This window comes from Glaciecola sp. HA4-3 (assembly GCF_055693685.1).
Genome location: NZ_CM146340.1, coordinates 1,845,487 through 1,960,829 on the forward strand (window position 1 = coordinate 1,845,487; position 115,343 = coordinate 1,960,829).

Annotated in this window: 96 protein-coding genes, 7 tRNA genes and 12 pseudogenes (1 of these 115 running past the window's edge); 57 read left to right on the top strand and 58 right to left on the bottom strand. The window is 40.1% G+C overall.

Going from position 1 to position 115,343, the window contains the following annotated elements:
- Positions 1 to 148: 148 nt before the first annotated feature.
- The 7 genes and pseudogenes from ACZ1G6_RS08740 to ftsH form a co-directional block, all read right to left on the bottom strand.
- The gene (locus ACZ1G6_RS08740; protein WP_472615966.1) at positions 149 to 832 is read right to left on the bottom strand and encodes a hypothetical protein; all 684 of its coding nucleotides are present in this window, start codon (positions 830 to 832) and stop codon (positions 149 to 151) included.
- Between the two features lie 137 nt (positions 833 to 969).
- Positions 970 to 1,056 (bottom strand) — tRNA-Leu (locus tag ACZ1G6_RS08745).
- A gap of 5 nt (positions 1,057 to 1,061) precedes the next feature.
- Complete coding sequence (gene secG, locus ACZ1G6_RS08750; RefSeq protein ID WP_472615967.1) at positions 1,062 to 1,430, bottom strand: preprotein translocase subunit SecG; 369 nt, start codon at positions 1,428 to 1,430, stop codon at positions 1,062 to 1,064.
- A gap of 10 nt (positions 1,431 to 1,440) precedes the next feature.
- Entirely contained in the window at positions 1,441 to 2,175 is a 735-nt protein-coding gene (gene tpiA, locus ACZ1G6_RS08755) for a triose-phosphate isomerase (RefSeq protein WP_472615968.1), read from the bottom strand.
- 107 nt (positions 2,176 to 2,282) lie between these two features.
- The gene (gene glmM / locus ACZ1G6_RS08760) at positions 2,283 to 3,623 is read right to left on the bottom strand and encodes a phosphoglucosamine mutase (RefSeq protein WP_472615969.1); all 1,341 of its coding nucleotides are present in this window, start codon (positions 3,621 to 3,623) and stop codon (positions 2,283 to 2,285) included.
- Positions 3,623 to 4,474 carry a dihydropteroate synthase gene (folP, locus tag ACZ1G6_RS08765; RefSeq protein WP_472615970.1) on the bottom strand — a complete coding sequence of 284 codons (852 nt, stop codon included), beginning with the start codon at positions 4,472 to 4,474 and terminating at the stop codon, positions 3,623 to 3,625. Before folP ends, glmM begins: the two co-directional genes overlap by 1 nt.
- 175 nt (positions 4,475 to 4,649) lie before the next feature.
- Positions 4,650 to 6,579: pseudogene (gene ftsH / locus ACZ1G6_RS08770) on the bottom strand (ATP-dependent zinc metalloprotease FtsH).
- A gap of 441 nt (positions 6,580 to 7,020) precedes the next feature.
- Here ftsH and yhbY point away from each other — a divergent pair.
- Both yhbY and ACZ1G6_RS08780 read left to right on the top strand, forming a co-directional pair.
- Positions 7,021 to 7,317 carry a ribosome assembly RNA-binding protein YhbY gene (yhbY, locus tag ACZ1G6_RS08775; RefSeq protein WP_472615971.1) on the top strand — a complete coding sequence of 99 codons (297 nt, stop codon included), beginning with the start codon at positions 7,021 to 7,023 and terminating at the stop codon, positions 7,315 to 7,317.
- A 15-nt stretch (positions 7,318 to 7,332) separates the two neighbouring features.
- The gene (locus ACZ1G6_RS08780; protein WP_472615972.1) at positions 7,333 to 8,097 is read left to right on the top strand and encodes an SDR family NAD(P)-dependent oxidoreductase; all 765 of its coding nucleotides are present in this window, start codon (positions 7,333 to 7,335) and stop codon (positions 8,095 to 8,097) included.
- 9 nt (positions 8,098 to 8,106) lie between these two features.
- Here ACZ1G6_RS08780 and ACZ1G6_RS08785 read toward each other — a convergent pair whose 3' ends face one another.
- On the bottom strand, positions 8,107 to 10,521 hold the full coding sequence (locus tag ACZ1G6_RS08785) for a Lon protease family protein (RefSeq protein ID WP_472618958.1): 2,415 nt from the start codon (positions 10,519 to 10,521) through the stop codon (positions 8,107 to 8,109).
- 244 nt (positions 10,522 to 10,765) lie between these two features.
- On the opposite strand from ACZ1G6_RS08785, the pseudogene leuS reads away from it, so the two are divergent.
- From leuS to ACZ1G6_RS08860, 15 genes and pseudogenes are all read left to right on the top strand, one after another.
- Positions 10,766 to 13,415 (top strand): annotated as a pseudogene (leuS, locus tag ACZ1G6_RS08790) (leucine--tRNA ligase).
- A gap of 14 nt (positions 13,416 to 13,429) precedes the next feature.
- Positions 13,430 to 14,071 (top strand): LPS-assembly lipoprotein LptE, encoded by a 642-nt coding sequence (locus tag ACZ1G6_RS08795; RefSeq protein ID WP_472615973.1) that lies wholly within the window; start codon positions 13,430 to 13,432, stop codon positions 14,069 to 14,071.
- The gene (gene holA / locus ACZ1G6_RS08800) at positions 14,061 to 15,089 is read left to right on the top strand and encodes a DNA polymerase III subunit delta (protein WP_472615974.1); all 1,029 of its coding nucleotides are present in this window, start codon (positions 14,061 to 14,063) and stop codon (positions 15,087 to 15,089) included. The genes ACZ1G6_RS08795 and holA overlap by 11 nt, the downstream gene beginning before the upstream one ends.
- Positions 15,079 to 15,843, top strand: coding sequence for a nicotinate (nicotinamide) nucleotide adenylyltransferase (gene nadD / locus ACZ1G6_RS08805; protein WP_472615975.1), 765 nt, complete (start codon positions 15,079 to 15,081; stop codon positions 15,841 to 15,843). The genes holA and nadD overlap by 11 nt, the downstream gene beginning before the upstream one ends.
- 9 nt (positions 15,844 to 15,852) lie before the next feature.
- Positions 15,853 to 16,170: a ribosome silencing factor gene (gene rsfS, locus ACZ1G6_RS08810; RefSeq protein WP_472615976.1), complete on the top strand. Its 318-nt coding sequence runs from the start codon at positions 15,853 to 15,855 to the stop codon at positions 16,168 to 16,170.
- Between the two features lie 23 nt (positions 16,171 to 16,193).
- Complete coding sequence (rlmH, locus tag ACZ1G6_RS08815; RefSeq protein ID WP_472615977.1) at positions 16,194 to 16,664, top strand: 23S rRNA (pseudouridine(1915)-N(3))-methyltransferase RlmH; 471 nt, start codon at positions 16,194 to 16,196, stop codon at positions 16,662 to 16,664.
- A gap of 14 nt (positions 16,665 to 16,678) precedes the next feature.
- A pseudogene (mrdA, locus tag ACZ1G6_RS08820) lies at positions 16,679 to 18,591 on the top strand (penicillin-binding protein 2).
- Positions 18,575 to 19,696, top strand: coding sequence for a rod shape-determining protein RodA (gene rodA / locus ACZ1G6_RS08825; RefSeq protein WP_472615978.1), 1,122 nt, complete (start codon positions 18,575 to 18,577; stop codon positions 19,694 to 19,696). The pseudogene mrdA and the gene rodA overlap by 17 nt, the downstream one beginning before the upstream one ends.
- Before the next feature lie 48 nt (positions 19,697 to 19,744).
- Positions 19,745 to 20,647 carry a septal ring lytic transglycosylase RlpA family protein gene (locus ACZ1G6_RS08830; RefSeq protein WP_472615979.1) on the top strand — a complete coding sequence of 301 codons (903 nt, stop codon included), beginning with the start codon at positions 19,745 to 19,747 and terminating at the stop codon, positions 20,645 to 20,647.
- Between the two features lie 142 nt (positions 20,648 to 20,789).
- Positions 20,790 to 21,944 carry a serine hydrolase gene (locus ACZ1G6_RS08835; protein ID WP_472615980.1) on the top strand — a complete coding sequence of 385 codons (1,155 nt, stop codon included), beginning with the start codon at positions 20,790 to 20,792 and terminating at the stop codon, positions 21,942 to 21,944.
- Entirely contained in the window at positions 21,944 to 22,207 is a 264-nt protein-coding gene (gene ybeD, locus ACZ1G6_RS08840) for a DUF493 family protein YbeD (RefSeq protein ID WP_472615981.1), read from the top strand. The genes ACZ1G6_RS08835 and ybeD overlap by 1 nt, the downstream gene beginning before the upstream one ends.
- A 101-nt stretch (positions 22,208 to 22,308) precedes the next feature.
- Entirely contained in the window at positions 22,309 to 22,893 is a 585-nt protein-coding gene (lipB, locus tag ACZ1G6_RS08845; RefSeq protein ID WP_472618959.1) for a lipoyl(octanoyl) transferase LipB, read from the top strand.
- The gene (lipA, locus tag ACZ1G6_RS08850; protein WP_472615982.1) at positions 22,886 to 23,848 is read left to right on the top strand and encodes a lipoyl synthase; all 963 of its coding nucleotides are present in this window, start codon (positions 22,886 to 22,888) and stop codon (positions 23,846 to 23,848) included. Before lipB ends, lipA begins: the two co-directional genes overlap by 8 nt.
- A gap of 170 nt (positions 23,849 to 24,018) precedes the next feature.
- Positions 24,019 to 24,669, top strand: coding sequence for a PAQR family membrane homeostasis protein TrhA (gene trhA / locus ACZ1G6_RS08855; RefSeq protein ID WP_472615983.1), 651 nt, complete (start codon positions 24,019 to 24,021; stop codon positions 24,667 to 24,669).
- 193 nt (positions 24,670 to 24,862) lie between these two features.
- A complete protein-coding gene (locus ACZ1G6_RS08860) occupies positions 24,863 to 25,573 on the top strand; it encodes a hypothetical protein (RefSeq protein WP_472615984.1) in 711 nt (236 codons plus the stop codon).
- Positions 25,574 to 25,849: 276 nt separating this feature from the next.
- Here ACZ1G6_RS08860 and ACZ1G6_RS08865 read toward each other — a convergent pair whose 3' ends face one another.
- Positions 25,850 to 26,446 (bottom strand): hypothetical protein, encoded by a 597-nt coding sequence (locus ACZ1G6_RS08865; protein ID WP_472615985.1) that lies wholly within the window; start codon positions 26,444 to 26,446, stop codon positions 25,850 to 25,852.
- 476 nt (positions 26,447 to 26,922) lie between these two features.
- On the opposite strand from ACZ1G6_RS08865, the gene ACZ1G6_RS08870 reads away from it, so the two are divergent.
- The gene (locus ACZ1G6_RS08870) at positions 26,923 to 28,752 is read left to right on the top strand and encodes a S8 family serine peptidase (protein WP_472615986.1); all 1,830 of its coding nucleotides are present in this window, start codon (positions 26,923 to 26,925) and stop codon (positions 28,750 to 28,752) included.
- A gap of 283 nt (positions 28,753 to 29,035) precedes the next feature.
- Entirely contained in the window at positions 29,036 to 29,650 is a 615-nt protein-coding gene (locus ACZ1G6_RS08875; RefSeq protein WP_472615987.1) for a LuxR C-terminal-related transcriptional regulator, read from the top strand.
- A gap of 3 nt (positions 29,651 to 29,653) precedes the next feature.
- Here the strand turns inward: ACZ1G6_RS08875 and ACZ1G6_RS08880 are convergent, their stop codons facing one another.
- Together ACZ1G6_RS08880 and ACZ1G6_RS08885 are read right to left on the bottom strand one after the other, a co-directional pair.
- Positions 29,654 to 30,808, bottom strand: coding sequence for a sensor histidine kinase (locus tag ACZ1G6_RS08880; protein ID WP_472618960.1), 1,155 nt, complete (start codon positions 30,806 to 30,808; stop codon positions 29,654 to 29,656).
- A gap of 117 nt (positions 30,809 to 30,925) precedes the next feature.
- The gene (locus tag ACZ1G6_RS08885; RefSeq protein WP_472615988.1) at positions 30,926 to 31,411 is read right to left on the bottom strand and encodes a hypothetical protein; all 486 of its coding nucleotides are present in this window, start codon (positions 31,409 to 31,411) and stop codon (positions 30,926 to 30,928) included.
- Between the two features lie 322 nt (positions 31,412 to 31,733).
- Between ACZ1G6_RS08885 and ACZ1G6_RS08890 the strand changes: the two genes are divergently transcribed.
- Positions 31,734 to 32,150, top strand: a complete 417-nt coding sequence (locus tag ACZ1G6_RS08890) for a hypothetical protein (RefSeq protein ID WP_472615989.1) — start codon at positions 31,734 to 31,736, stop codon at positions 32,148 to 32,150.
- Between the two features lie 310 nt (positions 32,151 to 32,460).
- Positions 32,461 to 34,077, top strand: a complete 1,617-nt coding sequence (locus ACZ1G6_RS08895) for a hypothetical protein (protein ID WP_472615990.1) — start codon at positions 32,461 to 32,463, stop codon at positions 34,075 to 34,077.
- A gap of 112 nt (positions 34,078 to 34,189) precedes the next feature.
- On the opposite strand, the gene ACZ1G6_RS08900 is transcribed toward ACZ1G6_RS08895, so the two are convergent.
- Entirely contained in the window at positions 34,190 to 34,600 is a 411-nt protein-coding gene (locus tag ACZ1G6_RS08900; RefSeq protein WP_472615991.1) for a DUF4136 domain-containing protein, read from the bottom strand.
- A gap of 257 nt (positions 34,601 to 34,857) precedes the next feature.
- Complete coding sequence (locus ACZ1G6_RS08905; RefSeq protein ID WP_472615992.1) at positions 34,858 to 35,493, bottom strand: hypothetical protein; 636 nt, start codon at positions 35,491 to 35,493, stop codon at positions 34,858 to 34,860.
- Between the two features lie 205 nt (positions 35,494 to 35,698).
- Here ACZ1G6_RS08905 and ACZ1G6_RS08910 point away from each other — a divergent pair, with 205 nt between their 5' ends.
- A complete protein-coding gene (locus tag ACZ1G6_RS08910) occupies positions 35,699 to 37,930 on the top strand; it encodes a winged helix-turn-helix domain-containing tetratricopeptide repeat protein (protein WP_472615993.1) in 2,232 nt (743 codons plus the stop codon).
- Between the two features lie 52 nt (positions 37,931 to 37,982).
- Here the strand turns inward: ACZ1G6_RS08910 and ACZ1G6_RS08915 are convergent, their stop codons facing one another.
- From ACZ1G6_RS08915 to ACZ1G6_RS08940, 6 genes are all read right to left on the bottom strand, one after another.
- Complete coding sequence (locus ACZ1G6_RS08915; protein WP_472615994.1) at positions 37,983 to 38,837, bottom strand: PA4780 family RIO1-like protein kinase; 855 nt, start codon at positions 38,835 to 38,837, stop codon at positions 37,983 to 37,985.
- A 154-nt stretch (positions 38,838 to 38,991) separates the two neighbouring features.
- Positions 38,992 to 39,068, bottom strand: a tRNA-Pro gene (locus ACZ1G6_RS08920).
- A 26-nt stretch (positions 39,069 to 39,094) separates the two neighbouring features.
- Positions 39,095 to 40,081, bottom strand: a complete 987-nt coding sequence (locus ACZ1G6_RS08925; RefSeq protein WP_472615995.1) for a metallophosphoesterase — start codon at positions 40,079 to 40,081, stop codon at positions 39,095 to 39,097.
- 32 nt (positions 40,082 to 40,113) lie between these two features.
- The gene (gene dcd, locus ACZ1G6_RS08930; RefSeq protein ID WP_472615996.1) at positions 40,114 to 40,704 is read right to left on the bottom strand and encodes a dCTP deaminase; all 591 of its coding nucleotides are present in this window, start codon (positions 40,702 to 40,704) and stop codon (positions 40,114 to 40,116) included.
- A gap of 28 nt (positions 40,705 to 40,732) precedes the next feature.
- On the bottom strand, positions 40,733 to 41,164 hold the full coding sequence (locus ACZ1G6_RS08935; RefSeq protein ID WP_472615997.1) for a P-loop NTPase: 432 nt from the start codon (positions 41,162 to 41,164) through the stop codon (positions 40,733 to 40,735).
- 2 nt (positions 41,165 to 41,166) lie between these two features.
- Entirely contained in the window at positions 41,167 to 41,910 is a 744-nt protein-coding gene (locus ACZ1G6_RS08940; RefSeq protein WP_472615998.1) for a P-loop NTPase, read from the bottom strand.
- A gap of 228 nt (positions 41,911 to 42,138) precedes the next feature.
- Between ACZ1G6_RS08940 and metG the strand changes: the two are divergent.
- Positions 42,139 to 44,187 (top strand): annotated as a pseudogene (gene metG, locus ACZ1G6_RS08945) (methionine--tRNA ligase).
- 25 nt (positions 44,188 to 44,212) lie between these two features.
- On the opposite strand, the gene ACZ1G6_RS08950 reads toward metG, so the two are convergent.
- Positions 44,213 to 44,965 (bottom strand): methyltransferase domain-containing protein, encoded by a 753-nt coding sequence (locus tag ACZ1G6_RS08950; RefSeq protein WP_472615999.1) that lies wholly within the window; start codon positions 44,963 to 44,965, stop codon positions 44,213 to 44,215.
- A gap of 123 nt (positions 44,966 to 45,088) precedes the next feature.
- On the opposite strand from ACZ1G6_RS08950, the gene gloB reads away from it, so the two are divergent.
- Positions 45,089 to 45,895 (top strand): hydroxyacylglutathione hydrolase, encoded by an 807-nt coding sequence (gene gloB, locus ACZ1G6_RS08955; protein WP_472616000.1) that lies wholly within the window; start codon positions 45,089 to 45,091, stop codon positions 45,893 to 45,895.
- A 55-nt stretch (positions 45,896 to 45,950) separates the two neighbouring features.
- Positions 45,951 to 47,525, top strand: a complete 1,575-nt coding sequence (locus tag ACZ1G6_RS08960) for a transglycosylase SLT domain-containing protein (protein ID WP_472616001.1) — start codon at positions 45,951 to 45,953, stop codon at positions 47,523 to 47,525.
- 136 nt (positions 47,526 to 47,661) lie between these two features.
- Here ACZ1G6_RS08960 and cysS read toward each other — a convergent pair whose 3' ends face one another.
- On the bottom strand, positions 47,662 to 49,041 hold the full coding sequence (gene cysS / locus ACZ1G6_RS08965) for a cysteine--tRNA ligase (protein WP_472616002.1): 1,380 nt from the start codon (positions 49,039 to 49,041) through the stop codon (positions 47,662 to 47,664).
- Between the two features lie 145 nt (positions 49,042 to 49,186).
- On the opposite strand from cysS, the gene ACZ1G6_RS08970 reads away from it, so the two are divergent.
- Positions 49,187 to 49,684 (top strand): peptidylprolyl isomerase, encoded by a 498-nt coding sequence (locus tag ACZ1G6_RS08970; RefSeq protein WP_472616003.1) that lies wholly within the window; start codon positions 49,187 to 49,189, stop codon positions 49,682 to 49,684.
- A 20-nt stretch (positions 49,685 to 49,704) separates the two neighbouring features.
- On the top strand, positions 49,705 to 50,448 hold the full coding sequence (locus tag ACZ1G6_RS08975) for a UDP-2,3-diacylglucosamine diphosphatase (RefSeq protein WP_472616004.1): 744 nt from the start codon (positions 49,705 to 49,707) through the stop codon (positions 50,446 to 50,448).
- Positions 50,449 to 50,455: 7 nt separating this feature from the next.
- On the opposite strand, the gene ACZ1G6_RS08980 is transcribed toward ACZ1G6_RS08975, so the two are convergent.
- Genes ACZ1G6_RS08980 through miaE form a run of 3 tightly spaced genes read right to left on the bottom strand, consistent with a single transcriptional unit; the run spans position 50,456 to position 53,826 of the window.
- On the bottom strand, positions 50,456 to 52,381 hold the full coding sequence (locus tag ACZ1G6_RS08980) for a DUF3857 domain-containing protein (protein ID WP_472616005.1): 1,926 nt from the start codon (positions 52,379 to 52,381) through the stop codon (positions 50,456 to 50,458).
- Positions 52,381 to 53,010, bottom strand: a complete 630-nt coding sequence (locus tag ACZ1G6_RS08985; protein WP_472616006.1) for a hypothetical protein — start codon at positions 53,008 to 53,010, stop codon at positions 52,381 to 52,383. Before ACZ1G6_RS08985 ends, ACZ1G6_RS08980 begins: the two co-directional genes overlap by 1 nt.
- 36 nt (positions 53,011 to 53,046) lie before the next feature.
- On the bottom strand, positions 53,047 to 53,826 hold the full coding sequence (miaE, locus tag ACZ1G6_RS08990; protein ID WP_472616007.1) for a tRNA isopentenyl-2-thiomethyl-A-37 hydroxylase MiaE: 780 nt from the start codon (positions 53,824 to 53,826) through the stop codon (positions 53,047 to 53,049).
- Positions 53,827 to 53,924: 98 nt separating this feature from the next.
- Here miaE and ACZ1G6_RS08995 point away from each other — a divergent pair, with 98 nt between their 5' ends.
- The 8 genes from ACZ1G6_RS08995 to ACZ1G6_RS09030 all read left to right on the top strand — a co-directional run bounded on the left by ACZ1G6_RS08995 (position 53,925) and on the right by ACZ1G6_RS09030 (position 62,291).
- Positions 53,925 to 55,163 (top strand): saccharopine dehydrogenase family protein, encoded by a 1,239-nt coding sequence (locus tag ACZ1G6_RS08995; protein WP_472616008.1) that lies wholly within the window; start codon positions 53,925 to 53,927, stop codon positions 55,161 to 55,163.
- A gap of 112 nt (positions 55,164 to 55,275) precedes the next feature.
- A complete protein-coding gene (locus ACZ1G6_RS09000) occupies positions 55,276 to 58,491 on the top strand; it encodes a S41 family peptidase (protein ID WP_472616009.1) in 3,216 nt (1,071 codons plus the stop codon).
- A 173-nt stretch (positions 58,492 to 58,664) separates the two neighbouring features.
- Positions 58,665 to 59,204 (top strand): TRAP transporter substrate-binding protein DctP, encoded by a 540-nt coding sequence (dctP, locus tag ACZ1G6_RS09005; protein WP_472616010.1) that lies wholly within the window; start codon positions 58,665 to 58,667, stop codon positions 59,202 to 59,204.
- 31 nt (positions 59,205 to 59,235) lie between these two features.
- Positions 59,236 to 59,703, top strand: a complete 468-nt coding sequence (gene dctP, locus ACZ1G6_RS09010) for a TRAP transporter substrate-binding protein DctP (RefSeq protein WP_472616011.1) — start codon at positions 59,236 to 59,238, stop codon at positions 59,701 to 59,703.
- Positions 59,704 to 59,739: 36 nt separating this feature from the next.
- The gene (locus ACZ1G6_RS09015) at positions 59,740 to 60,180 is read left to right on the top strand and encodes a TRAP transporter small permease (protein ID WP_472616012.1); all 441 of its coding nucleotides are present in this window, start codon (positions 59,740 to 59,742) and stop codon (positions 60,178 to 60,180) included.
- The gene (locus ACZ1G6_RS09020; RefSeq protein ID WP_472616013.1) at positions 60,177 to 60,683 is read left to right on the top strand and encodes a TRAP transporter large permease subunit; all 507 of its coding nucleotides are present in this window, start codon (positions 60,177 to 60,179) and stop codon (positions 60,681 to 60,683) included. The genes ACZ1G6_RS09015 and ACZ1G6_RS09020 overlap by 4 nt, the downstream gene beginning before the upstream one ends.
- Positions 60,643 to 61,458 carry a TRAP transporter large permease gene (locus ACZ1G6_RS09025; protein WP_472616014.1) on the top strand — a complete coding sequence of 272 codons (816 nt, stop codon included), beginning with the start codon at positions 60,643 to 60,645 and terminating at the stop codon, positions 61,456 to 61,458. The genes ACZ1G6_RS09020 and ACZ1G6_RS09025 overlap by 41 nt, the downstream gene beginning before the upstream one ends.
- Positions 61,459 to 61,685: 227 nt before the next feature.
- Positions 61,686 to 62,291 (top strand): Yip1 family protein, encoded by a 606-nt coding sequence (locus ACZ1G6_RS09030; protein ID WP_472616015.1) that lies wholly within the window; start codon positions 61,686 to 61,688, stop codon positions 62,289 to 62,291.
- 65 nt (positions 62,292 to 62,356) lie between these two features.
- On the opposite strand, the gene fghA is transcribed toward ACZ1G6_RS09030, so the two are convergent.
- The 14 genes and pseudogenes from fghA to ACZ1G6_RS09100 form a co-directional block, all read right to left on the bottom strand.
- Positions 62,357 to 63,244: an S-formylglutathione hydrolase gene (gene fghA / locus ACZ1G6_RS09035; protein WP_472616016.1), complete on the bottom strand. Its 888-nt coding sequence runs from the start codon at positions 63,242 to 63,244 to the stop codon at positions 62,357 to 62,359.
- A 9-nt stretch (positions 63,245 to 63,253) separates the two neighbouring features.
- Complete coding sequence (locus tag ACZ1G6_RS09040; protein WP_472616017.1) at positions 63,254 to 64,402, bottom strand: S-(hydroxymethyl)glutathione dehydrogenase/class III alcohol dehydrogenase; 1,149 nt, start codon at positions 64,400 to 64,402, stop codon at positions 63,254 to 63,256.
- 124 nt (positions 64,403 to 64,526) lie between these two features.
- A pseudogene (purF, locus tag ACZ1G6_RS09045) lies at positions 64,527 to 66,047 on the bottom strand (amidophosphoribosyltransferase).
- Between the two features lie 54 nt (positions 66,048 to 66,101).
- Entirely contained in the window at positions 66,102 to 66,587 is a 486-nt protein-coding gene (locus tag ACZ1G6_RS09050) for a CvpA family protein (RefSeq protein WP_472616018.1), read from the bottom strand.
- 85 nt (positions 66,588 to 66,672) lie between these two features.
- The gene (locus ACZ1G6_RS09055; RefSeq protein ID WP_472616019.1) at positions 66,673 to 67,305 is read right to left on the bottom strand and encodes an SPOR domain-containing protein; all 633 of its coding nucleotides are present in this window, start codon (positions 67,303 to 67,305) and stop codon (positions 66,673 to 66,675) included.
- Between the two features lie 11 nt (positions 67,306 to 67,316).
- On the bottom strand, positions 67,317 to 67,736 hold the full coding sequence (locus ACZ1G6_RS09060) for a glutamate ligase domain-containing protein (protein ID WP_472618961.1): 420 nt from the start codon (positions 67,734 to 67,736) through the stop codon (positions 67,317 to 67,319).
- Entirely contained in the window at positions 67,678 to 68,607 is a 930-nt protein-coding gene (locus ACZ1G6_RS09065) for a bifunctional folylpolyglutamate synthase/dihydrofolate synthase (protein WP_472616020.1), read from the bottom strand. The genes ACZ1G6_RS09060 and ACZ1G6_RS09065 overlap by 59 nt, the downstream gene beginning before the upstream one ends.
- 15 nt (positions 68,608 to 68,622) lie before the next feature.
- Positions 68,623 to 69,507, bottom strand: coding sequence for an acetyl-CoA carboxylase, carboxyltransferase subunit beta (gene accD, locus ACZ1G6_RS09070; protein WP_472616021.1), 885 nt, complete (start codon positions 69,505 to 69,507; stop codon positions 68,623 to 68,625).
- A 128-nt stretch (positions 69,508 to 69,635) separates the two neighbouring features.
- Positions 69,636 to 70,472 (bottom strand): tRNA pseudouridine(38-40) synthase TruA, encoded by an 837-nt coding sequence (truA, locus tag ACZ1G6_RS09075; RefSeq protein WP_472616022.1) that lies wholly within the window; start codon positions 70,470 to 70,472, stop codon positions 69,636 to 69,638.
- A 15-nt stretch (positions 70,473 to 70,487) separates the two neighbouring features.
- On the bottom strand, positions 70,488 to 71,393 hold the full coding sequence (gene rluB, locus ACZ1G6_RS09080; RefSeq protein ID WP_472616023.1) for a 23S rRNA pseudouridine(2605) synthase RluB: 906 nt from the start codon (positions 71,391 to 71,393) through the stop codon (positions 70,488 to 70,490).
- A pseudogene (gene scpB / locus ACZ1G6_RS09085) lies at positions 71,393 to 72,017 on the bottom strand (SMC-Scp complex subunit ScpB). The gene rluB and the pseudogene scpB overlap by 1 nt, the downstream one beginning before the upstream one ends.
- A gap of 29 nt (positions 72,018 to 72,046) precedes the next feature.
- Positions 72,047 to 72,865, bottom strand: coding sequence for a segregation and condensation protein A (locus ACZ1G6_RS09090; protein ID WP_472616024.1), 819 nt, complete (start codon positions 72,863 to 72,865; stop codon positions 72,047 to 72,049).
- A 9-nt stretch (positions 72,866 to 72,874) separates the two neighbouring features.
- Positions 72,875 to 73,495, bottom strand: a complete 621-nt coding sequence (locus ACZ1G6_RS09095) for an L-threonylcarbamoyladenylate synthase (RefSeq protein WP_472616025.1) — start codon at positions 73,493 to 73,495, stop codon at positions 72,875 to 72,877.
- A 147-nt stretch (positions 73,496 to 73,642) separates the two neighbouring features.
- Complete coding sequence (locus tag ACZ1G6_RS09100) at positions 73,643 to 74,476, bottom strand: PHP domain-containing protein (protein WP_472616026.1); 834 nt, start codon at positions 74,474 to 74,476, stop codon at positions 73,643 to 73,645.
- Positions 74,477 to 74,826: 350 nt separating this feature from the next.
- Here ACZ1G6_RS09100 and ACZ1G6_RS09105 point away from each other — a divergent pair, with 350 nt between their 5' ends.
- The 10 genes and pseudogenes from ACZ1G6_RS09105 to ACZ1G6_RS09150 all read left to right on the top strand — a co-directional run bounded on the left by ACZ1G6_RS09105 (position 74,827) and on the right by ACZ1G6_RS09150 (position 85,758).
- The gene (locus ACZ1G6_RS09105; protein ID WP_472616027.1) at positions 74,827 to 76,416 is read left to right on the top strand and encodes an anthranilate synthase component 1; all 1,590 of its coding nucleotides are present in this window, start codon (positions 74,827 to 74,829) and stop codon (positions 76,414 to 76,416) included.
- A 7-nt stretch (positions 76,417 to 76,423) separates the two neighbouring features.
- Positions 76,424 to 77,055, top strand: a pseudogene (locus tag ACZ1G6_RS09110) (aminodeoxychorismate/anthranilate synthase component II).
- Entirely contained in the window at positions 77,052 to 78,065 is a 1,014-nt protein-coding gene (gene trpD, locus ACZ1G6_RS09115; RefSeq protein WP_472616028.1) for an anthranilate phosphoribosyltransferase, read from the top strand. The pseudogene ACZ1G6_RS09110 and the gene trpD overlap by 4 nt, the downstream one beginning before the upstream one ends.
- 17 nt (positions 78,066 to 78,082) lie before the next feature.
- Positions 78,083 to 79,513 (top strand): bifunctional indole-3-glycerol-phosphate synthase TrpC/phosphoribosylanthranilate isomerase TrpF, encoded by a 1,431-nt coding sequence (gene trpCF, locus ACZ1G6_RS09120; RefSeq protein WP_472616029.1) that lies wholly within the window; start codon positions 78,083 to 78,085, stop codon positions 79,511 to 79,513.
- Positions 79,514 to 79,530: 17 nt separating this feature from the next.
- Positions 79,531 to 80,712 (top strand): tryptophan synthase subunit beta, encoded by a 1,182-nt coding sequence (gene trpB, locus ACZ1G6_RS09125; RefSeq protein WP_472616030.1) that lies wholly within the window; start codon positions 79,531 to 79,533, stop codon positions 80,710 to 80,712.
- Positions 80,712 to 81,536 carry a tryptophan synthase subunit alpha gene (trpA, locus tag ACZ1G6_RS09130; RefSeq protein ID WP_472616031.1) on the top strand — a complete coding sequence of 275 codons (825 nt, stop codon included), beginning with the start codon at positions 80,712 to 80,714 and terminating at the stop codon, positions 81,534 to 81,536. The genes trpB and trpA overlap by 1 nt, the downstream gene beginning before the upstream one ends.
- Before the next feature lie 16 nt (positions 81,537 to 81,552).
- Positions 81,553 to 81,855: a YciI family protein gene (locus tag ACZ1G6_RS09135; protein WP_472616032.1), complete on the top strand. Its 303-nt coding sequence runs from the start codon at positions 81,553 to 81,555 to the stop codon at positions 81,853 to 81,855.
- 111 nt (positions 81,856 to 81,966) lie between these two features.
- Positions 81,967 to 82,977: a GGDEF domain-containing protein gene (locus ACZ1G6_RS09140; protein WP_472616033.1), complete on the top strand. Its 1,011-nt coding sequence runs from the start codon at positions 81,967 to 81,969 to the stop codon at positions 82,975 to 82,977.
- 38 nt (positions 82,978 to 83,015) lie between these two features.
- Positions 83,016 to 84,983, top strand: a complete 1,968-nt coding sequence (locus ACZ1G6_RS09145; protein ID WP_472616034.1) for an alpha/beta hydrolase family protein — start codon at positions 83,016 to 83,018, stop codon at positions 84,981 to 84,983.
- Positions 84,984 to 85,083: 100 nt separating this feature from the next.
- On the top strand, positions 85,084 to 85,758 hold the full coding sequence (locus ACZ1G6_RS09150) for a nitroreductase (protein WP_472616035.1): 675 nt from the start codon (positions 85,084 to 85,086) through the stop codon (positions 85,756 to 85,758).
- An 11-nt stretch (positions 85,759 to 85,769) separates the two neighbouring features.
- On the opposite strand, the gene ACZ1G6_RS09155 is transcribed toward ACZ1G6_RS09150, so the two are convergent.
- Both ACZ1G6_RS09155 and ACZ1G6_RS09160 read right to left on the bottom strand, forming a co-directional pair.
- The gene (locus ACZ1G6_RS09155; protein ID WP_472618962.1) at positions 85,770 to 87,080 is read right to left on the bottom strand and encodes a mechanosensitive ion channel family protein; all 1,311 of its coding nucleotides are present in this window, start codon (positions 87,078 to 87,080) and stop codon (positions 85,770 to 85,772) included.
- A gap of 4 nt (positions 87,081 to 87,084) precedes the next feature.
- Complete coding sequence (locus tag ACZ1G6_RS09160) at positions 87,085 to 88,107, bottom strand: AI-2E family transporter (protein WP_472616036.1); 1,023 nt, start codon at positions 88,105 to 88,107, stop codon at positions 87,085 to 87,087.
- Between the two features lie 48 nt (positions 88,108 to 88,155).
- Between ACZ1G6_RS09160 and folX the strand changes: the two genes are divergently transcribed.
- Both folX and ACZ1G6_RS09170 read left to right on the top strand, forming a co-directional pair.
- Positions 88,156 to 88,521, top strand: a complete 366-nt coding sequence (gene folX / locus ACZ1G6_RS09165; protein WP_472616037.1) for a dihydroneopterin triphosphate 2'-epimerase — start codon at positions 88,156 to 88,158, stop codon at positions 88,519 to 88,521.
- 4 nt (positions 88,522 to 88,525) lie between these two features.
- Positions 88,526 to 89,413 (top strand): TIGR01777 family oxidoreductase, encoded by an 888-nt coding sequence (locus ACZ1G6_RS09170; protein WP_472616038.1) that lies wholly within the window; start codon positions 88,526 to 88,528, stop codon positions 89,411 to 89,413.
- Between the two features lie 71 nt (positions 89,414 to 89,484).
- On the opposite strand, the pseudogene ACZ1G6_RS09175 reads toward ACZ1G6_RS09170, so the two are convergent.
- Positions 89,485 to 92,000: pseudogene (locus ACZ1G6_RS09175) on the bottom strand (ABC transporter permease).
- Positions 92,001 to 92,002: 2 nt separating this feature from the next.
- On the bottom strand, positions 92,003 to 92,695 hold the full coding sequence (locus ACZ1G6_RS09180; protein WP_472618963.1) for an ABC transporter ATP-binding protein: 693 nt from the start codon (positions 92,693 to 92,695) through the stop codon (positions 92,003 to 92,005).
- Between the two features lie 142 nt (positions 92,696 to 92,837).
- Between ACZ1G6_RS09180 and ACZ1G6_RS09185 the strand changes: the two genes are divergently transcribed.
- Positions 92,838 to 93,395 (top strand): arylesterase, encoded by a 558-nt coding sequence (locus tag ACZ1G6_RS09185; RefSeq protein WP_472616039.1) that lies wholly within the window; start codon positions 92,838 to 92,840, stop codon positions 93,393 to 93,395.
- 75 nt (positions 93,396 to 93,470) lie between these two features.
- Here ACZ1G6_RS09185 and ACZ1G6_RS09190 read toward each other — a convergent pair whose 3' ends face one another.
- The 9 genes and pseudogenes from ACZ1G6_RS09190 to gltX form a co-directional block, all read right to left on the bottom strand.
- On the bottom strand, positions 93,471 to 94,784 hold the full coding sequence (locus ACZ1G6_RS09190) for an amidohydrolase family protein (protein WP_472616040.1): 1,314 nt from the start codon (positions 94,782 to 94,784) through the stop codon (positions 93,471 to 93,473).
- Positions 94,781 to 96,191, bottom strand: a pseudogene (locus ACZ1G6_RS09195) (amidohydrolase). The gene ACZ1G6_RS09190 and the pseudogene ACZ1G6_RS09195 overlap by 4 nt, the downstream one beginning before the upstream one ends.
- Positions 96,192 to 96,309: 118 nt before the next feature.
- The gene (locus ACZ1G6_RS09200) at positions 96,310 to 97,239 is read right to left on the bottom strand and encodes a tRNA-dihydrouridine synthase (RefSeq protein ID WP_472616041.1); all 930 of its coding nucleotides are present in this window, start codon (positions 97,237 to 97,239) and stop codon (positions 96,310 to 96,312) included.
- A 12-nt stretch (positions 97,240 to 97,251) separates the two neighbouring features.
- Positions 97,252 to 98,091: a diguanylate cyclase domain-containing protein gene (locus tag ACZ1G6_RS09205; RefSeq protein ID WP_472616042.1), complete on the bottom strand. Its 840-nt coding sequence runs from the start codon at positions 98,089 to 98,091 to the stop codon at positions 97,252 to 97,254.
- Positions 98,088 to 99,065 carry a tetratricopeptide repeat protein gene (locus tag ACZ1G6_RS09210; RefSeq protein ID WP_472616043.1) on the bottom strand — a complete coding sequence of 326 codons (978 nt, stop codon included), beginning with the start codon at positions 99,063 to 99,065 and terminating at the stop codon, positions 98,088 to 98,090. The genes ACZ1G6_RS09205 and ACZ1G6_RS09210 overlap by 4 nt, the downstream gene beginning before the upstream one ends.
- 174 nt (positions 99,066 to 99,239) lie before the next feature.
- A tRNA-Glu gene (locus tag ACZ1G6_RS09215) sits at positions 99,240 to 99,315 on the bottom strand.
- Between the two features lie 145 nt (positions 99,316 to 99,460).
- A tRNA-Glu gene (locus ACZ1G6_RS09220) sits at positions 99,461 to 99,536 on the bottom strand.
- A gap of 12 nt (positions 99,537 to 99,548) precedes the next feature.
- Positions 99,549 to 99,625 (bottom strand) — tRNA-Ala (locus ACZ1G6_RS09225).
- Between the two features lie 107 nt (positions 99,626 to 99,732).
- Positions 99,733 to 101,142, bottom strand: a complete 1,410-nt coding sequence (gene gltX / locus ACZ1G6_RS09230; RefSeq protein ID WP_472616044.1) for a glutamate--tRNA ligase — start codon at positions 101,140 to 101,142, stop codon at positions 99,733 to 99,735.
- Between the two features lie 272 nt (positions 101,143 to 101,414).
- Between gltX and ACZ1G6_RS09235 the strand changes: the two genes are divergently transcribed.
- The 5 genes and pseudogenes from ACZ1G6_RS09235 (at position 101,415) to ACZ1G6_RS09255 (ending at position 105,606) form a co-directional block, all read left to right on the top strand.
- Positions 101,415 to 101,490: transfer RNA gene (locus tag ACZ1G6_RS09235), tRNA-Val, on the top strand.
- A gap of 28 nt (positions 101,491 to 101,518) precedes the next feature.
- Positions 101,519 to 101,594, top strand: a tRNA-Val gene (locus ACZ1G6_RS09240).
- Positions 101,595 to 101,764: 170 nt separating this feature from the next.
- Positions 101,765 to 103,684, top strand: coding sequence for a methyl-accepting chemotaxis protein (locus ACZ1G6_RS09245; protein ID WP_472616045.1), 1,920 nt, complete (start codon positions 101,765 to 101,767; stop codon positions 103,682 to 103,684).
- A 221-nt stretch (positions 103,685 to 103,905) separates the two neighbouring features.
- A pseudogene (locus tag ACZ1G6_RS09250) lies at positions 103,906 to 104,375 on the top strand (FKBP-type peptidyl-prolyl cis-trans isomerase).
- A gap of 4 nt (positions 104,376 to 104,379) precedes the next feature.
- Positions 104,380 to 105,606: pseudogene (locus tag ACZ1G6_RS09255) on the top strand (aromatic amino acid transport family protein).
- 3 nt (positions 105,607 to 105,609) lie between these two features.
- Here the strand turns inward: ACZ1G6_RS09255 and moeB are convergent.
- From moeB to ACZ1G6_RS09270, 3 genes are all read right to left on the bottom strand, one after another.
- Positions 105,610 to 106,368, bottom strand: a complete 759-nt coding sequence (gene moeB, locus ACZ1G6_RS09260) for a molybdopterin-synthase adenylyltransferase MoeB (RefSeq protein ID WP_472616046.1) — start codon at positions 106,366 to 106,368, stop codon at positions 105,610 to 105,612.
- Between the two features lie 17 nt (positions 106,369 to 106,385).
- Positions 106,386 to 106,607: a hypothetical protein gene (locus ACZ1G6_RS09265; RefSeq protein ID WP_472616047.1), complete on the bottom strand. Its 222-nt coding sequence runs from the start codon at positions 106,605 to 106,607 to the stop codon at positions 106,386 to 106,388.
- A gap of 110 nt (positions 106,608 to 106,717) precedes the next feature.
- The gene (locus tag ACZ1G6_RS09270; protein WP_472616048.1) at positions 106,718 to 107,623 is read right to left on the bottom strand and encodes a molybdopterin molybdotransferase MoeA; all 906 of its coding nucleotides are present in this window, start codon (positions 107,621 to 107,623) and stop codon (positions 106,718 to 106,720) included.
- A 217-nt stretch (positions 107,624 to 107,840) separates the two neighbouring features.
- On the opposite strand from ACZ1G6_RS09270, the gene ACZ1G6_RS09275 reads away from it, so the two are divergent.
- On the top strand, positions 107,841 to 107,990 hold the full coding sequence (locus tag ACZ1G6_RS09275) for a hypothetical protein (RefSeq protein WP_472616049.1): 150 nt from the start codon (positions 107,841 to 107,843) through the stop codon (positions 107,988 to 107,990).
- On the opposite strand, the gene ACZ1G6_RS09280 is transcribed toward ACZ1G6_RS09275, so the two are convergent.
- Together ACZ1G6_RS09280 and ACZ1G6_RS09285 are read right to left on the bottom strand one after the other, a co-directional pair.
- Positions 107,987 to 108,775 carry a homocysteine S-methyltransferase family protein gene (locus ACZ1G6_RS09280; protein ID WP_472616050.1) on the bottom strand — a complete coding sequence of 263 codons (789 nt, stop codon included), beginning with the start codon at positions 108,773 to 108,775 and terminating at the stop codon, positions 107,987 to 107,989. The two genes, ACZ1G6_RS09275 and ACZ1G6_RS09280, sit on opposite strands and share 4 nt — an antisense overlap.
- A 117-nt stretch (positions 108,776 to 108,892) precedes the next feature.
- Entirely contained in the window at positions 108,893 to 110,038 is a 1,146-nt protein-coding gene (locus tag ACZ1G6_RS09285) for an alkaline phosphatase D family protein (RefSeq protein WP_472616051.1), read from the bottom strand.
- Between the two features lie 166 nt (positions 110,039 to 110,204).
- Between ACZ1G6_RS09285 and ACZ1G6_RS09290 the strand changes: the two genes are divergently transcribed.
- Entirely contained in the window at positions 110,205 to 112,010 is a 1,806-nt protein-coding gene (locus ACZ1G6_RS09290; RefSeq protein ID WP_472616052.1) for an ABCB family ABC transporter ATP-binding protein/permease, read from the top strand.
- A 58-nt stretch (positions 112,011 to 112,068) separates the two neighbouring features.
- Positions 112,069 to 112,296 (top strand): DUF3820 family protein, encoded by a 228-nt coding sequence (locus ACZ1G6_RS09295; protein WP_472618964.1) that lies wholly within the window; start codon positions 112,069 to 112,071, stop codon positions 112,294 to 112,296.
- Positions 112,297 to 112,305: 9 nt separating this feature from the next.
- Here ACZ1G6_RS09295 and ACZ1G6_RS09300 read toward each other — a convergent pair.
- Together ACZ1G6_RS09300 and ACZ1G6_RS09305 are read right to left on the bottom strand one after the other, a co-directional pair.
- Positions 112,306 to 113,648, bottom strand: a pseudogene (locus ACZ1G6_RS09300) (class II 3-deoxy-7-phosphoheptulonate synthase).
- A 72-nt stretch (positions 113,649 to 113,720) separates the two neighbouring features.
- Entirely contained in the window at positions 113,721 to 114,536 is an 816-nt protein-coding gene (locus ACZ1G6_RS09305; protein ID WP_472616053.1) for an ATP-binding cassette domain-containing protein, read from the bottom strand.
- 131 nt (positions 114,537 to 114,667) lie between these two features.
- On the opposite strand from ACZ1G6_RS09305, the gene glpK reads away from it, so the two are divergent.
- A protein-coding gene (gene glpK, locus ACZ1G6_RS09310; protein WP_472616054.1) for a glycerol kinase GlpK crosses the window boundary here: on the top strand, positions 114,668 to 115,343 show its 5' portion. The gene runs 812 nt beyond the window's last position; 676 of the gene's 1,488 nt are visible here — the first part of the coding sequence; it begins with the start codon at positions 114,668 to 114,670; its stop codon lies beyond the right edge, outside the window.

The window sequence follows — 115,343 nt, forward strand, 5'->3', positions numbered from 1 at the left end:
TTAGCATTGTATATTTTAATGCCATTCTTCACATTTGGTGCTTTACGACAAGTGATTAAGTCAAAAAATACAAACAACAAAAAGTGAATAGACTGCAATAGTTTTGGGCTATTCTATTTCGACAATAAAGAACCAAGATGCTTTATTATCAATCGACACTCATACTTTTTACGATTGCTAACACCTCTCGCACAGTATCTTTTGGGTTACTTTGCAATACAAAATGACTACCTTGCACACTTTTGCAGTTCAGACGTGTATACACTTTTTTAAAAACATCTACTGCATTACTTGAAACCAATCTATCATGCTCCGCCTGAAGATAAGTCGCTGAAATATCGCTACTTTGATCGACTTTATTTAAATTACAGAGCTGTTTGATTCTAAATTCCAACAAGTCTAGTGAAACGTCCGCCATTGCTCGTTCAAACAGCCCCATCAAATATTGGGATCGATACTTACCAAACAGAACCTGCAATACTATAGACTTTGGATATAGAGTATAATCAAGCATCACTTTTGGTACCATATCACCAAATTTTGCCAATACGGATGGTTGTTCCAAAAAGCTGGCTGCAAAAACAATATGATTAATTGATTCTGGCGCCAACTTACCTAGTTCGTGAGCTACTAGACCAGAGTAGGACTCCGCGACAATTATTGTGTTGTTCTTTACTTGTCCTAATAAAGCACTTGCCTGCTCTTCGAAGCTGACATCTGTTTCCTGAATAAGGGAAGCGACGTTTATATCTATTGATTTAGGAAAAGCTGTTACAAAGGGCTCAAACAATACTCCAGTGCCATCCATACCCGGTAACAGTAAAATATTCATTCAGTCTTTAATGTTTATAAATAGTGTGGACTTAGATGCTATCGTAACGAATGACATAATAAAAGAAATACTAAAAAGGGGTCAGAGTTAATTTGCAATAAATGTTTTGCAAATTAACTCTGACCCCTTTTATTAATTGGTGCGGAAAGCGGGACTTGAACCCGCACGGCCGTGAGGCCACCAGCCCCTCAAGCTGGCGTGTCTACCAATTCCACCACTTCCGCGATAACTAGTTTGGAATGTCTGATTCTGGTTGCTCTTGAGGATCTGCAACCGGAATATCTGAATCGTTAGGTGTTATTGCTGGTGGGATAACATCTTCAACAACCGGTACGTCGATTGAATCAAACGCCCCTTCTGTTTCACTTGTCCCAGCAGTAATACCACCAATGACAAGGCTAATACCAAAAAACAATGTCGCTAAAATAGCGGTTGTTCGTGTCATGAAGTTACCAGAGCCACTTGAACCAAATACAGTATTAGCACCACCTGAACCAAACGAAGCTCCCATATCGGCGCCCTTACCTTGTTGAATCAACACAAAGCCAATTAACAACAAAGCAACGATTAAATAAGCAATCAACAAAAATTCGTACATACTTTTCCTTTTATTCTGCTGCGTTTATTAGTGCAGTAAAATCTTCAACAGTTAAACTAGCGCCTCCAATTAGGCCGCCATCAATATCTTCTTTAGCAAACAATTCACTTGCGTTGCTTGGCTTAACGCTACCACCGTACAAAATACGGGTATTGCTTGCGTTACTATTCCATTCGCACAGTTGCTGTCTAATGCATTCGTGCATCTCTTGAGCTTGCTCAGGAGATGCTGTTTTTCCAGTACCTATTGCCCAAATTGGCTCATATGCGATAACACAATTATCTAAAAATTGGGAGCCACACACTGTGTTTACCGCTTCTAATTGCGCTAACACAAAATCTTTTTCTTCGCCTGACTCTCGTATTTCAAGAGGCTCACCACAGCAAATTATGGGGACTAAGCCACAAGATAATACTGCCTTCACTTTTTCAGCAACAACGATATTACTCTCGCCATGGTCTTGTCGCCGTTCAGAATGACCAACAATGACGTATTCTACACCAAGCTCTTTGAGCATGTTGACCGAGACATCACCGGTATGCGCGCCTGATTTGAATTGGCTGCAGTTTTGAGCTCCAACACAGAACTCACCTTTACCAGCCGCATGTAAATAAGTGTCAGGGACACATAAAACAACATCAACACTATCATTGGATTCAATACGTTCAATAAAGACTTGTAATAAGCCTAAAGAACCATTCATTTTCCAATTACCAGCAACTAGCGCTTTTCTTTTTGTCGTCATTTATATTTTCCATGCTTTCATTTCGCAAATTAGCAAGCTTTTAAGCGGCGCTGATATTAACTAACCATACTCAAATATACAAGGCTTTGCGTGAATAAAACGCAAGTTTATCCCGCTTTTTTTACCGCCTCAGCGATAAATTCAGCCCACTTGTTTGAAACCTCTTCGGCTTGGGCTTCAACCATTACTCTAATTAGTGGTTCTGTACCACTTTTTCTAAGCAAAACACGCCCAGACTTGCCCATTTCTGATTCTGCAGTTTCAACAGCTTTCACTACGCTGGGTGAAACTAAAGGGTCTTCCCCTTTATCAACAAACTTTACATTAATTAAACGCTGTGGGTATTTCGTAAATCCTGAATTCAAAGCGCTTAGTTTCATGTTAGCTCTTAACATAGCAGAAATAACTTGTAGTCCAGCAACAATGCCGTCACCAGTTGATGCATAGTTTAAGTTAAGCACGTGCCCAGAATTCTCTCCGCCTATACACCAGCCTTTTTGCAAAAGAAGCTCCATGACATAGCGGTCACCAACATCGGCTCTTTCAAAAGGCACACCTAAGCGCTCTAAAGCAATTTGCATCCCTAGATTGCTCATTTTTGTGCCCACTACACCACCATTTAATTTGCCTGACTTAAGCGCGTCACGTGCGATAATGAAGATTATTTGATCACCATCTAAGATTTGGCCATTTTCATCAACCATCATAATGCGATCACCATCGCCATCAAGCGCAAAACCTAAATCGGCATTGTGCTCTTTAACCGCTTCAATAGTCGTTCTTAGTGAAGTTGCACCTACCTTGTGATTAATATTTAGACCATCTGGCTTAGTACCAACTTCAATAACTGATGCACCTAGTTCAGACAATACATTAGGCGCTATATGATAAGTAGCACCATGAGCACAATCCACTACAACTTTTAATCCTGATAAAGATAAATCCGAAGGAAATGTCCCCTTGCAATATTCAATATACCGACCTGCTGCATCATTGATTCGACTTGCTTTGCCCAATTTATCTGACTCTACACATGTCATGGGTTCAGACATTTGTTTTTCAATGGCTAATTCTATCTCGTCATCTAATTTGTGACCGGTTGATGAAAAAAACTTTATGCCATTGTCATAATATGGGTTGTGAGATGCCGAGATGACTATTCCCGCTTCAGAACGAAAGGTTTTCGTTAAATAAGCGATGGCTGGCGTGGGCATGGGGCCTAGCAAGCCGATATTAATACCAGCAGCGGAAAGACCAGCCTCTAGGGCTGATTCAAGCATATATCCACTTATTCGAGTGTCTTTACCAATTAATACTTTATTTGTGCCTCTACCCGCCAACACTTTTCCAGCGGCCCAACCAAGTTTGGTGACAAACTCAGGGTTTATCGCACTTTCTCCGACTTTGCCACGAATACCATCTGTTCCAAAATATTTTCTTTTACCCATTAATTTTCCGTTTTTCCTACATTATTTACTTTATCAATAATTTTCATAGCATCGCTTGCTTCACGTACATCATGCACTCTAACGATACTTGCTCCACTAGCCCCTGCAAGTGTCGCACAAGCGATATCACCCGCTAACCTTTGATCGATATTTCTACCTAATAGTTTTCCAACCATAGACTTTCTAGACATACCAGCTAATACAGGCAAATCAAATTGAGTAAAACTATCAAAGTACTTCAGCATAAGATAATTATGATCAAGCGTTTTACCAAAACCAAAACCAGGGTCTAATAATATTTGTCTATATTTAAAGCCTGCACCAGTAAGTCTTTCTATTGATTGACGGAAAAATGTAATTACCTCTTCCATTAAATCAAAATATTGGGGGGCATTCTGCATGGTTTGAGGCGTGCCTTGCATATGCATAATGCAACTTGGAACATTGAACTTTTGTGCCAAACTTGAAGCCATTTCCAGCGCTCCATCTAGTTTTAAAGCCCTCACATCATTAATCATTTTTGCGCCTGCATTTACAGCAGCTTCCATTACTTGAGGGTTACTAGTGTCAATTGAAATGATGGTATCAAACGCATCGTTGACTTTTTCAATAACAGGAATAACTCGCTCAAGCTCCTCTTCTACGCTAACAGGACTTGCGCCAGGCCTCGTTGATTCCCCTCCGATATCAATAAAGCTGGCCCCATCATCAATCATTTGAGCAGTTTGGCGCAATGCCGAATCGACAGTGTTAAACTTGCCACCATCAGAAAATGAATCAGGTGTTACGTTTAGTATCCCCATCACTTTCACCGTATTGAAGACTACTTTCTTGTCTTTAAATACCATCATATTGACACACTCATATAAAACTAGACACTTACCACGTTCATCATCATAACGCATTGAAAAGCAAAAATAACTAGATTTACACTAATTTAGTCATCACCAATGTAACAGCTGGTTTTACAAATAAAAACACCAGCCGAAGCTGGTGTTTTGAATAAACTTTTAAAAGTAATACTAACTATTGTGTCGCGTCACTAGGCGAGCCACCTTCAGCAGGCTTATCGTCTTTACCAACCTCAATGGTTGCACCACTGCTAGGCTTTTGCGAATCAGAGTTATCCGAATCATCCCACCCTTCTGGAGGTCTAACATCTACACGGTTCATTAAATCATCAATTTGTTTTGCATCGATGGTTTCATATTTCATCAAAGCGTCTTTCATTGCTTCAAGAATATCCATATTATCTTTTAAAATCTGCTCTGCTAGTTCGTAGTTGCGGTCAATCAAAAGACGAATCTCAGCATCTATATCTCGAACCGTTTCGGCGGACTTAGGTTTCCCAGGTCCTCCCATAAACATTTCGTTTTCATCATCTTCGTAATTGATTGGTCCCATCTTAGGTGACAATCCCCAAGAAGTTACCATTTTACGAGCAATCGCTGTTGCACGTTCAATATCATTTGATGCACCTGTGGTAACGCCAGCTTCACCTAGGGTTATCTCTTCTGCAATACGACCACCAAACAAGGTCGCTATTTTCGATTCAAGTTCTTCTCGTGAGTTACTATATTTGTCTTGCTCTGGCAAAAACATAGTAATCCCTAGCGCCCTGCCACGAGGAATAATCGACACTTTATAAACAGGGTCGTGCTTTGGAACAAGCCTTCCAACAATCGCATGACCAGCTTCGTGATACGCCGTATTAGTTTTCTCTTCTTCTGACATTGCCATGCTCTTACGTTCAGAGCCCATCATAATTTTATCTTTGGCTTTGTCGAACTCTTCCATTGAGACTAATCGTCTATTCGTTCTAGCCGCAAACAATGCCGCTTCGTTGACCAAATTAGCCAAGTCCGCACCAGAAAACCCTATTGTTCCGCGAGCAATAACAGATGCTTCAACGTTATCACCCAATGGGACTTTTCTCATATGTACTTTAAGTATTTGTTCTCTGCCACGAATGTCAGGCAATCCTACAGTCACTTGACGGTCAAAACGTCCAGGACGCAACAATGCAGGATCTAGCACATCAGGTCTGTTCGTTGCGGCAATAACGATAATGCCTTCATGTCCTTCAAAACCGTCCATTTCAACCAACATTTGGTTAAGTGTTTGCTCACGTTCATCATGACCACCACCATGGCCTGCGCCACGTTTACGTCCAACCGCATCGATTTCGTCTATAAAAATGATGCATGGTGAGGCCTTTTTCGCTTGCTCAAACATGTCTCTTACTCGCGATGCGCCCACGCCGACAAACATCTCGACGAAGTCAGAACCAGAGATACTAAAAAATGGTACTTTTGCTTCACCAGCGATTGCTTTGGCCAACAATGTCTTACCTGTTCCAGAGCGGACCAACCATCAATACGCCTTTAGGTATTTTACCGCCTAATTTTTGAAATTTGGTTGGGTCGCGAAGAAAATCCACTAGTTCAGTTACATCTTCTTTGGCTTCGTCACAACCTGCAACATCAGCAAAGGTCGTTTTAATTTGATCATCGCTTAGTAAGCGAGCTTTACTTTTGCCAAAGGACATCGCCCCTTTTCCACCACCACCTTGCATTTGACGCATGAAGAATATCCACACACCAATTAGCAGTAACATGGGGAACCATGAAATAAGGATTTGCGTTAAGATACTTTGACTTTCAGGCTCTTTCCCTGACACTGTCACTTCTTTTGCAAGTAAAATATCCAGAAGACTAGCATCATAGCCTGGGCTTTGGGTAACAAAAGGGTCGCCGTTACGCTTCACGCCTCTAATTTCACCTTTCGCGCTATTGATTTCAACTTCATTGATATTTCCATCCTCTACCATTTGCAAAAACGTAGAATAATCAAGCTTAGAATTCGCCGTCGTAGGAGTGTTAAACCCTTGAAATACCATCATCAATACCACAGCTATTACTAACCACAATATGAGATTTTTTGCCATGTCACTCAATGCTATGAACCTCTGTCAAATAAAAAAACGTGCGGAAAATCACACCTTAAATAAGCGTACTACATTTTATCTTATTTCGCCAATAACTCAGCTTGCCTAGTGAGTTAAACCGAGGATAAAGAGTACTACTTTTGCCCTTGCTGCCTTTGAAATTTACCAATTAATACAACCCGCTTCACAACAAACACATATCAAAAAGTTTGTTTCGTATTCTTGTTACGCCCTGCATTCGCATGTTGTTCAAAAATATTACCTATGATCGCCAATTCTGTATTTAGTTCGTAAATATTAGCGTCCACTTCACTTAACCGAGAAACCAGTACTAAAAGTTAAGCTACAAAATTCACCCAAAACTTTACTTAATTCGCATTGTTGTTTAAGTGTAGGTAGAATGCGCACAATTCAAGAGTAAAACTCAAAAACATAGTGAAATAATTTAAAATGACATTGACGAACAAACAAAAGCAATACCTTAAAGGGCTTGCTCACACAATGAAACCCATTGTTCAGTTAGGCAACAATGGACTTACAGAAGGCGTTATTGCTGAAATTGATAATGCACTTAATCATCATGAGTTGATAAAAGTAAAAGTGCCTAGCGATGATAGAGAAGAAAAACAACTAATTATGGATGCTATTGCAGGTGAAACAAAATCTGTAAAAGTACATACCATTGGTCATGTACTTATTCTTTATAGAGCTGGCGAAGTACAAAAAATCAGTCTTCCAAAAAATTAACCCAAGAGAGACAGTATGAATACTTCACATTATGCTATCGTCACAGGTGGATGTTCTGGTTTAGGACGTGCAACTGCCACGCTTTTGCTTGAAGCTGGTTACAAGGTGTGTATTTTTGATATTTCAGATGATGGTCATCAAATCGCATCACAACTTAGCCAAGAAAACTGCGACTTTATAAAAGTAGATGTTACCAGCGACAAGTCGGTTGAAAGCGCCGTTGAAATATGCGCAAGTAAACATCAAATTTCTTTACTCGTTAATTGTGCGGGTGTCGCACCAGCAAAAAGAACCCTTGATAGAGAAGGCAACGCGATGCCATTAGATGATTTTGCTAAAGTCATCAATATCAATTTGATCGGGTCATTCAATGTGGCCCGAGTAGTTGCCGCAGCTATGGCAAAAAACGATGCAAACACCAACGGTGAAAAAGGCGTAATCGTTAATACGGCCTCGGTTGCAGGTTACGAAGGTCAAATCGGACAAACCGCTTATGCCGCCAGTAAAGGTGGTTTGATTGGACTTAGCTTACCTATGGCTCGAGACCTTGCGCCGTTAGGAATAAGAGTCAATGCAGTAGCGCCGGGTATTATGGGGACACCAATGCTATTGGCAATGCCCGAAAAAGTGCAGGACGCTTTGGCAAGTAACGTTCAATTTCCTAAGCGTTTGGGATACCCTGCTGAATTTGCAAAGCTAGTATTGCATATTGCACAGAACCCATACATAAATGGAGAAACGATACGTTTGGATGGCGCTTTAAGAATGCCGCCTAAATAAGCAGTCAAGTTATTCTTCATCCGCACCATTTACTATGCTGGCAATATTGTACAATCGAGATATTGCAGCGTAGTGAACGCATTTTTTTGGGTATCTTCCTCGAGTGTTTAATTCGCCAGCCGTTTGCCCCGTGAGTATTTCAATTGCTTGGTCAACACAAGACACGGCATAAATATTAAATAACGAGTCTGCTACTGCTTGTTTGACTTCATCATCTAACATTAAATTTATTTGGTTTGATTTTGGAATAATGACGCCTTGCTTGCCATTTAACCCCCGCTTTTTACATAATGTGAAATAACCCTCGATCTTTTCATTGATGCCACCTACGGCTTGAACCTCACCTAACTGATTAATAGAGCCGGTTACCGCGATACCTTGTTCAAGAGGGATATCAGTCAAAGAAGAAATTAAAGCGAGTAATTCGGCAAGCGATGCACTATCGCCGTCGATATACCCATATGATTGTTCAAGTGCGATATTGGCAGAAAGTGTTAGCGGAAAACTCTGTGCATATTTATTACCCAAGTAACCCGTTAATAACAACACACCTTTGGAGTGAATTGACTGACCTAGCTCGACTTCTCTTTCTATATCCACCACACCGTGTGAACCTGCATATACTGTTGCCGTCACCCGTGCTGGCGTGCCAAATGAGGTATCTCCGACCTCAAGCACGGTCAAACCATTTAGGGTTCCTACAGCCCTACCTGCAGTGCTTATTAACACATGGCCTTCTTCAATATCCAGCAAAAATGAATCACTCACTCGCCCGGATCTATTTTTCTTTGCGCGCAAAGCTTGGTCAATATGAATACTATCAAGGATGCCGCCTGAGCCTACATCTTTATTACAAAAATAAGCGGACTCATTTAGTAGTTCAATAATATAAGCAAATTTGGCACTTAATTTTGATTGATGCTCAGATTGTCTAAGGCTTACCTCTATTAAGCTTGTCAATGCAGATTCACTAATTTCTTTTAGATCTAAAACCACTAACTCTTGACGAATACGAGAGACGAATTGACCTAAAATGTCGGCATTTAAGTCGATTTCATGATCAAAATCTACCAAGACTTTAAAGTGTTCTACAAATTCAGGATCATAATCCTGCAAGGCGTAATAAAGCTCACTTGAACCCAATAAAACTACTTTTACACTTAAATCGATCGGCTCTGGTGACAGCGTAATATTATTTACCATTCCCACGTCTTGTTGAGGAATCTCTAGTTTAATCTTATTAAATTTAAGGGCTAACTTTAATGATTCCCATGCATGGGGGTTGTCTAAGAGCTTTTCAGCATCTAAGACTAAATAACCACCATTAGCTCGATGAAGCGCACCACTTGTCAACATCCTGTAGTTGGTGTAAACACTGCCTTGTACATTTGCATATTCTATTTTACCAAATAGATTATGATAGCTAGGATTCGCTTCATAAATTAGTGGCCGAACGCTATCTTGTTTGTTTTTGACTAACACTTTGGGTACATATGTATCGACAAATAAGCCATGTTTATCATAGTCCTCGGCTTTGTCGTCTTTGGTTTCGCTAATTAAGGTTTCCAGCACCATATCAATCAAGTGGTGCTTTATTTGTCTAAGGTATTTTAGGATTGCAATGTCTGACGCATACTTATGCTCAAGATTTTTGATTAATGGTCTTAGACCTTGCTCAACGGTTTCTTTTTTCAAATTTTTGAGTTTTTCAGCGCTTTGTCTTTGCCAAATTGGTAGCTCTAACAATGCTTCGCTGAGCGTTTCTTCAAGTTTATCTATCAAGTCATAGAAATGCTGTCTATCAATATCAGTGCGACGAGTAAAATCTGCATCATTTAAAGGCTTCCCATCCACAATAGGTGAAAAACTAATCGTATTGCCCTCTTCAATCAGGGCTATGCCTTGTGATTGAGCAAGAGTTTCAACATGATCAATTGCCGCATCATACTTGTGTTCAAAATGACGAGTGATTGCCGTCTTTTTGCGCTGATATCCTGGGTTTTCAAATACTGCAGGAAATGTTGCAAGTACTTCGTCTATTAAAATCTCTAAATCATTACAAAGTGCATCACTTTCGCCTGCATTTAATTTTAAAGCAATTGGCGCTCTTTCATTTTCAACATTGTTGACATAGCACCAATCAAATAAATTATCTCCTGTCGATAAATGTTCAGTAATATATTCTTTGACTAGTGTATATCTGCCCGTTGCCTGCTCTCCCATTACGAACAAATGGTAGCCTGGTGCATTTATCCCTAAACCAAATGCTAAGGCTTCTTTTGCCCTATGCTGACCAATTAAGCTTGTATTAGCAAAGCGTTTATTTAAAGCATCAATGAATAAAGGTTTTGACAAGTCCGCACTTAATTGGCTTGCCGTAAGGCGACACATTGACGTGTTTTTTGAAATTTGCGATTCGGGCATAAAATTATTGTTCAAGTAAATTGCGAGCAAAATGATAATAAGAAGTTCAAATGAGTGTACATGAAATCAATGGGATAAACAGAGGCATTTGCGATATTCAAAGAAACTTCAAATGAAAACGACATTTTTGTTCACCAAGTAAGCTACAAAGCCTAATTTGTGACGATTTCAACTTGCCCCACAGTGTCATTACAGGCTATTCTTACCGCTTTATGATGATGCTTAAAACGAGACCTTACTGGCGATGACCAATCAAGAAATGAACACCCCCGATCAGTACGAGCAATATGAGCCAGCAAAGGCTGAAGCAAGCGCTCAAAAACGCTGGTTAGACACCAAAGTATTTGAAGTCGATGTAGACAATGAGAAAGAAAAATTTTATTGCTTATGTATGTTCCCTTATCCAAGTGGTCGCCTACATATGGGACACGTTCGTAATTATACGATTGGAGACGTAGTCAGCCGTTTTCAACGTATGCAAGGCAAAAACGTACTCCAACCGATGGGTTGGGATGCCTTTGGCTTGCCTGCAGAAAATGCAGCGATTCAAAATAAAACCGCGCCAGCCAAATGGACATTACAAAACATTGACTACATGAAGACTCAATTAAATTCTTTGGGTTTTGGTTATGATTGGTCTAGAGAAGTAACGACATGTGACCCTCAATACTACCGCTGGGAACAGTGGTTTTTCACACGTCTTTTTGACAAAGGTTTAGTGTATAAAAAGAATGCGACCGTCAATTGGGATCCAATTGATCAAACTGTTTTAGCTAACGAGCAAGTAATTGATGGAAAAGGATGGCGCTCAGGTGCCGTAGTTGAACAAAAAGAAATTCCACAGTGGTTTATTAAAATTACTGATTATGCTGATCAACTGTTAAACGATTTAGACCAACTGGAAGATTGGCCTCCACAAGTTAAAACAGCACAGCGAAACTGGATTGGACGTTCTGAAGGTGTTGACTTACGCTTTGACCTATCATCTCCTTATGCAGGTTTTAGTGAGCTAGAAGTATACACCACTCGGCCTGATACACTTTATGGTGCAACGTATTTAGCAATTGCTGGTGGGCATCCCATCGCACTTGAACTGGCAAAAACTAATGAAGAAATCGCTAAATTTGTAGATGAATGTAAAAATACAAAGACCACCGAAGCTGACATGGCAACAATGGAAAAGTTGGGTAAGCCAACAGGTTTGTATGCATCTCATCCTTTGACGGGCGAACAACTACCAGTATGGATCGCAAATTTTGTTTTAATGGGTTATGGCTCAGGCGCAGTAATGTCTGTTCCTGCTCATGACCAAAGAGATTGGGAATTTGCGACTAAATACAAACTACCTATTAAGCAAGTTGTCGCTTATAAAAAAGATGATCTTGGTCATGATCTTGACAAAGCAGCCTACACAGAAAAAAATTCACTGATTAATTCTGATGAGTATTCAGGCTTGAGCTTTGAAGACGGTTTTAAGGCAATTGCGGATAAGCTAGTGGCATTGGGTAAAGGCCAAAAAACGGTTAAGTATCGCTTAAGAGATTGGGGCGTTTCTCGACAGCGCTATTGGGGAACTCCCATACCGATTGTAAATGACGATAAAGGGCAGTCGTATCCAGTTGATACTAAGGATTTACCTGTTGAACTACCAACTGATGTAATCATGGATGGCGTCACATCCCCTATTAAATCAGATCCTACTTGGGCAAATACGCTTCACAATGGCATACCCATGCAACGAGAGACCGACACGTTTGACACGTTTATGGAGTCCTCTTGGTATTATGCTCGCTATGCTTCGTGTCCGAGTGACGCGATGTTAGAGCCAACTGAAGCTAATTATTGGTTGCCCGTTGATCAGTACATCGGCGGAATAGAACACGCCATATTGCATCTATTGTATTCTCGGTTTTTTCATAAATTATTGCGCGATGAAGACTTAGTAAAAAGCGATGAGCCATTTAAACGTTTACTGTGTCAAGGTATGGTGCTGGCAAATGCGTTTTACAGTAAAGATTCTGCAGGAAAACAAATATGGCACAACCCCGCTGATGTGACGGCAGAAAAAGACGACAAAGGACGAATCAAATCAGCCTACGTGACGAGCTCTAAAGAGCCTGTGACCTTTGCTGGAATGATTAAAATGTCTAAATCGAAAAACAACGGCATTGACCCACAATCAGTAATTGATATCTACGGTGCGGATACTATCCGACTTTACACTATGTTTGCAGCGCCGCCTGAGCAAGATCTAGAATGGACTGAATCTGCCGTCGAAGGAGCCCACCGATTTTTAAAACGCTTCTGGCGCCTAGCGATGCAACATATCGATAATGAGTTTGTGAACCTTGAACAATTTTCTGGTGATATTGCAGTAGATAAATCAACATTAAATAAGAAACAAAAAGATTTTCGTTTTGAAGTTCATGCCACCATTGAAAAAGTGACCGACGACATTATGCGTCGTCAAACATTCAATACGGCTGTAGCTAAAATGATGGAGCTACTTAATTTTCTTCAAAAATACTCTGTCACTGATTTGACTGATGCCAAGTTAATGCACCATGCGGTTGTAAGTATGGTTAAGATGCTAAATCCTGTTACTCCCCACATCTGTGAAGCATTATGGGACCGTCTATGCCAAAAAGAAGCATTGCAAACATCGCCTTGGCCATTACATGACCCAACAGCCTTAGTGCAAGATGAAAAGTTAATTATTGTGCAAGTCAATGGAAAGCTGCGAGCGAAATTAACCGTTTCGGCAGACATACAAAAAGCCGAGCTTGAAGCGTTAGCACTTTCGCATGACAACGTAACATCCTTTACCGATGGAAAAACAATAAGAAAAGTGATTGTCGTGCCTTAGTAAACTAGTAAATATAGTGGCTAATTAAGAATGAGCAAAAGTATGCATGAAAAGAATAATATCAGCTTGTTTGTAAGCGATTATAAACGCTTGATAGTCTCTATCATTGCTATATCAATGCTTAGCGCTTGCGGCTTTCAATTGAGGGGAAGCCAAGCGCTTCCCTCTAATTTAAAGCAGGTCATCATTCAAGCTCCATTGCAGTTTTCTCCGCTATCAAGAGCACTTGAAGAGCGGCTTCCTGTATATCAGCTAAATGGTGTCATACAACAATCGATGACCAGAGAATCCGAGGACAAAAACGAAAGAGTGATAATTACACTATCACCTGAACAGTTTGACAGAAGATTATTGTCCGTTTTCACTACCGGTCAGGTTGCTGAATATGAACTCGTTTATACTGTAAATTATACCGTTGAGTTTCCCAATAGGTATCCAATTACAAATAGCTTGTCTGTCTCGCGAGAATACCAAGATGACCCAGACCAAATTTTGGCAAAATCAAGGGAATTAGAACTTGTATTAACCGAGTTACGCAATGAGTCTGCGGACCGTCTAATCAGGCTTTTGTCGAGTCAATACAATAGTGCTGCTTTGATAGGTGAAGATAAAGCAAATACTACCGAAGAAACTCCCGCTAGTTTGGGCATCGTTATGAAAAAAGGAACGCCAGTTGCAATTTAAAGCAGCAGATATTCATCGCCAATTATCCAGTAACACTTTACCGCAGGTTATTTTGCTATTTGGCGACGAACCCCAACAAAAACTAGATGTTATTGATGCTGTTAGAAAAAAGGCAAAAGATTTAGGGTTTGATGAACGCCAAAACTTTACCTTAGATAGCGATTTTGATTGGTCATCATTAACCGATGCAATGCAGAGCATGTCGTTATTTTGTGATAAGCAATACATTGAGTTGACAATGAACTCAGTAAAACCAGGAACAACCGGCGCGAAAAAATTTGTTGAGATAGCTGCCATGGACAACCCTGATGTTGTGCTAGTCATTCAGGGACCCAAAGCGGGAAAAGATGTTCAAAAAACAAAATGGCTATCAAGTCTAATGAAAAAAGCATGGTTCTGCCATGTGTATGAACTACAAGGTAATCCGCTTTATCAATATTTACAAACAGTTGCTCAATCTGCATCACTTAACATCAGCTCGCAAGCGCTTGTAGTCATTGGTGATATGTGTGAAGGTAATCTGCTAGCCGCTAGACAAGAATTAGAAAAGCTCAGCTTGCTTTTTGACTCGACACATACAATTAGCGATCAGGATGTAATGAAAGTCTTGGTGCAGCAAGCAAGATACTCTGTTTTTCAGCTCAGTGATGAAGTATTAAAAGGTGATATGACTAAAGTCATCAATATACTGGCTAGTTTAGAAGATGAAGGCATTGAACCAGTTGTAGTGCTATGGAGTCTAGTAAACGAAGCACAAACTCTCACTCAGTTAAAAGAAATGGAGGCCTTAAATGGACATATTGATTTTCGTCAATTACGCATTTGGCCGAATAAACAAAGCTTGTATCAACAAGCGCTTAGTAGATTGAGTTTGACACAACTGTACGAGTTAAATGAACACCTTAGCCAAGCTGATATCGCGATGAAATCAACAAGCATTGCAAAACCTTATATTTTATTAGCTCACTTGGCATTGCTATTTCAAAGCAACGCCCTTTCGTCTTTTCATGTTGCCTAAGTCTGCGAATACAAAGATTAGGTTTATATATGGTGGAACGTTTGACCCGCCGCACTTTGGGCATTTATACCCCTTACTTGAGATTGCAGATAACTTAGATGTAACGCATATAGACCTAATGCCATCGAATAAACCCGCGATGAAATCTATGACCAGCAGTGCTGAGCATCGCATGGCAATGACCCGTATTTTTGCCAAACAAGACTGTCGGCTCTACGTAAATGATGCAGAAATGAAGCGAGACGCTATCAGTTATACATATGATACCATTGCCCAACTTAAGCAGACCTTGCCAGGTGAGCATCTTATTTTTGTGCTAGGCAGTGATGCCTTATCGAGCTTTAGTCAGTGGTTTCGGTATTCTGAATTGTTTGACTTGTGCCATGTTTTGGTCATGAACCGGCACAATCAAGTGAGTAATTATCAAGCGACTAGTCGGCAACAATTGAATGCTTATTTAACAAATGCCGATAACGATTGTGACAAGGAGTTTTTATTTTCAAAGCTAGTAGAATATGAAGATGTAAAACAAGCAATGAATCCTAAGTTCTTTCGGGATATAATAGAGAAAAACAATAGTGGTCGATTAATTTTAGCCCATAATGAAATAAGCGCTGTTTCATCGACTTTGATAAGAGAAACGGTAAAAACTGAGCATAATCTAATGCGACTCAAAAATGCGCTAATACGATTAATGCCCACTGATCTTGTCGATTACATTATTGACAATCAGCTATACACAACAAAAGATTAAGGTAATCACTTGAACGACAAAGAATTTACAGAATTTGTTATAGAAAAAGTAGAAGATATGAAGGCGCGGGATTTGGTCGTGCTAGACGTAAAAGGAAAGTCATCAGTGACCGATACCATGCTGGTATGTTCGGGCACCTCGAAAAGGCATGTCACTTCAATTGCTGAAAACGTCATTGTAGAATGTAAAAAGGCTGACCATGCCCCACTTAGTGTCGAGGGCAAAGAGGCAGGCGAATGGGTATTAGTTGATTTAGGCGATGTAGTGCTGCATGTTATGCAAGATGAAACACGCGATTTTTATCAACTAGAAAAGCTATGGCAATAAAAACGCCAATATAGGCCATAAAGATGCAAGTTCAGATAATCGCTGTCGGCAACAAGATGCCAAATTGGGTAAGCGATGGTGTAGAGGAGTATATCCGTCGATTTCCAAATGATTTTAAAGTCTCATTTACTGAGGTAAATGCAAAAAAGAGAACAAAAGGCAGTAATTTAGCAGCGATTAAAGAAGAAGAAGGACAAAAATGCCTTAATTTGATCCCCAAAGGAAACTTTGTGGTGGCATTAGAGGTCGAAGGCAGAAGATGGTCAACACAAGACCTCGCAACACAAATAGATAAATGGAAGTTGTCTGCTCGAAATGTGACTTTGCTAATAGGCGGACCAGAGGGCTTGTCTGACGACTGCAGAGCAAAAGCAGACGTACAATGGTCGTTGTCTGCTCTCACCTTGCCTCACCCCATGGTAAGAGTGATTGTAACTGAGGCCTTATACAGAGCATGGTCAGTAACGCAAAATCATCCTTATCATAGAGAATAAACAAGGTTCACAACATGGCTCGCGCTAGGCAAACAATAAGAGATCATACTGCAGAAGCAAATTTATTTTCTCGCAGAGCCCTTTTCTCGGCTAGTTTTGTTGTATTTATGCTTAGTTTACTTTTTATCAACCTATATCAATTGCAGGTTGTAAACCATTTAGATTACCAAACCCAATCTAATGGGAATCGAATCAAAGTACTTCCTGTAGCGCCTAATAGAGGGTTAATATATGATCGCAATGGCGTAATATTGGCCGAAAACAGACCTGTTTTTAGTTTAGAAATTATTCCTGAAGAAGTCGAATCGCTCGATGAACTGATTGCTGAACTTGAACTGTTAATGGGTTTGAGTGGCAATGAGCTAGAACGATTTGAACGTGAACGTTTACGTCAAAGAAGATTCAAACCTGTTGCCATTAAAAAACAACTTACCAACGATGAAGTTGCACTTTTCTCAGCCAACCAGCATAAGTTTCCCGGTGTCACTATTGAGGCAAGACTTGCTAGACACTATCCTTTTGCAGATGCACTAACACATACTCTTGGATATGTAGCACGTATTAACAAACGCGATGAAAATAAATTAGAAGTAAACGGGCAGGCAGCCAACTATGCAGCAACCCATGATATCGGCAAGCAAGGAATTGAGCGCTTTTATGAACGGGAATTGCATGGCATCGTTGGTTATCAGCAAGTTGAGGTAAATAATAAAGGGCGCGTTATTCGCGTATTAGATTTTGAACCGCCTATACCTATGGTAAAGATATCGTGTTAAACCTTGATATTGAACTGCAACAAAAAGCACAACAAGAGTTAGCGGGAAGGCGTGGGTCAGTAGTTATCACTGATGTTAAAACCGGAGGTATTCTTGCTTTATATTCTAGCCCAAGTTATGACCCTAACTTGTTTGTTCATGGTATTAGTCAAGCTAACTATTCAACCTTGATAAATTCTCAATATAGTCCTTTGCTTAACCGCGCAACGCAAGGTCGCTACCCTCCTGCTTCTACTATTAAACCTCACCTAGCCTTACTGGGCTTAGAAGATGGCATCATTGATGCCAACACAAAAATACATGACCATGGTAGTTACCAGCTACGCAACGTTTCGCATGTTTGGCGAGACTGGAAACGTGAAGGCCACGGGATAGTTGACGTTACGAAGTCGGTTGAAGTTTCTTGTGATACTTTTTACTACGAACTTGCGTTTAAACTAGGGATTGACCGCATGCACGAATATATGACCGAATTTGGCTTTGGCCAATATACGGGCGTCGACTTACATGAGGAATCTCAAGCCAACATGCCCAGTCGAGGATGGAAAAGAGCTCGTTTCAACGAGCCTTGGTATATAGGTGATACCATTCCCGTAGGTATTGGCCAAAGCTTTTGGAATGCAACCCCTCTACAAATAGCTAACTCAATTAATATACTGGTAAATAAAGGCAGACGGTTCACCCCTAAACTATTGAAAGGTTATCGAGTAGAAGGTCAATCAATTGATGAGCCGATAGAAGAGCAACGCCCAGTTATGATGAAAAATGAGGAAAACTGGGATCTTATCTTAGATTCTTTGTATGGAACGGTAAATAGACCACACGGAACTGCTCGAACAGCATTTCTTAATACCAATTATATTTCAGCTGGCAAAACTGGAACGGCTCAATTGTTTTCTGTCGCCCAAGATGAAGAATACGACGAAGAAAACGTTAATGAATATTTACGCGATAATGCAATGTATGTTGGCTACGCCCCATATGAAAATCCAGAAATTAGTATTGCGGTAGTGATTGAGAATGCTGGTGGAGGCGGCTCAAACGCGGCTCCTTTATCACGCAATGTAATGGACTTTTATTTTGAACGACAACAAAAAATAGCAGCGCAGAAAAGCGTTGTTGATAGTCAAAGCAATGCCTATGTCCAATAAGCTTTCTGCAAATAAACAAACAATACTTGAACGCCTTCATATAGATGGTTTTCTACTATTTTCCCTTTGTTCATTAATGCTTGTTGGCTTGCTCACTATATACTCTTCAGGCGGTCAAGATTGGGGTTTAGTTCAGCGTCAACTGGTAAGGCTTAGTATCGCATTTTGTGTCATGTTCGTGCTTGCTCAAGTTCCTATTGCGGTATTTCGACGAACTGCGATCTATTTCTATACGCTTGGCATTTTGATGTTGATAGCGGTTTTGTTAGTTGGCGTAGAAGGTAAAGGTGCCCAACGTTGGTTAGACTTAGGTTTGCTTAGGTTTCAACCTTCAGAAATACTAAAACTTGCGATGCCCATGATGATTGCATACTTTATTAGCAAAAACAGCATGCCACCAACACTTTATAGTATTTTTGTTGGTTTTATTTTAGTGTTCGTTCCCACGATATTAATCGCCAAACAACCTGACTTAGGTACCTCACTGTTAGTCGCATCCAGCGGTGTTTTTGTTTTGTTTTTAGCCGGTATGACATGGAAGTTGATTGGCGGTATAAGTATTCTTGCCGGTGCTTTTGCCCCTATCATGTGGTTTTTCCTGATGAAGGAGTATCAAAAACAGCGTGTTATAACCTTTATTGACCCAGAGAGCGATCCTCTTGGTGCAGGCTATCACATCATACAGTCGAAGATCGCTATCGGATCTGGTGGGGTTGATGGCAAAGGATGGCTGCAAGGCACTCAATCGCAATTAGAATTTTTACCTGAACGACATACTGATTTTATTTTTTCAGTATTTAGCGAAGAATTTGGACTTGTTGGCGTACTTGGCTTATTAATTATCTATTTGTGTATTATCATGCGTGGTTTGTATATTGCCAACCGAGCGCAAGACACCTTTAGTAAATTACTTGCTGGTAGCATTACCTTAACGTTTTTCGTGTATGTTTTTGTGAACATGGGAATGGTATCGGGTTTGCTACCTGTTGTAGGCGTCCCCTTACCTTTAATTAGCTATGGTGGGACGTCGATGGTTACACTAATGGCAGGCTTTGGTATTTTAATGGCAGTCAGTACACAAAAGAGATTGCTTTCACGCGAGTAAGTCTGGCAATATTTGCGATATAATAACTAAAAACAAATGGTGAATTTGGTGTCCATTCAAAAGCTTTGTATCTTTGTGATATCCATCACTTTTTTATATTCATGCTCATCATCACAAACTCAAACAAGCCGCTATAAACTCACTCAAGATACCGCGCCAAGTTTTAATTACGGCGTGATCGACTATGAGTTAATAGAACCAAAATTTGAAACCTTCAATGTTTGGACAAGCCGTCCGTATGAAATAATGGGGACCTACTACACACCAATGCATACCAATAAAGGCTTTGAAGATGTCGGTTATGCATCGTGGTACGGCGAAAAATTTCACGGTTACAAAACAGCAACGGGTGAAGTATTTGATATGTTTGCACTGACTGCTGCTCATAAAACTTTGCCATTACCCTCTTTTTTGCGAGTAACTAATACGGAAACGAACATATCTATAACCGTCAGAGTGAACGACCGGGGCCCGTTCCACAGTGATCGAATCTTGGATTTATCTTATGGTGCAGCAAAAAAGTTAGGCTTTCACAATAAAGGCACTGCGCAAGTTAAAATTGAGGCTATCCACTTTAGCGAAAATGGTGACAAGACTGTTGGAAGAAACCCAACTGTTTTTGCAGAACCCACATTGAATATTGCTATTGTAGATTCAACGACAACTAGCACAATAGATAAACCACTCAATTCAACCATTACTGCGCAGCCCGAGGATAATGTTGGTACTTATATTCAAGTGCTTGCATTGAGCGATCAGTCAAAAGCGAAGTCCATAGGATTAGCTTTATCTCAAATGTTAAGAGTACCTTCGGTGATCCCCAAAGAGAATAATGTATATAAATTACAATTAGGCCCAATTGAAACTGAACAAAAAGCAAATACCCTACTCAAAGAACTTGGCAAGATGGGTTTTGAGAGCGCATTTACCGTAATTAATGTAGCTGATTAGTTACGGTTTCTGAGTCTTTATATAAAGGTCAAATAAGCGAGTAGGATCTTATCGAAAAAAACACCGTTTGCCCTATCGTTTATTCAGGCAATCATATAGAATTCGCCTGTAAATTGTCACATATACTACTTTGGGATAAAAAATGCGTTCAATAATGATATTTACTCTTCTAGCCACAATGCTCATGCCAATCGCACAAGCGTCCATTGTGATCCCCCCGCCACCAAGCGTTGCCGCAGGCGGATTTATGCTAGTTGACCATCAAACCGGACATATCATCGCAGAAAAAAATATTGATCAACGTCTCGCGCCTGCAAGCTTAACTAAAATAATGACCGTGTATGTTGTGGGAAAAGAGATTCAAGCTGGCAACATCAGCATGGATGACGCGGTTACTGTGTCTGAAAATGCATGGGCAAAAAATTTCCCAGACTCATCTAAAATGTTTATCGAAGTAGGTACTCAAGTAACGGTGCGAGAGTTGTTACAAGGCATTATTGTTCAATCAGGCAATGACGCTTGTGTTGCGATTGCAGAATATATTGCAGGCAGCGAACAAGCATTTGCGTCGATGATGAACGCTCACGCACAAGCCTTAGGGATGACAGCAACAAACTTTGTCAACACACATGGATTACATGATCCAGACCATTACACCTCGCCTAGAGACATGGCATTGTTGTCATCAGCTTTGATCAATGAAGTACCTGATATGTATGAAATCTATAGTCAGCGTGAATTCACATACAACGGCATCAAACAGTTTAATCGCAATAGTCTACTATGGGACACAAGTTTAAATGTTGATGGCTTGAAAACAGGACACACGTCTGACGCGGGTTACAGCCTTATCACTTCAGCAACGCAAGGTGAAATGCGCTTAGTATCAGTTGTAATGGGTACTGATAGCGACAGAGCGCGAAAGACTGAAAACAAAAAGTTGCTGCGCTACGGTTTTAGATTCTTCGAATCGGTCGTACCGTATAAAGCAGGTCATAGCTTTGCTCAACAGCGTATTTTTATGGGTGATAAAGAAACCGTCAGCCTTGGGGTTAATGTTGATACCCCTATGACCATTCCAAGAGGGCAAGCAAGCAAGTTGACTGCTCAATTTGAGCTTAGTGAACAACTCAACGCTCCCCTTCAAAAAGGCCAAGTGGTGGGACAATTATTTATTCAATTAGATGGTGAAACAATGGGCTCGTATCCCTTGGTAACCTTAGAAGAAATAAACGAAGGTGGCATTGTTAGTAAAGCGATGGATTGGGTAACCCTTAAATTGGGACTTGATGAGTAATGGATACACATTTTGATGAATTACTAGACTTTCCTTGCATGCAAACATTTAAAGTAATGGGAAGTGCAAAACCTGAATTGCCAGATACCATTGTGAGTTGCTTGCAAAGCCTTGCGCCTGCAGATTATACATACACCGTTAAACCTAGCAGTAAGGGCACCTATCATGCGGTGTCCATAGCGGTAAAGGTGACTAGTAAAGAGCATATGGAAACTATTTATACTGAGTTAGCTAAACTTGAGCTTGTGAAAGTAGTCATATAAGCCAATACAAGAGAACGAATTTGCCCTTAGATACCTGTGAAATTCTTCCCACCATCATCAGAGACCTTGGCTGCCAAGAATATTTGCCTATTTGGCAGAAAATGCAAAATTTCACTGATGCACGAAATCAATCGACACCAGATGAGATATGGTTGTTAGAACATGCCCCAGTGTTTACACAAGGTCAAGCTGGAAAACAAGAGCATTTATTAGCACCTGGAGACATTCCAGTGGTGCCCGTTGATAGAGGTGGACAAGTTACTTATCACGGACCCGGCCAACTAATGATGTACATTTTATTGGACATTCGTCGCAGTAAGTTAGGTGTTAGACACCTTGTAAGTGCCCTTGAAGATTGTATCGTGTTAACATTACGCGATTTTGATACCCAAGCATACGCAAAAAAAGACGCTCCAGGCGTTTATGTAGATGAGAAAAAAGTATGCTCGGTGGGTTTGCGTATTAGAAAAGGTTGTTCTTTTCATGGATTAGCCTTTAATGTGGATATGGACTTGTCACCTTTTCAACGCATTAATCCTTGTGGCTATGCAGGCCTAGAAATGATCGATAGCAATAGACTTAATGGCCCATATGATATGGGTAAAGCAAAACAAGTTGTATCACAACATTTTTGCAAACTTCTTAATATTAGCAAGCTTGTAAATAAAGAGGGCTTTGATGAGTAATTCACGACCTGAAGCGGGTGTTAAGCTTCGTGACGACGAGAAAGTAAAACATATTCCGATTACAATTATGCCAACAGAAAAAGCCAACATGTTGCGCAAACCTGAGTGGATAAAAGTTAAGTTACCACGTACAACAGATCGTATCGATCATATAAAAAAGACGCTACGAAAAAATAAATTGCACTCGGTATGTGAAGAAGCTAGCTGCCCCAATTTGGCTGAATGTTTTAATCATGGTACTGCCACGTTTATGATTTTAGGAGACATTTGTACAAGACGTTGTCCTTTCTGTGACGTTGGTCATGGTAAGCCTTTACCACCAAGTGCAGAAGAACCTGAAAAGCTCGCAAAAACCATTGCTGAAATGGATTTGCGCTATGTCGTAATAACCTCTGTTGATAGGGATGATTTACGCGATGGTGGCGCACAACATTTCGTTGACTGTATTAATGCTATCCGTAAATACAGCCCTACTACCAAAATAGAAGTGCTAGTACCTGACTTTCGAGGAAGAATGGATAGAGCTTTAGATATTCTGCAGAATGGCCTACCCGATGTTTTTAATCACAACTTAGAGACTATTCCACGCTTATATCGCGAGTGTCGTCCAGGCGCTAACTACAAGTGGTCTTTAGAGTTGTTGCGAAAATTTAAAGAACAGCATCCTCATATTCCTACAAAATCTGGACTAATGATGGGAATGGGTGAAGAAAACGATGAAATGAAGCAAGTGCTAGATGATCTTAGAGAACATAATGTCGATATGTTAACGCTTGGACAGTATCTTCAACCTAGCAAGCATCATTACCCAGTGAAACGCTATGTTCCACCCGCAGAGTTTGATAGTTTGGGAGTTTACGCCAAAGAAATCGGTTTTACACATGCCGCATGTGGCCCTATGGTAAGGTCGAGTTATCATGCAGATAAACAAGCTGCAGGTGTAGAAATTAAGTAAAAACAGTGGCCTAGTGTTTATCAAAAACCCTAGGTCTGTTTTTTTATAATGCTAATCTTCTGTGTCACAAATAATTAATTAAATTTCAGTGTACACTTGTACGCTCAATATATACAATTCCTACATTAAATAAATATCAAGCAAATTGAACGCTAGGAATTGCCTCTTATATGTTACCCAAAAAAGCCGCTGATTTAGACAAATCAAGTTACTCTATCAACGAAGAAAGACTCAACACCTGGAGTCATGCTATAGGCTTCGTGTTAGCTCTTTTGGGGATAACATTGATGGTGTCAAAAGCACAAGCTTGGGTAGAAATAAGTGTATCAATAGTTTACGGCGTAAGTTTAGCAATGATGTTTTTATCGTCTGCTCTTTATCACAATACAAAAGACACACTACGCAGAATCATTTTAAGGCGTATCGATCACATTGCCATTTATTTGCTAATTGCAGGCAGCTACACCCCTTTTTTAGTATTAGGTGTAGGTGACACGCTAGGTTTGGTAAGTCTTATTATCGTGTGGTCAATCGCGATACTAGGGATAATTTTTAAGCTGGTTTGGGGACATAAGTACCCTAAATTGTCTATTACCACCTATGCGATAATGGGCTGGCTTGCCCTATTTCTGATATATCCAATATATCAATCCTTAAGTCCTTCAGGTTTTATTCTGTTGCTTTGCGGCGGTATCGCATACAGTGGAGGTATTGTGTTTTATTTGATGAAAACTAGGCATTACTCTCATGCACTATGGCATCTATTTGTTGTTGCTGGAGCGGCCTGTCATTTTTTCGCCATTTATTTGCATGTTCTTTAAAGAGAAAGTGCTTCGCTGTTTTCACACAACAAGTGTCAGCTATTTTTACAATAAACGAACTCATCACAAAAAACACCTTATAAATCATTGAAAATTATCCACTTGTCAGCTTGGCACTATTGATGCTTATCAATAAAAATCGAAGTATAAAACAATAATTTTCGATACTGCACTTCTACTTAAGGAAATAAGAATGAAATTTAAATCGTTATTAGTCAGCTCTGCTTTGTTGCTTATCAGCAGCATGGCAAATGCTAGCCCAGTTTATAGTTCAAGCTATCAGTTGTCTGACGCAGGAAATGGTACTAGAGGTTTGTGGACGAATGTTGGCAGATTTCAAACACAGTCAGGCTCGTTTGTGGTTAATGGCAATACTGCAACCTTCACCGGCGATGTATTCTCAAGCACATTGGGTGGTTTGACATTTGATATTACAATGAATTATTCATGCTCTAGTATGGTTTCTGCCATTCCTGGTATGAGCAAAAAAGTTACCGTCGATAATGCGGCATGTGGGCTTGATAAACAACCTACAGGCGGTAGTGTAAGCGGCGCTGATGTTGATGGAAACACTTGGGATTTTTGGAATTGGGCGCCTTCTACCCTAACAGGTTATGGCGCTTTAGATGGTTTAGTCATTGATATTTCACAAGCTCCTAGCAATGATGCAAAGCCTTTTAGAGTGGGTAACGGCGCTAACTGGGATGATAAGGGCTTATTAGGTGCATCTGGCTGGATGTTTATAGACACGTTTACATGTGATTCAAGCAAAGCATGTGCAAGTTCTAACTTTAATCCAGGCAGTGCAGACTTTAACTTTACCTTCACTGATGTACCAGCGCCTGCGTCTGTGGGTTTGTTAGGGTTAGCATTAGTGTTACTTACCAGAAGAAAGTTATCGTAATTTACAGATTAACGTAATTAATCATAATAAAAAGCCAGCTTATACAGTTGGCTTTTTTATGCACTCATTTTTGTGCTTTTGTCCACCGCCGCATCGCAAATTACCACCACACCTAAGCTATTTTTCTTATTCACAGCATGTACGCCTTTAACAATTAATATACTTTACTCGAAGTTAGCTATTCACAGCGAATAAACGCCCATGCAGCTTAATATTGCGCATAAAAAAAGCCACTTTGCATAAAAAGTGGCTTATTACATGTTTTGTTGAACGTTATTATTTTCTGCTTCTAAACACCATCATTAAAAAGCCTAAGCCCATAAGGGCTAATATTGAAGGTGCAGATACGCTAGTGCTAGTTGAACTTTGGTTAAAGAAAAATTGACCTACATTTCTTCCACCAATAATTAGTATACCTCGATTAGGTTCACGCCAATCTAAATAAGCAGAACCACTGCCAAATCGTAAAGCAATACACCTGCTACAGCTGCTGCCGCCGCCACCTGAAACAACAGAGTCATAAACACCTGTGATCAAGTCACTTGCATCTGTTCTAATTTCAACCGCATTCTGGTTTCCAGAAATGCTGCTAAGCCCTGGGCCACCAGAAAAAGAACCTGTTTGACCAGACACCAAATCATAGACCACAGTAAAACCAAGCAAAGCTGATTGATTATTTGGCGAGACAAATATACTGCTATTGCCAAGCACAGAATCAAGCACTTCAAATGTGATACTTACACCCTTGTTGTTCGAATCCGTACTTGAGAATGTTAATAATGCAGCTTGTGCCTGCAAACTAAAAAACATACCTAGTATCGCTACAGATTTTATCGCTCTTAATAGAGAACTTTTAACAACTTTGTTCTTCATGGTATTTCCCTTTAAATTTAAGATAATGTCACATCTATACTGAGTGACAATTACGAATAGCAAAATACATACCACCCAAAAAAATCAATATTTTCAATTTGTTACGATTTTCCAATACGAAAAAATTTAAAACATGTAAAATTTCCTGACACCTCTGTTGAGTATGAATTGTGTTTATTTTCAGTAAGTTGTTCAATAAATGATCATCGCAAAAATTGTTAGCACACAAACTCTCGCATACCTATTTATAACTTCATATCGATCTGGGTACTAATGCAATTGTTATCTAAAACAGATTTGTAAATACAGTGTAAATTTTTTGTTACTATTAGTTGTATTTATGAATATCTAAGAGTATGGTGAATATATCAATGAGCATTGCTCATTGATATTTATAAGAAAAATAAACAAATGTGCCTTTAGCGCATAATTTGTAAAACAACTACAACACACCAACAACCCTTGGAATCCTATATATGAAGAAAATAACACCTCTTTTATCAGCAACGCTACTTGCTGTAAGTATTAACGCTGCTTTTGCATCGGAACGTGTCATAGTTCAGGTAGACAATCCTGGCAAAGGCATCGTTAAAAACCTAGCTCGTCAAGCAGGCGGTCAAATTAAAGTAGAAGGCGATGGTTTCATTGCTTTTGAGTTTGCAGGTAAAGATTTGTCTCAGATAAAAGGCTTACTTAATAACCCGCATATAAAGTTAGTAGAAGTAGACCAAGTTAGACGTTCAATGGCGCTTTTTGAAGACGACCTTGGCGATCCAATGACTCAACAAGTCACACCATATGGTTATTATCAAGCCCAAGCGGATCAAGTTGCACTTGATACTAGTGCTGGTATAAAAGTCTGTGTAATCGACTCTGGACTCGATATTAGTAATCAAGATTTTATTTGGAGTAATATCGACGGAGACAATGATCCTGGAACAGGTAATTGGTTTAGTGCTGGTGGTCCGCATGGTACTCACGTTGCAGGCACAATTGCGGCGGCTGACAATAATGTTGGTGTAATCGGCATGGCGCCTGGCGTTAGCTTGCATATTATCAAGGTATTTAATGCCGATGGCTATGGATATTCTTCTGACTTAGCCAAAGCTGCACAACTTTGTACTGCAGCTGGGGCAAATATTATAAATATGAGCCTTGGTGGTGGTGGCGCAAATAGTACTGAAGAAAATGCATTTAAATCATTTCAAGCGGCAGGCGGGTTGTCTGTAGCTGCAGCCGGCAATGATGGCAACTCAGTACGATCATACCCAGCAGGTTACTCATCTGTGATGATGATTGGTGCAAATGATGCAGATAATAATATTGCCGACTTTTCTCAATACCCGACTTGTACGTCTGGCAAAGGTCGAAGACAAAGAACTGACGAGACTATATGTGTTGAAGTTACCGCTGGTGGTGTAGATACACTATCAACGTTCCCAGCCGGTATTGCAACGTCGTCAGGTCTAAGTGCTGATGGAAATGCATTTGCTTCTTCAGCTATGGAAAATGCTGGCAGTGCCAATGGAACAACATATTTTATGGGAACAGCAGAGGCTACAGATGCAAGTGCTGATGGTAAAATATGCGTCATTGACCGCGGCGTTGTTTCATTTTTTGATAAGGTAAATAACTGTGAGCAATCCGGCGGTATAGGGGCTGTTATTATCAATAATGAACTAGGCATTTTGTTTGGTACATTAGGTGATACGAATACCACTAGTATACCTGCTGTTGGTGCTGCGCAAGAAGACCGCAGTGCACTGTTATCTGCGGCGACTATGAGTATTTCTATCGGTGCAAGTGATTATGGCACTCTAAGTGGTACATCAATGGCAACACCAACTGTAGCGGGAGTTGCGGCCTTGGTATGGTCTAATCACCCTAATTGTAGTGGCGAAGATATTCGTGAAGCCCTCAAAGCTACCGCTCTTGATGGCGGCGTGAGTGGCAAAGACGATAATTTTGGTTATGGCATTGTGCAAGCTGCGGATGCAAATGAATACTTGGTATCTAATTCATGTGGCAGCGTTGAGCCACCACCTCCGCCTCCACCGCCTTCAGGGGACTTTAATTTAAGCGCAAATGGCTTCAAACAAAAAGGAAGACAAAATGTGACCTTGAATTGGGGTGGTGCCAGCACATCAAGCGTTGATATATTTAGAGATGGTCAAAAAATAACCACTACATCAAATGATGGTGAATATCTTGATGCTATCGGCGTTAAAGGCTCTGCTACTTATAGTTATAGCGTATGCGAAGCTGGCTCAACGGTATGTACTGCTAATGTACAGGTAGTGTTTTAATTAGATTTAACATTGGCATTTGATAACAACCCTACACAGTTTTGTGTAGGGTTTGTTTATTTAGTGCCTCTTTTATTACGCTTTTTATTCAAAGTTTAAGTAACTACAATAAACATTCATTACACACTTCTATTTTCTTGGCATCAATACAAACTACATTGCAAACCAAGACGCAAAATCATATAGCTGTTATATTGTTCATATGCGTAAATTCATTTAAGTCAAAATTAGGCTTGTAGGGAATAGGCGTGTTAACAATCATAAAATGGGATAGCGTATTGAGATGAAAATTTTAGTAGTAGATGATCATGCTTTATTTCGCGATGGGCTTAAACACGTACTTGCTGAACTCGACTGCAGCGCTGATGGCGCAATGCAAGTCTATGAGGCCAATACGAGTGATTTATCTATTTCAATACTTGAGGATACGCCAGATATTGACCTAGTGCTTGTTGATCTGAATCTACCAGGAGAGTGCGGCTTTTCCGTTTTAGAGCATTGCAGAAAGGTTTACATGACAACGCCTGTAGTTGTCATATCAGCGTCAAACAATCATCAAGATATACAACATGCAAAAGACCTTGGTGCGATGGCTTATATCTACAAAGATACCAAAAGCAAAATAATGTTGAATATTTTACAACTTGTACTTGCTGGAGGCTTATATTTCCCCGAACATTCATCACCGAAACCTCAACTATTGCTAACAAGCCGTCAACAACAGGTCTTATCATTCTTAATTCAAGGGCAATCAAACAAACTTATTGCTGCGAATATGGAAATCGCAGAGGCCACAATTAAAATGCATGTTACTGCTATTTTTAAAAAATTAGGTGTTACCAACAGAACCCAAGCAGCACTGGCAGCCAAAGAACTTGGAATTCTTGATATCGTGTAAACATCAATCTTGAAAAGTGTTCGCATGCACACTGCGTAAGAAAGCGCGAAGCTTAGCCGCTGGTACAGGTTTATGTAGAACCTGCCAATGTCCGGTGTTCATCATTTCTATCTCATTTTTTTGAGTATCACCCGTCACTATTAGACTAGGAATCATACGTTGATACTGCTTATTAACCCGCTCTATCAAATCAATTCCGTTTAACTGATTTGCCAAGCGATAGTCAGTTATTAGCGCGTCTGGCGCTCGACCTCTTTGAGCGAGTAACTTAAGTAAGGCTTCCGCAGAATCTGCCACAACAACGTCATAATGCCATATAGTCAAAAGCTGAAGTAGCCCTTCTCTTATGCTGGTTTCATCGTCGACAACTGCAACCAAAAACGATGGAGTAATATCAAGCTGAGTAGCGGGTACTTCGACTTCATGACTTAACTTAGGTAAATTATTCGCTTGTTCAATATGAATCGAAAATGTCGATCCAACTCCTAATGTGGATTTAACATATATTTCATGCTCTAACAGTTTTGCGGTTCGAGAAACAATAGCCAAACCCAATCCTAAACCATTTTTACGATTGCGTTGTTGATTGTCGACTTGGTGAAATTCTGTAAATATATTTTTAATTTCGTTTTCAGCAATACCAATCCCAGTATCAGTAACGCTAATAATTACCAAGCCATCCTCAGAAACACATCCCACTTTTATTTCACCCGATGGTGTATAGCGAATAGCGTTTTCTATATAGTTTCGTAATATTTGTTCTAATAGTTCGGCTTCACTTATTACGCAATAATCCTCACTAGGCCATGTAATATTTAGCCCTTTTTGGGACGCTTGCATATCAAATGCATTGGATAGTTTTACAAAAAGACCTTGAATGAAAAAGCTGGATTTTGAGGCCTCTACGGCACCTGCGTCTAACTTCGAAATGTCCAGTAATGCGTCAAAAAGGCTTTTAAGTGCATCAACAGACATATTTATCTGATCTATTATTTTTCGAGTTGCTGGTTGTTGTTCTGACTCATCTAATACAGAGGTAAATAGCCCTAATGAATAAAGAGGCTGGCGTAAATCATGACTAGCTGCCGCAAGAAACTTAGATTTTGCTTTATTAGCACTTTCGGCTTCTTTTTTTGCTCCTTTAATCTCTCTACTAATAAACTATTTTCAAAACGCAGGGATAAGGTCGTAATGAAGTTCTTGTTAATTTTGATATTAAACGCTGTCAACACAAGCAAAAACACTAAGGATACGACTCCTAATGTATTATAAAGCTTATCTCCCATCAAAAAGAATTGTACAGTAATCGGTAATAAAATAGACGGTACATAAGAAAAGTAGCCTTAGTAGATAAAGACTATAGGTAAAGGCTGATCCACCTGTCATCGCAAACAAGCTCATTAACAACAAAAACTGATAGGTTTGATTATCTATTGGTAAGTACAAAATCCCAATTGCACCCCAAATTAAGCCCGCGCATCCACTTCCAATGATAATGGATAACTTAAATGGTTTAAGATTTTCTGCGCAAAATTTATCTTTGTAATACATATACATAAGGGTACGGACAGCAACCATCAAAAAGAGTAATCCCATGCATATTGCTATAGTGGAAAATGGCACCACATCTGAAAAACCGTAAGAAATGGCACATCCAATTACTAAGTTTATAAAAAGTAGTGTAGGAATAGCGCTGTGCATTAATGCTATTTGTTCAACATGTACTTTATTAGATAAGTCCTGTTCAACGCTTGTATTCAATTTATTGCCTTTTGCTGATTAATCTGCTTGGCTGATAGACGCCCTAGCCTTGATACTCTCATATCAAAAGACCAGAATCATTAGATTTTTACTAAACCCAGACGGAAGTCTGTATTTATCCCAGACCCTTGTTTTATATATCCGCAAAGGACTTTATTTTACATTAGTTTTCATTCAAATTGATTCGAGTTTGTCATGGATAAGATTACAAAAATAGCACCTATGGTAATGGTATTGAGCTGTTTATTATTGACAGGTGGTTGTTCCTCAATGGCACTATAGTACACAAGTAAAACAAATAGAGGAACGCAAAGGCGTTAACGTGGAGCTTATTCCAGCGGCCTATAGAGAAGTCTATTTTAGTCCCGAGAATTCAGATGAGAGACATTGTAGAGCGCCTGATCCAGACTTTACTGTCCAGCAAAATGATCAAGTAAGTGCTTCAATACCTACAGGCAACGACATCAGTCTTGATGGAGGTGAGAAACAAACTGCTTTAAATTTAGGCGGGCGAACCGAAACTGTGCTTCTTACTCGAGAGCTGATGTATCGCGCTTGTGAACTAAGCGCTAACATAAACGCAGACCAAGAAACAACAATCGCTATATACACCGCTTTTTTGAGTTCGGTGCAAGGCATCTCAAAAAACTCAACAACTAGTGATGAATCTGATAGTGCTCAATGGCTAGACGAAGATGACTCACAAGCTAATAGTCCTGAGCTCGATAATGATAACTAAATTACTTCGAGCTTTGCGCTATGTCACAAACAAACCTTTGGTCAATCTATTAGTAGGCTTCATCTTTTTAATCTCTGGTTTTACTGAAGCCTTGGCGTGAAATAAATGATCTATCCTTTGGTGCTCACCATGGTGCAATTGTGTTCGGGCTATTCCATATATTAAAACACTTTCCAGACTTTGTTGAAGGTTTGGAATATGTGCAGAAAAGTGTAAATGACTAACCGCGCGACATATGCGCACTTTACAAAAATGGCCACAAATCGGCTTGAAATCAAGCCATAGTTGGCCATCAACTAGGTAATAAAAAATGATAATTAAACCTTCGTTATACACGTTAATATTGTTCGTGATTGCATTTCACTCACATGCAATCGACCCTAATGTAAATGGATTTAATGTCGTCTCAGTTAAACATCAAACTGGCGAATGGGTACAAAAAGAAAATAAAGTTTGGTTAAGCTGGAAATACGCTCGGAAAAATAAATCTGCACATGTATACAAAGAGGTCAGTAGAGACGAACACAGTGTGTACTTAATGTCAGGTGACTACAGAGTGATCTTAGATTTACACAAAAAACTGTATTCTTATAAAGATAAACATGGAAAAACGCTAGAAGCTAAAAAAATACTCTCGGCAGATTCAAATCAATCATCTCAAAGTGCCAGTGCGTACAATGCTACCTTTATAAGGTATGACAAAGGTAGATATATCGACAAGTCAAACTACACGACTACGGGTAATTCCCATACTGAATATCGCGCGTGGGAGGAGTGGAGCAGCGATAATAAAAGTCACAAACTATATACGGAAACAGGCAGAGATAAAAACGCGATTTATTTGCAAGATCAATATGGAGAAATTCGAATTGACCTTGCTAAAAATGAAATTTTTTATCGCCCCCTTAAATCGAAAAAAACCAGTAAAAAAGTCTATACCGTTGAGCGCGCTTTCCAACATATTCCATCAGGGCCAATTGACGAGCTAACAATCGAAAGCATAGAGACGCTTAAAACGGCTGGTGGGCTAGATACAGCTGGTAGAGCTGGTTTTAGCCTTACAGTAGGCGCAATATCATCAATGGCAACTGGCGGTTATAGTGCAGCTGTTAGTGGATCTGTTATGGCAGAAACAATCACGCGTAAGTTTTTAATTGATATGGCCAAAAATGGAGCCGAAACGATTTTAAAAGCAGGATACAACGAGTACAAACAAGGTAAATACAGAGGTAATTGCGCAGTACAAAGGTCCCAGACCGCAATAGAAGCTTTATTGATGGGAAGAATAGACGATTTAGAAGGCAACAATGGCACTATCAAACAATGGGCTGCTGTTTCTGATTCAGTAAATGATTGGTTTGAAGATAAGGTAAGCGAAGTCGATGATTTATTAGTTAGCGTTGATGGCAGACAATTGTGGTCTACAGCCAAAGAAATGCGCAAAGGCAGTATAGCCGAGCCTAAAACCAAGCATCTATTTAGCCGTGAGCAAGGTGCAATCATCCAACTTCTGGAAGAGGACTCTATGTCTGACAATGATGATTTAGGTGCCATTAGAGTCACAACATGGACTGACTTATCAATGGGAGAAGCACAAGACTGTGTCAGTCGGCGTGGCAATGTTTATACTGTTTTAGCACCAGAAGAGGAAGACGGTAGCTTCTATAAAGTGACCGTATCAATAAAAGAGGAAGTTGGTCATTTCAACAATCTAGTACAAATACAGGCATGTGGCACTCAAACTTGCGTTGCATTGCCCGCTAGCGGCATTGCCGGTCTTGATTTATCAAAGCTTGACCGAGACAAAGACAAAGGTGATTTAAAACAGTGTCCAAGTGGTTATTACAGCTTTCATTTTGCAAAATACACACAATTGATTGTAGCAGATGTCTACCTGCGACTATGCAAACTAATCCCCCCACAATAAAATAACGAACAAGTAGTTCTGGGCTAAATAGCAAGGATGTTATCTAGCTCGAAATGTTACTTTTGCTTAAACTACACTTAACACTTTGCATTACAAATATAAGTTTCAGGCCTTACCTAGCGTCAGGGAGTGAAAATAAAATTGATTCGATATCAAATTGAAGGTCACTATCATCACCGCCTACTTCATTAGAAGTTAAGGTTTTCTTTCCATAAACTTGCCAAACAACTTGATTAGAATTTGCGTCAAATATTCTGATTTGTAAAAAACCATCCGCAGGAACAAGACTAGAATTATAGTCGTTTTCTGTCGTACCAATTACAAAAGCAACGTTAAAGTCTCCGCCCTTCTGAGTGTAGCGGTAACCTTTTTCTAGCAATTTGTTCTTAGTGAACAAATATAATTTGCTGATTGTTGTTTGAGGTACTTGGTATTGTCCCATCAGCACGTCAATTGAATCATTTGACCACGAGAATGTATCGTATACAGTAGGATCGAATTTTTTAGGACTGTCTGTGCTCATACATGCCACTAATAAACACAACAAGACACTTATTGTAATCGCTCTAACATAAATCATTTATTATGTACTTCATCAAGTGTGCGTCTAAACTTAAGTTTTATTTATGAATAGACTACCACGTTTTGTCAGTATATCGATATTTTGAAGCTCAAAACAAATCTGTGACGTGAACTAATATGCATGCAGTTAATAGTGAAGAAATAATAAACCTAGCTTTGCTGCTAGGTTTATTGTCACTAAGCTTACTTTATTCCTATTTAATTTAACCACCGTTTACGAACACAAGCGAACATTGCTAATCCAAATAATGCAAATACACTTGGCGCATTAACGGTGTCTGGATCTGGTGCAATAATAGTCGAGATTGCACCAACCGCGTCAATATCAGCACCGACATAAAATCCCGTTCGTTGTCCTTCATTAGGGTCGTCAGTCAAACGCACAAACTTTAAAATTGAAGAAACGGAAAATCCAAACGCATCTATGTCGATGCCGGAAGTTGCGCCAAATACTTTGCCCACTGATGTCCAGTTTACGCCATCTGCGCTTACTTCAACAAACGTATCCTCTACATCGGGCCCAATTTCGAAAATCCATAGGTCTAACTTGTTATCGCCACTTCCTGTCAGCAAATTATCAATAAACTCCAGTACAATCGAGCCACCGCGACCTAGCGATACGCCAATATTATCTGGTTGACCAATAGTATATTCGGGCGTTTGTACAGCAATGTTTGGGGCTTGAATACCTGTGTTGTATTGCGAAAAGCTGTCTGCAAAAGAAATTTGACCATTTGGAAAATCCACTCCACCGATAAGTTCAGCGTGGACATTAAGCGAAACACTTAGTGCAAAGCATGCCGTTAGGATAGAGCTCATTAATTTACGAATCATGATAGTAAGTTCCATTTATATTATTAGAACCTACATAGTATTGAGTAACATCTATAAATTACTAAGAAACATATATTTTTCATATGTTTTCATAGTTAATTATATATCAATGTTGCAAATTTTTTCTTAGAAGACATTGCTTGAATTTAATTTTCGAAAGGTGTAGCGTAATTATTAAAATACAAGGAAAGAATGTTGGTAAGTAATGTATAAATATCAGCTGGGAGATTGGATCATTGACCCCGCCACATGTGTAATCTCAAACGACGATACCAGTAAGAATATCGAACCAAAATGCATGGATTTATTAATGCTTCTTATCCAAGCAAATGGCAAGCTTGTTTCTCGTGAACAGATATTAAAAGCCGTGTGGGATGAGCGATATGTTACCGAGCAAGTCCTTAACAACTTAGTTGCTTTGTTAAGAAAACACTTACGTAATAATGACAAGCAAAAGAATGACGCCTACATCAAAACACGTCCAAAAAAAGGGTATCATTTAGTCATACAAGCCAAACGACTTAGCCTAAGTCAAAATCAAAGTACATCAAACAGTGCGACAGACAGTGCAATCATATTCAAACCACCTCCCCCAAAAACTGATGATGCGCAAGCTACAAGCGCTATTAGTGAAAATAAGCAACAAACTAACAGCTGGTCGCGAATAAAGCTTCCAATAGTATTATCTATATTCTTAGTCGCCATTATCACAGCGGCTTACATTTGGTCGCATAAGCCCTTACAAGCCCTAACAGTAGCGATACTGCCAATTGACATTTTAGATTCACAAACAGATGCACAAGACTTTGCTAACGGTCTAGTGGAAGAAGCAATTTATCAGCTGTCAGAATCTACGCAACTTCAAGTTGTTTCCCGCTCTACAGTGTTCACTATCACGGATAAGTCCTTAAGTGCACAAAAGATTGCTGAAAATTTGGATGTTGACTATTTAGTCGAAAGCTCTGTAAGAACTGAACACGACATTATGCGCGTTACATCGCGCCTAATTGATGGTAAAACTGGCAATTTGTTGTGGACAAAGGTATTTACTGCAAACTCTAGTTCAATACTTCAATCTCAATCTGATATCGCGCAGTCCCTCACCGCTTATATTGGTGATAGCCTGCAAAGTCTTGACACGCGTATGGCACTGGAGAACGGTGCAATTGCTCGCGAGGCATATTTACACGTGCTTAGAGCCAAAAAGCTGAACGCTCAAGGCACAACTGAGTCTTATGCTCTTGCAATTGATGAATTTCTATTTGCCACCCAAGTCGCTCCTGAATATTTAGAAGCCCATGTAGGCTTGGCATATAATTATATGCAGATGGGAAAAAAGCGCGCAATGGACTGGGAAAAATCATTGGCACTAGCATACGAATCCATCCAGAGTGCACTTAGCATTGATCCAGAGCATGCTTTGTCTAACTCTATATTAGGAACCTACTATCAAAATAAAGGCAACTATCAAGAATCCGAAAAATACTATCTTACTGCCATAGATATCGACCCAAATCTATATGTTGCTGTTTTAAACTACGCAAACTTACTGCGACAATCAGCGAGGTTTGATGAATCACTTTCTTTTTATGAGCAGGCACTCACCTTATCTCCAAGATCAGTACCTGCTCATTGGGCGATCGGTAGCATATTGGTAAATTTGGGAAGACTCGATGAGGCATTGGCTCACTATCAAAAGTGTACGTTGCTTTTACCAAAATCTACTGACTGCCTTGCTGGTCAAGCTTATGTTCAACGTTTAAGTAATTTAAACGAGCGCGCAGAAGACACCTTCAATACGCTGACACAAGTATCGAAACCAAGCGAATATTGGTATAAAGTTGTCAGTGCATGGCATTCATTGTGGAAAAACGACACACAACTTGCACAAAAAAAATATTTGGCTGTATTTGAAGACAATAGCTTTGCAGCAAATGGGGTAGTAGACGCTAGCCTTGTAGCATGGAAACAAGACAATTTGTCAGCTTGGATAACACAACTGACAACAGCGCTAGAAACCAGAAAAAACATAAAGACACATGCTTCTTTATCTTATGCAAATTACCTTAATAATGATTGCCCAAGCGCTATCAAAAATCTAGAAACACTGTTGCAACACCAACCCTATTACTTTGACAATTATAGCGTGTGGTTAAATGCACTTTCCTACCGCGCTGCTTTGGCATTTTGTTATAAACAGATGTCCCGCAATGAAAAGTTTATATTTCACCGAAATGCGTTAGAAGAAAGACTGATGCTACTACCAAAAAATAATGTATTGGCCCCTGGATTCGAATTAGTTAAAGGGCACTACCACATCCTAAATAACGAATTAGACATAGCCACAGATATTGTAAACAATATCGTCGAACAAGACGCTAACATTGCTTGGATGTTTGCAAAAGATCCAATCTACAAGTCTGTAAAACTACAATAGGCATAATTAAAACTTTAGTTATCTATAGAATTGATGTTTGATAAATGTTTACTCAATCTTCATCATCACCACGAATACGCGCTAAGCGGGCTTGCTCTTCTGCGAATGCCGCTTTAATTTCTTCAAGTACCGTATCGACATCGGCTTCGCTTTGGTCAAACTCAAAATGACCTGTAAGATCGGAATCGGGGGTAAGTTTACCGCTTTCAAACAGCGCCCACATTTCTTCGGCATAATGGGTTTGTTTTAACTCAGGAGCATATTGTGCGTAGTAGTCAGTCATATTATCGATATCACGCTTTAACATACTAAACGCGTTATTATTGGCTGCGGCATTCACCGCCTGGGGTAAATCGATTATTACTGGGCCGTAATCGTCTACCAACACATTAAATTCCGATAAATCCCCATGAATAAGCCCTGCACAAAGCATTAGCATGACATAAAACATGACTTGAGCATGATCTTCTAAGGCTTGCTCAGCAGACATCGCTACGTCATTTAATCTAGGCGCGACCTCTCCTTCCTCATTGGTCACAAGCTCCATTAACAAGACACCATCATAGCAACCAAAAGGCTGAGGAACGCGCACACCTGCTTTGCTCAAAGTAAACAGTGCGTCTACTTCAGCATTTTGCCAAGCCTCTTCTTGTTGTTTACGACCAAAATTTGAACCTTTCTCCATGGCTCTGGCGCGCCGACTATTTTTGGTCTTGCGGCCCTCTTGATACTGCGCTGCCTTTTTAAAGCTTCGCTGCATCGAATCCTTATAGACTTTAGCACAGCGGATTTCACCTTGGCTGAGCACCACATATACCGTCGCTTCTTTACCACTCATCAATTGGTAATGTACTTCATCTACTAAGCCATCTTCCACTAAAGGCAATAAACGTTTAGGTATTTTCATACAAGAGTTACACCTTGAAATAAAAGAAATAACATTAAAGCGCTGAGAAAGGACTTCTTGGTGTGGTAATGCTGTGACATGGTGAGAGTTTGGAACACCATACTAATTAAATATTGTCGAAGTAAATACAATTAGCGTTTTAGCATCAGAGTAATGGTCGGTGTGAGAGGATTTGAACCTCCGACCCCTGACACCCCATGACAGTGCGCTACCAAGCTGCGCCACACACCGACCGAGCCAAGCATTATATTGATTTATCAATTGAAATCCACTGTTTTCTTGGAATATTCGCTCGAATTTACCCATATAAGTTTGCCTTCGTCTAGTTCTTGTTCACCATCAAAACGATATGCACATAAAACGCCTTGAGGAATAACGACAGACCAATCTAAACAGGCTATATTTTTACTCATTAGTCTGGGTTGTCCTTGCATCCAATAATGCCCAAAAAATATAGGGGCATTACCACTAATATCCGGTATTAAAGGCAAACTTACAGGAGTGTCGGGTATTTCATCAATATTGGGGACAGAAGTACACGCATTTTTATAGGTAGTTTGCTCTGGCAAGTCCCACCACTTAAGCCGTGCCTTTTTACGAACTCGACCACCTGAATCAGTAAAACTACTTCCTTTAGGTAAGTCAAACTTACTTCCATTTAAACAATACTCAAGTGCACCCAAGCATTCTTTAGTAATGCTTTGTGGTGATTGCCAAAAGCTATCCAATAAAACCGCATCTCCATCAGCATACTTTGAAAGGGTCTTAACTGTATGATTATCCCACGCGGCGTGCACGCAACGAAAGCGAGCATCATCAATAAAAAGAGGCAGCGTTTTCAGCCATTCAATAGTGTCAAGATACCATGCTTCGTTAGATTTGGTTTGCTGTAAAAAAGCCTCGTGTTCTTTGAGATTTTTAGGTGTATGCGGTCGTAATGGCCTGCCTTGATTGTCTTTTTGATGCCATGCAATTGCATAGAATTCATGATTACCCATAATAATGAGTGCTTTGCCAGCCTCATGCATTTTTTTCAAGATATCAACAATCTCGACTTGCCCTGGGCCTCTATCAATAATGTCACCGACCGAGACCAACACACGTGATTTGTGCTGCCATACGCCATCGATTTCTTGGTAGTCCATTTTAATCAATAAATCGATAAATGATTGGCTATGCCCATGAATATCGCCAACAAAATCAAAATGTTCATTGGCCTGCAATACACTTCGTAAGGTATGCATATGCTTAAGATTTCTCCTTAACAGACAACATATTATGCTTTATCATCTGAACCAATTCTGCTGGCGACCGCGCCATCTTGGTTGCGATATTTTGCATCTTCGCGCGAGTTATATGGCTTTTGAGCATAATCAGACAATACTTCAAAACTTAATGCCCCTATTTTCATGCCCGGCTTTAGAGCTAAAGGTAACTTCCCTGAGTTAAAGAACTCTAAAACGATATTTCCTGACCAACCAGGATCAATTCTATGAGCAGTTACGTGCACCATTAGACCTAAGCGTGCAAGCGACGAACGGCCATCTAGCCAACCAACCATGTTTGCTGGCAAAGTAATTGATTCGTGAGTGACCGCAATAGCCAATTCACCAGGATGTAAGAAAAACGTTTTGTCATGTGCAATTTCAATCTCATCACTCATAACATTATCAAGGGCCGCTTGAACTTCGTGTTTCGGACCACTTAAGTCAATAAAAGGAGCTTGGTGATCTTCAAAAACCCTGAATTTGTTTCCCAATGTTACATCTACCGTTACGCCACTTATATTATCATCATGGGGCATTGGTGAGATTACAACATCGCCTCGTTTGAGGTATTCCTTAATATCTTTATCGCATAAACGCATAATGTTTTTTCACTACTCTAAGTTGGTACTAGTCTAATTTTGTAATTTCAATTGAACCGGCTAAGTTTGCCGCTGTTTGCATAATTGTAGTTTTATCATACAACGCAACAGACATATCAATTGCGGCTTGTTTGTAGATACTTGTTATTGGATGCTGAGCCTGCAAGTGTAATAACGATTGCCCCGTATCTGCATATTCTCGAATAATTGGATCAAGCGGTACCTGAGCCAGTAGCGGCAATTGATATTTATCTGAAAGTTTCTGGGCGCCTCTTTCAGAAAATATCGCTGTTTTATTATGACAATAGCTACATTCAAAATAACTCATGTTTTCGATAATACCTAATACCGGAATATCGAGTTTTTCGAACATTGAAATGCCCTTTGCAGCGTCAGATAAAGCGATATCCTGAGGCGTTGTTACGACAACCGCTGCAGTTAAGGGTAGCTGTTGACACATAGTTAGCTGAATGTCGCCGGTGCCTGCAGCGGCATATCAACAATCAAATAATCAAGCATCGGCCAAATTGTCTCATTAACCAATTGATTCAGGGCTTTACTGGCCATTGGTCCACGCCAAATTGACGCATGATCATTTTTAACAAGATAACCAATAGAGTTTGACACAATATCATGCCCTGCGATTGGACTCATATGTTTATTATCACTGCTATGAGGCGTAGCATCTTGTTTACCCATCATTATAGGAATTGAAGGCCCATAAATATCAGCGTCTAAAATACCAACTCGGGCACCTTCTTTCCCCAGTGCTATGGCCATATTTAACGCACTTGCCGATTTTCCAACACCGCCTTTACCCGACGATATCGCGATAATGTTTTTAACATTTTTTACCAACGGCGGTTTTGCATCAAAAATAGGAATATTATAAGTATGTGTAAGCTCAAAGATATTGGAAAGGTTAATCTCACTCTTTTGTAGTATTGATCTTAATTCTTCGCTCAAGGCTGGCCACAAAGAATTAAGCACCATTGGAAAAACAATACATAGGTTTTCACATAACTCACTTTCATTAAACTGAAAACGATATTCAATGGCTTTTACTACGTCTTCACTTACCCCTAGTTTAGCTTTGAGCATCTTAGTCAAGATGGGTTTTATAGCCTTTGCTTGATTTTCAGTCTTTATCTTGCTGCCGACTTCCATTTTGGAGACTTTTGTTGTTTTATTTGACGAAAAAAACATACTGATCCTAAAAGAATAATTATATAAACCTGCGATTATTCATATTTGATGATAATTTGTGCGTAGCTGCATCAATCTTTGTGTGTATTATGCCTAATTCAAGGTGCAAATAATATGAGTTTCGGCTACCATTCTTGGCTGAAAACTAATCCGTAATATTTAGCGTGTGTTTTACCACTGCAGTATAGCGGTATTTGCAATCATTAAAAGATAAAGGTCAATACATATATGAATTCTGAAAAGCGCCGCATGCTGGTTACCAGCGCTCTACCTTATGCCAATGGTTCTATTCATTTAGGTCATTTGCTAGAACATATCCAGACGGATATTTGGGTGCGCTTTCAGAGACTCCGTGGCCATCAGTGTTACAGTGTCTGTGCTGATGATGCGCATGGCACACCCGTGATGCTAAAAGCACAAGAGCTTGGTATAACACCAGAGCAAATGGTCGACCAAACCCGTCAAGAGCATCATCAAGATTTACAAGACTTCTTAGTTGATTATAACAATTATTACGTCACCCATTCGCCTGAAAACAAAGCCTTTTGTGAAGACATTTATCATAAGCTTAATGCAAATGGCTACATTTCTAAGAAAACAATTAACCAGCTTTTTGACCCAGAAAAACAAATGTTTTTGCCAGATAGATTTGTTAAAGGTACTTGCCCTAAATGTGGTGCTGAAGACCAAAACGGTGATAGTTGTGATAGTTGTGGGGCTACCTATTCTCCTACCGAAGTTCAGAACCCTCGGTCTGTTGTTTCAGGCGCAACCCCTGTATTAAAAGACTCTGAGCACTTCTTTTTTGACTTGCCTAAGTTTGAAAGTATGTTAAAAGAATGGATTCGTTCAGGGGCTATTAAAAATGAAATGGCCAACAAACTTGAAGAATGGTTTGAACAAGGATTGCAACAATGGGATATCAGTCGTGATGCACCCTATTTTGGTTTTGAAATTCCAAACGCGCTCTGGTAAATTCTTCTATGTTTGGGTAGACGCGCCAGTTGGTTACATGGCTAGTTTTAAAAACTATGCTGACAAGCACGGTATCAATGACAGCGAATTTTGGGAAACTGGAAACGATACGGAGCTTTATCACTTTATTGGTAAAGATATTACTTATTTTCACTGTTTGTTTTGGCCAGCAATGCTCGAAGGTGCAGGGTTTCGCAAGCCTACCGGTGTTAACATACATGGTTTTGTTACGGTAAACGGCGCTAAAATGTCTAAATCTAGAGGGACATTTATCAAGGCCAGGACATATTTAGAACACCTCAACCCCGAATATTTGCGATATTATTTTGCTAGCAAACTAAATGATAGTGTTACCGACATCGATTTAAACTTTGAAGACTTCGTTCAAAAAGTAAATGCTGATCTTGTTGGTAAAGTAGTCAACATTGCTTCAAGATGTGCTGGGTTTATTAGCAAAAAATTTGATGGAACTTTATCAAATAGAATTGAAAACCCTCAATTGCTTCAAGAGTTTCAAGACGCAAGCGAAGCAATTGCACAAAGTCTAGAGTCGCGTCAATACCACAAAGCGATTCGTGACATCATGACCTTAGCGGATAAAGCAAATCAATACATTGATGCACAAGCGCCTTGGGTAACTATCAAAGACGCCGACAAACATGATTTGACGCACGATGTATGCTCATTAGGCATCCACCTGTTTAGAGTGTTAATGGTATATCTAACGCCTGTTTTGCCAACGCTCTCTAGGGACACACAAACATTCTTAAATGATGAATTTACTTGGGACAGTGCACAAGATGTAAAATTAGGGCACCGCATTAATAAATTTAAAGCATTGTTACAGCGAGTTGATTCAGACAAGGTGAATGCGATGATTGAAGCATCTAAAGACAACTTAAAAGCAAGTACTGCAAAGCCCGACAAAGAAGCTAAACCAAGCGCTAATAAAAACGATATTGAAGATTTAGCCGACACCATCAATTTTGACGATTTTGCCAAAATTGATTTAAGAATCGCCAAAATAGTGAATGCTGAAGCGGTCGAAAAAGCAGATAAACTGTTAAGGCTGGAGCTTGATATTGGTAATCAAACCAAGCAAGTATTTGCGGGTATAAAATCAGCATATCAACCAGAAGACTTAATTGGCAAACATACCGTAATGGTCGCAAACCTAGCGCCGCGTAAGATGCGTTTTGGCGTGTCAGAAGGGATGGTGCTAGCAGCTGGACCTTAGTGGTAAAGACTTATATCTTCTTGAACCTCATGATGGTGCCCTGCTAAGGTATGCGTGTCAAATAATCACGATAATCTTGACTTACTAGTACTATTTCGATTTTGAATTAACGACTGTTGCCGTGCCAGCAGTCGGTCTGGCGCTAAATTTAGGCTTGAGCTTCCAAGTGGTTTTGATTGGAGTGATGGGTATTTCTCTTTTTCTTGCGACAATAATATACATAGACGAAAACCAAGGTAAATAACGTTTTAATAGTCGTTGAATACGACTATTAGCGCCAAAGAACCTTGACATGAACAACGAAGAGTACATGATGTGCTCTTGCACAACGACTTCAAACTCTAAAAGATGCAACCAATCCTTTATTCTTGCACTTGTGAAAAACCGGCCTTGGTGCAGAATGTTTTTAGGGTTGATGGGTAGGTATTTCATTAAGCCTGCAATACTAAAAGGATTATACCCCGCGATAATTAGATGGCCATTGGCCGTCAAAGCACGGTCTATTTCTCTCACAATTTGATGTGGGTCTTGTGCAAAATCAAGCTCGCCCAATAAGACAAATGCATCGACACTGTTATTTTGAAAAGGCAACTGAGCCGACAATGCGCAAATATCATTATGTTTATTTGCATGTGGTGCGCACGAAAACTGACGTTTGATTTTGCATTCTTTTAGTGCCACTTGAGTACTTAAACTACCTAATTTGACCAAATAATATCCAAAGACTCGCTCCATCAAAGGTTGTAAGGCTTTTTCTAGCTCCTCGCAAGCAAGGTCACCTTGGCTAAGCTCCTTCCACTGCTTTGGGTAATGTATTTTATCAGCGCTTTTGGCGTCAGCCATGCATTTCGCTACCTATATTATGATGTTTCATTTATTTTTATGGATACTATTTACTTTATGCAAGCTTATGCTTAAATTCCACTGTACCTCGCATTACATTCATATAAAATACATCATATAGTCATGATCAACAATCAGGAGCATTTTTTGAATACGCTGCATGTATTTGGGATCCCCGCATTTTCAGATAACTATATATGGTGCCTACATAACAATACAGATGCCGTTGTTGTTGACCCAGGCGACGCTGAAGTCGTGTTAAGCTACCTACAAGATCATAAGTTAACATTATGCACTATTTTGATCACACATCATCACTGGGATCACACTGGCGGTGTCAAATCGCTCTTAGAGCACTACCCGGACATTCGGGTTTATGGCCCTGAAAACCCCAAAATTAAGGATATATCTGATCGGGTTACTCAAGGGCAAACGCTGGTAATACCTGAGCTTAATATTCGTTTTGAGGTACTAGAGACGCCCGGTCATACGCTCGATCATATCGCGTTTTATAATGAAGACATGCTATTTTGTGGCGACACCCTGTTTTCCGGAGGGTGTGGCAGAATGTTTGAGGGAACCCCAGATATGTTTTATCAATCATTGCAAAAGCTTAGTGACCTACCTGCATCCACAAAAGTATATTGCACCCATGAATATACCCAAGCAAATTTATCCTTCGCACTATCTATAGAACCCAGTAATTTAGAATTATCTGATTATGCCAATAGGGTTAACATGCTTAGAAGTCGCAATGAAATTACCTTACCGTCTACTATTTCGCACGAACGTGAAATTAATCCATTTTTGCGTTGTCACATAAATTCAATACAACAAACTTGCTTGCCGTCTTCAGCATTAATTGCTGATGATGCAAAGCTTGAAGTGCAAACATTTGCAAAGTTACGCCAATTAAAAGACGATTTTTAATTCAGGAGTAAATAAAGTAAAATCTGCGCGCATTCATAATATTAAATAGGTTTCCATGAAGTACCTCGTTTTATTTTTTCTGTTTTTTCTTAGCGCTTGTTCATTGACACAAAACCCTGAGAATGTAGTAACGATACAGCCGTCTTATGAAGTTGCTCAAGATACTTTTCCGTCAAGTTTGGACAATGCTGCCCAGCAATGCACATTAGATACTCTAGGTGAAAGCTGTGATGTATTGGACAAAGGGGATGAGCATCAGCAAGAGGGTGTTGCTCAGCTTATTCATCCTGTAGAGGAAGTTGATTTACAAAACGTGCTGCCTCCTATTGAAGAACAAAAGCCGTACGACAACATTTGGGAGGATATTGCCCGAGATTTTAGTTTTGACATACCTGAAAACAACAAACGCCTACAAGCTCAAATAAACTGGTATCTTAAACACCCAGCATATATGAAACGCGTATCCACACGCGCACAACCTTTTTTACATTACATTGTGCAACGGTTGAAAGCAGAAAACATGCCTTTGGAACTTGCTTTATTGCCAATTGTAGAAAGCGGATTTGATCCGTTTGCGTATGGCCATGGCAGAGCATCAGGTATGTGGCAATTTATTCCTAGTACTGGAAAACGCTTTGGTATGAAGCAAAACTGGTGGTATGACGGCAGACGTGACGTGATTGCTTCTACCGAAGGCGCAATTGCTTACCTACAATATTTACACCGTTTTTTTGATGGCAATTGGCTACATGCATTGGCTGCGTATAATAGTGGTGAAGGCCGAGTCAAAAGAGCAATAAAGAAAAACAAGCAACAAGGTAAGCCGACTGATTTTTGGTCATTGTCCCTGCCAAGAGAAACTAGAGCTTATGTCCCCAAATTACTTGCGCTTAGCGATATTCTTACCAAACACGAAGCATATGGTTTCGCATGGCCTGCAATTCCTAATCAGGCCGTATTAGAGATTGTTGAAACTCAGTCCCAAATAGACTTAGCATTAGCAGCTGAAATGGCGGGCTTAACAACAGCGGAATTACAGGCACTCAACCCTGGTTTTAATCGTTGGGCGACCGATCCCGACGGTCCTCATCAATTGTTATTGCCTATTGAGAACTCAGAAAAATTTACTGTCGCCCTCACACAAACATCTCAAAAAGATCGTTTAAAATGGGTCAGACATAAAGTCAAAAGTGGCGAAAGTCTTGGAGTCATCGCTCAAAATTATAGCAGTAGCGTCGATGTCATCAAAAACATTAATAATCTAAAAAACAATCTTATACGCGCAAATGATTTTCTATTAGTACCTGTCGCATCAAATGATTTGTCACAGTATAGTTTATCCTTGGATCAACGAATTGCTGCTAATAAGGCGCGCCAAAGGTCTGGAACTAGGTCAACACATAAAGTCGAAACGGGCGATACTTTGTGGGACATAGCCATGGCCAACAAGGTCGATGTAAGAGCCTTGGCCAAATGGAATAATATGGCGCCAACGGACCCCCTTAAGGTGGGTAAAACGCTAGTAATTTGGCAAAGTAATGGTAGTCAAACAGTTGACAGTGTTAATACCACTAAGGCGAGTCGTATATACAGTGCGAAATGGCGACTCATTAGCAAGAATTGCAAGTAAATTTAAGGTAAAAGTGTCAGAATTGACGAAATGGAACAAGCTTAATAAAGGTGATTATTTGCAACTATAGGTCAAAAAATACGAATAAATGTTGACGTGACACGCACTTAATCGCGTCACGTCACCCAAGCAGGAACTACAATTTACGCCACTTTGTCCCTGCTTTACTTTCTTCTAACACGACTCCCAAAGTATTAAGCTCGTCACGAATAACATCAGCGCTGGCCCAATCTTTGTTATTTCGAGCTTCAATTCTTTTTGCAATCAGCGATTCAACTTTTTCAACGAAAGCGTCATCTACTTCCCCTTTGAAGAAATCATCAGGATTTGTTTGCAATATACCTAAGATCGCACCAAGCTTTACTAATAATCCAGATAAACGACTAGCCTCCTGTGCCTCTTGACTAAGACTATTTAAGTCTTTGGCAATTTCAAACAGCACAGAAACTGCAATTGGCATATTGAAATCATCATTCATAGCGGCTTCAAATTTTGATAAATAACCACCATGATCAATCGCTACGTTCATATCGGGCTTTGCGCTGCGTATCGCGTTATATAATCTTTCTAAGCTTGCTCTGGCTTGAGTAATATTGTCTTGAGAATAGCTCAACTGGCTACGGTAATGAGCAGACATTAGAAAGAACCGTAAAGTCTCCGCATCGTGTTTTTCTAAGACATCTCGAAGTGTGAAAAAATTGCCCAAGGACTTAGACATTTTTTCATTATCTATTTGTACCATCCCTGCATGCATCCATGTATTGACATATTCAGTATCAAACGCACAACATGATTGCGCCACTTCATTTTCATGATGCGGAAATATAAGATCAGAGCCACCACCATGAATATCAAAATGCTCACCAAGATGCTTGTGATTCATCGCTGAACATTCAATGTGCCAACCTTGCCTGCCTTCTCCCCATGGAGACGACCAACTTATTTCGTTAGGTTTAGCCATTTTCCATAATACAAAATCTAATGGATCTTCTTTATCACTGGTAGTTTGAACACGTATCCCAGAAGATAATTGTGATAGATCTTGCTGACTTAATTCACCATATTTTTCAAATGAATCTACTTTAAACAAAACATCACCCGTAGTAGATTGATAAGCATGCCCTTTTGCAATAAGCCGCTCAATGACATCGATGATCTCGGGTATATGGCCAGTCACTTTTGGCTCAATATCGGGTTCGGTTAAGTTAAGTGCAGCGAAATCTGCATGCATCTGAGCAATGGTACGCTCGGTCAATGCTTGCGGCGTTTCATTGTTTTGCTTAGCTCGCGCTATAATTTTATCATCAACATCGGTAATATTGCGCACATAGTTTACCTCATACCCTAAATGACGGAGGTAGCGAACAACAATATCAAAACTTAAGTAGGTTCTTGCATGTCCCATGTGACATAAATCATATACCGTTATGCCACAAACATAGATGCCAACCTTTCCTTTTTTTAAAGGAGTAAAAGCTTGTTTTTTGCGAGATAGCGTATCGAATATATGTAACATGTGTATTTTGTCTTACCTTTTAGAAGTCGCGCGAAAAATGTGGGCAAATTCTAGCATCTTATAGGGGATTTGAGCTACCATTACACGCGAGTTAATTTATACAATTAAAACCCTAACACAAAATCGATAACACAAAGGATCCATAATGGTTGTAATCAAAACAAATTTTGGCGAAATAAAAGTAAAACTATTTGAAAAAGAAGCGCCCAAGACTGTCGCTAACTTTTTATCTTATGTCGATGATGGATTTTATGACAACACTATTTTTCACAGAGTCATTAGCAACTTTATGATTCAAGGTGGCGGCTTTGAGCCCGGTCTACAACAAAAAGATACTAAAGACACCATTGAAAACGAAGCCGATAATGGATTGAGTAACAAAACCGGTACCCTAGCGATGGCTAGAACCAATGATCCACATTCTGCAACGTGTCAGTTTTTTATCAACGTAAAAGACAACGATTTTTTAGATTTTAGCGCCGCTAATGCTCATGGATATGGTTATTGTGTATTTGCTGAAGTGGTTGAAGGTATGGACGTAGTTGAAGCAATCAAAGGCGTCGATACGGGCAATGCAGGAATGCATCAAGATGTCCCTGTTGAAGATGTTATCATTGAATCAGCGACTCGCGCTGAAGCCTAGTTAGCCAATCATTACATATTTTGTCTAAAACACTCTTTATTTCAGATTTGCATTTAAGTCCTGAGCGAGATGACATCGCTCAGTGCTTTTTGCAGTTTTTAATAAACGAAGCCCCTCTAGCAGATGAAGTTTATATTTTAGGGGATTTATTTGAAGTATGGATTGGCGATGACAACAAAACCCACTTTAATGAAACGATTGCTAAGGCACTTTCAGTCTTAAGTAAAGACGTCCCTACTTTTTTCATACATGGCAATAGAGATTTTGCGATTGGTAAACGCTTTGCTCAAGATACAGGAATAAGCTTGTTGCCAGAGCAATACGTGATCAACCTCTATGGACGCAAAACACTCATATCTCATGGTGATGAATTGTGTACGCGTGACATCGAATATATGAAGTTTCGTAAAAAAGCCAGAGGTTGGTGGTGGCCAAAGCTTATGCTGTCTTTGCCGTTGAGTATGCGAAAACGTATCGCAAATAATGGCCGCATAAAAAGTAAAAACAATCAGATGCAGCTTGCGTCGGACATTATGGATGTCACACAATCTGAGGTTGAAAAATCAATGCGCAAACATAACGTCGATTTATTTATACATGGGCATACTCATCGACCTAAGATTCATCAATTTAAGCTAACCAATAAACACCAAGCACAAACAATGACTCGTGTCGTGCTAGGTGATTGGTATACGCAAGGTAGCGTGCTAGTAGTCACTCCTCACACGCTCGATTTGCAAACAAGAAAATTCTCAGAGCAATAAGATCCCTTTAATTCAATACTCCAGAAAAATGAATATCGGATTGCTCTTTAAATTTAGCTAAGGTGTCATTAAATTGCTTTAACTGCGATGGTGCTAGCTCAGTTGCAGGCATTTTCAAGCTGGTAAAAATCTCAAACTTGTTATTTTGCCTGAACACGATTTCTCGCAACAAACTACCATATTGTGTTTCTAGACGAAGTTCTGCAGGAAAGCTTGTCAGCTTCCACAGGTCGGCAACATCTATACTTACCGTAGAACGTAATGAAATCCCAGGGAAGTATGTGACATAGTCTTTATTGTTAAATTCAATTGAATTTAATTCACTAACAATCCATGGCTCGTATTCAAATGCGTCTAGATCTTCTTCTAGATCAAGATAAGGCTCGTACTGTGCCTGAGAATTAAACACGATATCAGTACTTAAGTTCCCAATACCTTTTACCGAAACCGAAGGCGTCGTATTTTGTGAAATAATACTTTGAAAAAACTCTACCCCCCATTCCTCTAGCTCTTTATCGCTTAAACCATCAAGTCGACTTCGCCAAAATGCAGCGTATTCATCTTTGAATTTAACATTCTGCTTTTCAGTTTGTCCGCCCGTAGCAAGAATTGCTATGCTACTTCGACTCTCTAAATCCCATTTATATTGGGTATGCTCCATGTTTTCGGGCAGTCCGCTTTCAGTTAGCGGCAAAGAAACTTTTCCTTGATTCCAACTAGAGGTATAGCGCCAATCACTGCTTGGGTCAGTAGCATCTATACAATAATTTTGTTCGTCAAATTTAAAACACGCAATTACATGATTAAAATACGATGCGCTAGGTGTAGTCAAATTGTTTAAATTGCGTCTATCTGTTGCTATTAGTACAGGCCAGGCGTCGATGTCGGCACGTTCTAGCATTTCAAGGAGTAATGCAGTCTTGTCTTTACAATCACCATAGCGATTATCTAAGGTTTCATTTATAGAGTGCGGTGTAATGGCATTACCTGCTTCTGACATCGAAACATAACGAATATCTCTAGAAACAAAGCTGTGAATGACATCAATTACTTCTTCAGTATTCATGTTTGGTTTAATCAAATTTTGCATAAACCCTTTTAACTTGTCGCTATCTTGTTGTGCTTTTGTAAAACCGTCTAGCACACTATTTTTTATAGCGGACCACTCTTTTGCGTGACTTATTTTAAATTGAGGCGATTCGTCTTTAAAAAACATATTGTCGCCATACTCAATTTTAGGGACATTATTGGCTTTGCATTCGATGCGTTGTGAGGTTTCTTCACATTTTAACAACTCGGATGGATTATGATAAAAAATATCGCGCGTCCCATTTGTATTGACGGTGATGGAAAATTCTTTTTGCTCAAAGTAATTTTGTATAAAAATGCCTCTCGACCAATATGTCTCAAGCTTTGTGATATCCGTACGAATTTGATAGCTTAATCCCGTAAAGCTTCCTTCAAACACTCCTGGATAATTAATTACATGTCGCTTACTTTCCGTGAAAACATCGTAGGTATCATCATCTATTGTTTTTATATTATCGTTATCAAACCAATTTACCTTGCCATCGTCACGAATAGTAACAGCCGCGATATCAACAACTTGGTCTGAATGAGCATCAAAATAAATCGATTCGTAAGCATAATCCTGGACCGCCTTTTTACTTGGATAAAACCAAATATCTTGAACCGATAGAATTGCCGTATCGTTTTCAAACGAAATATCTACATGCTTTGACAACCTTATTGGCAGTAGTGTTTGCTCAGACATATCTTCTTTTGAATTGGCAAACTGTTCTAGACGTTTTAATAGTTGTTGCTGTCGCTCATTAAGTTCATCATTAGCAGAATTCGCTTGTGCATGTCCTACAAATAAACACGCAAAAATCGAGAATATCCCCGCATAAATAGCTTTATTTATTAGTGTCATTAACCTTTACTTCCTTGCTTGCTGTTTGTAGTCCTATCTGACTTCTCAGGGAGCACATTTTCTAACCAAGTCAGACTTTCGACAGTTTCCAGAAAGCCTGATTCGTTCTTTTGAAAATCGACTCGACTAGCAGTGTAATTTGCATATAGTTCTACAAATTTTCTATCTTCTACTTGAACATAATGATATGCATCAATCGCAGGCTGACCGAACGCTCGCCCTTCACAAATAACAACAACAGAAAGCCAAAGGCTATCGTGAATAAATTTGCGTGACTCGGTACACTTTGCTCGATTGATATCTTCAACTGACTGTCCTATACGCCATTGAGTATAATCAGATATCGTATCAACACCCTCATGGATGAAAATCATCAAACGCCCATCGACACCATAGCCGGCAAGTTCAAGCTCGGCCGAGCCATCAGAAAAAGTACCTATATCAGCATCCTTCCATACATTATCGCTTAAGGTAATTTGGAAGTGATGTGGTGTGTTCTTGACCACGTGGTTTGACGGGTAATTGTCTTGAAGGGCAAAAGAACCTTGACTGAATAATCCTACTAACAGTAACACCCATACTTTTAAAGAATAGGTTTTAAACTGAAAATTTTGTTGTGTTTTAAACACGTTTGTAAACTCCTTTTAGGCAAACTTGGTCGTTATTTATGCAGCACTTTTTGCGCTTATGGTTTTTGGTAGACCGCTATGAAATTTAAAATCTTTGTCGGGTGAACTAATCAATAATGCCTCATGCTCACCAAAAAGTGTAATTCTATCTTGAATATCAACACCAGCGATGCGTCTAGCTAGCGACAGATAATCTTGAAAGTGTCTAGCTTCACTGCGTAACAAAGAAACATAAAAACGTTCAAGTTCAGGATCAAGCAAGGGGGATATCTTAGCAAATCTTTCGCATGAGCGCGCCTCTATATAAGCACCACAAATAAGCGTATCAATCAAACGTGCAGGCTCATGAGATCGAACGTGCTTCATCATCCCTCTGGCATAGCGAGATGCCGACACGTTTTCGTAGGGTATATTTCTGGCCTGCATGATGTCCCATACTTGACTAAAATGATGTAGCTCTTCTTTAATCAATAACACCATTTTGTTAATCAACTCATCACCATGTTCAAACGTGGATTTTCCAATCAGTTTTTTGGACAGTGCGAAATGCTCCGTAAAATTACCATCTCCTTGTTTACGATATGCAAAGTCCTCAAACGGTTTTAACCATGCTAACAAAGCTTCATTGCTTTGTTTATCCACGGCATATCGTCTCAATAACAGCATCGCGGTTTGCGCTGCTTTTAACTCACATATTAGGTGATCGGTTAATAAAACAGGTAAGTTTGCTGGTTTACTTGCCTCTTGTAACCATTCATCGGGTGTTTGACACATCAGGAAATTGTGTATTGGGTCGAGCAAATCAGAGTGAAACAATTTATACTTCTTTACGTAATGCTTTACGGTTATTATATTTTCGCCAGACTTTATTGCAAGCTCTCTGCAAACAACAATAACGATAAGAGGAAACTGATATGTCCGATACACCAACTCAATATGATTTCATATTATACGGTGCCAGTTCTTTTGTGGGTGAAATAATGCTTGAGTATCTTTCGGCGTATCAACAACAAGGCTCTGAAACGTTTAACTGGGCAATTGCTGGTCGCAATGAAGATAAGTTACTGACACTTAAAGCTAAGTATAAATTGAATGATATAGACCATTTCATTGCCCAAGCTGACGATGAAACAAAGTTAAAAGAACTATGCGAACTTACTAAGGTAATAGTTACCACCGTTGGGCCTTATGCCCTTTATGGCGAAACTTTAGTCAAAGTTTGTGCGCAGTCGGGAACTGATTACTGTGATCTGACTGGCGAGCCTCAATGGATCAAGCTAATGCTAGAAAAGTATGAAGATGATGCAAAAGCCTCTGGTGCTCGAATTGTTCACTGTTCAGGCTTTGATAGTATTCCATCTGATTTAGGTGTGTACCATTTTCAACAACATGCTAAGTCAATATCTCAACAGCCTTGCTCGCAAATAAAAATGCGTGTTCATCGTATAAAAGGAGCGGCTTCAGGCGGCACTATTGCAAGTATGCTCAATGTTGTTAAAGAAGCCAATGAAAAACCTGAATTACGCAAATTATTGGTTAATCCATATGTGCTTTGCCCTGTTTCTCACGGTTTTACTAAACGTCAAAAGAACCATAAAAAAGCTGAGTATGATGGCAACCTTAAAAAATGGACTATGCCTTTTATTATGGCGGCTATCAATGAAAAAATTGTGCATAGAACTAACGCACTGACTGATAACTCATACGGCGAAGATTTTTTATATGATGAAGCTATGAGCGCAAAAAATGGCTTTCAGGCATGGTCGATGACTCTTGGCTTGGGCGCGTTTATGCTTGCAGCTACCGTTCCGTTTTTGCGTGATCTAATGGCTAAACATTTACTTCCAAAACCAGGGGAAGGCCCAGATAAAGAAGAGCAATTAAATGGTATGTATGATATGCGGTTTTACGGCACTATTGACAATCCAAACGACAAATCTTGGAAAAAAGAATTAGTGACCAAAGTTGTTGGTGACCGTGACCCTTATTATGGCTCAACGGCAAAACTTTTATCACAAGTGGCGCTTTGTTTAGCCAAAGACGAATTAGCGACACAAGGTGGTAGTTGGACTCCCGCATCTTGCATGGCAAGCCCCTTAATGAAAAGGCTTGAAGCACATGCAGGCCTAAAATTTGAAGTCGTTAGCGATTAGTTACACACTGTTACATATATCCTAAGGTGTGTCGTTTACCTTAGGATATACTACCCCAGTTGAAGACTGTGCTTGGTAAGGTCACTTGCTGCACAACAAAATAAGGATAATTATGCGGTTCTTAATCTTAGGTACATTTTTACTATCAATCAGCTTATCTGTGCAAGCGCAAGTCACTCCAAAATGGGCAAGATACTCAGCAATCTCTCCAGACGGAACAAGCATTGCATTTACATACAAAGGCGATATTTACATTGTTAACGCTAAAGGTGGTGAGGCGAAACGATTAACATTCCACAAAGCGCATGATTATAAGCCTGTCTGGCGCTCTGATTCTAAACAAATAGCCTTTGCATCATCACGATTTGGCAATTTTGATATTTTTGTTATGGATGCAAAAGGTGGTCCTGCTTCGCGCTTAACCTTCCATTCATCAAATGAAGAACCCTACACTTACAGCCACGATGATGAAAATATTGTGTTTAAAGCACAAAGAATGGATACAGCTTCTCATCGACAGCATCCCACGTCTCGCCAAGCCGAGCTGTATTCAGTACCAGCTAATGGTGGTGCAATCGACCAAGTATTAACCATCCCATCAGAAGAAGTACAATTTAATAACGCTGGCAATGCCCTGCTTTATCAAGACAACAAAGGATTTGAAAACCCTTGGCGTAAACACCACCGTTCTGCAATCACGCGTGACATTTGGGAGTACAATCTACAAACAGGTAAGCATACCAAACTAAGTGCCTTTGATGGCGAAGACAGAAACCCAGTATATTCAAGTGATAACAAAGGCATGTTTTACTTAAGTGAAGAGTCTGGTTCATTTAATGTTCACTACATGCCTTTTGATAATACGTCCAATACAACTCAAATCACCGATTTTAACTTACACCCTGTGCGTTTTTTGTCCATCAGCTCACAAATGCTTGCCTTTACACATCATGGTCAAATTTACACTATGAAAATTGGCGGGACGCCTACCTTAGTACCCATCACTATTCGCACACAAGACATTGATAATAATATCGACATGATGAGTGTAAATGGCGACATAAGCGAAATGAGTATTTCCCCCAACGGAGAAGAAATTGCTTATATATCGCAAGGAGAGGTATTTGTTTCTTCAAGTGACGGTGCATTTACCAAACAAATCACGCATACACCCGAGCAAGAACGTTTCGTAGAGTTTTCTCCAGATGGCGACTATTTAGTGTATGCTGCGCAACGAAATAATAAATGGAGTATTTTTGAAGCACGTAAAAAGCGTGAGCAAGAACCGTTCTTTTATGCGGCAAGTTTGATAGAAGAAACCACCTTAATTTCTAACGATAAAGACAATTATTTGCCTCAAATTTCGCCAGATGGTAAAAAACTGGCGTTTATTGAAGATAGGCGTACCTTGCGAGTACTTGATTTAGACTCCAAAGACCTTGTCACGCTTGTTGAAGCAAAAGACATGATTCATATGCGCGACGGAGACCAAGATTTTTCGTGGAGTCCAGATAGCCAGTGGATCTTATTTCAGTACGATAAATTATTAAACAATGCTGATATTGCCATTGTCAGTGCATCTGGCCAACAAGAAAAACGTATATTGATTCCAAGCGGCTATTATGATGCTGCGCCAAAATGGGCAAATGACGGCAAGCAAATTATTTGGTTTAGTAACCGCGCTGGATTGCGAAGTTACGCAACGAGCGGCGCTAGTCAATACGATGTCTACACATTATTTTTAAACCAACAGGACTGGGATGAATTTAACTTAAGTGAAGATGACTATGAGCTAATGCAAGCAATCGCTGAAGCAAACGACGATACAATTCAAGAAGATGATACATCTGATGAGTCTGATGATAGCACCCAAGACGAAAATGACATTACGCCGATAACAATTGACTGGGATGGCCTTGATGATCGCATTGCAAGACTGACTATTCATTCATCAAGATTAAGCGATGCAGTGCTCAATCAAGATGCTGATACCCTGTATTACTTAACCCGCTTTGAAGACGATAATGACCTATGGCAAACAGACCTTAGAACAGGAGATACCAGTAAAGTAATCAAATTATCAAGCAGTGGTGGTAGCCTAGAATGGAATAAAGTAATGGATACGCTTTACTTGCTCAATCGAGGACGTATTTCAACACTAGATATCGATGCGGGTACTAGCAAAGGAATCAGTATTAACAAAGACGTGGCTATTGACCAAGAAGCACTTCGCCAACATGCATTTGATCACGTGTGGTTAAGAACGGCTAAGATATTTTATGAGCCAACTTTTCATGGTGTTGACTGGCAACAAATGCGCGAACAATACAAACCTAAGGTCTCCCATATTGGCAACACCTACGAATTTACCGAATTGCTAAGTGAAATGCTTGGTGAGCTAAATGTATCTCATGCCGGCGCAGGTTATCGTGGTACAAGCGAAGGTGCTGATAGTACAGCAGCCCTAGGCATATTCCACGACTATAAACACAAAAAAGCGGGGATAAAAATCACTGAAGTCATTAAAAATGGCCCTTTAGATAAAGCTAAATTTGATGTTCAAGCCGGTATGCTGATAGAAAAAATCGACGGCTTGAAGGTTGAAGCTAATAAAGATTGGGCTGCTCTGCTCAATAGAAAAGCAGGTGAATTTGTCTTATTGGAAATATACGACCCACAAAATAACGAGCGAAAAGAAATTACCGTAAAACCAATTACTCTTAGTGCGCAAAATCGCTTACTTTATCAACGTTTTGTAGATATTAACGAACAAGAAGTCCTTAAAAGAAGTAATGGCAGGCTCGGATATGTTCATATTCCAGGTATGGGTGATGGTCCATATCGCAGCATTTATGGTGATATGATGGGAAGGTTTTTTGATAAAGAAGCCATGGTGATTGACACTCGTTTTAATGGTGGCGGTGACTTAGTTGCAGATTTAGCGATGTTCTTCACAGGCGAACCATTCTTAACATATGCGATAGAAGGCAAAGTGGTTGGTGGTGAACCTACATCTCGTTACACTAAACCGGTAATCAGTTTGTTTAATGAGTCTATGTACAGTGATGGGCATTGTTATGCTAGCGGATATATAGACCTAAATCTTGGCAAAGCTGTTGGTATGCCTGTGCCTGGGACATGCAGTTTTGCAGGATGGGAATCGTTGCCTACTGGCGGCAGATGGGGGTTGTACCTGTTAGTGCGAAGAATAAAGCAGGCGAATGGCTTGAAAACAATCAAACCGAGCCTACAATTATTATTAGAAATAACCCTGGAATTATTGATTTTGGTCGCGATCAACAGCTTGAAAGAGCAATTGATGAAATGATTAAAGACCTTCAATAGCTAATGCAAACATCAATAACAGGCTTCACTGCCAGTGTTAGCCTGTTATTTTAAAACAAGCAGATTTATCAACTCGTTTACCTAAGCAAAGCCTTTGCATGTATATACTATGTGCACTATGCTAAGGTCTATGCTTGCCTAAGATAAACACTATTCATGTCAAAACTATCACCTCTTGTCGCTGTTGCCTTGTTAATCATCGCTTTGTTGACGATAAGCTCATGCCATCAACAACAGTCTGATAAAGACTTTACCATTACCTTAAGACTCAGCCATGTGTTCAACGTCAACGAAGAACTAGCTCAATCTATTGAATTAGTTGCACAACGAATCAATACCAAAACTAACGGAGCGGTAAGAGTCTTGACTTATCCAGGTGCACAAATTGCTGCTTATAAAGACGGCGTGGAGATGGTTGTGCGCGGCGCACATTTTATTTCGGTAGAAGACCCTTCATACATTGGTGATTATGTACCAGAATTTACAGCATTGGTCGGCCCAATGTTATACAACGATTACGATGAGTATATGGAAATTATTAAAACTCCCATGGTGAAATCTTGGGTAGATAAATTGGAAGATAAAGGTATTAAAGTACTCTCTTTACAATATATTTTTGGTTTTAGAAATTTAATTACAGACAAAGTAATTGAGACCCCCGAGGATTTACAAGGCGTGAAGCTAAGAACGCCTTAGTAGTAAACTGTTTATAGAAACCCTAAACGCGATGGGTGCTAACGCAACGCCTTTGCCTTGGGGAGAGACCTTTAGCGCCTTGCAACAAGGTGTGGTAGATGGTTTAGAGGGCTCTGAATTTACAAATCTCGGTACCAAGGTATATGAAACAGGTAAGACTAACGTTGCCTTAACCAAACATTTTTTAGGTACTTGCGGTGTTTACATCTCTACAGATGTATGGGCAAAAATACCCGTCCAGTACCAAGAAATCATCGCTCATGAATTTGAATTTGAAGCACAGCAAATGATTAAACAACTTAAAGAAAAACACGAGCAAGTTGTTCAAACACTCGAAAGTAAAGGAGTAACATTTAACGAGATTGACCGTGAAGCGTTTGAGGCAAAAACAAATGCTTTGTACGACGGTAAACTGCCAGGCGTAACGATAGAAATGTATCAACAAATTCAAAACGAATTGACGAAAATCAGAGCAAATAAAGCGACAACAAATGAGTAAAATTAAATATTTTTTTAAGCATTTAGAAGAAATATTGTGCAGTATTTTTTGGTTACGATGATTGCCTTAGTCATCGTGAATGTATTTTTACGCTATCTTTTTAGTTTTTCCATCTCTTGGGCAGAAGAAGTGGCTACAATTTGCTTTGTGTGGTGCGTGTTTATTGGCGCAAGCGCAACATATAAACATAAAATGGATATGGGTATCGATCTACTTGTTACAAAAACGCCTGTTCGGATTGCCAAGATTGTTACACTCGTAACAAGGTCTATTCTACTCGCAATTAATGCCTATATTTTTTACATGTCAATCGTGTTTACCGCTATAGTCTGGACTAAACCAACGGCAGTTCTTGGTATTAGCTCTGCTATTTTTAATTTAGCGTTGGTGTTTGGATTTGGGTTAATTACCTTCTATACGATGCGTTTTTTGTACTATGATTTGGTCAAAGTAAATGTAACAGGTCAAACATCATGATTTATTTGCCTGTCCTTGTATTGTTTGTACTTTACTTTTTAGGGGTTCCTATAGCTTACGCGCTATTTGGCTCAGCTATTTTCTATTTCACCTTTTTTGACGCTGGCATGCCACCAGACCTTGTTCTTCAAAAATTCATTACCTCCACCGCCTCTTTCCCGTTATTAGCGATTCCATTTTTTGTCATGGCTGGCTCTGTTATGAATTATTCGGGAATAAGCCGAAAACTCATGCAAATGGCAGAAGTATTAACCGGTCATTTGATTGGCGGCCTCGCGCAAGTTAACGTTGTGCTAAGTACATTTATGGGAGGCGTATCTGGGTCAGCAAATGCCGATGCGGCCATGCAAAGCAAGATTTTAATTCCTCAGATGGAAAAACAAGGATATAGTCGTCCGTTTTCTGCAGCAATAACTGCTGCCTCCTCTGCAATATCCCCCGTTATCCCGCCTGAGTATTGTGATGATCATTTATGCGCTCATCGCTCAAGTGTCGGTAGCTGATTTGTTTGTCGCTGGATATATTCCAGGCTTGTTAATGGCTGGCGCATTAATGTTGACGGTCACAATCATTTCCCATAAACGTAAATACAAGCCATCAAGAACAGTCAGAGCGACATGGTCAGAGATTGGTCAGCAGTTTATTTCATCTATTTGGTCCCTGTCTTTACCTTTTGGTGTGATTTTGGGATTACGCTTTGGTTTATTTACACCAACTGAAGCTGGTGCAATGGCTGTTCTTGCGTCGATATTAATTGGCATTTTTGTTTATAAAGAACTGACCCTAAAACACATCAAACCTATTTTACTTGATACTATCTATGGAACTGGAACCGTCGTACTTATCATTGTGTCAGCATCGGTTTTTGGCTATTACCTAACTTGGGAGCGTATCCCACAAGATCTAACAGCGATGCTATTAGCATTTACCTCAAACCAGTACTTGATGCTAGCACTAATCAATATATTCCTACTACTTGTTGGCATGATATTAGAAGGAGGAGCAGCTCTTATTATTATCGCCCCCTTATTGGTGCCTGTTGTTGTAGCTTTAGGTGTAGATCCTATTCATTTTGGTATGATCATGATTGTTAACATCATGATTGGAGGTATTACTCCTCCTTTTGGTACTATGATGTACACCACCTGTTCTGTCAGCAAGGTTAATATTGGCGAATTCATGACGCAGATTTGGCCTTTCATATTAGCGCTACTAGCGGCCCTAATGATCATTACTTATGCACCTTCACTTATTCTATTTTTACCTAATTTGTTATAACTGCTGATCTTGAATATATGGCTAGTCTTGCGCAAGTCCATCATTTTTGAGTACTTTTAGTTTTCAATTTTGAATTTATTGTAGCTTTCCAACTTGTTAATTAGTTGTTAATGACCTATAGTCTTACTAAGTGAAGGGGTATTCTTCATCTATGCTTAGAAATAGCTCAATTGATGTGCGAGTTTTTCTAGGATCCACAATAAAGCACAAGCCTAGGAGCTATTTTAGTGATACTGAATCATTTATGGGGCATTTACACCAGCCCAAAAGAAGAATGGAAAACCATTGATAAAAAGCATGAAAGTTATTTTTATGCCCTAAGTCACATTATGATCATTGCACTGATACCTACTGCAATGGCTTATTACGCTTCAGCCCATTTAGGTTGGGATATTGGTGCAGGTGCAACAGCAGATACCATTTACCTTACTCAACAAAGCGCCTTATCGATGTCTGTGGCCATGTACTTTGGGCTTATTTTTGGCGTAATTGCGTTAGCTGTTCTTATCCACGAACTTGCTAAGTCTTTTGATGTCACCCCTAATTATACCCAGTCCCTTGAAATCGCAGCTTACACCGCTACACCCTTATTTATGGCTGGCTTTGGTGCTTTCTTTCCACAATTATGGTTTTTAATGACTATTGTTTTGATAGGTCTGTCTTATTCTGTGTACCTTCTGTATACGGGTGTACCAATTATGCTGCACATTCCTGAAGAAAAGGGGTTTATATTTTCTAGTTCGGTTGTCACTTGCGGATTAGTGTTGATGGTTATCTTAATGGTAAGCTCTGTTATTCTATGGAGCCTTGGTTTAGGTCCGCAATACGCATAAGCAAAATTGGCTTACTAAAAAGCAGCACATATTAGTGCTGCTTTTTTTTGTTTCAGCAAACCTTATTATTTTAAAAACTGAGCGTGAAAAGCCAAATGTTGGTCGATGAAGCTACTGATGAAATAATAACTATGGTCATACCCAGAATGCATATTTAATTGAATATCATACTCTGACTCTAGGGCTTGTTTAACCAGATTTTCAGGCATGAGTTGTTCCACCAAGAAACTATCATCTGCGCCTTGATCAATCATAATAGGCACCTGAATTTGCGCTTTTGCAATTAAACACTTTGCATCGTATTGTTCCCATTGTCTTTTATCATCGCCTAAATACTGTGAAAACGCTTTAATCCCCCAAGGACAATTAATTGGATTACAGATGGGACTGAAAGCTGAAATTGCACTAAAAAGTTCTGGGTGTTTTAACCCTATTGTCAATGCCCCATGTCCCCCCATTGAATGCCCAGCGATACTCTTTTTATCACTGACATTAAATGATGATTCCACCAACGGAATAAGTTCTTTTACGATATAGCTATACATATTGTAATTACGACGATAAGGCTCTTGCTGCGCATCCAGATAAAAACCAGCACCTAAGCCAAAATCATAAGCACCGTTTGCATCATCGGGCACATCTTCACCTCTAGGCGAGGTATCAGGTGCTACAATCGCCATACCAAGTTGTGCAGCAAGTTTTAAGGCGCCCGCTTTTTGCATAAAGTTTTCATCCGTGCACGTTAAGCCAGACAACCAATATAAAACCGGCACTTTTTCGTGTGTATTAGGAGGTAAGTAAATAGCAAAGGTCATATTGCAATGAGTAAATTTACTATGATGCTGATATCGAGCATGCACACCATTAAACGCAATATTATGAGATAAAAGCTCAAGATCACTTTTCGCAGTGGCAAGTTGAACTACTTGTTGACTCGTTGAAGAAACTGACATTTTATTACCTTATGGATAATTGATTTTAGGGCTATCTTCAAAATGAACAACTGAACGAATGCTTTTACCTTGATGCATTAATTCAAAGGCGTCGTTTATATGAGCTAAAGATATATTGTAAGTAATAAAATCATCTAACTTAATGTCACCATTAAGATACTGCTCAACATAGTCAGGTAACTCCGTACGGCCTTTTACACCGCCAAATGCAGTTCCTCGCCATACTCGACCAGTAACAAGTTGAAATGGCCTTGTGCTAATCTCTTGTCCAGCACCTGCAACCCCTATTATCACTGATTCACCCCAGCCTTTATGACAGCACTCTAAGGCACTACGCATAACATTAACGTTACCAATACACTCAAAGGAATAATCTACGCCTCCATCGGTAAGTGCCACGATAACATCTTGAATAGGCTCATCATGCTCTTTAGGGTTGATACAATCTGTTGCCCCTAACTTTTTAGCCAGCTCAAATTTACTGTCATTAACATCAATTGCGATAATACGTTTGGCCTTGGCCATAACAGCGCCAATCACTGCAGATAACCCAATGCCACCTAAGCCAAAAATAGCGACGGTGTCTCCTTCTTCTACCTTTGCCGTATTCATTACTGCACCAATACCTGTTGTAACGCCACAACCGAACAGGCATATTTCATCCAGTGCAGCCTTTTTATTTACTTTCGCAAGCGATATTTCAGGCAGTACGGTATATTCTGAGAAGGTAGAACAACCCATATAATGAAACAATGGTTTACCATCTTTATAGAACCTAGAAGTTCCATCGGGCATCAGACCCTTACCTTGGGTTTCTCTGATTTTTTGGCACAGATTTGTTTTTCCAGATGTGCAAAATTTGCATTCTCCACATTCAGGGGTATACAGGGGAATGACGTGATCGCCAACCTGCACTGAACTTACACCTTCACCAACTTGTTCTACGATGCCGCCACCTTCATGACCTAGAACAACAGGAAACAAGCCTTCAGGGTCTTCACCAGACAAGGTAAATGCATCTGTATGACAGACGCCTGTAGCGACTATTTTAACCAGTACTTCGCCTGCTTTTGGTAGCATGACATCGATTTCTTCTATTTTTAAGGGTTCATTTGCTGCCCATGCAACTGCTGCTTTTGATTTAATAAAACCGCTCATAGTATTCCTGTTGTTATAATAATTGTGCTATTCAATATTAGTAGCCGATTAAATTAGATCAAGTAAAAAACAAAACCCCAATAAACTTTCGTTTATTGGGGCTTTATTATTTTAAGTAGTTGTCTTAATTGCTCATATTGTGCATCTCTAAATTACTCAGCTCAGCTTGTATGGTTGGGCTTTTGTTAGCTGATTCACCTCTAGCGTTATCAATTCTTTCTAAATAACTTTGATCAACGTCGCCTGTGACATAAACACCATCAAATACCGACGTCTCAAATTCCGTAATACTAGGGTTTTCCTCACTTACCGCAGCCACCAAATCGTCTATATCCTGAAATATCAATCCATCTGCTTTAATACATTCACTAATTTGTTCAATCTCACGGCCATAGGCAATTAGTTCATTGGCTGAAGGCATATCAATGCCATAAACGTTAGGGAAACGTATCTCCGGCGCAGCTGAGGCAAAGTATACTTTGTTTGCGCCCGACTCTCTTGCCATTTCTATAATCTGTTCGGAGGTAGTCCCTCTTACAATAGAGTCGTCAACCAACAATACATTTTTACCTTTGAACTCAGATGAAATCGCGTTGAGTTTACGTCTTACTGATTTTCGACGCTGAGTCTGGCACTGGCATAATAAATGTACGTCCGATATAACGGTTTTTGACAAAACCCTGGCGATATGGAAGCTCTAAAGTATTCGCAATTTGCAAAGCGACATCCATTGAAGTTTCAGGGATAGGTATTACGACATCAATATCAAGATCAGCCCACTCCCTTTTGATTTTTTCACCTAATTTTTTGCCCATATTGACTCTTGATGCATAAACAGATATTCCATCAATAAAAGAATCGGGACGAGCAAAATAAACAAATTCAAAAATACATGGATGAAAAGCCGCAAGTGGTGCGCACTGCTTGGTAAATAACTCACCGGCCTCAGTCACATAAATTGCTTCACCTATAGTGCTAAATCCCTGACAAAGGTAAATCCAACTGCATCAAGTGCAACAGATTCAGAAGCAACCATATACTCATCACCTAGGGCAGTAGTGCGCTTGCCCAATACTAAAGGACGAATGCCATTGGGGTCACGAAACGCTACCATGCCGTAACCAATAATTGTTGCCACTACGGCATATGCACCTTTAATCTTCTTATGCGCAGTTTCAACCGCTTTAAAAATATCGTCCGCTTGCACTTCCATATCACTGATTTGTGTCAATGCGTGCGCAAAAATATTCAATAACAATTCTGAATCAGAACTTGTGTTTATATGGCGACGAGCAATTCTAAACACCTCTTCTTGCAGTTCGTGGGCATTTGTTAGATTCCCATTGTGTGCAAATGCAATCCCAAAAGGTGAGTTTACATAAAAGGGTTGTGCTTCAGCAGAGCTTGATGAACCTGCCGTAGGATATCGGCAATGACCAATCCCAAGGTTACCCGAGAGTCGTTTCATGTGACGTGTGTGAAATACGTCTCTAACCAGACCATTTGCTTTACGCAGATGAAACATGTCATTTTCAATAGTCATAATGCCCGCAGCGTCTTGGCCCCTGTGCTGCAACACTATCAGTGCATCATAAATTGCTTGATTGACTGGCTCTTTACCGACAATACCCACTATCCCACACATATAAAAACCTTAAATATTTGTTGGCTCACGTAGTGCATGAACACAAAAATTAAATTATGTTGCTAAAAAACTAGACCGTTCCTTCATGAATTCAAAAAACCACTCAATGATTAAGCCAAATTCAGGGACCAATATTGAGTTATTCCACCAGAGTGCGCTAGAAAATGTTGTAAATGTATCGATAAAAAACAGTAAAGCACTGACGATTAAGATTCCGCGAAGTGCACCAAATACTGCACCGAGCATCCTATCAGTCCCACTTAGACCAGTTGCTTTGACTAACTGAGAAACAATGTAATTAACAAGGGCTCCCGCGATTAAGGTACCAACAAATAAAATCGCAATAGCAGAGGCGTTTTTAACAATTTCATCTTCGATTTGAGTCAAAAATTGTGCAAGATGAGGATAAAATGTACGAGATATGACGAAGGCCGCAATCCAGACAGCTAAGGATACTGCCTCTTTAACAAAGCCTCTCACAAGACTGATAACTGACGATAAAACGATTACGCCAATAATTAAAAAATCAAACCAGTTCATGGTTAGTCTAATTCCACTGATAATTGTCAGTATTAAAGGTGAAATGCACCCTAATCAAAACGTGCGCGCAGTCTATCAAAATTACTTATTGAGCGCTAACATCATATTCAGTTATTTTGCCTTTAAGCCCTGTGACCTCTTCTAAACGAGAAAGTGCTCTTTCGAGTTTTTCACGCTCAAGCTCTGGTCCTACAAAGACTTTATTTAATGTACCAACGCTAGTCACAACCGGTCGACTAAACCCAGTAAAACCGGCAGTTTTCAACTTAGTCAGTACTTCTTGAACATTTTTTTCATATCTAAAACTACCTAGTTGAACAACAAACGCAGTTTGTTCAATAGGCGAAGTTTCTGGTGATTGCTCAATGACCTTCTCTACTGGAGCCTCACTACTATTAGCGTTCACTTCATTTGCTTCATTGGATAACGCAGGTTCATTTGTTGGCACAATAGCTTCAGAGTCTTGAACCTGTGTTACAGGATCATCTATGGCCACCTCATCAATCACTTCTATCGGCCTTTGCAGTTGCGCTTCAATATCACTAGTGTCTATATCAGGAGCTTCTAATACCTGAAGTGTCTGTTTAGTTGCAGGTACATCAACAAAATCAGGTTGATTGACACGTTTTTCACCATCTAGAAACTCAGGTAACAAAATGACCAATAGAGCAACCACTATAATGGTGCCAACTAATCTGTTTTGCAGGGCGCTTGTCATCTAATAAAAACCTATTTGTTAAATAAACCCGTTTTGTTCAAGTATGCTATGCATTGCGACGCTAACACAAATGAACCGACGACTAAAATGATATCATCACTTTGTGCTTCTTGCACAGCGCTTTGCATTGCATGGTCTATATCACGAGTACATTCTACGTTTTGACAAAACTGTCTTATCGCTAATTCTAGACGATGAGCTTTTGCCGAGCGCGCTGTAGGTAGATCAACGCAGTACCATTTAGCGGATAAATCTTTCATTTTTAACAAACTAGCTTCAATATTTTTATCTTTTAACATCCCAGTTATGATAAACAATCGATTGTATTTTTTGTTCTTGATACGATCAGCAACATATTCACATGCCGCTTCATTATGCGCGACGTCTAATATAATTTGAGGTTTGGTCGCTAAGGTTTGAAATCGCTCCAGGCATGTCGAGGTCTTGTATTAAAGCCTGAATCTCGTCTACTTTTAATAAGAAGTGTTCGTTTTTGTCCATGAACTCGTTAACAAACGATAAAACGCCGAGAGCAGTAGCAATGTTTTGAGCTGGGATTTTAGCCTTACTTGTATCAAAGATAGCCTTAAATGGTGCATTGAAGCGCAGAAAATCTGCGTTGAAACTATAATCATAACCCGCAATAAGGTATTTATTAGCCTTACTATCCAAGGCCTTGATAACACATGTTTGTGGATCGCTATAGCCTATGACTACATTTTGACCTTGCTTGATAATTCCCGCTTTTTCAGTTGCAATACTATCTAAGGTAGCGCCTAAGTAATCTTGATGATCTATCCCAATACTCGTTATTGCACCAATATGAGCATCTAAAATATTTGTAGCATCTAACCTTCCACCTAAACCGACTTCAAGTACCACAATATCAAGGTCTAATGCAGCAAATATGCTCATAGCGCACAAGGTAGCATATTCAAAGTAGGTCAAACTAATCTTGCCTTTTGCGTGCTGTATTTTTTCAAAATGCTGGCAAATCAATGAGTCAGAAACATCGCTACCATTAATACGGATACGCTCGTTAAATGTTTCTATGTGCGGAGAAGAATAAACACCAACTCGGTATCCAGCACGCAAGCAAGCTTGTTCTATAAAGCGACATGTTGTTCCTTTACCGTTTGTACCTGCTACAGTAATGATACAGGTTTCATCAAAGTCCAATTTCAGTAGTTCAAACACCCGATGGCAACGGGCTAAGCCCATATCAATTTCACTAGAATGGGCTTGCTCGATATAAGAAAGCCACTGCGATAAATCTCGCAATGGCTGTTCGTTATGACTCATACTCTGTGTCGTCTCTTATTCAGCGGATTCAGTCGCTCGTTCGCCGTCATTATTTTGATGTAGGTGGTACAATTTAGATAATATACTTTCTACTTTATCACGCATGTCACGCCTATCGACAATCATATCAACAGCGCCCTTTTCGAGTAAAAACTCGCTACGTTGAAACCCTTCTGGCAATTTTTCACGGACAGTTTGTTCGATAACCCTTGGGCCAGCAAAACCGATAAGAGCTTTCGGCTCTGCTATATTGACGTCACCTAGCATCGCTAAACTTGCCGATACTCCGCCCATCGTCGGGTCAGTTAATACTGAGATATAGGGCAGCCGTTTTTCACTCAGACGTGCCAATGCAGCGCTTGTTTTGGCCATTTGCATCAATGAAATCAAGGCCTCTTGCATCCGAGCTCCGCCACTTGTCGAAAAGCATATAAACGGACAATTATTTGCAATAGCGGCATTTACGCCTGCAACAAACTTAGCTCCCACAACAGATGCCATCGAACCGCCTAAGAAAGCAAACTCAAAACTCGCTACAACAATCGGCATTCCATTTAAGGTTCCTTTTGTCACAATTAAGGCGTCTTTTTCATTAGTCGCTTTTTGGGCTGCACTTATACGGTCTTTATAGCGCTTGGAATCTTTAAACTTCAGAACATCTTGTGGCTCAAGTCCTGCTGCAAGCTCTTCTCTATCTGCAACATCCAAAAAAGCATTTATGCGCCCTCGTGCTGTAATTCGCATGTGGTGATCGCATTTTGGGCACACTTCAAGTTGTTTTTCCAATTCAGTTTTGTACAACACGGCATTGCATGCAGTGCATTTGGTCCATATTCCTTCTGGAACATTGCCTTTTGTGCCAGTCGTGGTCTTGGGCAATATTTTTTCAATCCAACTCATTAAACCATCCTGTCATTATTTTTATTTGCTTAGTATAGCGGTAATGACTATATATTGCGATATCAGTCCTTACCTCAAGTGGCGTGATTAAACCATAAAGTAAAACATTTCGAAATCGATAACTGGTCTTAAGTGTCGGGCAAAAAAAGTGGTCCTAGTTGTGCTTTGGGGATCTCAAAGCGATCTGGGTATTCAACATGAACCAAATACAGTCCATTAGGTTTTGCAGTTGGCGCGGCTTTTGTTCGATCTTTTAGCAACAACAAATCTTTCATCCACGTAACAGGATGCTCTTGATACCCAATTCGTATTAACGAACCCACAATATTGCGGACCATATGATGTAAAAAAGCATTTGCAGTAACATCAACAATAATATATCTATTTTGACGCGTTACGGAGATTTGATGAATATTACGTGACGCAGTTTTGCTTTGACAATGCGCTGCTCTAAACGATGTGAAATCATGTTCACCCAGTAAACATTGTGCAGCTTGGTGCATCAATTCAACCTCTAAAGGTTGATAAACATGTGTAACGCCGCTGTTTAAAATACCACTTCTTAAAGGATAATTATAAATAATATAACGGTAACGACGCGCAGTTGCACTGTATCTAGCATGAAAATCATCACTTGTTTGCTTTGCCCATGTCACCGCAATATCTTTAGGAACAAGAGTATTAATTCCGCGAGTAAACGCTTTACGAGGTCTTGGAACATCAATGTCGAAATGCACAACTTGCCCTGTAGCGTGCACTCCAGCGTCAGTTCGTCCTGCACATGTAATACTTACTTCATGGCGAAGCACTTTAGCCAAAGCAACTTCCACTTGTAATTGTACTGCATTTACATGAGCTTGGCGTTGCCATCCAGAATAAGACTGTCCTGCGTACTCGATGCCTAAAGCGACACGACTACCCGCTTCAAAAATAGGTTCCTCTATAGAAGAGTTAGTTTCTTTCATATTGTCCAACAGTTCTTATTTGCTTGCTCTGCGCCGTTGTCGTTGTCCGGCAACTTTATTTAATTTGTGTTTTCTAACACTTCTGCGCATACGACTTAGCTTTGTGTGGTCTAAAGCTTCTTCTTGATGTACTTTTGTCACACTTTCATCGGGGAGTTGTACCATTTTTCTAAGGGCATTGACTTTGTCAAGGTCTAGTTCCACCCAAGCACCTTGAGGTAATCGTTTGAGTAATTGCATATTACCATAGCGCACTCTTATCAAGCGGCTCACCTGCACACCTTGTGATTCCCACAAACGTCTAACTTCACGGTTTTTGCCTTCACTTAGTGTCACATTAAACCAGTTGTTTAGCGACTCTTGGTCAGGGCTAGGACGGACATGGATATGATTAAATTTTGCTAGACCATCTTCTAATTCAACACCATTGCTTAGGTTGCGTAAAATTTTGGGTGTCACCTCGCCAAATACTCTAACCGCATATTCACGTTCAACCTCGTGACTAGGATGCATCAGACGATTGGCTAGTTCTCCATCATTGGTAAACAACAGTAATCCACTCGTGTTTATATCGAGTCTGCCAACTGTTATCCAACGTTCACCAACAATTTTCGGCAAGCGCTCAAATACGGTCGCTCTTCCTTCTGGGTCAACGCGCGCACAAAGTTCTCCCTCTGGCTTGTTATACATCAACACTCGACAAGGTGGTTTATCTGCGCTGCGGGTGATCAACTCATTATCAACACGTATTTTATCAGTAGCAGATACTCGGTCACCTAAGGTGGCAGGTTTACCATTTATGGAAATACGCCCTTCACTGATCCATCTCTCCATTTCTCTTCGAGAGCCTAATCCATTATTCGCTAATACCTTTTGAAGTTTCTCAGTAACAGAATTTGCTTCGGTTTTGTTTTTACTCATTAGTGTATATTTGCCTTGTCATTAGGTAATAGCTCTTCCTGTTCAGGGTTGATATCTAAACGATTAGAGGCTTCAAGTGCTTGGTCCATATTTTCACTAAACGCTTCAGCAGAAGGTAAATCGCTTAAAGACGTCAATGAAAAATAATCTAAAAATGTATTGGTCGTAGCGAATAAAGCGGGTCTGCTAAGGCACATCTTTGTGTCCAATGACTTTAATCCATTTTCTTTCACTTAACGACCGAATAATATTGCTACTTACCGCTACACCCCGAATATCTTCAATTTCACCACGAGTAATTGGCTGTTTATAGGCAATCAAAGACAAGGTTTCAAGCATTGCTCTAGAATACTTAGGTACTGTTTCTTGCCAAAGTTTACTTAACAATTGACCTAAACCTGATTGAGATTGAAATCGATAACCAGACGCAAGCTTTACTAAATTAATGCCTCTTGGTGCATAGTCTAGCGTAATCTCTTTAAGTACTTTATTAAGCTGACGAGCCGAGACATCTAAATCACTTAGGATACTAGCGCGCATTTTTTCAACACTTAAAGGCTCTTCAACCACAAAAATGGCCGCTTCTAACAATTGCTTTAACTGCTCATCTTTTATCTTATTCATAATGTCTAATACGCCAACCTTGCAAAATACTAAGCATCATTCTCATCTTCGTGGAGTTTAACATGAAGAAGGCCAAAAGCCTCTCCTTGTTCAATTAGTACGAGTGATTCTTTGACTAATTCTAAAATCGCAATAAACGTTACCACAACGCCCGCTTTGCCTTCTTTGGGGTTTAGGATATCGGACAAACTGACAAATTTATGTGTATTAACCGTTTGTAGGATATACGCCATTCTTTCACGAGTAGACAAGGCTTCTTTTGCTATTTGATGATGCTCAAATGCATCGGCTCTTTGCATTACTTGGCAAAATGCCATGACAAGATCTTGCAATTGCACTTGAGGAAGATGTTTGATTGGTTGTACGTTATCACTAGGATCTGCGTTTGCATGATGAAAGTCACGTTGCAAACGAGGCGCATTATCTAGTTCCATAGCCGCGGTTTTAATGCGCTCATACTCTTTCAAGCGTCTGATCAATTCAGCACGGGGATCATCCTCGTCTTCATCGAGATTATCATGTTTAGGTAGTAATAATCGCGATTTGATTTCAGCTAACATTGCAGCCATTACTAAATACTCGCCAGCTAACTCTAGTTTAATATCAGCCATTACATCTACGTATTTCATATATTGCTGAGTAACTTGTAACACTGGCAAAGCGACGATATCAAATTTTTGCTTTTTAATTAGGTAAAGCAGCAGATCTAAAGGGCCTTCAAAGGTTTCAAGTATTACCTCTAGGGCATCTGGCGGGATGTACAAATCTTCAGGTTGATTAATTAACGCTTCACCATTAACAAACGCAAGTGCTAATGGGTTTTGTTGAGTAATTTGATTTTCAGACATACGTAAACACTATTCGAAAGGTGTCGTATCACCACTACCGTAGCGCAAAATAGTAGCGTCACCTTCCGACATATCAACAACCGTTGTCGCTTGCTCACCTAGATACCCGCCATGAATAATTAAGCCAACGCGCTTTTCTAGCTTATCCCTTATTTCATCAGGATCGCTTTCGGCCATTTCCTCATTAGGTAATATTAAGGTTGTAGACATTAATGGCTCTTTTAACTCTTCCAAAATAGCAAGAGTAATAGGGTTATCAGGAACGCGTATGCCAATGGTTTTTCGTTTAGGGTTTTGCAGGCGTTTTGGAACTTCTTTTGTCGCCTTTAAGATGAAAGTATAAGGTCCAGGTGTGTTGTTTTTTATTTGTCTAAACGCAACATTATCGACCCTTGCGTAAATGGACAGTTCGGACATATCAGTGCACATCAGGGTGAAGTTATGATCTTTAGGTATGTCCCTTATCATACAGATTTGTTCAAGTGCTTTTTTGTTTTCCATTTGACAACCAATGGCATATCCAGAATCAGTCGGATAAACAATTACTTGCCCTTGATTAATTAACTCACAAGTCTGCTTTATCAAGCGGGCTTGAGGATTATCTGGATGGATATAAAAGAATTGACTCATTGTATTTACCCATTAACGACACACAACTTTATGCATTTAATATAAAACTAGCAGGTCACGCGTTGTTACCGTAGTTTCTGCATAGAGTATACCAAGATGCCTTTCAAATAGCTTGATAAACTAACTGCAAACCTGTTTTACACACTTTTATGAAGCAAATGAATCCCAAATGGGACTCAACTGTGTCGTAAATTTCAACCTTCTTCCTAATTCAGTCCACTTTGATGGCGCATGAAAATCTGACCCTGCCGAACCCTTTAAATTATTATCTAGGGCAATTTCAACCATTAAGTCATGTTTTGCCTTTGCAAGATTGGGGTGTTGAACTTCAAAGCCGTCCCCGCCGGCTTGCGCAAACTCAGTTGCTAATCTACGCAACCATTTTGTTGTCATATCATAGTGAAATGGGTGTGCGATAACCGCTTTACCGCCGGCGTCGTGAATCCATTTAACCGCGTCTGCTATGCTTATCCATGAAGGGGTAACGTAGGCTTTTTTCCCTTTACCTAAATATTGAGTAAACGCCTGCTGAAAGTGAGTAACTATACCGCGCTGCGTTAACACATGCGCAACATGCGCTCGTGAAAAACAATCATTTCTCACTTGCTTACTTGCTTGCTCATATACCCCATTTATTCCAATCTTGGCCAGTTTTTCACAGATTTTTTGCCCTCGAATTTTTCGTTTTTCAATCTGAGAAGACAAGCGTGTAAGTAATAAATCATCGGTATGATCAACATCCAGGCCTAATATATGTATTTCAAAACCGTGCCATGAACATGAAATTTCAGTTCCAGAAATCAATTTGATTCCTAAGTTCTCCTTAGCAATATAATCATTAGCTGGGCCAATTGCACCAACCGTATCGTGATCAGTAATTGCAAGCATGTCTACTTGCATCATTTGTGCACGGGTTAATAGTTCACTTACGCTAAGTTTGCCATCTGAAAAAACCGTATGACAATGCAAATCAATCTTCAACTTTTGATATACCTTATTAGATGGTGTTCTTAAAATTCATCACAATTAAACAATTGTTTATTGACTTTGTCGCCCAAATCGTTTCTTCTATAGGGGCTCTGTCCAAAGCTTCATTTTTCTTATATTACTATAGCTTTTGGGTAGTTCGCACACTTTATCAAACAAAGAGATAAACATAATGAATATACACATGAATACTTCTTGGTGGTGGTGCAGCTTGAACTAGGGTCAGCTGACGTATTCGTGTGCGTTTCATAAGGCCCAATTTCAGGGCCTTTTTTGTTGCTTTATTTTAACAAATTAAGTCCCTAACACTTAATTAAATAAAATGAAGTATAAAGGAATTTAAAATGAACTTGTCTGACTTAGGTCACTCTCCCGGTAAAGTGGAAACGATAGTTGTAGAAGCTCCCTACATATCCAATCCGCTAAGCGCTTATCGTGACTTAGCGCATACAAACTCAATACTCTTAGAATCTGCTGAGATTGATAGCAAAGATGATTTAAAGAGCTTACTTTTGATTGATGCCGCACTCAAGATTGTGTGTAACAAGAATCGTGTAACTGTTTACTGCCTAAGCAAAAACGCTAATGCCTTGCTTACATTTTTAGCTCAACATCTGAGTGAATACTTAAGCGAACAACAAACTGACAAACTCGAGTTCTTGTTTGAACAAGATAATGAAGGGCTTGACGAAGATGCTCGGCTCAAAAAAGCCAGTGTGTTTGATGTGCTGCGAACAATTCAATCAAAGATAGAGCCATTACGAGAACATCCACATGCTATTTTTTTAGGAGGTGTGTTTGCTTACGATTTACTGGCTACGTTTGAAAACCTTACACCGGTTAACGATAGTCTAAACACCTGTCCTGATTACGTATTTTATTTAGCAGAGTCGCTATTGCTTGTCGATCATAAATCACAAAGCGCACAATTAATCGGGAGTGTATTTAGCGGAAATGACGTTGCAAACTCTTATTTTACCCTTCATCAACGATTAGAGACAATAAAGCAGCAGCTCAGCAATGTTGACCAAAATCTAGACGTATTATTAGATTTACCTAACGATGTTAAAATTAGCGTAAATAAAAGTGACGAGGAATATTGTGAAGATGTTATCGCACTTAAAGAACATATTCTTGACGGCGATATTTTTCAGGTTGTCCCCTCTCGTATTTTCAGCTTACCCTGCCCTGAACCAATTAGTGCGTACCAACAATTAAAACTAACTAACCCATCACCCTATATGTTTTACATGCAAGATAGCGATTTTGTTATCTTTGGTGCCTCTCCTGAGTCTGCACTTAAGTATGAGGCACTTACCAATCAGGTTGAAGTTTATCCCATAGCGGGGACTCGTCCTCGAGGTAAGCGACAAGACGGAAGTCTTGATCTTGATTTAGACAGCCGTTATGAGCTTGACTTACAACAAGACGAAAAAGAGCGTTCAGAACATATTATGTTAGTCGATTTGGCGCGAAATGATGTGGCAAAAGTCTCACAACCTGGAACACGTTTTGTCAAAGACTTACTTAAAGTTGACCGTTATTCTCATGTAATGCATTTGGTATCAAAAGTGGTTGGTCAATTAAGGGATGATCTAGACGCATTGCATGCTTACCAAGCTTGCATGAACATGGGTACCTTAGTAGGTGCGCCCAAAATTAGTGCAGCAAATTTAATCAGGCAAACTGAAAAAGAACGTCGTGGAAGTTATGGTGGCGCGGTGGGTTACTTTAATGGCAATGGAGACTTTGACACTTGTATTGTCATTCGCTCAGCCTTTGTATCTAAACACACTGCCCACGTGCAAGCAGGTGCAGGCGTGGTTAATGATTCGGTACCAATATCTGAAGCAAATGAAACAAGTGCCAAAGCACAAGCCGTTATTGGTGCGATTAAACGCTCCTTGTCACTATCGCCTTCACAGGACAAATGAGTCTGTTATGAAAAATAATCAAACGTTAATAAATCACCATATTGTCCTGATTGATAATCAAGATTCGTTTACCTACAACTTAGTGGATGAATTGCGCGTATTAGGGATTACCTTACGCGTTTTTAGAAACACTGTTGCAGTAGATATCATCATGGATACATTAGCCAAATTTAACAAAATAGGTCCTACAATATTAATGTTATCGCTCAGGATATAGGTGCGCCAAAAGATGCTGGCAACATGCCAACAATCATAAAACAAGTAAAAGGACACTATCCTGTTTTAGGTATTTGTCTTGGACATCAAGCCATTGTCGAGAGCTATGAAGGAACAGTTGGCAGAGCGCAATCAGTTATGCACGGAAAATCGTCTTTGATGACACATCAATTTCCTGCTCTATTTAAGGACCTTCCCTCTCCTATGAGCATTGCGCGTTACCATTCTCTTGTTGCATTAGATGTACCAGAATGTTTGCAGGTTATCGCAGATATAGACGGACTAGCAATGGCGATAATTAACGAGGCTGATAGAATGCTCGGCTTTCAATTCCACCCTGAATCAATACTAACCGCTCAAGGAAGTCAATTGTTGTCCCAAGCCATGCAATATCTTACTAACACGTATAAGGAAGTATCATGAATAATTCACTTATCGAAAACTTAGAAACCTTATTCGCTCACAATAGTTTGGATGCGCAACAAAGCTATCATTTATTTGACGCCTGTTTACAGGGTAAGCTTAGCTCAGCACAAATTTCAGCCTTGTTAATTGCACTTAAAATGAAAGGTGAAAGTCATGAGGAAATTATTGGTGCCGCTAGTGCAATGCGCGACAACGCAATTGAATTTCCTACACCAAACTATCCTTTTTGCGATTTAGTAGGAACCGGCGGTGATGGCCATAATACTATCAATATCTCAAGTGCCGCTGCAGTAGTAGCTGCCAGTATGAACTGCAAAGTGGCTAAACATGGTAACCGAAGTGTATCCAGTAAATCAGGTTCATCTGATCTTTTTGCGGGATTAGGGCTTGACCTAAGCATGAGCCCACATACCGCTAGGCAGTGCTTAGACGAAGCTAATCTGTGTTTTTTAGCCGCCCCTCAATATCACAAAGGCATGAAGTATGTCATGCCAGTAAGAACCGAGCTTAAAACGCGCACACTCTTTAATGTCTTGGGGCCACTGGCAAATCCTGCGAAACCCTCACATGGTGTGTATGGTGTGTATACGCCCGAATTGCTAGATGTCTATGCTAATACTTTGCAAGCGTTGGGACATACTAGTGCTTTTGTAGTGCATGGCTCTGGGCTTGATGAAGTTGCATTGCATGGCCCTACCAAGGTTAAGTACTTGCACAATGACCAAATAGAAGACCTTGTTGTATCTCCCAGTGACTTTGGTATTCAAGCACAGAGTTTGGATAAAATTAAAGGTGATACTCCGCAATATAATGTTGATGCAATTATGCGTGTTTTTTCTGGCAAAGGAGAACAAGCCCATAACCATGCAATCGCCATTAATACTGCATCATTGTTGTTTGTTTGTCAGCCAGATAAATCACTTGCCAAGCATTTTGATGAGGTGATGGAAACCCTAGCATCAGGCAAAGCATTACTTACCATTAATAAAGCCGCGCAAATCAGCTAAGGCAGGAGAAAATAGTCATGGCTAATGTATTGGCAAAAATTGTCGCAGACAAACGAGACGAAATTGAATTAAAGAAAACAAGTTTTCCACTTGAAGCGTTTATCGAAGGATTGGTACCCAGTAGCAACTCGTTTTTTAATGCCCTAGCAGCACAAGGCACTAGTTACATTTTTGAGTGTAAAAAGGCCTCACCTTCTAAAGGCTTGATAAGAGAAAATTTTGATCTAGACGAGATAACAACAGCTTATGCAAAACAAGCGGCCTGTTTTTCTGTATTGACGGATGAAAAGTATTTTCAAGGTAAATTTGAGTACTTACAGTTTGTTGTTGATAAAGTGTCTCAACCGGTCTTGAACAAAGACTTTTTTATAGATCCTTATCAAATCTACTTAGCGAGATATTTAGGTGCTAATGCTGTTTTATTGATGCTCTCTGTGCTTGATGACGAGCAATATAGTCAGCTAAGCGAACTTGCACAGCGCTTAGGTATGGATGTACTTACCGAAGTTAGTAATACAGCAGAAACTCACAGAGCATTAAGCTTAAATGCGAATATCATTGGGATTAATAATCGTAACCTTCGCGACCTCTCAACTGATTTATCAATGACTGAAACTTTGGTACCTATTATCAAAGAGCATGAGCACTTTAGTGGTGTGATAATTTCTGAATCAGGGATTTACACTCACGCAGATATTCAAAGGTTAAGCCCCTTAGTAGATGGGTTTTTAGTGGGTAGCGCTTTGATGCAACAAAGCAATCTTGACCGAGCGGTATCAGACTTAGTGTACGGTAAAACGAAAGTATGCGGTGTCACTAGTGTTGAGCAAGCTCAATTGATTAAAGCGTTTAACCCTTCAATGATGGGGTTAATCTTTGCACCTAATTCGAAACGTTTTATTAGCCTTGAAACCGCCTTGGATGTGGTTAAGCAACAAGCACATGATTACGTCGGCGTATTTGTTAACCAACCTTTAGCCCTTGTCGTGGAATATGCTAATAAACTAGGCTTAGCCGCGGTGCAACTTCATGGCAAGGAGTCTCAAGAGTATATTACTCAACTACGCGAATCGCTTCCTAAGGCGTGTAAGATTATTAAAGTGCTGAGCATTGATATAAATAGCGTTGATGAACATGCGGCACAAAGTAAACAAATATCTAGGCAAGTAGAAAGGTTATCTCAAAACACCGATATATCAATGATTTTGTTGGATGCAAAACTTGGCGAACAATCAGGCGGTGTAGGTAGCCCGTTTAATTGGACTCTACTTAACAACATAGCAAATAAACAATCATTAGTACTTGCAGGCGGCATTAACTCACAAAATGTTATTCAAGCTAGTCATAGTGGTGCCCTTATGTTGGATATTAATTCGGGCGTTGAAACTAAACCTGGCGTAAAAAATGAATCATTACTACGCACATTATATGCAAACCTTAGAGCTTAAAAAACAGGGAACTCAATATGAATAAATTAGACACTAAATTTGGCGATTTCGGCGGCATGTATGTGCCTGAGCTCCTTATTCCTGCCCTTGATCAACTTGAGCAAGCATTTTTGGAAGCGAAAGAGGACCCTAGCTTTCAATCCGAGTTTATGAGTCTTTTAAAAGACTACGCAGGCAGGCCAACTTCAATGACGCTTGCTCGCAATATCGTCACTAACCCGAACGTAAAACTTTACTTAAAGCGAGAAGATCTTCTGCATGGCGGAGCACACAAAACCAATCAAGTGCTAGGTCAAGCCTTATTAACAAAGCGGATGGGCAAAACAGAAGTTATTGCAGAAACAGGTGCCGGTCAACATGGTGTGGCAACCGCATTAGCATGTGCTTTGCTTGGCTTAAAAGCACGTATTTATATGGGTGCAAAAGACGTCGAAAGGCAATCACCCAATGTATTTAGAATGCGCTTGATGGGTGCACAGGTGATTCCAGTTGATTCTGGTTCAGGCACGCTTAAAGATGCCGTCAATGAAGCGATGAGAGACTGGTCTGCTAATTATCAAAATGCGCATTACTTGCTAGGTACTGCAGCAGGCCCCCACCCTTTCCCAACGATTGTGCGTGAATATCATCGTATGATTGGCGAAGAAACGCGCGCACAAATCATGGAAAAAGAAGGACGACTGCCAGATGCAGTAGTAGCCTGCGTTGGTGGTGGCTCAAATGCCATTGGTATGTTTGCTGATTTTATTGACGAGCCCAGTGTTTCGCTCATTGGGGTTGAACCCGCTGGAAAAGGTGTTCATACAAAAGAGCATGGGGCTACCATTTGCACTGGGACTAAAGGCATTTTGCATGGCGCATTTACCTTTATTATGCAAGATGACGATGGCCAAATTGAAGAATCATATTCGGTTAGCGCAGGGCTAGATTATCCTGCTGTAGGTCCTCAACATGCATTTTTAGCTGAAACAGGCAGAGCACAATATTTTGCGGTGACCGACACCGAAGCACTAAACGCGTTTCAGCTCTTAGCAAAAAAAGAAGGTATCATACCCGCTTTAGAAACATCACACGCCCTAGCACATGCACTTAATATGGCTGACGAAGCAGAAGAAGAGACCATTATTGTTGTTAATCTATCTGGACGTGGCGATAAAGACCTTGAGCATGTAACTCAAATTTTAGGAGATAAATTATAATGGCGCTTACTCAAGATACTGGACGCTACCAGCAAATGTTCACTTCTTTAAGTGAGAAATCTCAAGGCGCCTTTGTTCCATTTGTGATGATTGGCGACCCTGATTTGCAAACCTCTTTAGCTATTATCAAAAGTCTGGTAGATGCTGGGGCTGATGCATTAGAGTTAGGAATACCTTATTCAGATCCAATTGCAGATGGGCCTACCATTCAAAAAGCTAGCATACGAGCACTTAATAATAAGGTAAGACCCACTGATTGCTTTGATGTAATTGCGCAAATAAGAAGTGACTATCCTGACATTCCTATTGGTTTATTGTTGTATAGCAATTTAGTGTTGGCAAAAGGTATCGACACGTTTTATCAACAAGCCAGTAAAGCAGGTGTAGATTCTATTCTTATAGCAGATGTGCCGCTTAGAGAAGCAGATAGTTTCATTAATATCGCTAATGAAAATGGTATTCAACAGATATTAATTGCTCCACCAAATGCGAGTGACGAAACACTTGCTCAAATAGGTGAAAAGTCTGCTGGCTATACGTACCTGTTGGGTCGTTCTGGTGTTACTGGTGCTGAAACGGCCGTTGAAATTCCAGCAGAAGCGTTAGTGGCAAAGCTACAAAAATATAAAGTAGCGCCTCCTTTAATTGGCTTTGGTATTTCTAGTCCAGCTCAGGTAAGCGCGGCTATTAAGGCTGGTGCCGCAGGCGCAATTTCAGGTTCGGCAACGGTTAATATCATTGCAAAGCATCTTGACGATCTAGAGCAAATGAAAGCGGCACTGAGCCAATTTGTCAAAGAAATGAAAGCCGCTACTGCACTTTAGCTCAAAGGGAGAAACCATGTATTACATGATATATGCACAGGATGTTGAGAACAGCTTAGAGGCTCGTCTTGCTGCTCGCCCCGCACACCTTGAACGATTACAACAATTAGATGAGCAAGGACGACTTCTCATTGCGGGGCCTAACCCAGCAATTGATAGCGAAGAACCCGGTAGCGCCGGATTTTCTGGCTCATTGGTTGTAGCTCAGTTTGACTCACTTCAAAGTGCGCAGGATTGGGCTGATGTAGACCCATATCGGCTAAAAGGAGTCTATAAAGAGGTCATAGTAAAGCCTTATAAAAAGGTGTTTCCCAAATAACAGGTAATAATAGGTATGTAGTCAATTAGTCTATTAGATTGATTTTTGTACAATTTCAGGTAAAGTTTTAAGCTCAACGAGTCGATAAAAGACGCTTATAAGGATTATTTGTTGAGTATTTTGTATACACTTTTACCCGTTTCTAAGCTCTGCTTTCCACCTTTATCTTGGGACATTGGCCTTAAGACAATAACAAGTGCCCCTTTGAACCATAACTTGTTATTGTCTACTCGCGCAAAGTTTGATTGTGACATCGGATGCCAGTTTAGTGAACTGGCTCAAAATGACTCGCTAAGCATTGTATTTATCAGCTTTATTGTTATCTGTGTGTTATGTCTAGGCTTAGCAATCAAGTGTTTATTGCTTGTTTTAAAGAGTAAAAGCTTATCGAATAAAAGTCGTGAGCAAGCTGAGATTATTGATAACAACGTCAGTGCACTGGATTCCGCACACGCTAAAATTAAAATGCTAGCCTTAACCGATTCATTAACAGGGCTGTATAATCGTCGGTATTTAGAACATACCCTTCCTCGCGACTTATTGTCATCGACTCGCGCTTATCATGACAAGAAACTACAAAAACCCGTTTCAAATGCTGATGTAATTTTATTTATAATCAATATTGATAACTTTAGGTACATCAATGATAAACATGGCATTGATGTTGGCGATCAAGCATTACAAGAATTTGCCCAGCACTTATTAAAAATGTTTCGAAAAACAGATTATTGTATTCGTTGGTCAGACAATGAGTTTATTGTGGTCGCTAGAAATTCAGACAGGCATCATGCAAAAGGTTTGGCGGCAAAAATTTGCAAAGATGTCAGCCAAAATAAATTCTTGGGCCCTAAAGCTTTGACAATAACGTGTTCAATCGGTTTTGTTGCTTTCCCACTGTCAGTAAGTGAATTTAAAAATGAAAAAACGGCGATTTTACATATAGTCAAACTGGCTACTCGCTTATTACATGCTGCACAAAATTCAGGCAGTGATTGTTATGTGGGCTTGATCACCAGCCCTGAAAACAATATTACTTTAAACAACCTATTAGACATTATTGAACGTTTTAGTGGACAACATCTCATATCATCGACATCGATCGTCAAATGGAAAAAATCTTGATACACTGCTGATGAAGTTGATTAACAAGGAAGTCATACATGCTACTTACTCCAATGCGCAAAATATGGATATTATTTTTTGCGGCGTGCGCCGCCACTATTGCTATAGCGCAAGAGCCACTGCAATATAACGCACCACTTGATGCTTTTAGCCAACTCCCCTCCTATCAAGATTTGCAATTATCAGCTTCAGGCAAAAAACTAGCCTATATTCAAAATAGAAAGGCTCCAACTAACCTTGCAGTGTTAAATGTAATTGATCTACATACTGGAGACATGCGGGCTTTACTCACATCAGATGGCAAGAAAATTAAAATCAATTGGTATGAATGGGCCAACGACAAAACACTTATTTTAAGCGTTGCATACGAATCTAGAGACAGAAGTGTGCTTTATTATCAAACCCGTATGTTTGCTGTTGATGTTGAAGCCAAAGAATTAATATTAGAACCTATGCTGCGTCAGAGTCATTCTGTTAATTACAATAGTGCTGATTATGTAAGTCAGTATCAAGACAGTGTCATTGACTTTTTACCCAACGACCCTGAGCATATTTTAGTTGAAGTTGACTTTGATGTGAGATTTCAGCCCAGTGTCTATCGAGTCAATCTAGAAACTCAGCGTAAAAAAAGAGTCGAAAAAGGCAAACTAGGTGTCCGGACTTGGATCACTGATCAACAGCATATTGTTAGGATTGGGCGAGCTTATAAATACGACACTGGCCGCGTGAGATATTTACACCGATTTTCTGAAGATGATGATTTAGAGGTCTTATTCGAATATATGGCTTTTCAAGATAAACCAATCTCGGTGCTAGGCTTTGGATTAGACCCTAATATTTTGTACTACACAAAATACAAAGGTGATAAAAAAGCACTATACAAAATGGATCTGGCTACGCAACAAAGCGAGCTTATGCTTTGGCATGAACAGTATGACGTAGGTTCCAAACTAATATATTCGCCCACGACTCAAGACGCTATAGGACTGTATGACCCTCACTCTAAATATGGTCGATATTATTTTGATGATAAAGACTACTTACTAATTCGGTCTTTAAATAAGGTATTTCCTGACGCGCATAACTTTATACAAAGCACTAGCCAAGACAGTATGCAATATATTCTGTATAGCGAATCAGATGCGACACCAGGGCAATTCTACTATGGCGATCGCAAAAACAAGACACTTGATCACGTTTTCAGTGCATACCCATCCTTAAACGATGTAGCATTGCCCGAACATAAAAAAATCACCTATACCACTCGAGACGGTTTAGAGCTTGAAGCGCTGTTGACGCTTCCTGCTTTTGGTAAAGCTCCCTTTGCAACTGTTGTCCATCCTCATGGCGGACCTAGCGCCAGAGATTTCTCAGGGTTTGATCCTTGGGTATCTTATATGTCAAACAAAGGATATGCCGTTATTCGACCAAACTTTAGGGGGTCGACAGGTTATGGCTTCGAATTTGCGCAAGCGCAAATGGGTCAATGGGGCCTAGAAATGCAAGATGATATAAGCGACGCTACCCAATATCTTGTTGATGAGGGAATAGCTCAAAAAGATAAAATTTGTATTTTTGGTGCCTCATATGGTGGTTATGCAGCGCTTATGGCGACGGTTAAAACACCTAATTTATATGCATGCGCTGTTAGTTTTGCCGGTGTAAGCGATTTATTTACGCTTGCGCGCAACCAGCAGCGGTTTTTAGGTGGCGACCTTGTTGCCGACAATCAACTCGGAGATGGTAAAAAAGATATGCGAAGCCGCTCACCCATTTCCTATGTTGAGAAAATAACCACGCCAATACTGTTAATGCATGGTGTAGAAGATCGAACGGTACCGGTAAAGCAATCTCGACGATTTAGCGAAGAATTAAAAGAGTATAATAAGTCTTTTCGTTATGTTGAGTTTGAATATGGCGATCATCATTTGTCAATTCCTGAAAACAGAGATAATTTTTTCAAAGAATTAGATACGTTTTTTGAACAACACCTATCATCCGACTAGTGTTACTGGCGATAAGACGAAACTTACTAAATAAAAAATCACTGAGTTTTATCGCCAAACGTATTATGCTAGTGAATACAAAACATAATAAGAGATAAGCATGAATTTTGCCGAGTTTGCTCAATCAAGAAAGAGTGTCAGAGGATTTACTGATCAGGCCGTATCAAAAGAATTGGTCGACAAAATTATTAACGCCGCGAAATGGGCACCGTCATCATACAATACACAAACCTGGAAAATACACGCAGTTAGTGGGGATGTTCTTAATAAAATTAGACAAGGCAATACTGAAAACACGCTAGCAGGTAAACCTCACGTAAGAGACTTCCCTTATAAAGAAGACTATGAAGGTATCCATAGACAAAGACAAATTGATGTTGCTGTACAACTATTTGAAGTCATGGGAATTACGCGAGAAGATAAAGAAAAACGTATGGATTGGATGATGCGCGGGTTCCGTCAATTTGATGCGCCAGTTTCTTTAGTGCTTACCTATGACAAAACACTCGAACCAGCAGGCATCACGCAATTTGGTTTAGGCTCTCTTGCTTATGGTATTGTGCTAGCAGCATGGGACTTAGGCTTGGGGTGCGTAATTAATGGTCAAGGTATCATGCAATCAGAAGTTGTGCATAAATACGCAAATATTCCCGATGATGAGGCAATTATGATTTGTATTGCCTTGGGTTATCCTGACGATTCATTTGCGGCTAACAGCGTTCGTTCGACGCGCGCCGATAATAAAGAGTTCGTAACATATCATGGGTTTGAGTAGGCAGTTATTGCCTACTTTGTCTGCTGATCAGGGTTAAGGATGCGCACTTCGCGTTGTGGGAATGGGATCTCTACACCATTGGCTTTTAAGGTCTCAAAGATAATCAACAGGAGATCTCCCCCTACGCGATTTTTACCATCGTCTATCCCCTCCATCCAAAACTCAACAAACATATTAACACCTGAGTCACCAAAACTATCTATTTCACAATCTGGTTGTTCTTCAAAAGGCAAATGTTCACCACTCATGACTTGAGGATGCTCACCTACCGCCTGTTTAATCAATTCGACCATTTCACGTATGTTAGTGGCATAGGACACACAAAAATCGACCCTGTAACGTTGCTTAGGATCTTTATGGGACCAATTTACTAGAAGATTCGAAATAAACGTTTCATTAGGGACCAAAATATCTTTACCGTCATATGTTTCTAGCACGGTATAACGCATTCTAAATTCGCGGACAAAGCCTGTTTGTCCAGTTTCAAGTTCAACGTAATCTCCGATAGTTAAAGACCGGTCAAGCAGAATGATAATGCCCGAGACAAAATTTGATGCAATAGACTGCAAACCTAACCCGATGCCAACGCCAAGTGCACCGCCAAAAACGGCAAGCGTTGTTAGGTTGACTCCCATCACATTTAACAACAGCAGCACAATGAAGCAAAAAAGTATTACTTCAAATAGCTTTGAGAAAATTTCTTTAGTTGGCACGTCTAAAGAGTGTTGCTTTTTGATTACTGCCTTGCCAAAAGAATTTGACTCTCGGCCTAACCAAAATAGGAAAACGCCAAAAATAAGTACTCTAAATATTCCATATGCTGAAATATCCACATTACCAAGTGAGATGGATATTCCTTCAAGGATCACAATTAAGCCTGGTAGTAAGCCGACAACATGCAAAAATAAAAGCGGTAGGCCAATCCAACGAAATAATCTAGCGGGTAATGGTTTTGATACAAATTCGCGAATAACAGAGCTAAAAAAGACTAATAAGGCCACAGCAAGAGTGCTTTGAATAAGCCAATGAGGAAACGCTAATGCAATGGCTATTTCGTCTACAACAGCGACAAGTATTAGTGCTAATAGTGAAGCTGCGACATTGGTAAATTTAATAACTAATATGCGAATTGGGTGGACTTTAGCATTTACCGAACCTGCAATAAACGCAAACCGCGAGCGCAGAACTTTTACTACCGCAAAGGAAAATAGATAAACACCGATAATCAAACCAATTTGAATGTAACTAGATGGCGATGATATTGCCTCGCTAGCGTAGGCTATCCATACATTCGTCCATTCTTGTAACTGTTGCGTAGTCAGCAAGCTAATCTCCTTCACTTGACAACAAGACCGCTAACCACCTTGTTTCTTCTCGGCTTTCAAGCGCAATTTTTACAACCATAGTAAGTGGAACTGACAATAACATCCCTACCGTTCCTAGTAGCCAACCCCAAAAAATTAATGATAAGAAAACAACCAAGGTCGACAAACCTAAACCTTTTCCCATAAAGCGAGGTTCAATCATATTTCCCATTACTGTATTGACCAAAATAAACCCTAAACCGGCTAGTCCAGCCTTTAAAAGACCAAATTCCACTAATGCCATTAGTACTGCTGGTATTGCCGCGATAATAGAGCCTATATTTGGAATGAAATTCAGCATAAATGACAAGACCGCCCACAGCATGAAGTGGTCAACGCCCAATACATATAGCCAAATTCCAATAAAAAGCCCGGTGGCTAAACTTACCATCATCTTGATCACTAAATATTGATTAACAGAGCTCAAAAAGCGGTCGATATGAGTCAATTCCATATCAGGGTCAGCCATTGCGACATGCATTCTTTTGGGCATCGATTCAGCTTCAAATAACATAAAGATAACGGTTAGCAATATCAAAAATACATTTGATAATACGGTACCCATGCCGGTAATAAAGTTAGTCGCCATTGTCATCGCGACAGCAGGATCTAAGTGCGATACCAATAAACTAGAATCAATATTGATATTTAACAAAGCAAGCTTTTCCACAATCCATGCAAACTCACTTGATAGTTGTTCTCGATAAATTGGCATATTTTGCCTAAACTCAGCAAGTGACTGTGTAATTAAGCCCGCTAACATAAATCCGATCACGACGATGAGCAGTATTACTAAGGTAATTGAAAGCCATCGCGGTATTTTGAAGCGACTTGACCAATTGATTAACGGACTTACCGCAATTGCAATAAACGCAGACAATAAAAATGGTACTAAAATCACGCTAGCGGCTTTTACACCCGCTAGCACTATGACCACGGATGCCATAATTAAAAAGGCTTTTAATACTGGCGAGTTAATTTCCATAAAATTTTCCGTCACTCAAATCTATAATAAACAAGGACTAACACAAGCATGAATTTAAACCTTGCCACAATTCGCATCAAAAACCTACGACTTCGTACATATATCGGCATAAATGAAGATGAAATCAAAAATCAACAAGATGTCGTGATAAATGTTGTGATTCAATATGATGCGAAACAAGCTACAGATTCAGACCAAATGCAAGATGCATTAAATTATAAAACAATTACCAAAGCAATTATTCGTTTAGTTGAAGATAATAGGTTTTCGCTTTTAGAAAAGCTCACCGCTGACATATTAGCAATAGCGGCAGAGCACGATTGGGTTATTTCAGCAGAAGTTGAAGTTGATAAGCCTCACGCGCTTAGATTCTCAGATTCGGTCTCACTTGCCCTTTCTTGTACCAAGGAATAACAATATGAAATCTGTCTTGCTAACAGGTGGAACAGGCTTAATTGGCCGTAAGTTAATCAAAAAGCTTCAACCTCATTACTCGCTAACGGTTGTTACAAGAGACCCTGCTCGTAGTAAAAGACTGCTGGGTGACAATATCAATTTTGTTTTATTGTCTGAGTTAACTGATGTTGATTCATACTATGCAATTATCAACCTTGCAGGTGAGCCAATTGCAGATAAGCGTTGGACAGATACACAAAAACAGATTATTTGCGATTCAAGGTGGGACATCACGCAACAGTTGGTGGATTTAATCAATGACGCTCAACATCCACCTCAGGTTTTTATCAGTGGATCGGCAATAGGCTATTATGGTCGACAAGATGCTACACCAATAAACGAGGATTTCAGCAATATTCACGATGAGTTTAGCTCTCAACTATGTCAAAAGTGGGAAGATATAGCGAACAAAGCAAACACACGCGTATGTATCGCACGCACAGGCATTGTTTTAGATGAGGATGGCGGAGCCTTAGCAAAGATGCTCATGCCCTTTAGACTGGGTCTAGGAGGCCCAATTTCATCTGGTACCCAATACATGTCGTGGATCCATATAGAAGATATGATCAAGGCTTTGGTATTTTTACTTGAGAACGAACAGTGCGCAGGCCCTTTTAATTTCACATCGCCTAACCCTAATACAAATGCTTTTTTTAGTCTTAAACTTGCCAAACGGCTTGAGCGACCTTGTATTTTTAAGGTACCCGCATTTGCAATTAAGACCTTAATGGGAGAATCGTCAGACTTAGTTCTATATGGACAAAAAGTATTACCCGAACGGCTACTTGCTTCTGGTTTTCACTTTTCTTATCCAACCTTAGTGGAAGCCCTAGACAATCTAGAATTGTAGTGACGTAAATATAGTACTAATAAAAAAAGGGGATAGCGTTTCGCGCTATCCCCTTTTTAAACCACTTTTCATTAAACCATCTTACGAAGTAAATGAGCGGTGTTAAGTGATAAAAGACGCCAACAAGCAAGCGCCCCTAATATTCCCACAACAACAGCTCCGCTTATTGGGGCAATGAGCCAGTACTCGATATGCAAGCTAAAGGGCATTTGAAACACTGTGGTTTGCAGCAAATACAAACTAAATTCATTTGCTAATGCTGCCATAAATCCAGCCACTGCCCCAATAATAATAAATTCATTAATCACACTGAATCTAATACTAGTGCCTTTTAAACCAAGTGTTCGCAGTATAGCGAGCTCTTGAAGCCTCTCATCCATACTAGCTTGTACTTGAGCAATAAGGACCAATGACCCGGCAATTAAGACCAAAACCAAAATAAATTCAACCGCTACCGATACTTGGTCAATTATTTCTCTTAATTGGTCGATGCGAGCATCAACATCAAATAGGGTCACACTAGCAAACGGTGCCATCAATGGTGCGATTTCATTTTTGCGCGACTCATCCAAGTGAAAGCTTGTGATGTAGGTTGCACTGAAGTTTTCCATCGCTTTTGGATGAAGAACAAAGAAAAAATTGGGTTGAAGCGTCTGCCAATCAACTTCTCTTATGGACGTAACAGTCGCATTGATAACTTCACTTCCTACATTAAACGTCAGTGTATCGCCCAAGCCTATATCAAGTCGCTTCGAAATTTCTTCTTCCAAGGAAACAGGAACCGGCTCACCCTCTTGCCACGTGTCATGCCATTGGCCCTCGAGTATGACATTTCCTTTTTGCAAGACTGTTCCCCAGCTTAAATTTGCTTCTCGGCCTAAGCCTCTTCTTCCTTCATCAGTTGGATCTTCATCTTCTTTTGTAACATCGGTACGAATTTTTTCATCGTTAATCGCGACAAAGCGCCCACGCGCAACCGGATAGAAATCTTCATATTGCACATTATTGTCATCAAAGTGCGCTTTTAGACTATCTTTTTGCGATTCTGTTACGTTGGCTAAGAAATAGTTGGGTGTCCCTTCTGGTAATTGGTCTCGCCACTGTTTGACCATATCATTACGCATTACAAGTACCACCAACAAGAGCATTATGGTAATGGCAAAACTAATTAGCTGAACTGAGTTACCCATTGCACGCCTTCGGATTCTAGCCCATGCAAGCGTCCAAGCGCCCATGCTGCCACTACCTAGTTTGCGGCCTACCCATATCAATCCATAGGTAACAAACAATAAACTCACGACCAAGACAATGCCAGACACAAATAAAATGCTACTAATAGTCAAATTGCCGCTATATACCCACATCAATAAGAACACTGCCCCCCAGAGAATATAAACTGCAGCGCTCTTGATGACATAGTTGCTGCTATGTCTTTTCGTAATACGCGTAAGGGTGGTACTGAAAACAGTTGTAACAAAGGATAAATACTAAACAACAAAGCACAGGTAACGCCTGTAAATACGGCAATCCCCAATGGTCGCCAATACCAAGTATCAATCGCCACTTCCACTTTATCTTGCAAAGCGATTGCTATACCTTGCTGTATGCCATAACCAATCACACTACCTAAGACTATTCCTAGTAGTGTAATAAAGCATATTTGTACCAGATAAATTGAACGGACCATTGACTTGCTTGCGCCAAGGGTTTTCATAATGGCTACGGGATCGAAGTGACGCTGACTAAATCGTTGAGCAGCAACCGCAATCGATACTGCCGCAAGCACAATTGCCAATAAGCTTGCTAATAGAAAATACTCTTCGGCACGAGCAATAGAATTACCAATTGCAGAGTCATCATCCTCTATACTGGTCCAACGATGTAATTCACGATTCATTTGTGGACGTAGCCAGTCATAATAGTCTTCAAGCTCGCCTGAATCGCCAGTGTAGTAATATTTGTATCGCACACGGCTACTAGGCACCAGTGATATTAGTTGCAGGAATATCATCAACATGCATCAAAATAATGGGGTCAGTGTTAAAAACACTAAAACCTGCGTCAGGAATCTCGCTTAAAATATTTGTGACTGTTAATTGTGTATCACCTACTTCAATTTGGTCGCCAATCGTGATCTGCAACAATTGAATTAATCTAGAATCAGCCCACACTTCGCCTGTAGTTTGACTTTATCGCTTGTTGGAATGCCTTCGCCAAAAGGAATATCTGTTATTGTGATAGTGCCTTTTAACGGATATGCATCATCTACAGCGCGTACGTCAGATAATGCAAGCTCATCTCCTGCAAACACCATCGAACGTGTTGAGATTTGAAACGCGGTTTCTAGTTCGTATTTTTTCGCTTCATTAAGCCAGTTTTCGTCAACAAGTTCACGAGATCGAAGCTGACTGTCTGCAGCGATAAACTCAGCACTTCTATCTGTTAAAGCTTGCTGCAAGCGCTCTGAAAAAAGTGATAAAGACAACACTGAAGCGACTGAGAGTACGATTGCAAGCAGGATAATAGTCAACTCCCCACGTCTTGCCTCGTGCTTGAACAATCGCCAAGCTAAATCAACTGCAATCATGTTTATTCTCCAGAAACCACTTTGAGTGTGGGTGTTGCTTCACTCAGCTCCCCTGCAGTCATTCTTAACTGCCTATCACATTTTTCAGCGAGTTGATTATCATGGGTAACAAGTACCAAGGTAGTATCTGAATCTTTATTTAATGCAAATAGCAAATCTTCAACTTTTTGAGAATTTACTGAATCAAGATTACCGGTAGGTTCATCTGCAAACAATATTTTGGGGTTAGTAATAAATGCTCTTGCAATGGCAACTCTTTGTTGCTCGCCACCAGATAGCTGATTAGGGAAATGATGAGCACGGTGCTCTAAGCCAACTTGTTGGATAATTTCTTGTGCCCTTGCTTTCGCATTCGCCATGCCGGAAATTTCAGCGGGTAACATAATGTTTTCAAGTGCAGTCAAACTTTGAACCAACATGAAGCTTTGGAAGATAAAACCAACTTTTTCGCCTCGTAGTTGAGCACGAGCTTCTTCATCCATGTCATGTAAAGGCTGACCATCTAATAAAATATGTCCACCACTTACTTCATCTAATCCAGCTAATAAACCTAATAATGTAGATTTCCCAGATCCAGATGCGCCAACAATCGCGATGCTTTCTCCCGGTTTGACCTGTATACTAATTGGCTGAAGGATCTGTAACTCGCCTTCATTCGTAGTGACCTTTTTAATTACACTTTTTGTTTCAATCATCAAAGAGGCTTGGCTCATAGTGATAAATCTTTCATCCTGTTTCTCGTTCAAGGCGGGAAATCGCCTTAAAATATGGTTAGTTTTACTTAGTCTTTTATTCGCATATTCGGCGCATTCAGATCAGAGTAAAGATGTCGAATCGATGCCTAAGCAACATAAAGTCTTAGTGTTAGGAGATAGTCTCAGTGCTGCTTATGGACTCACCGAACAACAAGGTTGGGTATATTTGTTAGCACAAAAGTGGCAACAGGAACAACGTTCCATTGAAATTATAAATGCCGCAATCAGCGGTGACACGACCGACGGCGGGTTAGCAAGGCTACCAAGACTGTTAGACTTGCACAAACCAACACATCTGTATATCGAACTAGGCGGTAACAATGCACTACAAGGACACAACCCTAAAAAGATTAAACAAAATTTAATGCAAATGATCGAATTAGCGCAACAAAAAGGAGTAGATGTATCTATTCAAGAAATGCAAATACCAACAAACTTTGGTGCTCGCTATACACGTGCCTTTACCCAAATATTTCATGAATTAGCCAAGGAATATGACATTCCTCTTATTCCCTTCTTTTTGCAAGATATTGCGCTTGATAAATCACTGATGCAAAACGACGGCATTCATCCTACTGCCCAAGCACAACCATTGATTGTAAAAATTATGTCACCTGCACTTCTATCTGCTATTAATTAAACTCAATTGCAACAAAGTAGAGTTGAACAATAAAGCCCATCTTAAATGATGGGCTTTACATACTAAAACCTATCTTTATTGATAAACAATAGGTTTATCGCCTGATAAATCCAAGTAACGGTCACGCAACTTGGTTTGTCTTGATTCCATAGGCATCGCATGCCCTGAAATAAAGACTTGCTCTGCAGCATGCGTGACTTCAAGCGGGTCGCCAGACCATATTACAAAGTCGGCCTGTTTACCTGTCTCTAAGCTTCCTACCTGATCATCTACACCAAATATTTTCGCTGGATTAATAGTCAATGCTGCGATACCAGCGCTATGAGGTAAACCGTTGGCGACAGCATTTCCAGCATGTTGTGGTGCAAGGCGGATATTATGTGTATCAATACCAATAGCAATGGTGACACCTTCTTTGTATAAGCGTCCTGCGTTTTCAAGAGTTGCACCTAAGTTATCAAATCCTCCTAGTAGATTGTATTCAGGATTAAGAATCACAGGTACTTGGGCTTGCGCAATTTGCTGGGCAACTCGCCATCCATCTGTCGCGCCAACAAGCACAAGGTTTATATCTTCATAACGGTCTTTAATTGCTATTGCTTGTAGAATATCTGCTGCGCGATTAGCCGTAACTAGCAAAGGTACCTCTCCCTTTATGACTGGAATAAGTGCTTTTGCATCTGCTCTTGTGATCATGCCTTCCCAATCTTCACTTGGACTTAAATCATAATCACTTGCAAATATAGCCTCATCCAAACTTTGATTAAGTGCCACCCATAACGCAGCGCGACTTTCACCGTTTCTGTCTGCTCCTGAATTACTCACATCTACATGTACACTCACCTGTGTCGCCATTAAAGGATTAAAACTCTTATTTAAGCTAATAACAGCCGCTTGCCCATTGAACAGTTGACCCGTAGAACTTATTCCTGTTACCGCACTTGTAAAACCCTCTAGCCGCGTAATATCAATTACCGTTGAGTCTGAATTAATGGCAAATTGTGCGTCAAATGCAGCACCAACGCTAGAGACAGGATGAGCATCTACACGCGAATCAACAACCCCGGCTGAACCGCTCACTTCAACTAAACCTAAATTAGTCATCGCTCCTATAAAACCCGGAGTAATAACTTTGCCACTTGCATCAATTTGAGTGTAGCCGTTTGGCACAGAAACAGAATCTAGGACTTGTTTTACTTTACCTCTTTCAATTAACAGTGTTCCCTCGCTAATAATTCCTTTGCTTGATAAGGTGTGAATTGTCGCGCCTGTAATCGCCATTTTTTTATCATTGACTTGAGCGCTATCTGTTTGTGCCAAGATGACACTACTTGTAAGACTTAAACATAAACCAACGAAAAAGCATTTACCCATATTCAAATGTCTCATTTGGCATCTCCTTGAGCAATTTGCCCTACTTCAAAATCACTTACTGGCCATTGTTGAGGGTCAGTACGGTCGTAAACTAACGCACCATCAATAAATACTTTTTCGGCTTGTGAGTATGTTGAAAACGGATCGGCACTCCACAAAACTACATCTGCATTTTTACCCTCTTCGATTGAGCCCGTTTGGTCAAAAATACCAATTGATTTAGCAGGATTTGCTGATAACCACTTCCACGCTTCAGCTTGGGTAATATTAATACCAGCACGAACACCATCTGACCACGCTTTAGCCGCTTCTTGATTTAATCGTTGAATACCAATATCACTATCTGAATGAACAATTGCACAAGCATTAGCCGCATGAACCATCGGAATGTTTTCTCTTATGCCGTCATATGCTTCCATTTTAAAGCCGTACCAATCGGCCCACATGGCTGAACAGACATTATTTTCTTCGAGTTTATCAGCAATTTTATATGCTTCAACCGCATGATGAAAAGTGCCAATTTGATAATTAAACTCTTTCATCAAGTCCATCATTATTGTCATCTCATCTGCTCGATAACAATGCATGTGCACAAGAATATCCCCATCTAACACACCTGCTAACGTTTCTAAGCGCAAGTCTCTTTTAGGCGCATCTTTAGCCGTTCCAGCTTCAAGCGCTGAAGAATAGTCTTGCCATTTCTTTTGGTAAGCTTGTGCATCAATCCACGCTTTGCGATAGCCGGCAACATTTGCCATTCTTGTCATCGGCCCTCCGCGTTGACCGTAAACACGCTTAGGGTTTTCACCACATGCCATTTTGATACCGTAAGGCGCATTTGGAAACTTCATATCTTGCATAGTTCTGTCAGGCAGGTTTTTAAGAACAACACTTCGACCACCAAATAAATTAGCCGAACCATAGGTAAAATTTGTAAAGACGTTACGCCGCCGGCCAATGCTCGTTGAAAACCCGGGTCTTGTGGCCATACCGAATGCTCTGCCCATACTTCTGCAGTAACGGGTCCTGTCATTTCATTACCATCAGAGTGCGATTGAGTGCTAGGCATGAAGGATAGACACCCAAGTGGCTGTGATTATCTATGATTCCAGGAGTTACCCACTTACCAGTGCCATCAATTTTTATCGCATCATTTGGCGCGCTGAGGTCTTCACCAAACGCTATAATCTTCCCATCCTCTAGCAGAATATCTGCATCTTCCATTTTATTACCAATACCATCTAGTAAGGTAACATTAGTAATATGAACAGGCTTTGATTCAATAGCTTCGTAAGTACTTGGATAGGGATCACTTAAATCTGCGACGTCAGATTTTTCGGGCTTTTCATTACTACAAGCGCTTAACAAAACACTAGAGATGATTATTGCCAAACCAAGCTTGGTAGGACTAAATTTGAGCATAATTTTCCTTTAAATTGAGGTTGATATAGTGCGTAAGACGAGAAGTCTGCAAATAGTATAGTCACGAAAGTAGGAATTGAAAATAAGTGTTCGTGAATAAGGAGAAAACTGAACTACACTAGCCTTTTTGTAATAGTGCGATGATATCATCACTTTGCTTAAGACGTTTCAATTCACCAAACATCTCATTCGCTTGGGGATACTGTCGCTTAAGATATGAAAACCATTGTTTTACGCGATTGGGATAATATTGACCTTTGTCTGAATAAATTTCATAACCAGAGTATTCAACTAAAAGTGCTCGAGTTTCGGCCCATGTGTAAGGTTGGTGATTGTGTTTAATAGTATTAGCCAAATTCGGTAAAGAAAGTGCCCCTCTGCCAAGCATAATGTCATTGGTGTGACTTTGCGCAATGCAATTACTTGCGTCACTTGAAGACCAAATCTCGCCATTGGCAATGATAGGTATTGTTGTATGGCGTTTAATTTTAGCAATCCAATCCCAATATGCTGGTGGTCGATACCCATCTCGTTTAGTGCGGGCATGAATCACCAAGGATGAAGCACCAGCTTCCTCTATAGCTTGCGCATTTTCAATTGCCAAGGCGGTATCGTCATAACCTAGTCTAATTTTAGCCGTCACCTCGTGCTCAGGCTTAACGGCATCTCTGACAGCTTTTACGATATCAAAAAGGGTTTGTGGATATTGTAGTAATACCGCTCCCCCTTTGGACTTATTGACTGTTTTTGCAGGGCAACCAAAGTTTAAATCAACACCGTGGGACCCAAGTTTTATGGCAGTTTGCGCATTTTTCGCCAGCCAGTATGGGTCTTGGCCAAGCAATTGTACTTTAACTTTTGTACCCGATTGGGTGTAGCCTTCGTTGTGTAACTCAGGACAAATTCTATAGAACACTTTGGCTGGTAGTTGCGTTTGAACAACACGCACGAACTCCGTCACGCACAAATCGAATCCGCCGATTTTGCTTAACATATCTCTCATCAGGCTATCGACAACACCCTCCATAGGAGCAAGTACTATTTTCATGATAGTCCGATATCATTTAGCCTTAGATTGAATACTTAAAGACAGCAACATGTTGTTTAATACTTCGTCGATGTCAGAAAATGCTTCAACACTGAAGTAAATGCTCATTGCCGATGCTACTTCAATACTTTCTACCGACGCATCTTTTGTCGTAAATTCCTGATTAAAAGTATTCGTCAATGCTTCTTTCATTCTTTCAAAAAAGGCCTGAGCTGCTTCTTCTTCAATATTATTTAAGCCAACAATAAACTGTTCTGGACCAAAACGACCAATCACGTCGGATCCTCTTGTAATGTTTTTGAGTGCTTGTGCGATTCGTTGAAGCACTAAATCACCATTAGGTGTGCCTAGTTTCTGATTAAGCTCTACAAAGTTAGCAATATCAAATAATGCAATCGCATTAACTTTTGGTTTCTCAGGTGCTGGCATTTTCTCAATAGCACTAACAGTGGTACTGGCATTGGTCAACTGCGTAATGGGGTCGATTCTTTTGGCTTGGCGTCTTCTATGAAGCGCATAAAAGACAAGTGGTAGAAGCAATAAAGCAAGTGCGCCAAGCACAAGAAAAACACCAAATAGCTTTTGTCTTTTTTGACCTTGAATCTCTGTTTCTAAATTAATGATTTTTTGCTGGAGATTAGCGGTTGCGTACGAGTAATCAGAGTTACCGACTTCAAACCTAATTATCTCAACCTGCTTATTATAAACATCAAATGCGGCCTGTAGCTTAGCTGAATCATGCCCTGTCAGTACATACGCATTGACTAAAAAACGATGATACAGTAATGATCTAGCCATGACGCTTTTATATTGCTCTGAAGCTCCTTCTTGTGCATCTAAAAACGTAATCAAACAAGGTATGTCTTGTTCGAAAAAACAAAGTCGTGCTGAATAATAATGATAAAGTCCATCGTAAATATCAGACCTAACATTTGTCTTAATTTCCCCCAATCCTTCATCGCTTTGCGTAAACCTTCAATATCTAAAATTTCAGCATAAATCTCGGCTTGCGTTATATATTGCAAAAAATTAGTTTGAAAGGTATTAACTCTTGTATTCACCTCAATATATTCATCAAGATACATCAATGCTTCATCCAGTCTGTTGGCATTTTTATTGGTTGTAATGGCGTTACGCAATACCCCTAACAAATGCTCATCAGAGTATGTTCTTCGAGCAATTTGAAGTGCTTGTTCGTATTGACTAGCGGCCAACGCAAACTGCTGCATTCCGCTAAAAAATAGTCCTATTGCATTATGTGCATGTGCTTTAGCTTTGTCATTTCCACTTGCAGTTACTGTTTCTAGTAACTCGTATATGCTAGTTAGTTTATTGGGATCATCCTGTTTTATGCAGCTTATTGTGTAATTGAGTCTTGCACTGGTGAAGATGTCGGTAAATTTATCTTTTGATTGATCACTTGATAACAAATAGTATTCGCATGCTTTATCTGCTTCATCAAATACATCGTGTAAAAAAGCTTTTTGATAAAGTGCCGCTACATAATAGCCTTGGGTTCGTTGTGCCTTTTTATCCTCTACTAGTGGGTAGACGATGTCTTTAGATTTTTCATATTCGCGGCTACATATCATAGAGTGAGTTTTACGCGTAATTAACTCATAGCGTTGTTTTTCAGTTAAATCACTGCGTTCAAGGTATTCATTTATGAAGGGTAAATATGCCGAATCTGGGCAATCGAAAACGGGGGTAAACGTCCGTTCAATGAATTCATCAATGCTTTCCGCGTTTGCAGAGGATATGACACCAAAGCTTGCAAATGTTGTTAAGCAAGCAATGCCAAAGCTCATTAGCCTAATTTTACCCAAGGTATACCCTCACAAATACTACTGACAAGGCCTGTCTGACACGAGCGTGACAGTGCCTTATAAAAAACCGGAAGTCAGAATAATGAGAAACGCGGCTAAAAACAAGTAAAGCGCGACTGTATGCTTGTAAAATAGACACAAAAAAACCAGCAAAAGCTGGTTTTTTTGTCAATATGGCGTCCCCTAGGGGATTCGAACCCCTGTTACCGCCGTGAAAGGGCGGTGTCCTAGGCCTCTAGACGAAGGGGACAAAACTGTTTAATGCTTTGTCATGGTACGCATATTTTGTTATCACCACGGCCTACGTGATGAATCGCTTAACTTACTGCCTAGTGTAAATTAAGCTTGACGACAATTTGATTATTTCAAAGTTTTACCTTTTCAACAAGCAAAAATGGCGTCCCCTAGGGGATTCGAACCCCTGTTACCGCCGTGAAAGGGCGGTGTCCTAGGCCTCTAGACGAAGGGGACACATTATGTCCTTGGTGGAGCTAAGGCGGGATCGAACCGCCGACCTCTTGCATGCCATGCAAGCGCTCTCCCAGCTGAGCTATGGCCCCGCATATCGCTGGAACAAGCCGTTATACACCCCAACCTAGTTACTAAGTCAGTTCGTTAACAGCGGGGCGCATTCTAGGCATCACAGCCAATTATGTCAACGCTTTTTTTAAGAATTTTCACGATTGCTGATGAATTGAACAGCCTTGTCTATTCTTCGTACAACTTGTGCTTTATCTAGTAAATGCAAAGTGACATCTAAGGAAGGGGAATTCCCTGAGCCTGTCACAGCAACCCTTAATGGCATCCCTACTTTTCCCATGCCAACTTCAAGCTCGCTTGCCGTTTCATTAATTGCCTGTTGTATGCTTTCTGGCGTCCATTGACTGATTGACGCTAACTTCTTTTGAACATGCAATAAATTCTCTTTAACCACTGGACGTAAATGCTTTTTAGCGGCATTTGCATCAAACTCTTCAAACTCTTCATAAAAATAGCGACTAACTTGCGCCAATTGAGACAAATTATCGATTCTATCAGCTTGAACTTCAATAAGCGCAGAAAGCTCTGGCCCTTTACTTATATCAATTGATGCTTGCTCAAAATGCCATTTCGCATGCTGGGCAAGCTCTTCCTTTGGTAATGTTTTGATATAATGTTGGTTTAACCATATAAGCTTTTCTGTATTAAATGCACTTGCTGACTTACTGATATTTTTCAGACTAAATAGCTTAATCATTTCATCTAATGAAAACACTTCTTGGTCGCCATGAGACCAACCCAATCTCACTAAATAATTTAACACCGCTTGAGGTAAGTAACCTTCATCTCGATATTGCATGACGCTCACCGCGCCATGACGTTTAGATAACTTCTTACCATCGTCACCTAAAATCATAGATACATGGGCATATTGTGGAATAGGCGCGTTTAGTGCTTGAAGTATGTTAATTTGACGAGGCGTATTATTGATATGATCTTCGCCTCTAACGACATGTGTTATCCCCATATCCCAATCATCAACCACCACACAGAAATTGTAAGTTGGTGCACCATCACTGCGTCGAATGATTAGGTCGTCTAATTCACGATTGGCGATCGTAATGGTACCTCTTACCTCATCATCAAAGCTGACATTGCCTTCCAAAGGATTTTTAAACCTTATTACATATGGCGTATCGGCTGGATGATCGCTTCTATCTCGCCATGTGCCTGGATAACGTGGTTTTTCACCGTTTAGCTCTTGTTCTTCACGAATTTTATCAAGTTCATCTGCGCTCATAAAACATTTATATGCTTTACCCTCAGCTAATAACTGATCAATTAGTTGGTTATATCTTTCAAATCGCTGAGTTTGATAGAAAGGGCCTTCATCGTGCTCTAATCCTAACCACGACATCCCATCTAAAATTGCCTGCTTGGCTTGTTCAGTAGAGCGCTCAATATCGGTATCTTCAATACGCAATACAAACTTGCCGCCTTGGCTTTTAGCAAACAACCACGAATAAAGCGCTGTGCGAGCGCCACCAACATGCAAATAACCAGTTGGACTTGGCGCAAATCGAGTAACTACAGACATTGTTTTTCCTAAATAATAAAAAGCACGGCATTCTACCGCGTTGTTAGCTGGATCAAAAGTTTCCCAACGCTTAAATTGTCTAATTTTACGATGCATTGAAGTATTTTTTTACACACTGTTTCGTTGATGCATAAAATCGACTTATTTTTATGCAATTAGCGCATTTTTACTAAAATGATGTTGACACTTGAAAAGGCAACTCTATAATACCCGCCACTTGATTGAATACACCTGCAGACTAGTAAGTTGTTTAATCAAAGCTCAAAAATTACGGACGCTTAGCTCAGTTGGGAGAGCACCGCCCTTACAAGGCGGGGGTCACTGGTTCAAGCCCAGTAGCGTCCACCAATTTTTTTGTCATCAGTTCCAAATAGATGGACGCTTAGCTCAGTTGGGAGAGCACCGCCCTTACAAGGCGGGGGTCACTGGTTCAAGCCCAGTAGCGTCCACCACCTTCTGTCCCATTGTCTATTACATAATTTTTCATCACTCAGAAAATGTTTCAACATGAAACCTTGTGCCTGTGCTGTAGATGTTTTATGAATAAAATTTAATCATAGTATAAATTGGCCGATAGAAACCTTGTAGAAGGTTGATTCCCATCAAGGCAAGGCGAATTTATATGAACATCCAGAGAAAGTTTATTGTTTCAATGTCAGCTGTTATTGCAATTTTTGTGATTTTGTCAGCTTCACTAAGTGCTTACAACGCAATTAACGAAACAGAACAAACAGTCAATGCGGAAATTCGCAATCGCTCTGAGCAAATCATTGATGTGTTGTCGACCACTGATAAAATTATGGCTGAGCGCGTTCAAAACTCCATGCGTCTTCTGAAAAAAATGGGGGCTGAGCTGGGCAATGTCTCCCAAAGTGGCACAACCACGGTAAATGGTGTTGTTGCAAACGATATTTTATTGGGTGCATCAGCGCAGGGAAATGATTTTCAGTTAGTAGACGGATTAACTGAAATAATGGATGGAACCGCCACTATATTTAGTAAAACTGGGAGCGATTATATACGGATCGCTACTAACGTCATCAAAGATGGCAAACGCGCGATTGGCACCAAATTATCCCCTACTGGAAAAGCAATTAAACTGATAAACAACGGGCAGGCCTATTATGGACAAGTCGATATATTAGGTAATCCGTTTTTAACTGGATATGCCCCCATGAAAAATAGTGCTTCAGAAACGGTTGGAATATGGTATGTCGGATACTCAGCAGACCTTGATGTGGTCAGCGAGTCTATCAAACAAGCTAAGATCTTAGAAACAGGGTTTGTCGCACTTTTAGATGGGAAAGACAATATCCGCGTTCACTCTGATTCCGTCAGCGAGGCAGATGTTTTAGCCGCAATAGCAGATCAAGCGTCATGGCAAATCACGCGGGTGTCATTCGATGCGTGGGGCTACACGCTTATTATGGCCGCAAGTGAAAAAGAAATAAGCGGTATTATCACCAAAGCAGTTTTCGCGTCAATCTTTACACAGGTAGTTGCTGGTGTGATTGTAATACTGGTACTGGTTGTTTTAATTAAAACCATCATTGGCAAACGCATGCAAAGATACATCGATAGTATTCAAAATATTGCCCAGGGTGATGGGGACTTATCTATCAAATTTGATGAGAGTGAATCTGACGAATTTGGTCAAATGGCTTTGGGTTTAAATAGACTGATTACAAAAGTTCAAAATACCATTATTGACGTAAAAAACACGTCACAGAATATGACTGACACCAGTGATTCACTGACATTAATAGCATCGCAAACGCAGCAGAAAATTAGTGAGCTAAATCTTCAAGTTGAAAATATTGCTGCATCTGCATACGAGTTAGAGTCGCAGGCAAACACAGTGGAAGAAAACAGTTTAAATGCTCGTGATGCTGCACAAAGCGCAAGTCAAGATACCGAGATTTCAGTAAGCACCTTGGACTCTACTATTGAAGATATCAAACTACAAACCCAAAACACAGAAAACTCAGTTCGGGTAATTGAAGATTTAGCAAAATCAAGTGACGATATTAGTGGCGTTATGGATGTAATTCGTAATATCGCAGAACAAACAAACTTACTTGCATTAAATGCTGCAATTGAAGCAGCTAGAGCAGGTGAACAAGGTCGAGGGTTCGCAGTCGTTGCTGATGAAGTTCGCTCACTAGCTAGCCGAACTCAAAGTTCTACAGAAGAAATTCGCACAATGATTGAACGTTTGCAATCGGGTAGCTTGGAGGCGTCAAAATCCATGGCTGATAGCCAAAATGCCGCCTCATCTACTGCTGAATCAACAAGTAAAACAAGCGATGCGCTAAGGCAAGCTCTGGCTTCTGTGGATAGTATTCGAGATCTAAATGAAGAGACAGCGACTATGGCAAGCAAACAAAAACAAGTCACGGTTGTCATAAAGGAAGGGATAGAAACTGTTAATAAAGTAAGCAGTGAAAATCAAATGAGTGCTGATGAAATGAAACAACTTTGCGACGATATCGCTAGGCAAATAGCTATCACGCAAGATCAGCTAGCAAGTTACAAGGTCTAGTTTCTTACAACAAATAAATTGCTAAAAAACCGCGATAAGATTAGCAAGAAAGACAAGAGCTAGGCGTTTCTTTGCTTGTAGCAAGTCTGCTCGTGATGGAACAATCGTTTTTGACACTAAGTATATACTTCATTGCTTATCCAGCTTAATTGGAGCACTGTACTTTTGTATTCAGGCTTTATATGTTTAACTTGGTATAAGAGTACTAACCTGGACATGTAATGAAGTACATCATCATCGTCGCAATAGCTGCGCTAATCATTTTTTCTTTCTAAAGAGTGCTAGCGACAAAAAAGCAGCAAGCGCAAATATCGCGTTAGGAAACCAATTCTTATCAGATAACAAAGGTCAAGATGGCGTAATCGAAACTGACTCAGGTTTACAATATACGATATTAAATAAAGGCACAGGTACAACTCACCCAATTGCGTCATCTGTTGTGAAAGTTCATTATCACGGAACATTAATTGACGGCACAGTATTTGATAGCTCTGTTGAAAGAGGCGGGCCAATAAGTTTTCCGTTAAATCGCGTTATTAAAGGATGGACAGAAGGTCTTCAATTAATGGTAGTTGGAGACAAATTTAGGTTTTATATTCCTGCAGAGCTTGCCTATGGCAATAATTCTGCAGGAATTATTGAACCGGGCTCCACGTTAGTGTTTGAAGTCGAACTGTTAGATATCGAATAACATATTGACCAATAAACCCCTATGGCATGGTATTGTGTTAGTTGCTGGTGGAGCAATCGGAGCTGGCATGTTTGCTCTTCCCATGGTGTCTGCCGGTGCATGGACTTTTTGGGCAATTTTTGGTCTTATTCTCATTTGGGGTGTCACCCTACTTTCTGCGGCCTTACTAAATAAAATCCATTTTGCACTTGTAGATGACCCTCGCTATGACATCACGGTTGAAAGTAGCTTTGACTCTTTGGTAACGCACTCATTGGGTCAAAAATGGGCCATATTTAATAATATTAGCATTGTATTTATCATGATGATTTTGATGTATGCATACATCACTGCAGGCGCCAATATTATCAATTATAGTCTTCAGCCTTTAGGTTAAGCGCTACCACAAAAATATAACCCTGTGCTAAGTCTATTATTTACTGCCATTATCGCTTTACTCGTATTTGTTGGCACTTCAGTGGTAAGTCGAATAACTTCATTTCTAATAATGATCATGGCGATTGCTTTTATTTTTATCATTGCCGGTATAACACCAAATATTGATCTTAATGAGTTTAGCAACGCTCAAAACACCTTACACTATTTACCCGCCGCATTACCCGCTTATCTGACAGCTTTTGCTTGTGGTGGGCTTATTCCAACGCTCGTTCGCCATTACCCACGCTCGCCAAAGCACGTATTTCAATCGGTATTTATTGGCACTTTTATCACCTTGTTAATTTATGTAGTCTGGCTTTTGGTAACGCATGGCACTGCAGGACGAGGCGATTTTAGTACAATTATTTCTCGCGGATCTAATATCTCTGCACTTATTGATTCGCTCGTCGATAACGGTGTGAGTCCATCAATTCAAAAGTGGACTACCTTATTGTCTCACTTTGCGATTACTAGCTCTTTTATTGGCGTAAGCTTGGGTTTGTTTCACTTTATACAAGACAAACTTGCACTTACCAACTCTACTTCACACAAATTGACAACACTGACATGCTGTTTTGCTCCGCCGCTTTGTGCAAGCCTTTTTCTTCCCTATGGGTTTGTCTACGCGATAAGCTTTGCTGGTTTATTCGTTGCTTTTAGCTTTTTTACTATACCCGGCATGATGAGCCGCTTTGGTCAACGACAAGGCTTGATAAAAAGTGCAAATATGCCTGGATTGTTACTAATTTTATTCAGCCTTTTAATAATACTTGTGAAAGTCGGTGTATTGTTGTCTCTTTTGCCCACTTTTTAGCGCTTAAACATTGCCACACACATTACAGTCTGCACGTTTTTGAATATTAAATGTCTGCCAACTTGACGTCATTGCATCATACAATAGCAGTTTATTAATAGCAGGCTCACCAAAATCAGTAAGTATCTTAATTGCTTCTAATGCTTGGCTAGCGCCTATTACCCCTACGATTGGTGACATAACACCCGCTTCCGAGCAACTTAAAGTCTGTTCTGATATGGAGATATTAAAGCAGTTATAGCATGCCGTATTTTGTGATGGGATCGCGTTAAACAATTGCCCTTCCATTCTAATTGCCGCCCCCGAAACCAAAGGTGTATTATGCTTAAAGCAGGCTTGGTTGATCATATTGCGAGTTGCAAGATTATCACTGCAATCAAGCACGATATCATGCTGTAAAATCAGCTGAGACATTAATGGAAAATCAACACGCTCAACTAGCGCCTGTATTGAAACTTGAGAATTTATTTGTGAAAGCGCCGCTTTTGCTGATTCGACCTTTTTTTGACCTATCGCGTTTTCAAAATGCAATATTTGACGCTGTAAATTGGTAAGCTCAACCGAATCATCATCAACTAAAGTGATCGTACCGCAGCCTGAAGCTGTTAAGAATTGAGCGGCGCTGCACCCTAAACCGCCCAAACCAATAAGTAAAACACGGCTGCTCATTAATTGTTCTTGTCTATCTAAATCAAAGCCTTGCAATGATATCTGACGATTATAGCGCAGGGCATCTTGTGGCGTAATTACGTTACTTGCCATTATTTGTTTAATCACCTTTATTTAATATTACGACTAAAAAGCGCAACATTTACAAACTCACCGATCTCTATGTTTGCTCTTTCTTGTTCAAGCACTGCATAGCAATTACTTTTGCTAAATCCAGACAGTACACCAGAGCTCTGATTGACCACGGCTTTTACGCATGCTTCGCCATGACTATCTAAAAACAAATCTACTCGTTGATAATCTGTTCTGCTAAGGCCTTTTCTTAAAAACACTGCAGGCTTTTGCTCGAATAAGCATTGGTTGACTCAGCGTTGCACCAGATACCATATCTAATGCGGGACTGACGATTTGATCAAAGGTAACCGCCGCTGAGACAGGGTTACTAAGGCAAACCAAAAAAAATACTTGAGGGAAGTTGGCCAAACGCTAAAGGCTTACCCGGTTTAATCGCTAGTTTCCAAAATACGATATCACCATACTCGCTTAACACTTCTTTGGTGTAATCGGCCTCTCCCACTGACACGCCACCGCTGCTTATAACGACATCTGCAAAGTCATCAGCTTGTTCAAACGCTTTTCTAATTTGAAGTTTGTCATCGTTTATTAAGCCTAAATCTAAGACATCAATATTCCACTTTGACAACATCGCACACAGCATGGGTCTGTTGCTATCAAAAATTCTATCTGCACGTGGATGTTCTCCAGCACAAAGCAGTTCATCTCCGGTTGAAAAGACCGCAACTTTAGGTTTTCGGTAAACCATCACGGTAGCAAGGCCTAAAGAAGCAATTAATCCAATATCAATTGGACTTAAGCGATGCCCCTTTTTTAAAACGACATGACCCTTTGCAATATCGCCTCCAACTGGCCGGATATTTGCGCCTTTGTTAATATTGCTCAACAGTGTAACTTCATTCCCATCAAGCGCGACTGATTCCTGCATAATAACAGTATCAGCGCCACTAGGCAGTTGCGCCCCTGTCATAATTTGTACGCAAGTACCCTGCGAGAGCTTGCCTAAATAAGCATTACCAGCAAGACTTAAGCCTACCTTATTTAGTATTTTGCTTTTGGCTAAATCAGCAAAAGCAAACGCATATCCATCCATGGCCGAATTATCGTACGCTGGCACGTTTATCGGCGAAACAATATCCTGAGCCAGTACCCTATCTAGAGCATCACATAAAGCACACGTCTGCGTATCTGTTATAGGCTGTATTTGCTCAATAATGTTACCGAGCGCGTGCTCGATTGGCAAAAGTCCAGGCGAATCACATCCGGCAGTCATAATGGTATTCCTATAGGTTGACCAATGTTTACTTTACCACACGCAAATTACTAGTGAGGTGTTTACGTGCTGTTATTTTATTAGCAAATTGAATAAGTAATAGCGTATTTATTATGGTTCACAGCCCAATATGACAGTTTTGTTACACTTTTATGACAGTCATGTTACTATAAAGGCGTGTAGAGACACTAAGATCGCTTCATACAAAGAGGTAAATATGAATTTTAGAAAAGTACTTAGAAAAACACTTAAACGACGCAGCCCATACGCACCAGTTGCTTTACTAGGTCGAAAGACCGTCGAACAATGTCTATGTGCCAAAATAAAAAAGCATAAAACAATCGAAAACGAACTTAACAATGCTTAATACTTTGCTAGTTTGAAACCTTCTGATGTGAGTGTTTCACACATAGCCTTAATGTGACGGGGGCCAATCTCGCAACAGCCCCCTAAAATTGTTGCCCCATCATTTGCCCACTTAAGGGCATGTTTAGCATACTGCTGAGGCTCTAAATCTTGCCTGCTTTGAAGTTGCTCAACTGTTCCGCCTGGATGCAGCGCTGCTACTGACACAAATCCATTTGCATATGCGCCCGACATCGGTCCATAGCCCGTAATATTGGCTAGTGAGTGTCCAATTGCTTCAGGTTGGCTACAATTAAGTAAAATTGCATCTGCGTTAAGCTCAGCAACCGCTTTAGCGGCTTCATTAACTCGCTCACCACTGCGTAACAACCCGTATTGAGTATCACTAACCGTTAACGCAACCCATACGGGCTTGCCACTTTCTTTGCCAGCAATACATGCTGCGCGAGCTTCATCAATAGAGGCCATGGTTTCACACAAAAACAAATCACTAGCGGGGTCTTGCAGCGCCACTAGCTTTCGATAATTAATAAGTGCTTCATCAAAAGGTAACGACACTTCAGGTTGATAACTGGCGATCAATGGGGGTAAACACGCCGCAATTCTTGTTTGACTAACTTCGCTTTTCTCTATTGCTTGTCGCGCAGCATCCATTGCTTTTTGATGCAAAATTGGCAATATCTCTAGCTGATTTTCGCGGGCTAATCTATCGGGGGTGGCGGTATAAGTATTGAGCGTGATAATTTGAGCACCACTTTTGATAAAATCTAGATGCAATTGACTCACATAAGGTGCGGCTCATTAAGCATAACGTCAGCAGACCACAAGGGAGTAATTGGTCGAGAGCTTCTTGCTAATAACTCTTGGCCCATGCCGCCATCAAGAATAGTAATTTGTGTCATTTTATATCTGTAAGTCAGCTAAACGAATAACATGTTGATTCAGTAAACGCTGTTGTCTGCCATGTGCAGAGAAGGTGATTAGCGTATCGAGCATGTTTTTTTTGCCCCATTCAATTGTCACAATGCCATAATTTGTTTCTCGAGCTACATCACCTACCCTAAAGCTATTTGACTCTGTTACCTTTGAATAACTCTGCGTCATTCCACTAGAGGTGAAATCCCACATAGGATAAGGTACGCTGCTTCCTAATTGTCCGGTGTCGACTGATATTTCCATTAAATGCCTATCACCACTTAAAAAGACGACACCATTAGCCTGTGTTTGTGTAATAAGATCATATAGTGCTTGTCGCTGTTTGGGCATGATCCCCCAGCTTTCCCAAGCATGCTCGTAAGCAACCACTTGGATAGAGCTTATTACTAAGCGTAAATCAGCGTCCTTTTTGAATTCTTGCGCTAACCAATTCCACTGTGCGTCTCCTAACATTGACTTTGATGCATCATTTTGCATGATATAGGGGCCTTTGCCCGAAGGGCGACCTTGTGGGTTTTTCACGAGCTCGTCTCGATGGTATCGTGTATCTAACATGATAATTTGTAATTTCTTACCATTGTCTTGAATGATTCTTGAGTGGTAGATACCGTCTTGTTGTCGAACAGGATGTTGTGCAGGAAAACCAAAGAAATCTAAAAATGCGGTTTGACTTTGTGCTTTTAATGCAAATTCCTTACCCGCGTCATTAGCACCATAGTCGTGATCATCCCACGTTCCCATAAGAAGTGGCACTTGACGCCTAAAATCTGCAAATCCATGAATGTTGGCAACATCGTCGTATGCTTGCTTAAAGCGCTTGGGATCTGTTACCGGCCCATACACTCGCTTCCCATCAATCCATTGATTATCGGCATACTGGTTATCACCAATAAAGAAAAATGCGTCTGGCTTATGCCTTGAAATATCTCGCCAAATAGGCTGTGCTTGGTATTCTCTAGCACAAGAACCAAAAGCAACAACCGTTTGTTGCGACAATGACATTTCAGCATCGGGGCCCAATGAGCTTGCAACTTGTGCGTTGCTATAGGTGCTATTAATAGCCATTAAGGTAATCATCGCTGTAAAGCAACTAAAGAGCTTGAACATTGACATTTAGTGTCGCCTTATAAGAATCAAATCAATTCAACATGTTGGTTAAGTATTGCATTATAATAGGGTTTTGCATAAACATTTGTAAAACACCTTGTTAGCCCCAATATCGTGTTTGCTCGGTTGGTTTCTTTCACCAAAATGTAACTACTCAAATAGGACTCTTAATTTGCGCTCTTCTCGATTTCCCGAAAATGAAGATACCTCGTTAAATTGGCGGATTTTTAAAAAGCTATGGCCATTTTTAGCTGAATATAAACAAAGAGTATTTTTAGCCATTGCTTGTCTTGTTGGTGCAAAGATTGCCAGTGTAAGTCTACCATTTGTGCTCAAGCATATCGTTGACAACCTTAATTTAGACAGTCAACTAGAAGGACTGTTGGCCGTAATCATTAGCCTTATAATTGCCTACGGTGCGTTACGGCTTGCTAATGTATTATTTGGCGAGATTAGAGACACCTTGTTTGGACGTGTTACTGAAAGAGCGATGCGCAGAGTTGGACTAAAAGTATTTAATCATTTACATCGCCTTGATTTAGATTTTCATGTATCAAGGCAAACTGGTGGCTTATCAAGAGATATAGAGCGCGGCACCAGTGGAATTAGTTTTTTAATGCGCTTCATGGTGTTTAACATTGGCCCTACGTTGTTAGAAATATTCATGGTTGTGGGTATTTTGTTATTCAATTATGGCTTTACTTTCGCGCTAGTTATCATTATTTCCGTTATCACTTATGTGACTTTTTCTGTGAAGGCCACCGATTGGCGCACAAAATATGTCAAAGAACTTAATCAAGCTGATAATCAATCGACCACCCGTGCTGTCGATAGCTTGTTGAATTTTGAAACCGTTAAATATTTTAACAATGAAGAATATGAAGCAAAGCGCTATGACCTTGGGCTGGCTAATTGGGAACAAGCGAGGCGGAAAAATCGTTTGTCATTATTTGCATTAAACGGTGGTCAAGCCTTAATTATCGCCATTGCCATGACAAGCATGTTAGCGTTGGCTGCACTTGAGGTTGCCAATGGGAATATGACCATAGGTGACTTTGTATTGGTAAATGCATTTACAATGCAGATTTTTATGCCGCTAAATTTTTTAGGGTTTGTCTATCGTGAAATTAGAGGCTCTTTAACCAATATCGAGAACCTCTTCACTTTATTAGAAAAACCTCCCCAAATTAATGATGTAGCTACGGCTAAACCTCTAGTCCTTTCTAGGGGCGAAATCACCTTTGAAAACATGAGCTTTTCTTATCATCCTCAACGCTCAATTATTGAAAACCTAAGTTTTGTTATTCAGCCGGGGACAAAGGTCGCAGTAGTAGGGGAAAGTGGCGCAGGCAAATCAACCTTGGTTAAACTACTTTTTCGTTTTTATGACCCAACTAGTGGTAGCATTAAAATTGATGGACAAGACATATCGACGGTCACTCAGGCATCATTAAGGCAAATGATTGGGATCGTTCCTCAAGATACGGTGTTATTTAATGACACCTTATACGAGAATATAAAATATGGTCGTCCAGATGCAAGTAAATCCGACATTGACAGGGCCATAGAGCTTGCTCATCTTAAAGACTTTGTTGAGCGCTTACCGGACAAAGGCGATACGCAAGTAGGCGAGCGTGGACTCAAGTTATCAGGCGGTGAAAAGCAGCGCGTGGCGATTGCACGGGCGATTCTAAAAAATCCACCCATTATGATATTTGATGAAGCCACTTCTTCATTAGACTCGCAATCTGAACAAGCTATTCTTAGAGCATTAGAAAACATAGCCAAAAACCATACAAGCTTTGTGGTTGCGCATCGTTTATCGACCATTATGGACGCAGACAACATTATTGTTATGCAGGATGGTAAAATCGCAGAACAAGGCACTCACAACGAACTGTTGAGCAAAAACGGTTTGTATGCAAAGTTATGGTTAGCGCAGCAAGAAAGGCAAAATACTAATGACAGACAAGCTTAAGCAGACAACTCATGCAAAAGCCCCTATTGCTCAAGATATCGATTTTGATGTACTTGATATTGACCAGCGATATCTTGTCGATACGCTCAATACAAAAATGCCTTTTGGGAAGTATAAAGGACTAAAACTATTACATTTACCAGAGCCTTACCTTGTTTGGTTCCACAAAAAAGGCTGGCCTAATGGAAAATTGGGCCAGCAACTTGCTTTGTTGTATGAGATTAAACTTAATGGGCTTGAAAAAATCCTTGCGCCATTAATTATCGACGAAACACTTAAGTCTTAATTATTACGTTTATTTTTTAAGATGATCAGCCACCAAAAACGCCATTTCTAGGACCTGATCTGCATTTAGTCGAGGATCGCACTGCGTTTGATACGCTTGAGCAAGATCGTCATCGCTTATTTCATAAGCACCACCGGTGCATTCAGTTACATGTTGACCCGTCATTTCTAAATGAATGCCGCCCGCATGAGTTCCTTCAGCTTGATGCGCTTGGAAAAATTGCTTTATTTCACTTAAAATCGCATCGAAATTACGTGTTTTATAACCGCTTGATGCTTTTATTGTATTACCATGCATAGGATCAGAGCTCCATACCACATTACGACCTTCTGCCTTTACTCTTTTGAGCAAATTGGGCAATTTATCGCTCAATACATTCGCACCCATTCTGGTAATAAGGGTGAGCCTACTAAGGCGTATTGTCAGGGCTTAAAGCATCAATTAAACGAATTAAATCATCTTCTTGCATACTCAGGCCCAATTTTTACACCGATAGGGTTATTAATACCACGGAAAAACTCAACATGTGCATGGTCGAGTTGACGTGTCCGTTCACCAATCCATAACATGTGGGCGGAACAGTTGTAGGGTTTATCAGTAAGGGTATCAATCCTAGTCAAAGCCTGTTCATAATTAAGTAACAATGCTTCATGGGACGTGAACAGATTGGTTTCGTGTAAGGCACTAGTATTACCGCTGTTGATACCAATCACATTCATAAACGCTAAAGTGTCTTCGATGCGTTTTGCAATGTCTTGATATCGTTCTTTTAGCGGATTGTTTTCAAGAAACGCCATGTTCCAGCGATTCACTTGATGTAAATCCGCTAAACCACCTTGAGCGAAGGCGCGCAATAGGTTTAGGGTAGATGCGCTGCGATGATAAGCTTCAAGCAACCTTTCAGGATTTGGCTCACGTGCTTGTGGTGTGAACTCAAAGCTATTAATAATATCACCGCGATAGCTTGGCAAAGACACTCCATTTATTGTTTCCAGATCGGAAGATCGAGGTTTTGCGTATTGTCCAGCCATACGCGCGACTTTAGTTACCGGGCATCGGCCAGCAAAAGTCATCACAATAGCCATCTGCAAAATTACTTTAAACGTATCGCGAATCTTAGGGGCATTAAATTCATTAAATGACTCTGCACAGTCACCCCCTTGCAACAAAAAGCCTTTCCCCTGAGATACATCGCCTAGTTGCTTATACAACTGACGTGTTTCTTCAGCAAAAACAAGCGGTGGATAACTAGCAAGCTTAGCTTCGACATCGCTTAATAAGGCTTGATTTTGGTAATTTGGTTGTTGCAAAATTGGCTTATTGCGCCAACTATCGATACTCCACTGACTCACGAATATTCCTTTTTTAGATTTCTTTGGCTAATACTTCATTAATAATCATGCAAGAATACCATATAATGGCCCTTAGATAAGGGAAGAACTATCATTTATAAGGTATTTTTTATCACAGTTGGAATCATGTATTAAGCGAAAGCCATGTTGAAAAATATGTGTTAATCGGCTGGGCAGCAAGGTATCTTCTTTATCACCTGAAAAAACAAGTTCACCTTTATGCATAAGCGCTACATGACTTGCGTGCTGAAGGCTGTGGTTAACATCATGGGTGCTTATTATCACTAAATTACCTTTTTGAGTAAACACATCAAGCAAAGCAAATAATGCGCTTTGGTATTTTACATCAAGCTGTTGTGCAGGTTCATCTAGCAGTATTAACGCTTCCCCTTTTAAAATGCTAGGCCAAATGTTTAATAGACTCTTGGCAATATAAAACCGTTGTTGTTGCCCACCAGATAATGACAACAAAGGCTTTGATTTTAGTTGTTCAATATGAAGGCTTTTCTCAAGTAATTCTGGTACCTGTTTACTACCAGTAAAAAAGGTAAGTAACTGCGCTACAGTGACCTTAAAATCACAGTCATGGTCTTGCGATAAGTAGGCTCTATTTATGGCTAAATTCGCAGGTGAAATAGCACTAAGATCAACACTATTAATCAGTACTTTTCCTTTATCACACGGCACAATACCAGCAATACATTCCAATAACGATGACTTACCTGCACCATTTTCACCAAGCAAGTGCCATTGCTCACCCGACTTAATCATTAGATTAAGATCACATAAACGATGCGTAACAGTGGTATTTATAAGGTTTATCGTCGCCATTGCAGAGAAATTGGGATCATTATCAAATAGTCTGGTGAATACTGAGCATCGTATCATCAAACTACCTTGCTGTAAGTGTATTTTGTCTATACTTCTTGGACTTTATCGTTGGGGTAAAACAGTGGTACAGTATTGTTAATAAACAAAAACTCGCGCGTAGTACCACGCTTATAATAAAGAGAACATGTATGGAAAATGTCGGCATTTTATCAATTGATCAAGGCACAACGTCAAGTCGTGCGATTGTTTTTTCGCTTGATGGTAAACAAAAGAGTGTTGCACAACTGGAGTTCGCTCAGCACTACCCTGCCAATGGTTGGGTTGAACATGACCCAGAAGAAATTTGGGCAAGCACACTAGATACATGCAAAACAGCTTTAAAAGAAGCCGCTGATAAAGGCATTGAGACAAAATGCATTGGTATTACTAATCAACGTGAAACAACGTTAGTCTGGAACCGTGAAACTGGCAAAGCTATTTATCCTGCCATTGTCTGGCAAGATGGCCGAACGGCAAATTATTGTAATAGCATTATCGATGCTCAAGATATGGTGAAATCCAAAACAGGCTTGTTGCTTGACCCCTATTTCTCTGCGAGCAAAATTAAATGGATACTTGATGAAGTCGACGGGGCTAGGCATTTAGCAAGCAAAGGAAAGTTAGCATTTGGAACAGTGGATACCTTTTTGATATGGCGGCTCACCAACGGAAAATCACATGTTACCGACGCGACAAATGCCAGTAGAACAAATTTATTTAACATTCATACACAACAATGGGATGAAGAACTCTTATCCCTTTTCAATATCCCCAAAAGTATACTGCCAGAAGTATTAGATTGTGCCGCAGATTTTGGCACAAGTG

Excerpts from the sequence above, each read along its gene's own strand:
- ACZ1G6_RS08740 (WP_472615966.1), bottom strand. The coding sequence starts at position 832 with ATGAATATTTTACTGTTACCGGGTATGGATGGCACTGGAGTATTGTTT.
- secG (WP_472615967.1), bottom strand. The coding sequence starts at position 1,430 with ATGTACGAATTTTTGTTGATTGCTTATTTAATCGTTGCTTTGTTGTTA.
- tpiA (WP_472615968.1), bottom strand. The coding sequence starts at position 2,175 with ATGACGACAAAAAGAAAAGCGCTAGTTGCTGGTAATTGGAAAATGAAT.
- glmM (WP_472615969.1), bottom strand. The coding sequence starts at position 3,623 with ATGGGTAAAAGAAAATATTTTGGAACAGATGGTATTCGTGGCAAAGTC.
- folP (WP_472615970.1), bottom strand. The coding sequence starts at position 4,474 with ATGATGGTATTTAAAGACAAGAAAGTAGTCTTCAATACGGTGAAAGTG.
- yhbY (WP_472615971.1), top strand. The coding sequence starts at position 7,021 with ATGACATTGACGAACAAACAAAAGCAATACCTTAAAGGGCTTGCTCAC.
- ACZ1G6_RS08780 (WP_472615972.1), top strand. The coding sequence starts at position 7,333 with ATGAATACTTCACATTATGCTATCGTCACAGGTGGATGTTCTGGTTTA.
- ACZ1G6_RS08785 (WP_472618958.1), bottom strand. The coding sequence starts at position 10,521 with ATGCCCGAATCGCAAATTTCAAAAAACACGTCAATGTGTCGCCTTACG.
- ACZ1G6_RS08795 (WP_472615973.1), top strand. The coding sequence starts at position 13,430 with ATGCATGAAAAGAATAATATCAGCTTGTTTGTAAGCGATTATAAACGC.
- nadD (WP_472615975.1), top strand. The coding sequence starts at position 15,079 with ATGTTGCCTAAGTCTGCGAATACAAAGATTAGGTTTATATATGGTGGA.
- rlmH (WP_472615977.1), top strand. The coding sequence starts at position 16,194 with ATGCAAGTTCAGATAATCGCTGTCGGCAACAAGATGCCAAATTGGGTA.
- rodA (WP_472615978.1), top strand. The coding sequence starts at position 18,575 with ATGCCTATGTCCAATAAGCTTTCTGCAAATAAACAAACAATACTTGAA.
- ACZ1G6_RS08835 (WP_472615980.1), top strand. The coding sequence starts at position 20,790 with ATGCGTTCAATAATGATATTTACTCTTCTAGCCACAATGCTCATGCCA.
- ybeD (WP_472615981.1), top strand. The coding sequence starts at position 21,944 with ATGGATACACATTTTGATGAATTACTAGACTTTCCTTGCATGCAAACA.
- lipB (WP_472618959.1), top strand. The coding sequence starts at position 22,309 with ATGCAAAATTTCACTGATGCACGAAATCAATCGACACCAGATGAGATA.
- lipA (WP_472615982.1), top strand. The coding sequence starts at position 22,886 with ATGAGTAATTCACGACCTGAAGCGGGTGTTAAGCTTCGTGACGACGAG.
- trhA (WP_472615983.1), top strand. The coding sequence starts at position 24,019 with ATGTTACCCAAAAAAGCCGCTGATTTAGACAAATCAAGTTACTCTATC.
- ACZ1G6_RS08860 (WP_472615984.1), top strand. The coding sequence starts at position 24,863 with ATGAAATTTAAATCGTTATTAGTCAGCTCTGCTTTGTTGCTTATCAGC.
- ACZ1G6_RS08865 (WP_472615985.1), bottom strand. The coding sequence starts at position 26,446 with ATGAAGAACAAAGTTGTTAAAAGTTCTCTATTAAGAGCGATAAAATCT.
- ACZ1G6_RS08870 (WP_472615986.1), top strand. The coding sequence starts at position 26,923 with ATGAAGAAAATAACACCTCTTTTATCAGCAACGCTACTTGCTGTAAGT.
- ACZ1G6_RS08875 (WP_472615987.1), top strand. The coding sequence starts at position 29,036 with ATGAAAATTTTAGTAGTAGATGATCATGCTTTATTTCGCGATGGGCTT.
- ACZ1G6_RS08895 (WP_472615990.1), top strand. The coding sequence starts at position 32,461 with ATGATAATTAAACCTTCGTTATACACGTTAATATTGTTCGTGATTGCA.
- ACZ1G6_RS08900 (WP_472615991.1), bottom strand. The coding sequence starts at position 34,600 with ATGAGCACAGACAGTCCTAAAAAATTCGATCCTACTGTATACGATACA.
- ACZ1G6_RS08905 (WP_472615992.1), bottom strand. The coding sequence starts at position 35,493 with ATGATTCGTAAATTAATGAGCTCTATCCTAACGGCATGCTTTGCACTA.
- ACZ1G6_RS08910 (WP_472615993.1), top strand. The coding sequence starts at position 35,699 with ATGTATAAATATCAGCTGGGAGATTGGATCATTGACCCCGCCACATGT.
- ACZ1G6_RS08915 (WP_472615994.1), bottom strand. The coding sequence starts at position 38,837 with ATGAAAATACCTAAACGTTTATTGCCTTTAGTGGAAGATGGCTTAGTA.
- ACZ1G6_RS08925 (WP_472615995.1), bottom strand. The coding sequence starts at position 40,081 with ATGCATACCTTACGAAGTGTATTGCAGGCCAATGAACATTTTGATTTT.
- dcd (WP_472615996.1), bottom strand. The coding sequence starts at position 40,704 with ATGCGTTTATGCGATAAAGATATTAAGGAATACCTCAAACGAGGCGAT.
- ACZ1G6_RS08935 (WP_472615997.1), bottom strand. The coding sequence starts at position 41,164 with ATGTGTCAACAGCTACCCTTAACTGCAGCGGTTGTCGTAACAACGCCT.
- ACZ1G6_RS08940 (WP_472615998.1), bottom strand. The coding sequence starts at position 41,910 with ATGTTTTTTTCGTCAAATAAAACAACAAAAGTCTCCAAAATGGAAGTC.
- ACZ1G6_RS08950 (WP_472615999.1), bottom strand. The coding sequence starts at position 44,965 with ATGGCTGACGCCAAAAGCGCTGATAAAATACATTACCCAAAGCAGTGG.
- gloB (WP_472616000.1), top strand. The coding sequence starts at position 45,089 with ATGATCAACAATCAGGAGCATTTTTTGAATACGCTGCATGTATTTGGG.
- ACZ1G6_RS08960 (WP_472616001.1), top strand. The coding sequence starts at position 45,951 with ATGAAGTACCTCGTTTTATTTTTTCTGTTTTTTCTTAGCGCTTGTTCA.
- cysS (WP_472616002.1), bottom strand. The coding sequence starts at position 49,041 with ATGTTACATATATTCGATACGCTATCTCGCAAAAAACAAGCTTTTACT.
- ACZ1G6_RS08970 (WP_472616003.1), top strand. The coding sequence starts at position 49,187 with ATGGTTGTAATCAAAACAAATTTTGGCGAAATAAAAGTAAAACTATTT.
- ACZ1G6_RS08980 (WP_472616005.1), bottom strand. The coding sequence starts at position 52,381 with ATGACACTAATAAATAAAGCTATTTATGCGGGGATATTCTCGATTTTT.
- ACZ1G6_RS08995 (WP_472616008.1), top strand. The coding sequence starts at position 53,925 with ATGTCCGATACACCAACTCAATATGATTTCATATTATACGGTGCCAGT.
- ACZ1G6_RS09000 (WP_472616009.1), top strand. The coding sequence starts at position 55,276 with ATGCGGTTCTTAATCTTAGGTACATTTTTACTATCAATCAGCTTATCT.
- dctP (WP_472616010.1), top strand. The coding sequence starts at position 58,665 with ATGTCAAAACTATCACCTCTTGTCGCTGTTGCCTTGTTAATCATCGCT.
- dctP (WP_472616011.1), top strand. The coding sequence starts at position 59,236 with ATGGGTGCTAACGCAACGCCTTTGCCTTGGGGAGAGACCTTTAGCGCC.
- ACZ1G6_RS09020 (WP_472616013.1), top strand. The coding sequence starts at position 60,177 with ATGATTTATTTGCCTGTCCTTGTATTGTTTGTACTTTACTTTTTAGGG.
- ACZ1G6_RS09025 (WP_472616014.1), top strand. The coding sequence starts at position 60,643 with ATGATCATTTATGCGCTCATCGCTCAAGTGTCGGTAGCTGATTTGTTT.
- fghA (WP_472616016.1), bottom strand. The coding sequence starts at position 63,244 with ATGTCAGTTTCTTCAACGAGTCAACAAGTAGTTCAACTTGCCACTGCG.
- ACZ1G6_RS09040 (WP_472616017.1), bottom strand. The coding sequence starts at position 64,402 with ATGAGCGGTTTTATTAAATCAAAAGCAGCAGTTGCATGGGCAGCAAAT.
- ACZ1G6_RS09050 (WP_472616018.1), bottom strand. The coding sequence starts at position 66,587 with ATGAACTGGTTTGATTTTTTAATTATTGGCGTAATCGTTTTATCGTCA.
- ACZ1G6_RS09055 (WP_472616019.1), bottom strand. The coding sequence starts at position 67,305 with ATGACAAGCGCCCTGCAAAACAGATTAGTTGGCACCATTATAGTGGTT.
- ACZ1G6_RS09065 (WP_472616020.1), bottom strand. The coding sequence starts at position 68,607 with ATGAGTCATAACGAACAGCCATTGCGAGATTTATCGCAGTGGCTTTCT.
- accD (WP_472616021.1), bottom strand. The coding sequence starts at position 69,507 with ATGAGTTGGATTGAAAAAATATTGCCCAAGACCACGACTGGCACAAAA.
- truA (WP_472616022.1), bottom strand. The coding sequence starts at position 70,472 with ATGAAAGAAACTAACTCTTCTATAGAGGAACCTATTTTTGAAGCGGGT.
- rluB (WP_472616023.1), bottom strand. The coding sequence starts at position 71,393 with ATGAGTAAAAACAAAACCGAAGCAAATTCTGTTACTGAGAAACTTCAA.
- ACZ1G6_RS09090 (WP_472616024.1), bottom strand. The coding sequence starts at position 72,865 with ATGTCTGAAAATCAAATTACTCAACAAAACCCATTAGCACTTGCGTTT.
- ACZ1G6_RS09095 (WP_472616025.1), bottom strand. The coding sequence starts at position 73,495 with ATGAGTCAATTCTTTTATATCCATCCAGATAATCCTCAAGCCCGCTTG.
- ACZ1G6_RS09105 (WP_472616027.1), top strand. The coding sequence starts at position 74,827 with ATGAACTTGTCTGACTTAGGTCACTCTCCCGGTAAAGTGGAAACGATA.
- trpD (WP_472616028.1), top strand. The coding sequence starts at position 77,052 with ATGAATAATTCACTTATCGAAAACTTAGAAACCTTATTCGCTCACAAT.
- trpCF (WP_472616029.1), top strand. The coding sequence starts at position 78,083 with ATGGCTAATGTATTGGCAAAAATTGTCGCAGACAAACGAGACGAAATT.
- trpB (WP_472616030.1), top strand. The coding sequence starts at position 79,531 with ATGAATAAATTAGACACTAAATTTGGCGATTTCGGCGGCATGTATGTG.
- trpA (WP_472616031.1), top strand. The coding sequence starts at position 80,712 with ATGGCGCTTACTCAAGATACTGGACGCTACCAGCAAATGTTCACTTCT.
- ACZ1G6_RS09135 (WP_472616032.1), top strand. The coding sequence starts at position 81,553 with ATGTATTACATGATATATGCACAGGATGTTGAGAACAGCTTAGAGGCT.
- ACZ1G6_RS09145 (WP_472616034.1), top strand. The coding sequence starts at position 83,016 with ATGCTACTTACTCCAATGCGCAAAATATGGATATTATTTTTTGCGGCG.
- ACZ1G6_RS09150 (WP_472616035.1), top strand. The coding sequence starts at position 85,084 with ATGAATTTTGCCGAGTTTGCTCAATCAAGAAAGAGTGTCAGAGGATTT.
- ACZ1G6_RS09160 (WP_472616036.1), bottom strand. The coding sequence starts at position 88,107 with ATGGAAATTAACTCGCCAGTATTAAAAGCCTTTTTAATTATGGCATCC.
- folX (WP_472616037.1), top strand. The coding sequence starts at position 88,156 with ATGAATTTAAACCTTGCCACAATTCGCATCAAAAACCTACGACTTCGT.
- ACZ1G6_RS09170 (WP_472616038.1), top strand. The coding sequence starts at position 88,526 with ATGAAATCTGTCTTGCTAACAGGTGGAACAGGCTTAATTGGCCGTAAG.
- ACZ1G6_RS09180 (WP_472618963.1), bottom strand. The coding sequence starts at position 92,695 with ATGATTGAAACAAAAAGTGTAATTAAAAAGGTCACTACGAATGAAGGC.
- ACZ1G6_RS09185 (WP_472616039.1), top strand. The coding sequence starts at position 92,838 with ATGCCTAAGCAACATAAAGTCTTAGTGTTAGGAGATAGTCTCAGTGCT.
- ACZ1G6_RS09190 (WP_472616040.1), bottom strand. The coding sequence starts at position 94,784 with ATGAGACATTTGAATATGGGTAAATGCTTTTTCGTTGGTTTATGTTTA.
- ACZ1G6_RS09200 (WP_472616041.1), bottom strand. The coding sequence starts at position 97,239 with ATGAAAATAGTACTTGCTCCTATGGAGGGTGTTGTCGATAGCCTGATG.
- gltX (WP_472616044.1), bottom strand. The coding sequence starts at position 101,142 with ATGTCTGTAGTTACTCGATTTGCGCCAAGTCCAACTGGTTATTTGCAT.
- ACZ1G6_RS09245 (WP_472616045.1), top strand. The coding sequence starts at position 101,765 with ATGAACATCCAGAGAAAGTTTATTGTTTCAATGTCAGCTGTTATTGCA.
- moeB (WP_472616046.1), bottom strand. The coding sequence starts at position 106,368 with ATGGCAAGTAACGTAATTACGCCACAAGATGCCCTGCGCTATAATCGT.
- ACZ1G6_RS09270 (WP_472616048.1), bottom strand. The coding sequence starts at position 107,623 with ATGACTGCCGGATGTGATTCGCCTGGACTTTTGCCAATCGAGCACGCG.
- ACZ1G6_RS09275 (WP_472616049.1), top strand. The coding sequence starts at position 107,841 with ATGAATTTTAGAAAAGTACTTAGAAAAACACTTAAACGACGCAGCCCA.
- ACZ1G6_RS09285 (WP_472616051.1), bottom strand. The coding sequence starts at position 110,038 with ATGTCAATGTTCAAGCTCTTTAGTTGCTTTACAGCGATGATTACCTTA.
- ACZ1G6_RS09305 (WP_472616053.1), bottom strand. The coding sequence starts at position 114,536 with ATGATACGATGCTCAGTATTCACCAGACTATTTGATAATGATCCCAAT.